The organism is Okeania sp. KiyG1 (assembly GCF_014132355.1).
Lineage (GTDB): Bacteria > Cyanobacteriota > Cyanobacteriia > Cyanobacteriales > Microcoleaceae > Okeania.
Window position 1 is genome coordinate 1 of record NZ_BLZO01000031.1, and the last position, 105758, is coordinate 105758.

General features: G+C 35.3%; 82 protein-coding genes and 6 pseudogenes. 43 read left to right on the top strand and 45 right to left on the bottom strand.

Going from position 1 to position 105758, the window contains the following annotated elements:
• The first annotated feature begins 583 nt into the window (after positions 1–583).
• Together SAGCYANO_RS04335 and SAGCYANO_RS04340 are read left to right on the top strand one after the other, a co-directional pair.
• Positions 584–2218, top strand: a complete 1635-nt coding sequence (locus SAGCYANO_RS04335; protein WP_202218953.1) for an HD domain-containing phosphohydrolase — start codon at positions 584–586, stop codon at positions 2216–2218.
• Positions 2219–3501: 1283 nt separating this feature from the next.
• Positions 3502–5394, top strand: a complete 1893-nt coding sequence (locus SAGCYANO_RS04340; RefSeq protein WP_202218954.1) for an iron uptake porin — start codon at positions 3502–3504, stop codon at positions 5392–5394.
• Between the two features lie 1378 nt (positions 5395–6772).
• On the opposite strand, the gene SAGCYANO_RS04345 is transcribed toward SAGCYANO_RS04340, so the two are convergent.
• Positions 6773–7222 carry a trans-aconitate 2-methyltransferase gene (locus tag SAGCYANO_RS04345; protein WP_202218955.1) on the bottom strand — a complete coding sequence of 150 codons (450 nt, stop codon included), beginning with the start codon at positions 7220–7222 and terminating at the stop codon, positions 6773–6775.
• Between the two features lie 718 nt (positions 7223–7940).
• Between SAGCYANO_RS04345 and cysK the strand changes: the two genes are divergently transcribed.
• Both cysK and SAGCYANO_RS04355 read left to right on the top strand, forming a co-directional pair.
• Complete coding sequence (gene cysK / locus SAGCYANO_RS04350) at positions 7941–8903, top strand: cysteine synthase A (protein ID WP_202218956.1); 963 nt, start codon at positions 7941–7943, stop codon at positions 8901–8903.
• 845 nt (positions 8904–9748) lie between these two features.
• Entirely contained in the window at positions 9749–10423 is a 675-nt protein-coding gene (locus tag SAGCYANO_RS04355; RefSeq protein WP_202218957.1) for a J domain-containing protein, read from the top strand.
• Between the two features lie 1213 nt (positions 10424–11636).
• Here the strand turns inward: SAGCYANO_RS04355 and SAGCYANO_RS04360 are convergent.
• Both SAGCYANO_RS04360 and SAGCYANO_RS04365 read right to left on the bottom strand, forming a co-directional pair.
• Positions 11637–12944 (bottom strand): cyclic nucleotide-binding domain-containing protein, encoded by a 1308-nt coding sequence (locus SAGCYANO_RS04360; RefSeq protein WP_237395775.1) that lies wholly within the window; start codon positions 12942–12944, stop codon positions 11637–11639.
• 1874 nt (positions 12945–14818) lie between these two features.
• On the bottom strand, positions 14819–16057 hold the full coding sequence (locus SAGCYANO_RS04365; RefSeq protein WP_202218958.1) for a VWA domain-containing protein: 1239 nt from the start codon (positions 16055–16057) through the stop codon (positions 14819–14821).
• Between the two features lie 241 nt (positions 16058–16298).
• Between SAGCYANO_RS04365 and SAGCYANO_RS04370 the strand changes: the two genes are divergently transcribed.
• The 4 genes from SAGCYANO_RS04370 to SAGCYANO_RS04385 all read left to right on the top strand — a co-directional run bounded on the left by SAGCYANO_RS04370 (position 16299) and on the right by SAGCYANO_RS04385 (position 20457).
• Complete coding sequence (locus SAGCYANO_RS04370; RefSeq protein ID WP_202218959.1) at positions 16299–16526, top strand: hypothetical protein; 228 nt, start codon at positions 16299–16301, stop codon at positions 16524–16526.
• A gap of 1675 nt (positions 16527–18201) precedes the next feature.
• Positions 18202–18891, top strand: a complete 690-nt coding sequence (locus SAGCYANO_RS04375; protein WP_202218960.1) for an ATP-dependent Clp protease proteolytic subunit — start codon at positions 18202–18204, stop codon at positions 18889–18891.
• Between the two features lie 41 nt (positions 18892–18932).
• A complete protein-coding gene (locus SAGCYANO_RS04380) occupies positions 18933–19529 on the top strand; it encodes an ATP-dependent Clp protease proteolytic subunit (RefSeq protein WP_202218961.1) in 597 nt (198 codons plus the stop codon).
• Positions 19530–19821: 292 nt separating this feature from the next.
• Entirely contained in the window at positions 19822–20457 is a 636-nt protein-coding gene (locus tag SAGCYANO_RS04385) for a J domain-containing protein (RefSeq protein WP_202218962.1), read from the top strand.
• A gap of 457 nt (positions 20458–20914) precedes the next feature.
• Here the strand turns inward: SAGCYANO_RS04385 and SAGCYANO_RS04390 are convergent.
• A pseudogene (locus SAGCYANO_RS04390) lies at positions 20915–22127 on the bottom strand (RNA-guided endonuclease InsQ/TnpB family protein).
• A 1483-nt stretch (positions 22128–23610) separates the two neighbouring features.
• Here SAGCYANO_RS04390 and SAGCYANO_RS04395 point away from each other — a divergent pair.
• Both SAGCYANO_RS04395 and SAGCYANO_RS04400 read left to right on the top strand, forming a co-directional pair.
• Positions 23611–24855: an FkbM family methyltransferase gene (locus tag SAGCYANO_RS04395; RefSeq protein ID WP_202218963.1), complete on the top strand. Its 1245-nt coding sequence runs from the start codon at positions 23611–23613 to the stop codon at positions 24853–24855.
• 603 nt (positions 24856–25458) lie between these two features.
• Positions 25459–26409 (top strand): calcium/sodium antiporter, encoded by a 951-nt coding sequence (locus SAGCYANO_RS04400; RefSeq protein WP_202218964.1) that lies wholly within the window; start codon positions 25459–25461, stop codon positions 26407–26409.
• A gap of 89 nt (positions 26410–26498) precedes the next feature.
• Here the strand turns inward: SAGCYANO_RS04400 and SAGCYANO_RS04405 are convergent, their stop codons facing one another.
• The 14 genes from SAGCYANO_RS04405 to SAGCYANO_RS04460 all read right to left on the bottom strand — a co-directional run bounded on the left by SAGCYANO_RS04405 (position 26499) and on the right by SAGCYANO_RS04460 (position 37055).
• Positions 26499–27206 (bottom strand): SDR family oxidoreductase, encoded by a 708-nt coding sequence (locus tag SAGCYANO_RS04405; protein WP_202218965.1) that lies wholly within the window; start codon positions 27204–27206, stop codon positions 26499–26501.
• Positions 27203–27358, bottom strand: coding sequence for a hypothetical protein (locus SAGCYANO_RS04410; RefSeq protein ID WP_202218966.1), 156 nt, complete (start codon positions 27356–27358; stop codon positions 27203–27205). Before SAGCYANO_RS04410 ends, SAGCYANO_RS04405 begins: the two co-directional genes overlap by 4 nt.
• 81 nt (positions 27359–27439) lie before the next feature.
• The gene (locus tag SAGCYANO_RS04415) at positions 27440–27703 is read right to left on the bottom strand and encodes a 6-carboxytetrahydropterin synthase (protein WP_202218967.1); all 264 of its coding nucleotides are present in this window, start codon (positions 27701–27703) and stop codon (positions 27440–27442) included.
• Between the two features lie 199 nt (positions 27704–27902).
• Positions 27903–28358 carry an IS200/IS605 family accessory protein TnpB-related protein gene (locus SAGCYANO_RS44035; protein ID WP_237395800.1) on the bottom strand — a complete coding sequence of 152 codons (456 nt, stop codon included), beginning with the start codon at positions 28356–28358 and terminating at the stop codon, positions 27903–27905.
• 146 nt (positions 28359–28504) lie between these two features.
• Complete coding sequence (locus tag SAGCYANO_RS44040; protein ID WP_237395777.1) at positions 28505–28738, bottom strand: transposase; 234 nt, start codon at positions 28736–28738, stop codon at positions 28505–28507.
• 243 nt (positions 28739–28981) lie between these two features.
• Positions 28982–29128, bottom strand: coding sequence for a hypothetical protein (locus SAGCYANO_RS44045; RefSeq protein WP_237395779.1), 147 nt, complete (start codon positions 29126–29128; stop codon positions 28982–28984).
• A 123-nt stretch (positions 29129–29251) separates the two neighbouring features.
• Positions 29252–29455 carry a hypothetical protein gene (locus SAGCYANO_RS04425; RefSeq protein WP_202218968.1) on the bottom strand — a complete coding sequence of 68 codons (204 nt, stop codon included), beginning with the start codon at positions 29453–29455 and terminating at the stop codon, positions 29252–29254.
• Complete coding sequence (locus tag SAGCYANO_RS04430) at positions 29449–29904, bottom strand: glycosyltransferase family 2 protein (RefSeq protein WP_202218969.1); 456 nt, start codon at positions 29902–29904, stop codon at positions 29449–29451. Before SAGCYANO_RS04430 ends, SAGCYANO_RS04425 begins: the two co-directional genes overlap by 7 nt.
• A 24-nt stretch (positions 29905–29928) precedes the next feature.
• Positions 29929–30531 (bottom strand): methyltransferase domain-containing protein, encoded by a 603-nt coding sequence (locus SAGCYANO_RS04435; RefSeq protein WP_202218970.1) that lies wholly within the window; start codon positions 30529–30531, stop codon positions 29929–29931.
• Between the two features lie 251 nt (positions 30532–30782).
• Positions 30783–31034: a hypothetical protein gene (locus tag SAGCYANO_RS04440; RefSeq protein ID WP_202218971.1), complete on the bottom strand. Its 252-nt coding sequence runs from the start codon at positions 31032–31034 to the stop codon at positions 30783–30785.
• A 274-nt stretch (positions 31035–31308) separates the two neighbouring features.
• The gene (locus tag SAGCYANO_RS04445) at positions 31309–32469 is read right to left on the bottom strand and encodes a mechanosensitive ion channel family protein (protein ID WP_202218972.1); all 1161 of its coding nucleotides are present in this window, start codon (positions 32467–32469) and stop codon (positions 31309–31311) included.
• On the bottom strand, positions 32444–33541 hold the full coding sequence (locus tag SAGCYANO_RS04450; protein ID WP_202218973.1) for a mechanosensitive ion channel family protein: 1098 nt from the start codon (positions 33539–33541) through the stop codon (positions 32444–32446). The genes SAGCYANO_RS04445 and SAGCYANO_RS04450 overlap by 26 nt, the downstream gene beginning before the upstream one ends.
• A 1224-nt stretch (positions 33542–34765) precedes the next feature.
• Complete coding sequence (locus SAGCYANO_RS04455; protein WP_202218974.1) at positions 34766–34969, bottom strand: hypothetical protein; 204 nt, start codon at positions 34967–34969, stop codon at positions 34766–34768.
• A 664-nt stretch (positions 34970–35633) separates the two neighbouring features.
• Positions 35634–37055, bottom strand: a complete 1422-nt coding sequence (locus SAGCYANO_RS04460) for an adenylate/guanylate cyclase domain-containing protein (RefSeq protein WP_202218975.1) — start codon at positions 37053–37055, stop codon at positions 35634–35636.
• Positions 37056–37815: 760 nt separating this feature from the next.
• Here SAGCYANO_RS04460 and SAGCYANO_RS04465 point away from each other — a divergent pair.
• Positions 37816–38106, top strand: coding sequence for a transposase (locus SAGCYANO_RS04465; RefSeq protein WP_202218976.1), 291 nt, complete (start codon positions 37816–37818; stop codon positions 38104–38106).
• 34 nt (positions 38107–38140) lie between these two features.
• The gene (locus tag SAGCYANO_RS04470; RefSeq protein WP_237395801.1) at positions 38141–38923 is read left to right on the top strand and encodes a transposase; all 783 of its coding nucleotides are present in this window, start codon (positions 38141–38143) and stop codon (positions 38921–38923) included.
• A 1099-nt stretch (positions 38924–40022) separates the two neighbouring features.
• Here SAGCYANO_RS04470 and SAGCYANO_RS04475 read toward each other — a convergent pair.
• Together SAGCYANO_RS04475 and ychF are read right to left on the bottom strand one after the other, a co-directional pair.
• The gene (locus SAGCYANO_RS04475) at positions 40023–40388 is read right to left on the bottom strand and encodes a phage holin family protein (RefSeq protein WP_202218978.1); all 366 of its coding nucleotides are present in this window, start codon (positions 40386–40388) and stop codon (positions 40023–40025) included.
• Positions 40389–40413: 25 nt separating this feature from the next.
• A pseudogene (gene ychF / locus SAGCYANO_RS04480) lies at positions 40414–41508 on the bottom strand (redox-regulated ATPase YchF).
• 268 nt (positions 41509–41776) lie between these two features.
• Between ychF and SAGCYANO_RS04485 the strand changes: the two are divergent.
• The 11 genes and pseudogenes from SAGCYANO_RS04485 to SAGCYANO_RS44055 all read left to right on the top strand — a co-directional run bounded on the left by SAGCYANO_RS04485 (position 41777) and on the right by SAGCYANO_RS44055 (position 53066).
• Complete coding sequence (locus tag SAGCYANO_RS04485; RefSeq protein ID WP_237395781.1) at positions 41777–42562, top strand: transposase; 786 nt, start codon at positions 41777–41779, stop codon at positions 42560–42562.
• Between the two features lie 406 nt (positions 42563–42968).
• Positions 42969–43100 carry a hypothetical protein gene (locus SAGCYANO_RS47315; protein WP_255502463.1) on the top strand — a complete coding sequence of 44 codons (132 nt, stop codon included), beginning with the start codon at positions 42969–42971 and terminating at the stop codon, positions 43098–43100.
• A gap of 311 nt (positions 43101–43411) precedes the next feature.
• A pseudogene (locus SAGCYANO_RS04490) lies at positions 43412–43738 on the top strand (RNA-guided endonuclease InsQ/TnpB family protein); the annotation flags it as partial.
• A gap of 188 nt (positions 43739–43926) precedes the next feature.
• Entirely contained in the window at positions 43927–44421 is a 495-nt protein-coding gene (locus SAGCYANO_RS04495) for a hypothetical protein (protein WP_202218980.1), read from the top strand.
• Positions 44422–44508: 87 nt separating this feature from the next.
• Positions 44509–45891, top strand: a complete 1383-nt coding sequence (locus SAGCYANO_RS04500; protein WP_237395782.1) for an AAA family ATPase — start codon at positions 44509–44511, stop codon at positions 45889–45891.
• Complete coding sequence (locus SAGCYANO_RS04505; RefSeq protein WP_202218981.1) at positions 45888–46670, top strand: Rho termination factor; 783 nt, start codon at positions 45888–45890, stop codon at positions 46668–46670. Before SAGCYANO_RS04500 ends, SAGCYANO_RS04505 begins: the two co-directional genes overlap by 4 nt.
• A 1217-nt stretch (positions 46671–47887) precedes the next feature.
• Positions 47888–49450, top strand: a complete 1563-nt coding sequence (locus SAGCYANO_RS04510; protein WP_202218982.1) for an aminotransferase class I/II-fold pyridoxal phosphate-dependent enzyme — start codon at positions 47888–47890, stop codon at positions 49448–49450.
• Positions 49451–49814: 364 nt separating this feature from the next.
• Entirely contained in the window at positions 49815–50417 is a 603-nt protein-coding gene (gene cbiT / locus SAGCYANO_RS04515) for a precorrin-6Y C5,15-methyltransferase subunit CbiT (protein WP_202218983.1), read from the top strand.
• A gap of 184 nt (positions 50418–50601) precedes the next feature.
• A complete protein-coding gene (locus SAGCYANO_RS04520; RefSeq protein ID WP_202218984.1) occupies positions 50602–51486 on the top strand; it encodes a phosphatidate cytidylyltransferase in 885 nt (294 codons plus the stop codon).
• Positions 51487–52111: 625 nt separating this feature from the next.
• A complete protein-coding gene (locus SAGCYANO_RS44050) occupies positions 52112–52486 on the top strand; it encodes a transposase (RefSeq protein WP_237395785.1) in 375 nt (124 codons plus the stop codon).
• Between the two features lie 58 nt (positions 52487–52544).
• Positions 52545–53066 carry an IS200/IS605 family accessory protein TnpB-related protein gene (locus SAGCYANO_RS44055; RefSeq protein WP_237395786.1) on the top strand — a complete coding sequence of 174 codons (522 nt, stop codon included), beginning with the start codon at positions 52545–52547 and terminating at the stop codon, positions 53064–53066.
• Between the two features lie 93 nt (positions 53067–53159).
• Here SAGCYANO_RS44055 and SAGCYANO_RS04530 read toward each other — a convergent pair whose 3' ends face one another.
• A complete protein-coding gene (locus SAGCYANO_RS04530; protein WP_202218985.1) occupies positions 53160–54008 on the bottom strand; it encodes a DUF2993 domain-containing protein in 849 nt (282 codons plus the stop codon).
• Positions 54009–54987: 979 nt separating this feature from the next.
• Between SAGCYANO_RS04530 and SAGCYANO_RS04535 the strand changes: the two genes are divergently transcribed.
• The 6 genes and pseudogenes from SAGCYANO_RS04535 to SAGCYANO_RS44065 all read left to right on the top strand — a co-directional run.
• Complete coding sequence (locus tag SAGCYANO_RS04535) at positions 54988–55755, top strand: pseudouridine synthase (RefSeq protein WP_202218986.1); 768 nt, start codon at positions 54988–54990, stop codon at positions 55753–55755.
• Between the two features lie 289 nt (positions 55756–56044).
• On the top strand, positions 56045–56575 hold the full coding sequence (locus SAGCYANO_RS04540) for a helix-turn-helix transcriptional regulator (protein WP_202218987.1): 531 nt from the start codon (positions 56045–56047) through the stop codon (positions 56573–56575).
• A gap of 112 nt (positions 56576–56687) precedes the next feature.
• A complete protein-coding gene (locus tag SAGCYANO_RS44060) occupies positions 56688–56942 on the top strand; it encodes a DUF4115 domain-containing protein (protein ID WP_255502465.1) in 255 nt (84 codons plus the stop codon).
• Between the two features lie 234 nt (positions 56943–57176).
• Positions 57177–57506: a hypothetical protein gene (locus tag SAGCYANO_RS04550; protein ID WP_202218988.1), complete on the top strand. Its 330-nt coding sequence runs from the start codon at positions 57177–57179 to the stop codon at positions 57504–57506.
• A gap of 550 nt (positions 57507–58056) precedes the next feature.
• On the top strand, positions 58057–58485 hold the full coding sequence (locus SAGCYANO_RS04555) for a transposase (RefSeq protein WP_202218989.1): 429 nt from the start codon (positions 58057–58059) through the stop codon (positions 58483–58485).
• A gap of 63 nt (positions 58486–58548) precedes the next feature.
• Positions 58549–58951, top strand: a pseudogene (locus tag SAGCYANO_RS44065) (RNA-guided endonuclease TnpB family protein); the annotation flags it as partial.
• A gap of 11 nt (positions 58952–58962) precedes the next feature.
• Here SAGCYANO_RS44065 and malQ read toward each other — a convergent pair.
• Complete coding sequence (gene malQ / locus SAGCYANO_RS04570) at positions 58963–60480, bottom strand: 4-alpha-glucanotransferase (RefSeq protein WP_202218992.1); 1518 nt, start codon at positions 60478–60480, stop codon at positions 58963–58965.
• 39 nt (positions 60481–60519) lie between these two features.
• On the opposite strand from malQ, the gene SAGCYANO_RS47320 reads away from it, so the two are divergent.
• Complete coding sequence (locus SAGCYANO_RS47320; RefSeq protein WP_255502464.1) at positions 60520–60642, top strand: hypothetical protein; 123 nt, start codon at positions 60520–60522, stop codon at positions 60640–60642.
• Positions 60643–61674: 1032 nt separating this feature from the next.
• Here the strand turns inward: SAGCYANO_RS47320 and SAGCYANO_RS04575 are convergent.
• Positions 61675–62577, bottom strand: a complete 903-nt coding sequence (locus SAGCYANO_RS04575) for a bestrophin family protein (RefSeq protein ID WP_202218993.1) — start codon at positions 62575–62577, stop codon at positions 61675–61677.
• Positions 62578–63467: 890 nt separating this feature from the next.
• On the opposite strand from SAGCYANO_RS04575, the gene SAGCYANO_RS04580 reads away from it, so the two are divergent.
• From SAGCYANO_RS04580 to SAGCYANO_RS44070, 4 genes are all read left to right on the top strand, one after another.
• Positions 63468–64106: a hypothetical protein gene (locus SAGCYANO_RS04580; protein ID WP_237395788.1), complete on the top strand. Its 639-nt coding sequence runs from the start codon at positions 63468–63470 to the stop codon at positions 64104–64106.
• Between the two features lie 14 nt (positions 64107–64120).
• Positions 64121–64606, top strand: a complete 486-nt coding sequence (locus SAGCYANO_RS04585) for a hypothetical protein (RefSeq protein WP_237395790.1) — start codon at positions 64121–64123, stop codon at positions 64604–64606.
• 588 nt (positions 64607–65194) lie between these two features.
• Positions 65195–66049: a mechanosensitive ion channel family protein gene (locus SAGCYANO_RS04590; RefSeq protein ID WP_202218996.1), complete on the top strand. Its 855-nt coding sequence runs from the start codon at positions 65195–65197 to the stop codon at positions 66047–66049.
• Between the two features lie 714 nt (positions 66050–66763).
• Positions 66764–68083, top strand: a complete 1320-nt coding sequence (locus SAGCYANO_RS44070; RefSeq protein WP_237395792.1) for a PPC domain-containing protein — start codon at positions 66764–66766, stop codon at positions 68081–68083.
• Here SAGCYANO_RS44070 and SAGCYANO_RS04600 read toward each other — a convergent pair.
• A pseudogene (locus SAGCYANO_RS04600) lies at positions 67985–69293 on the bottom strand (RNA-guided endonuclease InsQ/TnpB family protein); the annotation flags it as partial. The gene SAGCYANO_RS44070 and the pseudogene SAGCYANO_RS04600 overlap by 99 nt on opposite strands.
• 1263 nt (positions 69294–70556) lie before the next feature.
• Between SAGCYANO_RS04600 and adhE the strand changes: the two are divergent.
• Complete coding sequence (gene adhE / locus SAGCYANO_RS04605; RefSeq protein WP_375339863.1) at positions 70557–73226, top strand: bifunctional acetaldehyde-CoA/alcohol dehydrogenase; 2670 nt, start codon at positions 70557–70559, stop codon at positions 73224–73226.
• A gap of 241 nt (positions 73227–73467) precedes the next feature.
• Here adhE and SAGCYANO_RS04615 read toward each other — a convergent pair.
• The 5 genes and pseudogenes from SAGCYANO_RS04615 to glp all read right to left on the bottom strand — a co-directional run.
• A pseudogene (locus SAGCYANO_RS04615) lies at positions 73468–73811 on the bottom strand (IS1 family transposase); the annotation flags it as partial.
• Positions 73812–74132: 321 nt separating this feature from the next.
• Positions 74133–74297 (bottom strand): hypothetical protein, encoded by a 165-nt coding sequence (locus SAGCYANO_RS49925; RefSeq protein ID WP_202218998.1) that lies wholly within the window; start codon positions 74295–74297, stop codon positions 74133–74135.
• A gap of 1059 nt (positions 74298–75356) precedes the next feature.
• Entirely contained in the window at positions 75357–75989 is a 633-nt protein-coding gene (locus SAGCYANO_RS04625; protein ID WP_202219021.1) for a response regulator transcription factor, read from the bottom strand.
• 442 nt (positions 75990–76431) lie between these two features.
• Positions 76432–76584, bottom strand: coding sequence for a hypothetical protein (locus SAGCYANO_RS04630; RefSeq protein ID WP_202218999.1), 153 nt, complete (start codon positions 76582–76584; stop codon positions 76432–76434).
• Positions 76585–76911: 327 nt separating this feature from the next.
• Entirely contained in the window at positions 76912–78147 is a 1236-nt protein-coding gene (gene glp / locus SAGCYANO_RS04635; protein WP_202219000.1) for a gephyrin-like molybdotransferase Glp, read from the bottom strand.
• Between the two features lie 665 nt (positions 78148–78812).
• Between glp and SAGCYANO_RS04640 the strand changes: the two genes are divergently transcribed.
• The 5 genes from SAGCYANO_RS04640 to SAGCYANO_RS44095 all read left to right on the top strand — a co-directional run bounded on the left by SAGCYANO_RS04640 (position 78813) and on the right by SAGCYANO_RS44095 (position 81122).
• The gene (locus SAGCYANO_RS04640; protein ID WP_202219001.1) at positions 78813–79190 is read left to right on the top strand and encodes an element excision factor XisH family protein; all 378 of its coding nucleotides are present in this window, start codon (positions 78813–78815) and stop codon (positions 79188–79190) included.
• Between the two features lie 80 nt (positions 79191–79270).
• Positions 79271–79606, top strand: a complete 336-nt coding sequence (locus tag SAGCYANO_RS04645; protein WP_202219002.1) for a XisI protein — start codon at positions 79271–79273, stop codon at positions 79604–79606.
• A gap of 352 nt (positions 79607–79958) precedes the next feature.
• Positions 79959–80069 (top strand): DUF29 domain-containing protein, encoded by a 111-nt coding sequence (locus SAGCYANO_RS44085; RefSeq protein WP_237395794.1) that lies wholly within the window; start codon positions 79959–79961, stop codon positions 80067–80069.
• A gap of 418 nt (positions 80070–80487) precedes the next feature.
• On the top strand, positions 80488–80817 hold the full coding sequence (locus tag SAGCYANO_RS44090) for a hypothetical protein (protein ID WP_237395795.1): 330 nt from the start codon (positions 80488–80490) through the stop codon (positions 80815–80817).
• Between the two features lie 77 nt (positions 80818–80894).
• Positions 80895–81122 (top strand): hypothetical protein, encoded by a 228-nt coding sequence (locus SAGCYANO_RS44095; protein WP_237395796.1) that lies wholly within the window; start codon positions 80895–80897, stop codon positions 81120–81122.
• Between the two features lie 1037 nt (positions 81123–82159).
• On the opposite strand, the gene SAGCYANO_RS04660 is transcribed toward SAGCYANO_RS44095, so the two are convergent.
• From SAGCYANO_RS04660 to SAGCYANO_RS04670, 3 genes are all read right to left on the bottom strand, one after another.
• Positions 82160–85015 carry a tetratricopeptide repeat protein gene (locus tag SAGCYANO_RS04660; protein WP_237395797.1) on the bottom strand — a complete coding sequence of 952 codons (2856 nt, stop codon included), beginning with the start codon at positions 85013–85015 and terminating at the stop codon, positions 82160–82162.
• A 384-nt stretch (positions 85016–85399) separates the two neighbouring features.
• Positions 85400–85549 (bottom strand): hypothetical protein, encoded by a 150-nt coding sequence (locus SAGCYANO_RS04665; RefSeq protein ID WP_202219003.1) that lies wholly within the window; start codon positions 85547–85549, stop codon positions 85400–85402.
• 319 nt (positions 85550–85868) lie between these two features.
• Positions 85869–87161 carry an ATP-binding protein gene (locus SAGCYANO_RS04670; protein WP_202219004.1) on the bottom strand — a complete coding sequence of 431 codons (1293 nt, stop codon included), beginning with the start codon at positions 87159–87161 and terminating at the stop codon, positions 85869–85871.
• Positions 87162–87900: 739 nt separating this feature from the next.
• Here SAGCYANO_RS04670 and cobO point away from each other — a divergent pair.
• Positions 87901–88509 carry a cob(I)yrinic acid a,c-diamide adenosyltransferase gene (gene cobO / locus SAGCYANO_RS04675; RefSeq protein ID WP_202219005.1) on the top strand — a complete coding sequence of 203 codons (609 nt, stop codon included), beginning with the start codon at positions 87901–87903 and terminating at the stop codon, positions 88507–88509.
• A gap of 192 nt (positions 88510–88701) precedes the next feature.
• Here cobO and SAGCYANO_RS04680 read toward each other — a convergent pair whose 3' ends face one another.
• The 5 genes from SAGCYANO_RS04680 to SAGCYANO_RS04705 all read right to left on the bottom strand — a co-directional run bounded on the left by SAGCYANO_RS04680 (position 88702) and on the right by SAGCYANO_RS04705 (position 96929).
• Positions 88702–89160 carry a hypothetical protein gene (locus tag SAGCYANO_RS04680; protein WP_202219006.1) on the bottom strand — a complete coding sequence of 153 codons (459 nt, stop codon included), beginning with the start codon at positions 89158–89160 and terminating at the stop codon, positions 88702–88704.
• A 1686-nt stretch (positions 89161–90846) separates the two neighbouring features.
• Complete coding sequence (locus tag SAGCYANO_RS04685; protein WP_202219007.1) at positions 90847–91851, bottom strand: RNA polymerase sigma factor, RpoD/SigA family; 1005 nt, start codon at positions 91849–91851, stop codon at positions 90847–90849.
• Positions 91852–93029: 1178 nt separating this feature from the next.
• The gene (locus SAGCYANO_RS04695) at positions 93030–94436 is read right to left on the bottom strand and encodes a hypothetical protein (RefSeq protein WP_202219009.1); all 1407 of its coding nucleotides are present in this window, start codon (positions 94434–94436) and stop codon (positions 93030–93032) included.
• 378 nt (positions 94437–94814) lie between these two features.
• Entirely contained in the window at positions 94815–95954 is a 1140-nt protein-coding gene (locus SAGCYANO_RS04700; protein ID WP_202219010.1) for a TIGR03364 family FAD-dependent oxidoreductase, read from the bottom strand.
• Positions 95955–96209: 255 nt separating this feature from the next.
• Positions 96210–96929, bottom strand: coding sequence for an HAD hydrolase-like protein (locus SAGCYANO_RS04705; RefSeq protein ID WP_202219011.1), 720 nt, complete (start codon positions 96927–96929; stop codon positions 96210–96212).
• Positions 96930–97664: 735 nt separating this feature from the next.
• On the opposite strand from SAGCYANO_RS04705, the gene SAGCYANO_RS04710 reads away from it, so the two are divergent.
• Complete coding sequence (locus SAGCYANO_RS04710; RefSeq protein WP_202219012.1) at positions 97665–99503, top strand: serine/threonine-protein kinase; 1839 nt, start codon at positions 97665–97667, stop codon at positions 99501–99503.
• A 179-nt stretch (positions 99504–99682) separates the two neighbouring features.
• Here the strand turns inward: SAGCYANO_RS04710 and SAGCYANO_RS04715 are convergent, their stop codons facing one another.
• The 8 genes from SAGCYANO_RS04715 to SAGCYANO_RS49935 all read right to left on the bottom strand — a co-directional run bounded on the left by SAGCYANO_RS04715 (position 99683) and on the right by SAGCYANO_RS49935 (position 103226).
• On the bottom strand, positions 99683–99997 hold the full coding sequence (locus tag SAGCYANO_RS04715; RefSeq protein WP_202219013.1) for an alpha/beta fold hydrolase: 315 nt from the start codon (positions 99995–99997) through the stop codon (positions 99683–99685).
• A 144-nt stretch (positions 99998–100141) separates the two neighbouring features.
• Positions 100142–100459, bottom strand: a complete 318-nt coding sequence (locus tag SAGCYANO_RS04720; RefSeq protein WP_202219014.1) for an alpha/beta fold hydrolase — start codon at positions 100457–100459, stop codon at positions 100142–100144.
• Between the two features lie 154 nt (positions 100460–100613).
• Entirely contained in the window at positions 100614–100928 is a 315-nt protein-coding gene (locus tag SAGCYANO_RS04725) for an alpha/beta fold hydrolase (protein ID WP_202219015.1), read from the bottom strand.
• 165 nt (positions 100929–101093) lie between these two features.
• Positions 101094–101411 (bottom strand): alpha/beta fold hydrolase, encoded by a 318-nt coding sequence (locus SAGCYANO_RS04730; protein WP_202219014.1) that lies wholly within the window; start codon positions 101409–101411, stop codon positions 101094–101096.
• Positions 101412–101568: 157 nt separating this feature from the next.
• Entirely contained in the window at positions 101569–101877 is a 309-nt protein-coding gene (locus SAGCYANO_RS44100; RefSeq protein WP_237395798.1) for an alpha/beta fold hydrolase, read from the bottom strand.
• Between the two features lie 50 nt (positions 101878–101927).
• The gene (locus tag SAGCYANO_RS44105) at positions 101928–102173 is read right to left on the bottom strand and encodes an alpha/beta fold hydrolase (protein ID WP_237395799.1); all 246 of its coding nucleotides are present in this window, start codon (positions 102171–102173) and stop codon (positions 101928–101930) included.
• Between the two features lie 491 nt (positions 102174–102664).
• Positions 102665–102925: a DUF1802 family protein gene (locus SAGCYANO_RS49930; RefSeq protein WP_375339865.1), complete on the bottom strand. Its 261-nt coding sequence runs from the start codon at positions 102923–102925 to the stop codon at positions 102665–102667.
• On the bottom strand, positions 102897–103226 hold the full coding sequence (locus SAGCYANO_RS49935) for a DUF1802 family protein (protein ID WP_375339864.1): 330 nt from the start codon (positions 103224–103226) through the stop codon (positions 102897–102899). Before SAGCYANO_RS49935 ends, SAGCYANO_RS49930 begins: the two co-directional genes overlap by 29 nt.
• Positions 103227–103972: 746 nt before the next feature.
• Here SAGCYANO_RS49935 and SAGCYANO_RS04745 point away from each other — a divergent pair.
• A complete protein-coding gene (locus tag SAGCYANO_RS04745) occupies positions 103973–105100 on the top strand; it encodes a calcium-binding protein (protein ID WP_202219016.1) in 1128 nt (375 codons plus the stop codon).
• The last annotated feature ends 658 nt before the right edge of the window (positions 105101–105758 follow it).

Below are 105758 nucleotides of genomic sequence, written 5' to 3' on the forward strand. Positions count from 1 at the left end.
ATTAATTTAACAACTCATGATGCTGGCGGTTTAACAGAAAAGACTTTAGCATGGCTAAAGAAATATCTGCTATAAAATAAGTTAGTTTTCGTAGTTTAATATAAATTTAAGATAACCGCTTAATAATCTGGGGTAACTTGGAAAATGGCAAGCTTCAAATGATGTACAATTCTTTATAAACTGGTAGTTCGCCCCCACTGATTGAGCGGATACAATTTAAGTTAGTTTAGTATGGACTAGCTAACTGAGTATTCATATTGAAGAAGGCAGAAGGCATCTCCCCTACCCACCTTTGAAAGGGGGGAGCAGAAGGAAAAATTGCTTATGGATAGTCAGCGACCGACAACTCCGTGTCCGATAGCCCCAAACAATTTTAGCATCCTGTAGTACGGTAGGGTATTAAACCCGCAAAAGAAAAGATAAATTCTCTGATTAAAACTGCACTTAAACAAACAAAATCTAGAATTTTGATGCCTTTAAATTCAAAATAATTTTCTCTTGACTATACTACTACCCGAAAGTTAACTATATTAATTAGTAATTAAGTTTGTTCAGGATAAAGGCTAGTTAATAGCCCGAAATTATGTTCCAGCTAAATATTCTCAAGTGGATGCAAGAGTCCGCTACCGAGAACACAGAATTATTGATAGAGCAGCTACTAGATATTGGTGCTGCCCTTTCAGATACCTATGATTTGGGCGATCTTTTAAATTTAATTTTATCCAAAAGTCGGGAGATAACTTGTAGTGATGCAGGTAGCGTCTATCTAGTAGAAAAAAAAGGAAATCAACCATCTAGGCTATGGTTCAAGGTAGCGCAAAACGATTCGCTGCCAGATTTTTCTTTCCAAGAACTAGCGGTCAATATGACACCGAAAAGCTTGGCCGGATATGTTGCTCTTACAGGTGAAGGTTTAAACTTATCAGATGCCTATAATTTACCATTAAGTGTACCTTATAAATTTGACAAAAGCTTCGACAAAAATACTGGTTATCGCACCTGTTCTGTGTTAGTTTTACCTATGCAAAATAGGTCTCAAGAAATAATTGGAGTACTCCAATTAATTAATCGCAAGATTAACTCAAATACAGTATTAACAGCGAATAATTCCTTAGAATTAACTCAGCCATACTCTCAATGGGAAGAACGAATAGTAAGTTCTCTTGCTTCTCAAGCAGCCATATCAATAGAAAGAAATCATTTACAAGAGAATATTGAAAATCTATTTGAAGGTTTTGTCAAAGCATCAGTACAAGCAATAGAAGCTAGAGACCTATGTACATCAGGTCATTCAGAGCGAGTAGCAAAACTAACAGTAAGTTTGTGTCAAGAAGTTAATACTATTACCAGCGGGCCTTTATGGGGCATATCCTTTAACGATCGGCAAATTAAAGAAGTTCGGTACGCTGCTTTGCTGCATGATTTCGGTAAAATTGGAGTGCCAGAAGCAATATTAACAAAACGTAAAAAACTTTATGAAGAACAATTAAAGCTGATCGAGCAAAGGTTTTCTGTTGCTCAACGTACTCTGCAGATGGAGTATGCTCAAACTAAGTACAAAGAGTTACTCGGACATTTATCTGACATATCTCAACAACATACTCAAGAAAATTGTCCTCTATGTCAAAAAATTGAAAATCTGGATTTAGAACTAGAAACGGCGATCGCCAAACTTAATGAGTATTGGCAAATAGTATTAACCGCTAACGAGCCAACTATAACAGCAGAAGAACCACTGAAACAACTGAAGCAAGTATTGCTTTACACCTACAAAGACATAGATGGTCAAACTAAGTCACTAATTACACCAGAGGAAATGGCTCAACTGGCAGTCCCTCGAGGCAACTTGACTGTTGAAGAAAGAAAAGCTATAGAGTCTCATGTAAGTCATTCTTACGAATTTCTGAAGCGAATTCCCTGGACAAATGACTTAGAGCAAATTCCAGAAATTGCTTATGGACATCATGAAAAATTGGACGGTAGTGGTTATCCCAGAGGACTAAAGCAAAAAGATATTCCTATTCAAGCCCAGATTATGGTTATTGCAGATATATATGATGCTTTAACAGCAGGCGATCGCCCCTACAAACAAGGTTTGCCTGTAGAAGCTGCTCTTAGAATTATGCGTCATGAAGCAGCTCGGAATAAAATTAATAGTAATTTCTTAGAGCTATTTGAACAACGAGAGGTATTTTCCATATTAGGACACAGCAAATAAATTCAACAATTTAGAATTTAGAATTTAGAATTTAGAATTTAGAATTAGCTCTTCTTATAAATTAACGGGATTGGATCAAAGGATTTTTTTCTTTCTTGGTCTCATGGATATGGCGCAGGGAACCTCGCCATCCCACCCTACGGGAAGCTGCGCCACGACCGCTTTTTTCTCCATGAATGGAGAGGCTTTATACCTGAATTTTTCGGTAAACTCAAAAAAGTCAAAATTTGCACTTAATTATAAATACTAAACAGTGCAAAGTTCTTGGAGTAACTATTGCTAGCTAAGGCTTTGAGGGATTTCAATGTTAGAAAATCTCAATTCACTAATATAGGTTTTGTAAGCCTTTTCCAGTAATACTTTCAGTCTTGAAAGTAAATTGTTTTTCAGAAGAACTTTGTACTCTCCAGATAAATACAGAAATTTAAAATTATTTAGGCTATGGTTAACAGAATAAAAAAATTCTGTATAGAGGTTGTCGAGCAAAAAAAATTGTGATAACCTATTGCTTGCTAGACCTTATAGCAGTTTTCACAAAGGTAGACTACAAAACTTCTACCTTCTACCTTTAAGCCAAAATCTCTGTATTCTGTGTTAATGAAAACTGCTATAAAAACATAGACTATCCAAGACTTATATCTACAAAATGTCTATGTTTTTACGCCATTAGTTTGTGTTATTATCACATACGTCTGCTAAGACCAGAGGATTTTAGCAACGATTATGGAGTGTTTTGCATTCGACTTTTCATAAGGATGAAAACCCCAGAGGGAATCCTAAACTCAATTTGCTTGAGCGGAACATCAACCTTCTTTGCTAGTAGACTTATGGACGGGTGAGTTGGAAAATCGCTTTTAGTCACCGATGAAGAGCGTGTCTAGGATTGTCTAGATTTTTAGAAGGTGTCACTCAACTACCTAATATATTTATGTAGTTAAGCTGATGGTTTAATAATCCTCAGCTTAGTTGTTTGTAAAAATCTTAGAGTTAAATTAAATTTTTAGTAAGAATCCCAGAAAGCTGTATTTGTGCTATGAGTGAAGTCGAACAAACATGAAAATTTGTTCTCAAAGTTGGGAGTATTGATAAGATTGCCAATTTATCTAATTTAGTGAAGAGCTACCTAGACTCTGAGAAAAAATTGGACTAGGTTCAATGTAACTCCTTCTCAATAGTCAAGAAGTTGCAAAGCTCCAAAGCAAAAACTATACTCGCCAATCAAATTTAACTAATAAATATAGTCAAACAGTCTATCTGTAATCGGTGTGAGGATGAAAGGGAAAATGTCAAAAAAATTCTGGAATTGTTTACTATTTAGTCCAGCAGTCTTAGGAGCAACCCTTGTTGCATCCTCAGCCGCTGTAGCTACTGAAAATCAACATAATCTGGCTGTTCAGCCACAAGGTGTAAGTATAGAAACAGAGGAAACTGAACTATTAGCTCAAGTCCCTGGAACAAATTCAGCTAATTCTGTTGCTAATGCACCAGCAACGACCATACGACAAATAAACCGCTACGGAAGAGAGGGTCGTAACCTTCGTCAACCAAGTCTTCGTAATCTTAATAGAGGAAATAGAAGAAGAACAAAAGGTCAAGTTACTTCTGTATCTCAACTTTCTGATGTTCAACCTACAGACTGGGCATTTCAAGCACTACAATCTTTAGTTGAGCGTTATGGATGTATTGTTGGATATCCGGATGGTACTTATAGGGGCAACCGTGCTTTGACCCGTTTTGAATTTGCGGCTGGTGTTAATGCTTGCTTAGATAGAATTACAGAACTATTACAAGCTGCTATAGCAGATACAGTAAGTAGAGAAGACCTAGCAATTCTACAAAGGTTACAAGAAGAATTTTCTGCTGAATTAGCTATTTTGCGGGGTCGTGTTGATGCTCTAGAAGCTCGTGCTGCTGAATTAGAGGCCAATCAATTTTCGACAACTACCAAACTTAGAGGTGAGGTAATTTTTGCCTTTGTTGATAACTTTGAAGACCAAGGGCGATACGGAACGTTCAACGATAATACACAAGACGAAGACCAAACAGTATTTCAATACAGGGTACGTTTGGATTTCAACACTAGCTTTTCTGGTGAGGACTTATTATTTACAAGGTTACAAGCAGGTAATGCTGAAGCATTTAACCAGAAGATAGCTGAAGCTCAGGGACAGCAAACTTTTAATATTCTTAACCGCACAGATGAAACGGTTGAGCTAGATAAACTTTTCTATAAGTTCCCAGTCAGGGATAACATCAGGGTAACAGTTGCTGCTAATAAAGTAAGTTGGTACGACTTTGTTCCTACTCTCAACCCTTACATGGAAGATTATGATGGAGGAAGTGGTTCTTTAAGTGCTTTTGGTCAAAGGAGTCCAATCTATCGTTTAGGGGGTGGTAAAGGACTTGGTATTGAGTATGATTTTGGTTGCAAAGACCAATATGCTTGTGTTTATAGTCCATTCTCTCTATCTTTTGGTTACTTAGCAGCGGAAGGTGAAAATCCTCAGGAAGGAAGAGGTCTGTTTAATGGAGATTATGCTGCACTAGCACAACTAACCTTTACTCCGATCAAAAATTTCCAAATTGGACTTACTTATAATAAGGCTTATTTTGGACCAGGAAATTTTGGATATGATGATGGTGCAGCTACAGGTCTAGGTGATAATGGCAGTTTAAACAGTGGCTTTGTGGGAAGTGGTGTTGCTAACACTATCTTTGGTTTAAATGCTGAACTTAATGACCGCCGACCTGGTTCAGTGAATATTGCCAAGCCAGTTTCTACTAATGCTTATGGTGTACAAATGTCCTGGCGAGCAGCTGATTGGGTAACTATTAATGGCTTTGGTATGTATCTTGATGGGAAACTAATTGGCTTAGGTGATTTTGAACAATGGAGTTATGGAGCAAATATTGCTTTCCCCGACCTGTTTAAGGAAGGCAGTCTAGGTGGTATTGTTGTCGGTCGGGAACCCTATATGAATGAATTACAAGTTCCTAGTGGGTTGGCATCGGGATTACGACAAGATATGTCATGGCACATAGAAGCATTTTACAAGTATCAAGTTACAGATAATATCTCGATTACTCCTGGTGTGACTGTAATTACAAATGCTAACCAAGATGATGATAATGATGAATTAATTATCGGTACTATTAGAACTACATTCCAGTTTTAGTGGTTAGCTGAAGTTATTAGGGTGGAATTCCACCCTAACAATACTTGAATGATCAAATTATATTGATAGATAATAATTAACGACTTATTTTAAAACAGATTACTCTACATTTCTGTTGCCTGTTTCTTCTTTTGATAATTAATATTCAATCAATCAAATCTCGCAAATCTAATATTATGTCCGGATAATTAGCGATAGAACTTAGTTCCGCGCTCCGCGACCAAAAAATTTTATCCTTTTTCTCCTCTTTTTTCTTGCTTCTTCCTTCTTTCTTCCTTCCTGACTCGGTGACTCCTCCATCGTTTATTTATAATTATTCAACCGGACATGATATAACTCAACCAATAGACCAGCGATAGCTCCAAAAGTTACCAAAAAATTGTTGTTTAAAGCTTCCCCTTTTTATACCAATTTCATAAAATATTGCTACAGTGGTTTTCTCTGCTGGTCAGAATTTAGAGATTAATACTGTAACGACCTTTTTTGAATTTGGTATTAGGGGATAATAAATCAAAATTTTCCTTTGAGTCAATCCTCTTCTTTGAAAGGAGAGGTAATTGTTAATTAGGGTTTGCTGAAAAAGTCTTATGGGTTAGGGTAGGAGTCAGGAGAAATGGGGAATTTACAGGAGGTAGAAGTAACAATTGTCCCTCAATTTTTCTGTTCTTAAGTTTGCCTTTTATGCTAATTTTTTGAGGGTTTTAGACTAAAACAAGCGCACTTTTTAGGAATCCCAGAAGGCTCAAACCTTTCCTTTTCAATGGTTTTAGAATTAATCAGCAACCCCTAATAATTAATAATTAATTATTAATTATTAATTGTTGAAATACCTTCCGCATTTTTGACTTTTAGTTTGAGCAAAACGGGATTATGTGACATACTCCCACACTAACCTGACGGTATAGTGTAGGCTTCTCGTTTCACAGTCCCGGTATCCCGTCGGACTCCACGAGCTTTAAGAACGGGATGCCCCGCCGCCCTTTTTGCAAATAAAAAAGCTGCTCACCTAGCGCCGCAATAAGATTTTACATTCCCAACGGATTACTAGGATTTATGGGATATAACCCCATATCCTATTAAATTTTCATGGTTCATCACTGGCGGTTGTTAACTCAAACCAGCTTGGGTCTATCATAACATAAAATTTGTAAATTAATGGGACATCAAGTCCCATTAATTTACCGTCGATTCATCCAGCAAATTTTCAATTATGGTGTGAGGCTTCTCGACGCTCTAGCTAAATTTTCTGATACACATGATATCGCTTGCAGGGAGTTATATTTTGAAACTGAAAACCACATTCATCCAATAATAGTTTAGCCATAGTTTCTGGTAGAAGTTGATAAGTGCAAATTTGCTTTGCTAAGATAACTCTATCCTAAGAAAATATATAGTGTTTCTCAAATTTATCGTGGGGCATTGGGAAGATTTTTTGACTGTAAGTTATGCCATTAGATAGGGTTTGTTCATAATCTTTGTGAACACCTTGAACGCTAAAAATTAACTTTCCCGCATCGTTTAAATGATTTGCCACATTATGGAAACTTTTGATAATATTTTGTACTTTTACCAAATGGCTAAAAAAGGTATATTCTGTTTCGCCCTTGTCGAGAAAATTCCAAACTCCTCCGTTAGAAAAAGCTGCATCAAACTTCCTTTCCAAATCCATAGTTAATACATTTTCATGGTGCAAAGCCACATTTTTACCAAGGCGCTGCCGTGCTTTCAACAGCATACTTTCAGTGAAATCAATTCCTAAAAAGTCAATTTCAGGTAATTTTTTGATTAATTTTTCCGCAACTAATCCTGTGCCAACTCCTAATTCCAAGACAGAGTTACCGAATAATGAATAATTAATAATTAATAATTAATAATTAAGAGTTGATAGTTGATAATTATTCATTTAACAATTCACGCCTTAAAGCCTCCCTTTTAAGGAGATAAAATAAAAAAATCCTTTTAGTCAATGCTATGAGTTTTAAGAAGAGGTAATTATTAATTGTTAATTGTTAATTGCTGAATTTATTTAAGAATATCCGCCAGGACATCTGTTTGAGCATCGCAATCATAATAACCTGTGCTCATCAAAAGATCGTAATATTTTGTAATGCCAGTATATTGATTGATTTGATCTTTACAGTATTTTTTTCATTGGTCAAATCTTAGAGTTATTAATTTAAGAGGTTGCCATACCACTCACACCTACAGTACTTCCCAATAATTTTAATTAAATCATATGCTTAGAAGAACATAAAGAAAAAGAAAAATATATAAACTTCTAAGATTCAGTACATAAGATATGTATAAAATCAAGTAATCATAGCTATTGTTGGGTATACTTATCAAAAAATATAGAAAATAACTTAATTATAGATTCGTTTTAGACTTTTGGTAATAATGTGAAGTCCTGAAAAAGTAGAAAGTATTTTTACATAAATCAACAATAATTTACTTTAGTTGAAAATTCACTTAAAGCCTAGCATAAACAATTATTTTCTATCAAATCAGAAGTAGCCCTAACTATACCATTTAAGGATAAATATATCATGCGTATTGCTCATAATATTACTGAATTAGTAGGTCGTACACCTCTAGTACAATTGAATCGTATTCCTCAAGCAGAAGGTTGTGTAGCCAGAATAGTAGTAAAGCTAGAAGGAATGAACCCTGCTGCCTCTGTTAAAGACCGCATCGGTGTGAATATGATAAATGCAGCAGAGCGTGAGGGTTTGATTACACCAGGTCAAACAGTATTAGTTGAACCAACATCTGGAAATACTGGCATTGCTCTGGCAATGGTAGCTGCAGCTAGGGGTTACAAGTTAATTTTAACAATGCCAGAAACGATGAGTTTAGAGCGTCGCTCTATGTTGCGTGCCTACGGAGCGGAACTGGTTTTGACCCCAGGTAGTGAAGGTATGAAGGGTTGTATCACAAAAGCGCAGGAGATACTTGAATCAACGCCTAACGCATATATGTTACAACAGTTCGATAATCCAGCTAATCCACAAATTCATCGCCAGACTACGGCATTAGAAATATGGGAAGATACAAATGGCCAAGTAGATATTTTGGTCGCAGGTATTGGTACTGGTGGAACTATTACAGGTATTGCAGAGACTATTAAGCAACGAAAGTCTGATTTTCAAGCGATCGCTGTGGAGCCTTCAAATAGTCCAGTCTTATCTGGTGGACAACCTGGACCTCATAAAATTCAGGGAATAGGAGCAGGTTTTGTCCCATCTGTACTGAATGTCGATATTATAGATGAAGTGGTTCAGGTTGCTGATAGTGAAGCAATTAGTTATGGTCGTCGTATAGCTAAAGAGGAAGGTATTTTGTCAGGTATTTCTACAGGAGCAGCTCTTTGTGCAGCAATAAAAGTAGGTCAGCGACCAGAAAATCAAGGTAAATTAATAGTAATGATTCAGCCTAGTTTTGGGGAGCGTTATTTAAGTACTCCACTTTTTCAGGAGCCAGAACAAACTCTAGTTACAGCAGTCGGTTAGTGTCGCTACGCGGAAGTTAAAAGTCAGTAGGGGCGAATGGCCATTCGCCCGTACAAAAGCGAGTGCGTAATTCTGAGGAAACCTCAGAATGTAAGACGCACATCTGAACAGTCAAAAGTATTAATTTGTAATTGTTTTAGGATTTTGTAACTGGTCAGTTATTTCCGCCATCCTGCACTAGATATATTTAATAATGTGGGACTTACGCATTCACGCTACACTAAATTGGCAGATTTAGGTCATCAGGAAAAAGTAACAGGAATACTTAGTTTCTGTGTATTAGTTGATTTGAGTTTCAGTTTGAGAAATGGTCTCAATATATGCCCTCAAAACTATAGTGCTATACATTTGTGTAGTAGTGTTTGATCGGAATAAATGTGTAAGTACCTGACTAATTTGATATTATTTAAAGCTCTGCAAAGACTAAGTATTTTGATGAGAAAATATAATTAGTTTCCGCCTTACGGAAAGTCATTTCAGTTATCAGTTATCAGTTATCAGTGCCTCTGCCTGTTTGCGGAGCATGACCTAGGAAAGTATTGGGATTGAAATATTGAACTTTATTTTTTTTCATCCCCTTGAAAGGGGAGGCTTGAGACCTTACGTTTTGCTCAAATTTAAGCCCAGTTAAAAATTTAGCAAAAGTCATATTTATGGGAAGTTAAAATACCTGATATAATTTTCTACTCACTATTGCTATCTAGAATCTAAAATATTTATTCTACAATTATAATTTTACAAGGTTTGCTTATTTCATTGGCAAATTATTGGTAACAATGAATAGAATAAGTAATGGAGATGTAAAAATTTAGATTCCATTGTAAATATTGAGTAAAAATAGTTTTATGGTAACTGGTGACTATTACAAAACTTTGAATGTTAATCCCACAGCAACTCAGGGACAAATTAAACAAGCTTATCGTCGTTTAGTTAAGTTATTTCATCCAGATGTTAATACGGAAATAGCAGATCGTGAACGTATTATTAGCATTAATGAGGCTTATGAAGTATTGGGCGATCCCCAACGTAGAAAATCTTATGATCGACAATTTAATCAATACGACCGGAAATATACGAATACTAAGCAAAATTACCAGAAGCACAATAAAAGAAGTAAAAATGCAGATGAACATCTACAAAAATGGTTAAATCAGGTTTACAAACCAGTCAATAAAATTCTGATTCAAATCTTAAAACCTCTAAAAAAGGAAATTGATTATTTAGCAGCCGATCCGTTTGACGACCAATTAATGGAATCATTTCAAGATTATTTAGAGACTTGTCGGCGTTTGCTTAAAAAGGCTCATAATTTATTTATTTCTCAGCCAAACCCATCTAATTTTGCAGGAGTAGCAGCTCATTTATATTATTGTTTAAATCAAGTTAGTGATGGAATAGAAGATTTAGAATTGTTTACTCTAAATTATGATGATTATTATTTACATACAGGTCAAGAACTATTTAGAATTGCTTCTAGATTACGCCAGGAAGCACAAGCAGGAATAGATGGTATTTTATAATTTTATTTATTGTTTAGTATAGAGTGGAAGTGTCATCCCAATTTGATAAATATTTACCACACATCATCAAACATTTATTATAACTACTTTCTCTTGATAGAAGCTGCTATAAATCCTAGACTTCAATATAACTTTTCTTTAGTTAAGCGTTCCCTAACTATCAGATATTTTTGACACAACTGCGTTGAGGATTACTATATTCTTTTATCCAATAGTATTTAGATATTATAGTAGCTCATTACGAAAATTGATCTCTAATTTTTGCCATTTTTTTATAGACTAAAAGTTAGTTTCTGGAAATGTCTACTTTTTCCATTTAACATGAAATCCGTTTATACAATTGTCCTACTCTATACTTTATATTAATGTAGACATAAAATTCCAGAATATCCCTAGATAATTCTCACTCTCATCCTTCCTTTCTCTTTTCTCTTTTTTCTTTTCTCTTGACTACTAACCACTGAATTCTACGATAATATCATGTCTGGATAATTAGTGATAAAAAAACTTTCTCCTTCTCCTGTTATACCCATTATCAAAAGCAATGCTATACTTAGTAACACTTCAGTTATTAAGTAGTTAAACTATCCTAATAAATTTTTTGCTAATTTGAGTAGATTTAATATGGATTATTATTATTTTTACTTCCCCCCCTGGGAGGGTTAGGGGTGGGTCCCCTACTCAAGAAAATGTAGAAAAGTTTTTGAGAAATGGTATAATACCAATTCCCATGCATTAATGTTATACTTCAACAGTCAAATATTTACCAAGATTCAAAGTCTTTTTTTGACAATTATTAGTCGGTTAGTAATTATTTTTCCTACTTTTAACCCGGCATTGCATAATTGCGGGATGATTTTGTCACCAGAGCAGAAACCATAATCCCCGTGTCCGGTGTGTCCCCGTGGAGCGCTGAAATCATCCCAGTATTCAGCAACACCTTAACCCCTCCCCCCACCTCCCATGCTTCCCACACTTCCCCACCTAGGGTCTGTCATCAATTAGAACTATAAGCTTTGTGAGTCAAGGTTTTTAGCGTCTGGAGTCTTTCCAAGCCAAAAGTTCAAAACTCTTGCTACATAGCACTTTCAGATTTAATTGATGACACGCCCTAAATCATAACATAGCATTCTTGCGTGAGAAATACTATTATTTCTTCCCTCCTGACTCCTGACTTCTGAATTATGACTTATGACTTATGACTCCTCTTTATTTAAATACCAAAAAGAGTTTGAATCCGATTTCTAATCTTGGTAAAAGGAGTATTTTCTGAAGAACTAAGATCGAGTAATCCTAATTCTTGTAATGCCTGTTGGCGTTCAGAAAGCTTTTGAGAAATATCAGTAGCCAAACTAGGAGATTCTTCTAATAATCTTTGTAAATCATGTTGTTCTATGACAAACAAAATTGAATCTTCAACAGTTTTTACTGTAGCTGTACGAGGAGAACCCAATAATAAAGACATTTCACCAAAAAATTCTCCTTCGTGAAGAGTCGCAATATATTTACCAGTTTTTTCAGAAATAACCTCAATAGCACCAGAAAGAATAATGTAAAAAGAATCTCCAACATCATTTTCTCTAAATATAATTTGCCCTTCAGGAAATAACTGCCTATAACCATATTCTATTAATTTTCTGAGTTTTAAATCAGTAAGACTTTCAAAATAAGTAACTCTTCTGAGTAGGTCTCGCAAAGTCCAATTATTTGGTGATTTTAATGCTGATTTTTTAGTTTTAGGTTGAATACTACTCTGTTTCTGCTCAGAAGAAACACTCTTTTGGGAAAACACTTTACTTTCGCTAGTATTAGTAACAATACTATTGTTAAGTAAGGTACTCAAATCTTGTGGATTTTTTAACCACAAATCTCTCTGAGGAAAGGGAATAACTATATCCTGCTGAGTCAATTCATGCTCAATTAAAAAATTCAAAGAACTTTGAATTATATCGCTATCTTGAGGGTGTTCAATCCAAACTAATAACTCAAAATCTAAAGAACTATCACCAAAACCTTTAAACCATACTTTAGGAGAAGGACGGTTTAATACACTCGCTTCTGCCCGAGCAGCAGCTAATAATGCTTCCGTTACTAACAGTGGATCGCTACCATAAGCAACTCCAACTGGCATACGAAGACGACTTTTAGGATCTTTATAACTCCAGTTAATAATATTATTTTCTACAAATTTTATATTAGGTACAATTACAAATATGCCGTCAAGAGTACGGACAATTGTAGATCTAATAGAAATATTTTCTACTGTTCCTAATAAATTATCTACTTCAATAAAATCTCCTACCTTAATAGGCTGTTCAAATAAAAGTGTTAAACCACTAATAAAGTTACTAGCAAGATTTTGTAATCCAAAGCCGAGTCCAATACCTAAAACTCCTGCTAAAACTGTAATGGTTCTCAGATCTATACCAGCTCTTTGTAAAACAATTAAAATTCCTAAAGTGGCGAGTATATAGATAATAACTGAGGCGATCGCTTCTTGATTACCTCGGTCTAAACCCATACGAGTTAGTAGTAATCTCTTGATTCCTTCTCCAATAGTACGAGCAATAATTAAGACTGCTACAGCTAATAGAATTAGTCTGACAATAGCGCTTATAGAAAGATGATTATCTCCAATATAAAAAGTGGAGTTGTTAATGCTCTAGATAAGTTTTGAAACCATTGTTTCCCTTGTAAAAAAACCAATTCATACTTGTTGTAAAACTATTTTTACTTTTAGATTAAAAACTTACAGCAGTTGGCTGCTTTATTAAGTATATATATTTCGAGTTTTAGAGAGCAGGGAGCAGAGCAGTTGTTAGTATTTCATCTATATAAATTAATTCTAGAAAATTAAGTGAATTAAAATTTAAAATTATTATTATAATGGTTTAATTAGAATTTCGTAAATAATAGTTATATAGGAGTAAACACAAGAATAGAGTCTAGTATTTTTAGTGTAGATGAATTACAAAATTTAAGGTTGTATGTAACAGGAAATCTGGAAAAGTCCAATCCACTTCACACTTCTTGGAAAATCCTGTATAAATTTTTCTGTATGTATATTTTCTACTATGAAAAATTCTCTATCAAATAAATTTGAAAATAGCAATAAACTACCTCATATTCGCAAGCTATACCAAGTAGTAATATCATGTCCGCTTGAATACTTATACTTTGAAAGAGGGAAGGCAGAGGGCAGAAGGCAGAAGGCAGAAGGGAATATTGATTTAAAGATAAAAAGTTTTTGTTTGCTGGCGCACAACTACGTTAACGCCTCAACGGAACGGAGTTCTATCGTTAATTATCCGGACATGATATAATAATATTATTTTAATGATTTTCTATCCATTAATTTTTAATTTCACTTACAGCATATTCCACTAGGGGTGAGGTACACTCATCCCGGGCAAGATGACCGCACTTTCATTTATTTAATTGTTAATCTCTGTACTTCATATACGAGCGAATGTGCTGTATCTACCCTCGTTAAGGTAGAGCTTTTTTAATATAAAAGAAGAAAAACAATAACATTTTTTTAACTCCCCACTTAATATTAAACCATTGAAATAGCATCAATAGGTTATTCACAATTTAAATTGTTAATGTTGTCTGATGGGAATATGGATAGATAGCAAATATTAAAGGCTTTTACACTGAGCTTAAAATAGGAGCGAGAGTTTTAAATATTGATTAATTTTTTCCTTTTTCTATCCAGATTTTTCTTTGTCTTTAGTTCTTTTACAGCATATTATAGCAAAAAGTTGGCTACAAATTTCTAGCATTCAAGTTAGGAGGGCTATAGGATTGACGACATACATAAATAGGAGTTGGGAATGTATAGCTATTAACTATTTTTTTTTAATATTAGACATCTTCTCCAAAAGAGGGAGTAGGGAGTAGGGAGCAGGAATTAGGGAGAAAGAATTGATGATTTATGTGGGATGATTTATTTTATTTTTTATTATTGGAGATGTCTATTTATTATCTGTTTTTTGCCTGTACCAGAACTATTTTAATTTCTTAGTAATAATAATGAGGGTTAATTTTTAGTCTCATAAAAATCATTTGAAAAGTATTTTGACCACTTAAGAGTATTTGTGACTTTATTTAAATTGATATTAAGTTCTAGTTATCTATAAGCACTACACAAATACGCTCTTGAAATTCCTATTTTCTCTGCTCCCTCACAGAAATTCGCTACTAGATGGGTCTGTCGCACCTTATGAGGTCGCACCGCTCCCTGTTCCCTGAAAACTGACAACTGATAACTGAAATGGCAACCAAAATTTACTGTCAAACGCCAAAAGACCTAGTGCTAATAGATAAAATTTAAGTATTAGCCAGGAAAAAATTACCTGGCTAAACTAATAAAAAAGTATCCTTTAATTTAAATTACTTTAAAATTGTTTTGGAAACAATTCTAGTTTTTTTCCTATCTGCTTCAGAAAGTTCTTCTCCATCTTGTAAACGAGTAGCACTGGTTTGTAAAACAGTTGCTGCCCCTGTATCTCCCATTTGTAATGCTGTTTTAGCAGCCGTTTGTAACATCGTAGCAGCACCCGAACGATCGCCTTGCTGCAATTTTGTTTCAGCTATTTGAGTTTGCCTATATTTTGCTAAAGCTAAAATATGATTTTGTATTTCAGAATTAATTTGAGGCTGATATTTTTGCATAACATTAGCTTCAACTAATATAGGTTCAGAAAGTAAATCTTCCTTACTTTGAGCAGGGTCATCATAACGAACTTGTAATTGAACTATCGCTTGTTTTCCTTCAGGTAATTGCCCAATATAAAGATTAACTAGAACTACTCTTTCTACATCTTTCATTAAATCTCCCAGTCTAACCATAAAGCGGTCGTTCTCTTTTTGTACGGGCAATTCAATAGTATCTGGTGCTACTTGTGCAATAGGTTTAAGTTCTGCTAATCTAACTCTAGGCATCAAAGATAATCGCAAATAAGAATTAGTAAGTCCCACAGATTGAATCCGATTAAACAGTCTACCAAATTCCTCTATTGCCTGTTCTGGACGTTGAATATAAGCAAGAGTCCCCCCACCTGCATCAGCTATTTTTTCCAGAACATCTTGATTCCAATCATCACCAAATCCCAGGGAATTTAGAGTCATACTATAATCAGTAGCCAACTTTGCTAACTTAAGACAACGGTCATTATCCCCATGTTCATTTTCCCCATCAGTTAATATAAAAGCTTGGGAAATAGAATCTTTTTGGCCTTTATCTAACTCTTCTATTCCTAACTTCAAACCCTCATCAATAGCTGTACCACCAGAGGATCTTAATCTGTTAATCTCACGCTTAATACTAGCAGGGTCATTAATAATTTGATTAGAAACAATCACTTTAGCTCTATGGTCAAAAGCCACAACTGAAAGGCGATCGCCCTCCTTCAATTTATCTACAAGTTGTCCTGCTGCTTGTTTGACAGTTTCCAGCGGTCTTCCTTCCATAGAACCACTATGGTCTAAAATCAAACATAGGTTTAATGGTACATTTCTTTCTAACTCATCAGCCAGAGCCGAAATAGATATGGCCAGTTGACGTTGAGATGAAGATTGAGTGGCATCAATATTGGTATCGTTAAGAACTGAATGTAGATTAACTTTCATAGATATACTAGAAATTTTACCTAAATAACACGAGAGCATGAAAGCCATCGTCTTTTAACCGATGGATCAAAGGCGACTCGTCGGATTTTAATCCGATGTATTTTATTTTACCGAAAAGCAACGTTGAAGGTCCCCATGTTTGAACCGGGGGGATGAAAACAAGGGAGTCCTTTGGACTAGACAACTTTAGTTGTCCTCTGTTACCATGATCAACAATAAATTTTCGTTCCGCCCGTTTCAAATGTACTCTTGTCAGCAAGTTTTAGTTGCTCAAAATTCTGAATTAATTGCTATCTTAACATTCTTATGTGAACAGTCTCACAAGCTAACTAACATGGGAATATATTATGTCAGGCAACTATATTTTAAGTCTCAAAAAGTCATTAGTAAGTATGACGCAGGAATTGGTCTACAAAAAGAACTATTATTACAAAGTTTTACATCTCTCTTGCAGCACAACAAATATTGAGAACTGTAGCTAAATCATTTAGGTCTTCAGGATGGTCTTATTATTGCCTACAGTGAAGGAAAAATTTCAGGCAGACCAAGGATTCCTAACTACAGAAAAAAAGGGGGAATGGCTACAGTTTTCAAGCATTAAAACTTAAAGGCAATCAAATTGGAGTGCCACTAGGTAATACCTGTAAACGCTGGTTTGGTTTGGATTGCTTTTTAATTTAAATGCCTAGTATAAGAGCATTTTCTACTCTTAAATAACTGAGAATATTACCGAGAAATAGATGTTTTTATTGGGATTTATCTATGAAAAATAAATAGTAGTTAAACCTCAATTAAATCAAGAAAATGTATTAGGAATAGACCACGGTTTCAATAATTGGTTGACCAAAAAATAAGGTCAATAGCCTCCCCTTGAAAGGGGATGAAAAAGCGGTCAAAGAAATAATATTTCCTTATATTCAATTCCGTAACGGTTAAAACCCGAGGTAATTATCCATTATCCATTATCCATTAATAAATGGTTCCTTATTTATACAGTTTAAATGCTTCACCTAGATGTTGAAAAGCACATTTTAAAATGCGGGATGAATAATTATTTTTTCAGGCATATTCTCGTTGCTTTTTGACATAGTTAGTAAAGACTTTTTTAGCTTCTAAAATGCCTAATGTGTAACTCAAGCTAACTTTCTGACCACGCTTATTAACTTTGGTCATGGCAGAAGTTCCATTGTAAGCATTCAGCTATTAGCGGTCAGCTGTCAGCTTTTAAAGAATGAAGTAAAAATTCGTTTAACTTATACTATATTTTCGTAAGTATTTCCTGCGGAATGCTGCGCAAACAGCTATTAGTAGTCAGCTCGATCGCAATAATACCCTGCTTTTAAGGACATAGTTTAAATGAATATAGGCTTTAACAACTTTTGTAGTAAGATTAATTCTAGCTCAATTAATGCAGCTTTAAAGCTACACGAAAAGCAATAGCTGATAGCTGAAGTCCGCAGTTCCGACCATAGGAGGCTAGCTGACGGCTGAATGCTTACGTTCCATTAACCATACTGAGGCCATAGTTGTCAACAAAACGATCACGGGCCAGCACATTGAGCTATTTTTGAGCGCTCCTGATTACTGAGTTTTAATTCAAATTTTTTGGCGTACAATCAAATTGCCTGCAACCACATTTTCGGCGTTGGTAAATTAAGAGATAAAACTTTAAAAGTAATCTGTTTCTAATACCTCTAAATATTTGACCAAAGTAAGTGACGGGTATCACCCCTAGTAGAAAATCATCTTACCAATTACCAACGCCACATTTTCAAATATTTTTTGTGGCTAAGTCAAAAAAATCCCTTTTTTTTTCAGTTATTGCCGGAAATTGCCATAGATATTGATACTAGCAATCAGCTCCTTCAAAAGTTAATGACGAGGGGATCTACATCTAGATAAGAAAGCCAATCTCTGCTAGCTATATTAATCTACTAATACAATTAATGGTAAATACGCCATTTTTACCAAATAATTATGGTACAATCCACACCTAGACAAAAAAACTTGTTTTTGTTACTAATATTTCAGAGTATTATAACTGAATTAAAAAAAATGGCTAATATTAATCATACTCGCTACAATAACTCTACAACACGCTAACATAATTTAAAGATAGTACAATCATTGTTAGGAATTATCTAATGAACTCACAAATAAAAGCAGTTCAAGCAGGGAGTTACTACGGAGACACCTCTTTTCGGACACCACCCCCTGATTTAGAATCTTTAATGTTAAAAGAACGAATCGTTTATTTAGGGTTGCCACTATTTTCATCAGATGAAGTAAAAAGAAATGTAGGTATTGATGTTACCCAGTTAATTATTGCTCAACTACTTTATCTACAATTTGATAATCCAGAAAAACCAATTTATTTTTATATCAATTCTACTGGTACTTCTTGGTATACAGGAGACGCAATTGGTTTTGAAACAGAAGCATTTGCTATTTGTGACACCATGAGTTACGTTAAACCACCAATTCATACAATATGTATTGGTCAAGCTATGGGTACAGCAGCAATGATTTTATCGGCAGGAACAAAAGGATATAGGGCAAGTTTACCTCATGCTACCATAGTTCTTAATCAAGCTAAAACAGGAGCTAGAGGTCAAGCAACAGATATTTCAATTAGGGCAAAAGAAGTTTTAGCTAATAAGACAACTTTTTTAAATATTCTTTCTAAAAATACGGGTCAATCAATAGAAAAGATTGCAAAAGATACAGATAGAATGCTCTATATGACACCCGAAATAGCTAAAGAATATGGTCTAATAGACCAAGTTTTAGCAAGTAGAAAAGAACTACCAAAACCACTACCCGCTGCTGTTTAAGTTCTAAATAAAATTAAAAAAATCAAAGGTCAAAAAATATTATGCCTATAGGTGTTCCTAGCGTTCCTTATCGTCTTCCTGGCAGTCAGTATGAGAGATGGATAGATATCTATACCCGTCTAGGTCAGGAAAGAATTATCTTTCTGGGTCAAGAAGTTACAGATGGACTAGCTAATAGAATTGTAGCCTATATGTTGTATCTAGATTCTGATGACCCAAATAAGCCCATTTATCTTTATATCAACTCTCCTGGTGGTTCTGTAACTGCAGGTTTGGCCATATACGATACTATGCAATACATCAAAGCAGATGTAATTACTATCTGTTTGGGTTTAGCCGCTTCGATGGGTTCTTTTCTATTAGCTGCTGGTACGAAAGGTAAAAGACTAGCTTTGCCCAACTCTAGAATTATGATTCACCAACCAATGGGTGGTACTCGTGGCCAAGCAACAGATATTGAAATAGAAGCTAAGGAAATTTTGCGTGTTAGATCGCAGTTAAACAATATGCTCGTAGAATGTACGGGTCAATCTTTAGAAAAGATAGAAAAAGATACCGATCGAGACTATTTTATGTCTGCTGAAGAAGCCAAAGAATATGGTCTAATTGACCAAGTAATTGACGAGCGTCAAAGCTAAAAGTTAGTAGTAGGGTGAATTAATTAGGTAGGCAAAATAGATTGAACAAACTCTATAAATTCTATTCTCCCCTACTCCCCTACTCCCCGTACGGACGTTGCATGCAACGTCCCTACCCGCTCCCCTACTTCTTAAAAAATACTTTTTCAGCAAACCCTAATTAGGTAGGCAAAATAGATTGAACAAAAATTTGTCTAAATTCTTGAGAATGCCAAAAATTAATGTGTAATTGATTTGACATAACTACTTAATATTCTTAATATTCACCCTACTTTATTATCTCTAAAAAGATATGGATATAGCAGATTATTATCGACAATTAGAGTTAAATATAGGAGCTAGTTTAGGAGAAGTTAAGGCTTCTTATCGACGATTAGCACGGCTATATCATCCAGATGTTAACCCCGACCGACAGGCTAAAGATAAATTTATTGCAGTTACAGAAGCTTATAAAATTTTGCTGAAAATTGCACCTTCTCAAACAGAATCATCATATAATTCTCCTGTAAAATCAACAAAAAATAATTCAAAACCAGAAACTAAATCTCCACAAACTTCACCCTCAAAACCAACAAAAGTTAAAGTAACTCGTAAGCAGAATCAAAATAAAAATCAGCCCCACTTATCAGAAGCAGAAAAACAACTTAAGCAAAATTATTATTTACATTTACAGCAATTATTAAAATATAAAAGATATCCTCGAGCGATCGCTCTAGTAGAAGGTTTGGCTCAAAGAATGCCTCAAGATTGGGAAGTACGACAATGGCAAGCGATCGCCTATCAACGTTGGGCACGTCATCTCATTGGAGAAAGGGAACTGGACAAAGCTAGAAGCTATCTGAAGAAAGCACTCAAAACAGACCCTCATAACCGTGCTCTCTGGTCTGAAGTAGAGCGCGATTTTCGTCAATTAGAAAAAATTTATTAATTATTTGCATATTCTACCAATAGTTGTATAATGTACCAAGTTTTTTTATTGGATATATACACGAATATTCGTTTAGTTTGTGACGTTCTCCTACATCAAATCAAAGATTATGGTGTAGGTTCCCCACCTCACGGACGCGGGCTTTCTGTTTTGCTGGCGCAACGCTACGCGTTACATGTCGCGGAGCGAAACACAGGGAGTGCAACCACTTAACCGTCCACAGACAGAGACTCGGAGACCCACCGCCTTTTTGTACTAAACAATTCTGTACTCCAGAAAGTTCCCTCAAGAGTTTTACCTTTTCACGGGTTGAGGGCGAACTTCTGAATTGAACCCCATACTCTTTGTTGTTTTCTATGTGTTGTTATCAGGTGCGTATTACCGCTACTCCCAGTCTAATTATAGTAACACAAATAGGCTGAAAATGACAAGAGTTGACATCCTCCCGACGCTGCTCTCACGAGACAGCGCGGGATTCCCTAGCATCACGGGTAGGGGCTTTCTGCTTCATAGCACCCGCCTGACGAGATTTACTCTCTTCAGGTCTTACAGTCGCTCCACAGACTGACACTGCGAGTCCCGCAGCCAAAATGTTAATTGCAGCGTTTATGTCCCGGTCATGGTGGCAACCACATTCTGGACAATCCCACTCTCTAATATTGAGAGGCAATTTTTCTACTACATGACCACAATTAGAACAACGCTTAGAACTGGGGAAATATCGGTCAATTTTGATTAGTTCCCGTCCATACCAATCAGCTTTGTATTCTAATTGCCTCACCAATTCTCCCCAGTTAGCATCACTTATTGCTCTGGCTAATTTGTGGTTCTTGACCATATTTTTAACTGCCAAATTCTCAACTACTATCGTTTGGTTTTCTCTAATCAGTTGAGTAGGCGCGCTTATGGGTATAGTCAAGCCTTGAGTCTTTAATCTTGGCGTGTATTTTAGCTACTTTTAACCGGGCTTTATGATAGTTATTAGACTTTTTGTCGGGTTTTCTATCTAGGGACTTCTGAGCTAACCTTAGTTTTTTATGTAACTTTTGCAGATTTTTTGGGTTGGCAACTTTTTCTCCATCGCTGGTAGTTAGTAAACTGGTGATTCCTAAATCAACACCAACTTGCTTCTTAATCGGCTTAAGTTTTAAATCTCTGGTATCATTAACTCTTCATTGATACAGACCATCTACCACTAGGTTCAAGTCTAACAGTAATTGTGCTAGGCACACAACCTGCTGGTAATTGTCTGCTCCACCTGATAGGTAGTGGTTCTGCACCCGATCGCTAAATATGCTTGACCATCTTTCCACTTAAATGCTGATGAGGTAAACTCAGCACTACCACCCCATACGCTTTTTCTTGAAGTTAGGATATTTCGCCCGTCCACTAAAAAAGTTAGTGAAAGCAGTCTGTAGATGTCTCAAGCCTTGTTGCAATGGGACACTGCTGACCTCTGTGAGAAAATCTAACTCTTCCTGCTTTTTCCAGGAAGTTAGCATGGCTGAAGTTTGCTTGTAGCCCACTCGTTCTTTCTTCTCATGCCAGGCTTGAGTCCTAGCTGCTAAAGCTTTGTTGTAGATTAGGCGTACACATCCCAAAGTTCTCCGCAACAGACTTTCCTGCTCTGGAGTTGGGTAAAATCTAAATTTGTACGCTTTTTCCACCATCTACTCACTCAGTTTCAACACTTACATTCTAACAAATTATTTGCCAAACCGCAACATTGATTGGTTTTCATCCCGACGCTAAAGGTGCGGGAGAGCGCGGGTCTTCAACCAACGTTTTGATAAACGGATAGTAATTCGAGTAAATCAAGTAAATTATGAAAAATTAATCGATACGCTAAAAGCAAAGATTTATCTGTGGCCTAAATCCTTCGAGACTACATCAAGAGTTTACCAAAAAACCCCGATCTAGCGGACGCTACGCGGTTTATTTGTTGGTCGGCAATTCCCCTCCCGTTAACATTCGTATAACGGGAGACCCCTTGCTGACATCAAAGTTGGATTGTATAGCAGTTCATTAATGGATAATTGATAATGGATAATTGATAATTACCTCTGGTTAAAACTGCTACGGAATTGAATATAAGGAAATATTATTTCTTCTCTTGGTCGATTGAATATGGTTAAGAAACCCATCCATCCCTCGACCGCTTTTTCCCCTTAAAAGGGGAGGCTTCAAGGCGCAAATTATTTAATTATTAATTATTAATTATTAATTATTCGGTAACAGAGAGAAACACATTTTTTTGTGTAAGGCCGATTGTCAGCGAACCTATCCCACTATTTTTAACAGGGTTATTTGTTTAAGTAAAATTTGTTTGAACAGCTTGATTTTTCGTTTTTAACTCTCAAAATATTTAGGGTTTTTAGCAAAAATCTTATTACTGGGATAGTAATAATTCAGCTATTAGCCGTTAGCTATCAGGATAATTTATCTATTTGACTAACATAATAGATTTGATTTCTCCTGACTATTGGTTGCTTTACCAAAAAATATGGCCTAAAGCCTCCTCTTTTAAGCTATCTCTGATAAGGAACTCCTGAAAACCTTGTGGGGAGAAGGGGAGTAGGGAGCAGGTGAGAAGGGAGAAAGAGTATAGATAGGTAAGCAAAACTACTTAAGTTCTCAAAAAAATGTATTTTTCAATGCACTTTTTCTCCGGAAAAAGCCTCTCAAATGCTATAAAATAACTTGTCTATATTTATCAATTTTTTTGTTAAGAAAGATGTTTATCAGGCATAGCCTTTTAAGGGGATGAAAAAAATATTTGATTCAGTATTTTCCAGCCTCTGGCTTTCCTAGGTCATGCTGCGCAAACAGAGGTCGGTACTGATAACTGATAACTGAAATGATGTCCCCAATCTGAAGGCTCCTCTAAATGATACGAAATCTCAAAAAGTTTGCGATATATCTTGCAATGGGGAGATAGGGAGATGGAGAGGTAGGAAGTAGTGAGATAGTAATTAAACATAGCATTACTATTCAGAAATGGTATGACAACTAAAAACACCTTAAGTATTTGTAGCAAACATTCAGAAAAATGGTATAACAGCTAATAGATTAAAATATATACTAATATTTTGATTTGCTTTAACAACAGTAATTTCTGTTTAAAATCCAAAAAAATCATCCAACAAACTAACAATGACAGACATAAATCAAGATTTCCAAAAAGCTATAAATCTGCAAAAAGAAGGAAAATTAAAAGAAGCAGAGTCAACATATATTGACATACTAAAGTCTGATAGTAATCATGTACCTTCCCTCATTAACTTAGGTTTGATAGAGCAAAATCAGGGCAAACTAGATGAAGCAAGTCAGTTCTATAAATATGCTTTTTCCATAGAGCCAAATAATATATCTCTACTTTATCTCTTAGGCAAAATTACACAAGAGTTAAACCAATTAGACGAAACTATTAACTACTGGCAAAAATTAGTTGAACTCAAACCAGATTCTGCCCTAGAATTTTATGGCAATATTGGTAATAGTCTAGTTCAACAAGGAAAATTTGATGAAGCACTAAATTACTTTCATCGTGCATTAGAAAGATCGCCCAAAAGTTTTCAAGCTCATCAAGCGATCGGTAATTTACTAATTAGACAAAATAAACTTTTAGAAGCTAAATCAGAATTTAACAAAGCCCTAGGAATTAACCCTAATTATCAAGCAGCAAAAATTTGGTTAACTTTAGTTGATAAGTTACTCAAAGGAGACAATCTAATTTCATTCAATTATCAAAACACCCCCATAAAATTTGAAATAACAGGAAAAAATCTAGCCGTAGAAATTGCTAATGTAGGTGGAAGTTTTTATGAATTAGCCGAGCTAGAATTTATTAGACAAAACCTCAAATCAACAGCTCCAGTTATTGTTGACGTTGGAGCAAATACAGGCAATCATTTAGTATACTTTGCCAAATTTATCCAGGCAGCAAAAGTTATTCCCATAGAGTTTCATCCAGAAATTATTGCAGCTTTAAAGAGACATATTTCAATTAATCAAGTCAGCAATATTGACTTTTCTAAATTAGGCTATGCTCTTGGCAAAAATAGTGGTAAATCTTTCATCAAAGAACATCCAGCTAAAGATTTATGTTTGACAGAAATTGACGATACCATTATCAATGGTCAAGAATTAGTAGTTGTTCCTTTAGATGAAATAATTACTGAAAAAGTAGATTTTATTAAAATGGATGTACAGGGGAAAGAAATAGATGTCTTGGAAGGAGCAAAAAATTTGATATCTAGCTATCGACCTGATATGTTAGTTGAAATTGCCAAAAATCATATCAAGGATTTTAGGAAATTTTTAGCAGCAGTCAACTATCAAACTGTTAAAGCTTTCGATCATGGAAGATATGTCAACTTTTATATTAAACATACTTAATTAATTGATAATTGATAATGGATAATTGATAATTATCTCTGGTTAAAACCGTTACGGAATTGAATATAAAGAAATATTATTTATTTTTTCCCCTTAATAAGGGGAGGCCTTAAACCAGAATTATTTAATTATTAATTATTCAGTAAGCATTTAGCTATTAGCGGTCAGCTATTCCTAGGTCATGCTGCGCAAACAGCTTTTGAATGAATGAAATAAAAATTCGTTTAACTTGTACTACATATTTACCTATAAATTTAAGCACAAGAAAGACTTGTTTTGAATTTTCAACTCATACAATTTAGGGGAATGAAGCTGATAACTCAGTTCCTCCGAGAGGAGGCTAGCTGAATGCTTACGGAAGTGTTTAAATGAATATAGACTTTAAGGTCAAAGGAACCTGCTTTTGTCAGATTTAATTATTACTGAATTCTCGCTTAATAAGAACCCTTAATATAGGGTTTAAATCAAGTTCAAAAACAATACCTGATAGCTGATAGCTGACGGCTGTTTGCGCAGCATTCCGCAGGAAATGGTTACAAACATACTCACTAAAACTTCAATTTGAATTGGCGACAAATATATGTAAATGGAAAGAATAAACTAATGCAAGACTTAATTTTCTGGAGCGTAATATTTATAGTCAGCTTATTCACTCTGATTAAAGCTTCTGACTTCTTTACAGATGCAGCAGAAAAAATAGGCATATCTTTAGGAATTTCTCCTTTTTTAGTTGGGGTAACTATAGTATCAGTAGGAACTTCTCTACCAGAATTAGTATCATCTATTATCGCTGTATATCAAAACTCCTCTGAAATTGTTTTTGGTAATGTCGTTGGTTCCAATATTGCTAATATTTTCTTGATTATTGGTACTGCATCATTGATCAGTAGTCCTTTAAGGATACAATATGAACTAATTAATGTAGATTTACCACTATTTGTTGGTTCAGCTTTTTTATTAGGTTTAACAGTTTTAGATAATAATTTTTCTACAAATGAAGCTATTATTTGTATTTTGGGATATGTTATCTATGTTTTCTACACTATTAGTAGCGGTAAGGAAGAACAAGGGTCAGAAAGAGATGGAGATGGAAACTCAAAGAAAACTTTACCACTTAAACAAATAGTCATTGTGATTGCTAGTTCATTATTTGTCTTTTTGGGGGCAACCTATACAATTGAATCAGTTACTAAAATTTCTGAAATACTCAATATTGCTAAGGAATTAATTGCTTTAAGTGCAGTCGCCCTTGGTACCTCATTGCCAGAGTTAATAGTTACAATTTCTGCTGCTAAAAAAGGGAACCCAGAAATTGCCGTAGGAAATGTCTTAGGTTCTAATATTTTTAACTCATTAGTAGTAATGGGAGTACCAAGATTAACAGGCAATTTAGTAATTCCTGAAGATGTTATTGGTGGTGGGTTATTGGTTTTATTGGCAGGAACAATAATGTTCTTTTTTGTCACTCAAGATAAACAAGTAACTCGTTGGGAAGGATTAATATTTTTCCTATTCTATGGGTGGTTTATTTGCAATATATTTGGGTTAGTTTGACATCCTAAAATCTAGTAAAGTCGCCCTACAAGGGCGAGGCTTTAAACCCAATTTTTCGGTAAAGGGTTAGCTTGAGTAGTTGCCATTTCTTATCTTTCTTTTTGCCCCATATTTGCATGGAGTATTGCACCATTAATAACAGGGTTAGTAGCTGCAAAATAAATGGTTTGTGCAATCTCTGAAGGTTCGATTAAACGATTTTGAGCATTCATAGTTTTTATCTGCTCAATAATTGTCTCATCATGATGAAGATGATTTCGTAACATTGGGGTATCGGTAAAACCAGGACAAACACAAGCTGTATGAATGCCTCGATCCATTAAATCCTGACAAGTGGCTCGCATTAACCCCACTGCTGCGTGTTTAGAAGTGACATAACTAAAGGCACCAGGCACCGCCTTTTCTGAGAGAGTGGAACCCACGTAAATAATGGCAGACCCCTTTGACATTTTTGGCATGACTATCTGATTCAATATAGTTGGAGCAACCATATTAATTTCCAAGATATCTCGTAAATTATTGGCTTGAATATTTTCTACATTATCCTTATCTAACCTGGCAGCATTGTGAACTAAAATCACCCTTTCAGAATTTTCTAATTGAGGTAGTAACTCTTGTTTCAAATTTTCCTCAAAACTTTTTGCAGTTAAATCTACCTTAATATTAACTACATCTGGCAACGGACATAAATTTCTAGAAAGGTTAATAACCTGAAATTCCTGTTCCAGAAATAGTTTAGCTATTGCCAATCCTATGCCACGACTTCCACCAGTTATAATTAAGTATTTTTTGCTCATTTTTTACTCCAAAAACTGTTACCTGACTGACCAGGACCAGAGAATATTTTAACTTCTATTGCCTGAATCAAATGCTCTTGATTTTCTTCTACATGAACAAGTAATTGTTGCAAAAACCAATGAGAAAGCTCCTCTACAGTAATATTTCGCACCGGAAGCAACTTTACATCCCGTTTAAGAAATGGTATTTTCTCTTTGTCGCTATTGAAGAAAGCATAGACATATTCATCTGATTATTCTATTCTCAGATAAGGACTTTTTAATGGTAGTAGAACAACTTCATCAACCAATTGACAAGTATCAAAGATAATTTTTTTGTAAATACCATAATTGAAGGCTGTACCATTTTCCATAACTTCAGCCTCGAACATGACATATACAGAAAAACTATGACCGTGCAGATTTTCTCTTTCACTATCTGAAAATATAGTGAAGTGACCTGCTGAAAAGTTCATCGCTTGCTTAAATAATTCAATTTTAGTCAGTCGTTTTTTCATGGAAAATTTCCATTGATATACATAGCAGGGAATAGGGTTTTCATCCCCCGGTTAAAACACGGGGGCCTTCAACGTTGCTGTTCGGTAAGTTTAGTAGAACGGAGTTGTGAATGCTCATTTGCCATCCCCACAGGTGTCACGCACTGTTATTTATACCGCTCAACTAAACTTACTCAAACTTACTCAAAAGCCTGAAATCTTAGTCAAACGCAAGTGGATCAAGCACTACAGGGTTAAACGGCAAACCCTTTATTCCCTGGTCAAAGACATCAGGAATTACTTTTTTAATAATGTTCAACGACCCATTGACATCTGCATTTAATAATTTATTTTCCCTGGTTTTATACAATCCTCTTGTTATTCTTTTTCCACTAAATTTCGGTTTTTGTTCTCCATATTTCGGTAAATCATCCCCATCTAAACAGCTTGATTGAGATGTATAGGATTCTTCTGTTATTATTACTTTTATTCCTCTTAGTTGGGCTTTATATCTTAACATCTCTATTAACTTATAGTGAGGGATATTCACAAATTGTTGATTGTTCTTTTTCCCTAATTTTATCTCTTGTTTCCAATTTTGATTCTGCCCAATAATTAAGGTTCCTATTTCATGGTTTACACACCAATCTATTACTCTTTTACTTGCTGTATGCAGATAGTTTTCTACTCGACTATTTCTTTTGTGAGTTAATTTTTTTTAACCGATGAGAATTATTTTTATTGTGGTTAGTTTTTAGTTGAGATTGTAAATAAGAGCGTTGTTTATTATAAAAGGTGTTAATTGCTTTTAATGGTCTGCCTTTAATCATGCTTAGGTGATATTCCTGTTTGATTTGTCGTTACAGCCATTAAGTTATTTACTCCTAAATCCACTCCTGCTACTTCTTGATTTTCTGTTGTTTCCTCCGCTTTTTCATAGACTATTTCTATTATGTAACAGCTACTTTTGGGGATAATTCTGGTCTCTATTATTTCTGTCTGTGAAGTGGGAATTTTCATTTCACTCATGGATAAGTGACAAATTCCTTTTTTCAAGGCTTTTTTAGAAATTGATTCATGAGGATAGGGCAGAAGATTTCGGCATGCATGTCTTATGTTTATATTTGGGAATTTTTGGTTTCCCTAAAAATTTATTTGACTGTTTTTGCCACTCTCTTAAAGCCACAAAATAACTACTCCAAGCTGAGTCTAATCTTCTGATTATTTGCTTACTTACTTTGGTAGGTAAAGCTTGATAATCGTCACTTTTAGATACCTGGTGATACAGTTGATTAAAGCTTAGTTTATTTTTGTTTTCAAAGAAATGTTGGCCGGATAATAATAGTTAGCTAAATTGAATAAATTTTTCGACAAAAAAGCCTTGTGGTCTATTTCTGACCACAAATAATGTGATTTGGTAATAACATGACGTTCAACTAGCTTCATGCCTTAATTGTAGGTGATAACGACTCAATGAATAGACAACTAAGCAAACTTACTCATTTTAGTTTAATAGCTATAGTTATGAGTAAATTTGATGAACTTTAGATAAGCTTTTGCTTTCTGTATTTACCCCTTTTCTTCTAACACAGTTTTCGTAATAGTGGTTTCAGCTCTTGTATAATAATAGGTTTCTGGTGCTGTTAGTTTTGCCGTTTTAAAGGTTTTTTCTGCACGCTCCCAAAGATCTGTGTCTTCTCCATAGACAATATTTTTAAAACCTTGTAACTCAAAAAAGACTTTTCGCTTACCAAAAAAAGTTGGTCCTAACACACAGTTCCGTAAATTAATAGTTTTTCTGGTTGAAAATAATCCACTACAAAAATTTCTTCATCACTAAAAAATTCCCCTTGAATTAAGTCAATATCTGGATGGGTTTGCATATATTCTAATCGAGATTCTAAATGATTAATTTTATAGGTATCATCACTATCAATGAAAGTAATATAATTACTTAAAGAAGCCTGTATTCCTGCATTTTTTGACAAGGCTGCTTTTCGATTTCGATGCTTCAAATAACGAATATTATGATATTTTTCCAAGTAAAAATTAACAACAGAAAATGTAAGGTCGCAACTACCATCATCCACGATTAACAATTCCCAATTTTTGAAGGTTTGATCAAGCACACTATCAATACATTTTGTTAAATATTTTTCTCGGTTATATGTACATAAAACAATACTAATTTCTGGATGGATATCAAAAATAATAGAAGTCATAAGACACTAAGTAATTATAGTTGATTATTTTTGAGCGACAATACAAGTTGCTACTGGATAATCTGGATGAAAAGCATCTAATTCTTCAGTAGTTAATTCTTCAGTAGATATGCCATGATAACTAGCTATTACGGTAATCACATTACCATAAACATATAATTTGTGCCAAGAAAAATTTCTAAACATCCAAGCAAAAGCATCTGGTAAAGGTCGCCAATAGTCCATTGGTGTAGCATGAAGTCTAATTGCACTGGGAACCATTGCAAAACATTTTCCTCCCGGTTTTAACCAAGTATAAATATTTTGTACGACCTGCCAAGGTGCATAACAATGCTCTAGGACATTAAAAGTGATAATAGAATCAAAAGACTCTTGTTTAATTACTGAAGAATCGTGAGCATCACCTATTATATCTATACCTGACCCTGGTTCGATATTCATCACTTGATAGGATGAACCAGGGTTAACTTCATAAAAGTCTTTATCTTTAGGAGTACCACCAATTTCTAGTATTTTGCCAGTTATTTGAGGTTGAACTTCTTGAAGAAATTGACTTAAATAGTATCGGTCAACTGGTGTTCCTCTGGTTAACCCAAATGCTTGACAAATAGGAACTGTCTTTTTCAAGTCTCCCCAATTAAGATTATGGGTAGAGGGTGATAAAAAACCGATTTTCTCTAAATAGATAACTAATTGAAAAAAACTATCAGGTGTCTTTATCTGTTCTAAATCATTTTTAAGATTAGCTTCAGAAAAAAATTGGTTTAGTATCTGATAGTTATTTTGACTAAGGGATGCTAGTTCATATTCTTCTTCTTTTTCGATAAAGCTACGAAATCCTTTCCCAAAAAGGAGTAAACTTTTATCTGATAAGAAAATTATGGCATGATTTTTAGATGTTGATATTGTTGAAGTTTTGCGGTGATTTCTTTTTGATTATTCGCTGATTGGACTCGTTGAAATATTTTATAAGCAGATTCAATATCGTGTTCATGCACAAATATTTCTAAAATAGTTAACCAAGATTGATAATGAATAATTTCTGGTGGACGCTGACTCCAAGCAAAGATAGCATTGACTTGAGAATCTTCAAGTTTTAAGAAAGCATTAGGTATATATTGTTTAGCCATATTCTGATTTATGATTGTTATTTCTTTTTCTTTCTTTAGCTATATGAACTTAAAAAAATAGGAACTAAGAAATACACTGTCTTAAATAGAGCTTGCTGATTAGCTCTCTAAGTATTTATAGATAAAGGTTTTAGATAACTGCAAAAAGTTAGTATTTTTCGCAGACAAGGGTAGAAAAATCAAGCGAAAATTCTTCCGATTACTTCCTTTATAATTCTTTGTTCTTCCTGACTCCTGACTCCTAAGTTCCCTCATAATACTTTTTCACCAAACCCTAAATAGTCATTGGGGAGTCAACATAAATATTTGGTTCTTGTAGATAAAATTCAATGCCAAATTTTTTCAGCTCCTTAGAAATCGTTTGATTAGCAACTTCCAAAAGTCGCTTTCTTAATTGGATAGAATTTTCACTAGAACCGAGAATAAAGAAAGTTATTCTCGCCCGACATTTATCTGTATGTTCATGGTCAAATACTGCTATTTTTGTACTTCCTGGGTCAATACCAAAAACTGAATCTGTACTATTTTTAACCACTTGCTGAACTAGAGCTTTTTCTCGTTCTATCAGTTTTTTAGTAAAGTCTAAATATAATAAGACCATCACTTTTTTACCACGGGTAATATTCTCAATTCCTGCATTGGCTAATTGATTATTAGGAACAATATATAGTGTACCTGTGGCAGCTTTCCTGATTTTTGTAGAGCGCAAACCAATAGATTCTACTCTGCCATACATCTCACCTTCTCCTAATGAAAAACGAATATAATCTCCAGGAATAAAAGGACGGTCTAAATACAATACAACAGTACCAAACAATTGCTCCAAAGTTTTGGAAGCAGCAAAACTAATAGCCACACCACCAATGGATACTCCAGCCAATAAGCCTGTCAATGGAAATCTTTGACTTTGAGCATAACCTATTGTGGCAATAAATCCGATTACTACATTTACTATAGTCTCAAATACTAAGAGTAATTCATCAGCTTCTAAGCCAGATTTACGAATAATTTCAATGCCATATATCCTGAGTACTTGCTGAAATAAACGGGAAGCTAACCAGGCAATACTAATCACTACAGCAAGAACTATTAAAGGATTAAAGAAATTGTATAATGCTTTGTATTCTTCCAGCCAAACTGAGGATAGAGAAATTAATATAAATGTTCCTGCAACTTGGAAAGGTTTTGTCAGTGGACTAATAAAGTTGTTAGTAATTTCTTTGCTTGAACTAGGCAAAAACTTATTAATAATTAATTGCACTATTCCTGGCGTATATTTTCCTATCAATACAGCTCCCAGGGCAAATATAAAAAAAATTAGATACTGAGGAATGGTAGAACCTTCCAAAAGAACATATAGCTGATTGACTTCGTTAATTATACTTGAAAAAACATAAGAAACTAAACTATTAAACCGTAATTGGTGAATCCACATATATACTTGGTTGCTCTATATCAAAAGCAATACCATATTCCTTAAGTTTCAAAGTAATTCTTTGACTAGCATTATCCAACATTTGACGACGTAAATCCATAGATACTTTACCAGAGCCTAAAATAAAAAATGTAATCTGTGCTTGAGTTATATCTTGAGAAGTAGAACTTTGTGAATCTTTAAAAGTAATATTAGTATTGCGCGGCTCGATGCCAAATATATCACTGGTACTTGTTAAGATAACTTGGCGGATTAATGCTTGTTCTTCAATATCTACATAACGATAAAAAGTTAAGTATAAAATAGACATAACTTTCTTCGCTGCAGTAAAGTTTTCAATATTTACTTGTGTCAGAGAATTATTAGGGATAATAATTAAAGTACCTTTTCCAGAAGAACGAATTTTAGTCGAGCGTAAACCAATAGATTCAACTCTGCCAAAAGTACCATCTGGCAAACCAATATAATCATCTACAACAAAAGGTCTATCTATATAAAGTACGATACCGCCGAGTAATTGACTTAAAGTATTTTGAGCAGCAAAAGCAACTGCTATACCTCCGACTCCTAAACTAGCAATAATACCAAATACATTAACTTGATGAGTCTGAGCAAAAATAATAATAGCTAATACAATAATGATAAAGTTAGCAATAAATTTACCTACTACAAATAAGTCACTATTAGCTTTTTGATCGCTTCTAAATGCTGCTTCTATTAGATAAACATCAAAAAACTTTTTAGCAAATTGAAAACCTAACCATGTAGTTGTAATAGTTAAAATTAAACTAAGAGTAATTTCCAGAATATATAGCTCGGAATATGGTGTAACAGCTAGAAGAGTTATCTCAGATATTGCTAAAGCAATAACTACTCCAATTAATAATTTATTCGGAGATATGATAATTTTATATGCTTCGGAAATTTCTGTAGATACTATCTTGCTGATTAATTCAGGCAGTTTACGAATTCCGACAATTGCGACTACTCCTATTATTCCTATAGCAAATATTCGCAGAAGTTGATTAATATCTATTACTATTTCTTCTGGCAATTGAATAGTTTCAAGCATAAATAGCTTTTCCTTTAAAATTATACTTAATCCGATTTTCAGAACCCCTTTTTAAATATCAATTAATACCATAACTCACGCATTATTGCTACATCTCCTTGAGAATAGATTGTAGGGACGTTGTATGCAACGTCTGTACATAGTATATCGTAGGGTTTAAAGACATTAAAATATCTTGACTTAATGCCGATAATCCTTACAAACATTACTGAATCATTATTATTACTTAATAACTGAAATCTTAGTGAAGTATAGCATTATTTTTGGAATAGGTATAAGTTTATTTATATCAAGCAGTTAGGGTATAGAAATAAGAGATGTATGAGAACCGGATTTAATATTAAGTAAGCATTCAGCACTTCAGCACTTCAGCACTTCAGCACTTCCCTGCGGGATGGGCTCGCATTCAGCTATTGCCTTTAGTTTGAGATAAAAGCTTTACTAATTGAGGTATAATTTATACTTACTACCAAAGTTTGCTTTAAAGTCTATATTTATATAAATTTTATCATGAGAGCTGATAGCTGACAGCTAATAGCTGTTTGCGCAGCAGTCCGCAGGAAATGCTTACAATATTACTCTGTAAATTTGATTTGATTTTTATTTATTAAACGCCTGAAAAAATAATGCTAGAAAAAAAAAGGCTGAAAATTATGCCTAAAAATACCTTCTCTAATCCTATAGCAAAGAACGAGTTGGTGTTTCACTTATGCGGATGATAAACCGTAAGACAGGGAAATGTTTTTCCTACTTTTCCCTGTTCCCTGCTATATAAGCTAGCTATTTCGATTTTTTCTACTTTTTTTCTGATTTGTTTATTACTTCTGACTTCTTTCCTCTTATACCATGTATGAAAAAAGAATGTTACGAATAATAAGCGCCATTAAAAGACTTTATATGAAATATCTGTTTGGCGAAAAGGATAATTTACGACATCAAAAATGGTATTCAACCTATTCATCCTGACTCCTGACTTCTAAGAAATACCCTAGATATTTGTAGCAAACATTTATCAATTTGGTATTACTTCTTCCTCGCTGATACCATTTGTCACAAACACTTATCAAGTTGGCATTAAATTCTATTCTAAAATCCTCAAAAATGTTGAGTTATCAGAGAAGCGATCGCCTAAATTATATTATTGATTAATGCATTAAATTAATTAAAAAGTTAGCGATAGTGCCGAAAATGCTGAAAACTACCGCTTTTTATTTCAGATTATTTTTACTTAGGAAATTCAGGAATTACCCATTTAGGAGGAGCCATTCTTTTCTTCATAACTGCTTCTTCAGCTATTTCCAACATTTTATCCAAGGGAGTATTATCAATAAATTTTGATGTTTCTTTGGCATAATTCTGATTCGGACATTTATCACCCAAAAGACATCCATTAAGACAATCTTCTGGACAATTTACAGTATTTTCCATCCTATTTTCCTCTGGTAGTTTAGTAATTTTATAGCAGATAACTTTTTCTAATTATCCGCTTCAGTAGTCATCATTTAACTTTCAATATTATCATAAGCTCTATTCTACTCTCAATAGCTTTTTGCAGTCTGCTCTGATAGTTTAATTCATAGTAAGCATTCAGCCGTCAGCTATTAGCTATCAGCTATTAATTTTAGGGAAGGTAAAAGCAACCTTTGAAATTGAAAAAGAATAAAAAGTTACTACCAAAGTTCCTGGAAAAAACCTCAGAAGTAATTATTCATTACTAATTGCTGATAGCTGACTGCTGATAGTTGAATGCTTACAATTCATATTAACAAAAGGTACTTTTTTGCACTTCCCTTCCAACCCTTCAACTCCCACTACCTTACCGAAAAATCGTGGTCTAAAGCCTTCCCTTTTAAAGGGATAAAAAGCGGTCAAGGGATGGCGTACTTTGAAGCGGATCTGTCAAGAGCGGGTCTCCTCCCCATATCCAATTGACCAAGAGAAAAGAGAATTCCGTATTTTCTTTCCTCCTTATTGCAGAGGTACTGATAACGCAGTTCCGACCATAGGAGGCTAACTGATAACTGAAATGACCTTCATAATCAATAAATTGAGCGATACGGCTGACCCAGCTCCTCGAACGCCAGATATAGCGTTAAATTGATGAGTGATTATTTCTATCAATTAAAAAATATGTATTCATCCTTCCTTTACCCTTAATCATAATAGTTCCTCTGGGATTTAATATATATTTTTCTTTTAAATAATTAGAAGTTTTTTCTGTTACTTGAATAGCATTAGATACACCATGAGATTCCATTCGACTTGCAGTATTAACAGCATCACCCCAAAGGTCATAAATAAATTTTTTTCTACCAATAACACCTGCAATAACAGGACCAGTATTAATGCCAATTCTAATACTAAGCTGCATATTATTTTTTTGATTAAAATCAACAATTGCCTGCTGCATATCCAGAGCCATTTCAGCAATTGCTTCAGCATGATCCTGTCTTGGATTTGGTAAACCTCCAACTACCATATAAGCATCTCCAATAGTTTTAATTTTTTCCAAACAATATTTATCAGTTAACTCATCAAAACAAGAAAATATTTCATTAAGTAAATTAACTAACTCTGTAGGAGGAATATTTTCTGATAACTGAGTAAAACCTACTAAATCAGCAAACAAAATAGTTACTTCTGCAAAACTTTCAGCAATATTTTCCTGTTCTTCCTTTAATTTTTCTGCAATAGGTTTAGGCAAAATATTTAACAACAATCGTTCCGATTTTTTTTGTTCAGCAGACAATACCTTTTCTGCTTGCTTACGTTTCTCAATTTCTCTAGAAACTCGATTAAACATTTGATTAAAAGCCACCATTACCTCTCCTAATTCATCTTGCCGTTGAACAGAAAGAGAATAAAATTTAACCCCGTCACCATTTTTACTCAAAGCTTCTCCAGCAGCAATTAAATCATCTCTTAACCTCAAAACTGGAGAAATTAAACACACTCCTAGAACTAGCATTGTCACCAAAGTAACGAAAAGAGATATGACAATTACAAGCACAGCAATTCTACCAATAAAAGCATATAACTTTGGCTGAATATTAGAAGTATCATGACGGGCAATTAATGTGTAATTAATTCCCAAATAATCTGCTGACAATGCCACATCATACCGTTTACCATCTCGACTTCTAACACGCAAAATATCTTTGTTTTTGAGGTCATCAAAGTCTATATCAGGAGCTTCACCAATTGTTTCTATTAACTTTCCCTGAAAATCATAAATTGTGACTCCCAAAACCACAGAGTCTTGGGTTAATGTTTTGACTTTTGCCTGAAACATACCATTAGACTTCATACTGGTTTGAGTTAGACGCACAATAGAATTAAAAATCGCTCCAGAAACATCTTCTAGTTGGCGAAGAAGTTCATCTTCCCGACGCTTATAAGATGGAATTAAAATTACAGCCTCAATTACTAAAATACTGGCAAATATCCACAATACTATTTTTCTAGATAAACGTGCTCTAAAAAAACAAAATAGCCCGGAAATTTTAATAAACATATACAATTTATTTTTTGATAAATTTACTAATAGTTTGTACGACTAACCCTCAAATAAAACAATTAAAATTTCATCAATATCTCTGTTATAGCACTACAAAGATAGCTCCGAATATTGCAGAAATTACCTTTTTCATCAACTATAGCAATTCCAAATGATTTGTAAAAACTCTGAAACTTTTACCGAAAAATCGTGGTCTAAAGCATCCCCTTTTCAGGCAGGGTCAATTTATTGTCAGCAGATAAAAAAGGAGGGGGTGGGGAGTGTGGGGAGTGTGGGAAGCACAGAATCTCAAAAAAATATAGGGTTGTAAATATTCTCTGACGACAAAGAATTAGCCCTGCTCTTTTAAGGGGATAAAAAGCGGTCGATCTTTGGAGCTTCCTGTAGGATTGAATGGTGAGGAGACCTCGCTATATCCAATCGACAAAGAGAAAAGAGAATTCCGTATTTTCTTGCCTCCTTATTGCGGAGGTACTGATAACTGAAATAACCCCTGTTGCATTTTAGGAGTTTTAATCTAGGTGGAGTATAATAAAAGTTATACGTAAATACAGTCATATATAGTCAAATCATGTCAAACATCTTCGTTGATTTGTGCAAAAGAGCGCCTTTATATTTGACAAAATTTAATAACTCAAAGGCAATATGTTTAATAGTATAATGAAATTGGCACGCTTAGTTCCAGACTAAATAATCAGAAAAATTCCGAAATCCTCGAATCCTAATATAATTTTAACCCCTTGATTTATGAGATTAGTTGAGAGACATATCCCATACAAAAAATCATCGGTTTTATGATGAAATTGACAGACTATGTTTCTTGTCAAAAAATCTTTATAACTATGGCAATTATTTAGTTCGTCAATCTTTCATCTTTGAAAATAATTATCGTCACTATTACGACCTGCAAAAAACACTCTCTACTCAATCAGATTATCAAGCAATACCAGCTAAAGTCTCTCAACAAATATTGATGATACTAGATAGAAACACCGAAAAGCTTTTTAGCAGCAAACGAAGTTTATCTAAAGAACCCATCAAAGTTTAAATCTCGTCCTCGTCTTCCTGGATATAAAAATAAAATAACGGGAAGAAATATTGTGGTTTATACCACACAAGCCATCAGCAAGAGACAATTAAAACAAGGAATTATTAATCCCAGTAAAACAGGGATTTATATAAAAACATTAGTACCTACTTCACAAATTAAACAAGTTCGTCTCATCCCTAGACTTAACCATTATGTAATTGAGGTGATTTATGAGAAATGTGAAAAACAATACGAGCTAGAGAAAAATCGTTGTGCCAGTATTGATATAGGATTAAACAATCTAGCTACATTAACTTTTAATCAAGCCGGAATAAAACCACTCTTGATAAATGGCAGACCGTTAAAATCTATCAATCAATACTATAACAAAGTGAAAAGCTTCCTACAATCTCAACTCCAGGAAAATCAATCAAGCCTCAGACTAAAAAAGCTTATGTTAAAGAGAGAATTCAAAATCAATGACTATCTTCATAAATCATCTCGTTTAATTATTAATACCCTGATTAATCATAAAATAGGAACTCTGATAATTGGGCACAATGAAGAATGGAAGCAGAAGATAAGTTTAGGGAAAAGAAACATTTCATATTTTGTCTGTGTTCCCTATAACAAGTTAATAGAAATGTTATCTTATAAAGCCAAGATGGTAGGAATAGATGTAATTATTACAGAAGAATCTTATACGTCAAAAGCAAGCTTTATAGATAATGATTTGATTCCAGTGTACAAGGAAGGTGAGAAAAATAAAGTCACTTTCTCAGGAAAAAGAATAAAAAGAGGAATGCAATCGTACCGCCAGCAAAAAATTAATTAATGAGTTACGTCAACGGTTCTTTGAACATTATGAGAAAAGCAGTCCCAAATGTTTTTGACTATGGGATAGAGGAGCCAGTGCGTTGGGCGGGTCCCCCGACAGTCACGCAACTGGCGTGGTGTTGTAGTTCACCCAGTCAGGGTAACTCCTGCAAAATAAAGATGTGTCATATTTGACTATATTTTTATGAACTATATAGACTCTAATACTACTTCTCTATTAAGCTACCCTGAATAAAAGATGATAATTGTCAGTGTAATAATAAGTACCTGTGAAAAATTTGTTTAATATTTGTAAGTAGGGAGTAGAGATTAAATCAATTAAAAATTAACAGTTAACAGTTAGTCTTCTAGATTGGAATTGTTTTAACAAGTATAACAGAAGGAAGAAATAAGAAGGAAAAATTTTAAGCTTTTAATCTGTTCTAATCTAATACCAATTTTATAAATGTTTGTTACAAATGGTAGAATAAAGAAAGAAGGAAGAGAAAAGAAGGAAGAAAGGATAAATATTGAAAAAAAGGGGGAAACGATATAAATAACTATCTCAAATGAACTGAATTAGCTATTTTTCAGCATATCCAATCAAGGTCTACTTTTTTGTAGCATTCTTTTTTTAAATTGGTATAAAACCCGAGAATTTTATACTTTATCTACTTTGAAAATTTTGAAAATGTTGTAAATTTAGGTTTTTGTTATACTAAATCTTTCTTGCTTGTATAGATTATTTTTATTTATGAAGTGAAGAAGTAGAAAACAGAGAAAAATTATAACTCTACTTTGAGAAGCTAGGCTTAATATAATTAGGTTTTTACTATAAAATCAAAAATCAAACTCGTTCAAATACTCAGAAATCAAACTAATACTCAGAATCATGGAATTGATAATACTTGTAGGGGAATTTAAACTCTGTTTAATGGATGCACCGCAGGTAACGCTTAGATATGAAACTAATGGTAGAGAAGGTAGATATAATTAGTAGTTACCTACTCCCTACTTCTCTACTCCCTACTTCTCTACACAAAAAGTGGATAATTTACTAGATATCAATTTTAAAGAAACCTAAAATCACCCATAAATGTTGATAATTTAACTGCTGCCTAACTTACTAATACTTGGTTAAGTAACTTATAAAGAATAGAATTAATAAAACCTAATGCTAAAGCACCAATCAAAGCACTCCAAAATCCCCAGCGTAACCGAAACCCAGTGACAAACCAAGCAGCTAAACCAAAGATAGCAATATTCATCAGTAGAATAAAAAGATCTTCTGAAAGCACAAACTTAATAGGCAAAGCTAAAGTAACCAAAAGTGGGCGAGCTAAAGCATTCAATAGCCCAAAAACTCCTGAAGAAATTAAAGCAATATTAAAGTCATCAATTTCTACACCCGTTGGCAACTTAGAAATAATAAACAAACTAAGAGCAGTAACAAACCAAAGAATCAAAAGTTCTACAATACTCATTTTTTCTCCTTAAATTAATAGAAATCTAAACATTAAATCGGAAGAGCAAAACATCTCCTTCCTTCACAACATAATCTTTACCTTCACTCCTCATCAGACCCTTTTCTTTAGCAGCAGTCATTGAACCAGTCGCTACTAGATCCTCATAAGCAATTGTTTCTGCTCGAATAAAACCCCGTTCAAAATCAGTATGAATTACACCAGCAGCTTGAGGAGCTAACATTCCAGCTTGAATTGTCCAAGCCTTAGTTTCTTTCTCTCCAGTAGTAAAATAAGTGCGCAATCCCAATAATTCATAAGTTGCTTTAATTAGAGATTTCAACCCACCTTCTTCTACTCCTAAAGATTCTAAATAATCAGCTCTTTCTTCCTCCGGTAACTCAATTAATTCTGATTCTACCTGAGCTGAAATTATCACAACTTGAGCATTTTCTACCGCAGCAATATTGCGGACTTTTTCAACCCCCAATCATTTCCACTAGCTAAGTCATCCTCTGACACATTAGCAGCATAAATTATCGGCTTAGAAGTTAACAGATTTAAAGGCTTAATTAAAAAAAGATTCATCTTCATTTAAGTCAGCCATTCTCACTGACTTACCTTCATTTAAAATCCCCTCTAATTTTGTCAAAACTTCCAATTCTGCCTGAGCATCTTTACTGGTACGAGCTTGTTTTTTAGTCCGTTCAATTCGACGTTCAACTTGAGCTAAATCGGACAAAGCCAACTCTAAATTGATTACCTCAATATCTCGCACTGGATCGACCGAACCAGAAACATGAATAATATCCTCACTATCAAAACAACGGACTACCTGAACAATAGCATCCACCTCTCGAATATTAGACAAAAATTGATTCCCTAATCCCTCTCCTTTACTAGCACCTTTAACCAAACCAGCAATATCAACAAACTCAATTCTAGTAGGAACAGTTTGAGCAGAATTAGAAATTTTAGTCAGCACATTTAACCGCTCATCTGGCACCGAAACCACACCAACATTGGGTTCAATTGTGCAAAATGGAAAGTTAGCAGCTTCCGCTTTAGCATTAGCAACCAAAGCATTAAATAAAGTAGATTTTCCGACGTTGGGTAGTCCGACAATTCCAGCTCTGAGCATAAATTTAAGTCAAAAATTAAAAGTAAAAAGTTAAAAATTAAAGAAATTACAGGTAGGGTTACTATACAACTGCCTATCTACTAAGGATAGCAGAAGGAAAGAAGAATCTTGATTTCTCACCTCAAGTTTCACTTATAAATCAAGAATCAAAAAATAAAAAATCTTGTTTACCTTATTTTGTTAAATGAGGAGGAGAATTGACTTAATCAACGAATAAGGGTATAATTCGTTAAAAAGCATACCATTAGATAGACTGCGCTCAATGTCCATGAAATCTATCAGAACCAAACTCAAATTAAATAATAAACAAAAAACTTTGATGGCTCAACACGCGGGCTATTCAAGATGGGTTTATAACTGGGGTTTGAGTTTGTGGAATGCTGCTTACAGAGACGGTTATCAGCCTAATGCTCGTAAGTTGAGAGAAGTTTTCACTAATCACACTAAACCACTTTATCCCTGGATGAAGAGCTTGTCATCTAAAGTTTATCAATATGCTTTGATCAACTTGGGTGAAGCGTTTAAGAGATTTTTTCAAGGGTTAGGTAAATATCCAAGGTTTAAGAAGAAAGGTAAACACGATTCTTTTACAATTGATAATTTTGGAAAGCCAATAGAATTAAATGGTTGGAGTCACAAATTACCTTTTATTGGCATGGTGAAAACCTATGAACCAATTGAAGCAACTACTCAGAAAATAACTATTAGTAGACAAGCTGATGATTGGTACCTAAGTTTAGCTTTTGAATTTACCCCGACTTCAACAGAAAAAATTACTGATGTAGTAGGTGTTGACTTAGGTGTAAAAACTTTAGCAACCTTAAGCACTGGCGAAGTTTTCAACAGTGTTAAACCTTACCGTAAAGCTCAAAACAAGCTAGCAAAATTGCAACGCCAAGTTAGTAGAAAAGTTAAACATTCTCGTAATTGGTATAAGGCTGTAATCAAGTTAGCTAAACAGCATAGACGAGTAGCTAATATCCGTAAAGATGCACTTCATAAATTAACAACATACTTAGCCAAAGTGCGACTCGTTCCTGTTAGGAGCCTCTAGAAACTAGAGGGGTATGAACAGGGTTCAAAGAGCAATTAAGCTCAATGAATAACTGAGTCACGGATGTGGGTGAAAGTCCCACCTGCCAAGGGAAGGCAGACTCCCGACCTGGCCACACCGAGCTAGACCTTTCCACTAGCAGAGTGAAGCTGGCAACAGGCCCCAACCAGAGCGTATAGTGGTAGGCACACTGGGGGTAATGGGGAGACGGCATGGGTACCGGGGCGGAATGTCCTGAAAAAGCGCCTCAAAGTACGGCAAGAACCACCTCTTATCTCTTGACCGCACACGAGGAAATCCCGCGTAATATTTTGGCATTAGACGCATCCCTGGGAATCGTGTAGGCGAATTGGACAGCCCTAAACCGTCAAAATAATCTGTAACTCGGAACGAGGAAAAACGGCAAGTGAGTCTGACTAAAATAGGTTATTTAGTTAGTAGGAGGGAAGCTCGGAATTCTCACTTGACGGGTAGGATGGGGGAACAGAATTGCCCCCGGCAGTCGAGAAACGGTAGTTGGATAGGTGATGATGCTTAGACACCTAGAGTGAAGCTCGCTGAAACTATGCGTACAGGGCAGAAGCTTTTAACCTGTAATTGCCTTGCTCGTTAGTCGAATGCAAAGCGACCCGGAAGCAGAAGCTCCAAGGCGGTAGGATTAGACACTCCTTGAAAACAATAGTGGAAGATTAGGAATCACTGGACTCTGACCAAGTTTAGTCTTAATCAAAGGATTTTGTATCTCACATGATACGTTGCCATAGACTGCTAGGAGCCTTGTGCGGTGAAAGTCGCACGCAGGGTTTTGAAGTAGAGGTGCGGGCGGTAATACGCCACATCGACTATAACAACCACGGCAGTGTAGTAATTGAAGATTTGAACGTCAGTGGAATGTTAGCTAACCATAAGCTAGCTAAATCAGTTAGCAGATAGTGTTTTTATGAGTTTAGGAGACAGCTTGAATATAAGTGCCAGTGGTACGGTTCTGAGTTAGTAGTAGTTGACAAGTTTTTCCCATCATCAAAAACTTGCTCTAACTGTGGTCATGTCCAAGATATGCCATTAAGCCTGAGAACTTATGATTGTCCTGACTGTGGCTTGTCAATAGATCGAGATTTAAACGCCAGTATTAATTTGAGAAATGCGGTCGGCTCGACCGTGAATGCCTGTGGATGAGTAACCGCCGACGGCCTCAGTGGAAGCAGGAAGTAAACAGCCTCCTACGGAGGAGCTTCGCTATCAGATTGTCACCTTATGTGACGCTTTGTATCAGTTTTATAGAGCAGTTAGTGATTTTTAGCTAGAAAATAAGTTAAAGTATTTTTTGATTATTAGTTATCATTTTGTCAAAAAACTATTGTACAATGGTTAAAGAAAAAATTATTGGAACTAGAGAAGCAGCATATTTACTAGGTATTTCCGGTCAACGTTTGCGGGTATTATTGGCTCAAGGTAGGGTCAAAGGTGCTTACAAGGAAAATGGCTTCTGGAAAATTCCCATTTCTGGGCCAGAAGATCATGAGATGCCTGTAATTTCTCCTGGTACCAGAGGACCGAAAGGTGTTTGGTGTAAGCGGAGGCGTACTAAACCGACAATGATTCATGTTAATCAGCATATCATTCAGCGCAATGCAAATAACCCACTAAAAGATATCAAACCAGTAGTTTCTGTGAAGCAGACTAATCACAATAAATATGGTTATCAACTAGAAATCAAAGGTCCTTGTCGAATTGTTTATCGACCTCACAACCCGGCTGGATGTGGCGCTCATTTGTGGATTGATACTTTTAGCCCCGTGCAATTTGTAGATACGAATTTTAATCCGGTTACTGCTAATCGAGCTTATAAGTACATATAGGTAAGTTAAGTAAGTAGATAAAATTGAGATTTTTTGCAATACTTGTCGTGATAAGCTGATAGTTAAAGTCAAAAAAATTAACGACAGATGGATAGTGCTGTGAAAAATCAAGCTCTTGTAGATGCTTTGGCGAAAAATCTGCCGGAGGATGCAAATGAAGCGCAAGTTAGTGATATTTTTGCATCTGAATTATTTAATTTTCTGGGTTTTGAAGTAAATGAACGAGTGCCTTCTTTTTATACAAGAAGCGGTACCGATCCAGTCGATCATGCTCTACGTCATAATATGGAGAATGACATATTTAATCAAACCAAAACTAATCCAGATATTCTCGTAGAATTGAAAAAACGGAATCTTAATTTAGCTCCTGGTTCAAAAGGATATAAAGATACTTTTAAACAAATTAAACGGTATTTATTAGCAGAAAATTGTCAAGCAGTGAAGTGGGGAATAATTACCAATGCTAATCACATCCAATTATTTAGAAAGCATGGAAAAGTTATTCATCCAGCGACAGTTTGTCTGGAAATTAATCCAGAAAATATCATCAAAATCGCCACATCAATTAAAGAAAAAATTGATAAACCAAAAAAAGCATTAACAGTAGCAGTTTATAACAATAAGGGTGGCGTAGGAAAAACAACAACTACAGTTAATACAGCAGCAACCTTATCTCTGTATAATAAGAAAGTTTTGATTGTGGATTTTGACCCTAATCAAAGAGACCTGACAAATTCTCTAGCAATAAAACCAGGTACACCTACTTTTTATGATTGTTTAGTAGATAAAAATATTAATGTCACAGATGTCATTTATCCCTACAAACTTAATAGTAAAAAATCAAAAAAATCATTTGGTTTTGATGTAATTCCAGTACATGGAAAACTTGGCGATTGGGACGATGTTGCGCAAAAAATTACCTTTGACAGATTAAGCAAATTATTAGACACACTAAAAAATAGCTATGATTATATCTTCATTGATGCTCCTCCCAACTGGCGAATATTCAGTGTTAGTGCTGTTTATGCCGCAGATGTAGTGTTAATTCCAGCAAAACATAACAACTTATATTCCCTAGAAAATGCAGCTATAGCTATTAAAGAATATATTCCAGCAGTTCAAAAAGCAAGAATAAAAGATGCAGCAAGAAGAAAAAATGAAGATTTCGGACCAGTAGCTCTACCGATTTTTTTTAATGGTGAGAAAATGACGGACGCTCAAAAGAAAAGTGCTAAACTGCATATCAATAAACTGATTAGAGAAGCTCAAGAAAATTCAAATAATCAATTTTCTCTCAGACCATATTTTTATCCCCGCTATACAGCAGCAAACAAAAATACAGATATATTTGAACTTCCTAATTATGCTTCTATTGCAAATTCTGCTTTTTCTCATATACCTGCTGTTTACAAAGATAAGATAGCTAAGGGATATTATATTAATTTGGTTAAGGAGTATTTTCTACAATGAGTAATTTGAGTAATATTGGTAAGTTAATACATCTATATATTGATGAAATTGAACCGGGGGATGGAATAGATGCGCCAGAATTTCTAATTTCAGCAACGGCAAAATTTCTCAGTGAAAGTGGGGGGCGAAACTGGGTACCTGTAATTGTGAAAGAAGTTGAAGATGATAAATATGAAGTAATTGGTAATTCTTTTATTTTTGCTGTAGCTGAAGCTGCTGGTTTGGAAAAAGTTTGGTGTGTTATTGCTGATGAAAGTGAAGAAACTGAAAAAATTAGCAAAATTTTGTCTGGAGAAAAAATACCACAAATAAATCTTTCCACCGCCACGAGAGACGAAATTAAAACAGCACTTCAATACTTAATTGAAAAACCAAACAGTCAACTTAAAGGAGTGAAGTTAGCAGTAGCCACAAATCGTATTGATGAAGCACCCCGTCAATATTGGAAAGATTTTAAACCTATCACAAAATTAGGGTGTGGAATTACGACGGCTAAAGTCAAAGCTTTGAAAGAAGTGTTTTATCTGACTCCCCAACCAATACCTGAACCTGAGAAAGTAAATCTTTCCACTGCTACAAAAGACGAAATTCAAGCAGCACTTCAATATTTAATCGAAAAGCCAAATAGTCAACTTAAACAAGTTGAATTAACAAAAGCGGCAGAACGTATTGCTGAAGCTCCACGTCAAAATTGGAAAAGCTTAGAACCAATTACAAAATTAAAGTGTGGAATTGGAAAAGCCAAAATTAATGCTTTAAAAGAAATATTTTATCTATAGGATAATGATGAAGCGAATAAGGGGAAATGTTTTTCCCATTGCTCCCTGTTCCCTGATATAGAATTTGAGTAATTAATTATCGTATGATTTGAGAAGTTAGGAATCATCATAAATTACCTAAATATCATTTGTCTGTATTTTTTATAAAACCTTGTCCTTAAAGATCGGGTTTAAGCAAATATACATCTTAACTAAAATTATTTAATTTCCCTGATTATTCATAACATTCTTTTTTTATCCTTGGTACTAGAGGTCATTTCAGTTATCAGTTATCAGTACCTCTGCAATAAGGAGGCTTGACATAAGGAATATTCTATTTTTTTTATCCCTTTAAAAGGGGAGACTTTAGAGCAGAATTTTTAGGTGAAAATGTCAAGACTAGAACTACTGAAAAATTAATTCACAAGAGGGGGAATTGACTTAAGACAATTTGATGAAAGTAGGTTTTATTTCCCAGCAAATATTTTCTACAGATAGTAGAAATAATAGGTGCATATAAATTTTGAATAAAGCAAAAAAATATCGCTTTTAGGCAACAGGAAACAGGGAATAAAGAATAGGGAATATATAGTAAAAAGGTAAGCATTCAGCTATTAGCAGTCAGCTATCAGCAAAAAGACTCTCCCCTTAGAGGACAGTGTTTAAATTAATATAGACTTTCAGGGCAAGGGAAGTAAATTTTTTAGTAAGACAGTTAAATATTGCTTTTATCCCAAACTAAAAGTAATAGCTGATAGCTGATGGCTGACGGCTGAATGCTTACGTAAAAAGTATTTTTTCAAATATGATATTCACCCGAAAGAATAACCATAAAAAGTTACTACGGCAAGAATTAAAGCCTTCAGAAAGATGAATTTTAAAACTTAATTAGAGGATTGGATATATACAGGATTAATTGATACTGAAATTTTTATTCAGTTATTAGATAAATTTAATCTAGATTTATCTATATCTACGGTAATGATTATAGATATATTTCCAATTAATCTCACGGATAAAATGACTGAAAAACGGTAGTGGTGCGTTAGTCTTGCATAGTAATGGTAGATGGGGATGAACAACGGCGCTTCATGGGAGCAAGATACGAACAAGGGAGCAAGATGCTCCCACTGTTTTTGTACTTGACCAAAATAATTACAATAGACCACCAATGAAAATGCACCACCACCAAATTTTCTACCTAATCAATGTCAGTATCAACTAGAAAATTGCTGTAAATGCTCGACCAAACCAAAACACCAATAATTCAAACTCTCAAAAATCTTACCCAAAAACCCCATGCTCCCTTCTACGCACCAGGACACAAACAAGGAAAAGGCATTCCACAACCACTTAATGACTTATTAGGTAAAAAAGTATTTCTAGCAGACTTACCAGAATTACCAGAATTGGATAACTTATTTGCTCCAGAAAGTGTAATTAAAGAAGCTCAAGAATTAGCAGCAGAAACTTTTGGTGCATTACAAACCAAATTTCTAGTCAACGGTTCAACTACAGGAATTATCGCTGGAATACTAGCTACTTGTGGCAATGGGGATAAAATTATTTTGCCTCGGAATATTCATCAGTCAGTAATTTCAGGGCTAATTATCTCTGGAGCAATTCCCATTTTTATCAATCCTAAATATGACTCAGATTGGGATATTGCTCTGAGTGTCACCCCTGAATCTATTGCCCAAACCTTAGCAAAACATCCAGACGCCAAAGCAGTGATGGTAATTTATCCTACCTATCATGGTGTCTGTGGAAATATTGCAGCGATCGCCCAAGAAGTCCACAAATATAATATTCCCTTATTAGTAGATGAAGCTCACGGTCCACATTTTGCTTTTCATCCAGAATTACCAACTCCAGCATTAGTTGCTGGAGCAGATTTAACAGTACAATCCATTCATAAAGTATTGGGGGCAATGACCCAAGCATCAATGTTGCATCTTGGGAGTAAGCGCATAGACTCCTACCGACTCAGCCAAGCCTTACAAATGCTACAGTCTAGTAGTCCAAATTATTTACTTTTGGCATCTCTCGATGCTGCCCGCCAACAAATGGCTTTGTTTGGTCAAGAACTAATGAGTCAGACTTTAGAATTAGCTAGGGATGCTAGAAATAGAATTAGTCAACTGCCAAATTTTTCTGTATTTGACAAAGGAAGCTTGACTAGCTCACCAGGAAATTCAGACTTATCAACTAATGAGGGCAAAACATTACCTTTCTTTATAAAAGGCAGAAAAGTTGATGAAAGTTATATAAATTCAGGATTTGTTGCTCTTGACCAAACCAGATTAACAATAAAAGTCTCTAATATTGGTTTAAGTGGGTATGAAGCTGATGAAATTTTGCATCAGAAATTAGGTGTTACCTGTGAGTTACCAAGTTTCAAAAGTCTGACATTCATTATTTCTCTGGGAAATACAAAGGCAGATATTGACCAGTTAATAGATGCTCTAGTAAATTTAGCAGAGCAAAATTTTAGAGATAAATTTAACCAGCTCACTGACTTTAAGACAGAAATTGACGATTATTTAATTGATTCCTCAATTCCTTTTTCTCCCAGAGATGCCTTCTTTGCCCAAAAAGATTATTTACCCATAGAAAAATCTTTAGGTTGTATCAGTGCTGAACTTATTTGTCCCTATCCACCCGGTATTCCAGTATTAATGCCTGGTGAAATTATTGCGCAACAGCATTTGAAAATACTTGAACAAGTCCGAGCATTGGGTGGGATAATAACTGGATGTAGTGACCTTACTCTCAAAACCATTAAAGTGTGTGGATTTTAGCCTTATATCGTGCCTCTTTGAATACCCACAATAAAAAATTTAGGGAACAGGGAACAGGGAACAGGGAAAAATTTATCAGAGACATTTTTATTATGGCTAATTAGTGAGACTTGATATTAGACTATAAGACATAGTAATAGAGGACACAAAAAGTCTACTACTACCTCTGTATCTGGTTAGGGACTCAGCGCTTTACGCTAACGTCAGCATCGGATAGTTCATGATAGATAAAGACTAGACCTCTGGCCAAAGTGTTAATTAAATCAACAATTCCCTATTCCCTATTCCCTATTCCCTGACTTCTGCAAGAAGTCTACCGAAATATCAATTGCTTTTCTGAATTCCTGCTAAAAAAAATTTTCCTATGTCTTCTTCACTTTGGCCTTATGTTACTCCAGGTATCTCCGATGACCTATTTGAACGTTTGCCTGGCATTCCGATGAGTAAGCGAGAAGTCCGCTTACTGTTAATATCTTATTTACGATTACAATCAGACTCTATTGTTTGGGATATTGGGGCAGGAACAGGCACCATACCAGTAGAAATCGGATTGATATGTCCCCAAGGTCGCATTATTGCCATAGAAAGGGATCGAGATGTAGCAAATTTAATTCGGAGAAACTGCGATCGCTTTGGAGTTGAGAATGTGAAAGTAATTGAAGGTAATGCTCCTGAATGTCTTGATGGTTTAGCCGAGGCGCCTAGTCGTGTCTGTATAGAGGGAGGCCGTCATATCAAAGCCATACTCCAGGAAGTTTGGAAAAGGTTATTACCACAAGGAAGGGTTATAGCTACTGCTGCTAATCTAGAAAGTCTTTATGCTGTTTCTGAAAGTTTTGCTGATTTACAGGTTCGCAACGTAGAAGTAGTTCAACCTGCACTAAATCGTTTAGAGACAAGAGGTATACATCAGACCTTTGCAGCAATTAATCCCATTTTTATCCTTAGTGGTGAGAAAATAGACTGAATTTTGCTCCAATCTTAAATTATACAATACATAGAAATATATAAATTTATAAATTAAGTAATAGTTATCAATGAATTAAATGTCTATAATAATTAGATATTAAATTACTAGAACATTTAACGCTGCATTATTGGAGCAAAAACTTAACCTATAATTTATTATTTCATCTAAATTTGTATATATTATGTCTTGGTCTCGTATTATTAGTGGATTAGTAGCGATCGCTGTTGCTTTGGGAATGATTATTTTCGGGGGATGGTGGTTTACAGTAGGCATGGGAGCGATCGTTTACCTGGGCCAACAAGAATATTTTCAACTAGCACGCACCAAAGGTATTGCACCAGCAGCTAAGACGACCCTCGCATTAAGTCAAGTTATGTTGGTCGTAGCTGCTCTAGCCCCTGATTTAGTAGATGCTATATTTACATTAGCAGGAACTCTAATTTGTTTTTATCTACTATTTCAGCCAAAATTAGCTACAATCGCTGACATAGCATCATCAATTTTAGGTCTATTTTATGGTGGATATCTACCGAGTTATTGGATTCGGCTCAGAGTTGGACTAGAAGCTCAGTTACAGACACCTCACACAGTTATAGATAAAATTCCACTAGGAAATTACTGGGATATTTCATGGATAGACCCTTTGAGTTGGCCTCCGAGTTTAACATTTACTCTACTTGGTTTTTGCTGTATATGGGCTGCTGATATTGGTGCTTATTTTGTGGGAAAATTCTTTGGCCGAATTAGACTTTCAGAAATAAGCCCCAAAAAAACTGTTGAGGGTGCAGTATTTGGAGTTTTGGGTAGTGTAGGAGTAGCGACAGTAGGTTCTTGGTACTTAGGTTGGCCTGGTTTGCCTTGGACAGGTGCTGCTTTGGGTTTAGTAGTAGGTATTGCCAGTCTACTTGGAGATTTGACTGAATCGATGATGAAACGAGATGCAGGTGTGAAAGATTCTGGACAACTAATTCCTGGACACGGAGGGATTCTTGACCGCACGGATAGTTATGTTTTTACTGCACCCCTCATATATTATTTTTTTACTTTACTTTTACAAAAGAACTAGCGGAACGTTAAAAGTCCGTACTCTTAAGAGCTTATTTGTAAACTTAGCTGAAAGTCCTATACTACATAGCTTTTCGTAATTTAGGGGTTAGTGGACGATAACTTGCTAAACCTAAGTATAGTCAGGAGTTCAGCTTCTTAATATTTACTTTATAAATCAGCTCTAAGAGAGGGGATGAAAACGGACACGACGGGATTTATCCCCCACTCTCCACGCAATCTTAACATTACAAATACACAATCAGGAGATAATTCATCATCTATATTAAGGATAAGGAGGTGATTTATTTGTATGGTTGTCAGCAAAATCTAATCAAGCCTAATCAAGACTTAAAATCAATTCTTGAGTTTATTTGTTCCGGGTCTCACAAGCTCACCAATTGTGGTATTTATTATGCTCGTCAATTATTTTTCAAATCCCAGAAAATAATTGGCAAGTATGACCTAGAAAAAGAGTACAAATCAAATAAACATGTGTCAGCTTTGTATTCACAGGCAGCGCAGCAAATATTAAGGTCTGTCGCTGAATCTTTTAAGTCATTTAAAGAGTTAAACAAAAATACAAAAAAGGTAATCTGTATTTTCAACCAAGAATTCCTAAATATCGAAAAAAAGATGGTTTAGCAATGGTGACATATCCCAAGCAAGGTTTAAGACTTGTTGGGAATAATATCAGAATTCCTCTAGGAACAACTGTAAAACGATGGTTTAAATTAGACAGTTTTTTGATCCTGATGCCATCTAATCTACAGTTTTCAGAGATTAAAGAACTGCGGATACGACCACGTAATCGATGTTTTTATGTAGAGTTTGTTTATCAAAAAGAGATTGTAACTCAAAACAAGTTAAACTCTAAAAACGTCTTGGGTATAGACCCTGGAATTAATAATTGGTTAAGTTGTGTTTCTAACGTTGGTACTAGCTTGATTATTGATGGACGCAAGGTGAAAAGCCTAAATCAGTGGTATAACAAACGAGTTTCCATAACTATTAGAAGGTAAGCCCCAGGGTTATTGGGATGAGCAATTAGCCCACATCACAGAAAAGCGTAATCGCCAGATGAGAGACGCAGTTAATAAAGCTGCAAAAATAGTTATCAATCATTGTCTAAAGCATCAAATTGGTACGGTTGTGTTTGGATGGAATCAAGGACAACGACAAGAGTTAAATTTAGGTAAACAGACCCAATCATTCGTACAAATTCCCACAGCTAAACTCAAACAACGAGTCAAACAATTGTGTGAAGAGTATGGGATTAAGTTTGTTGAAACAGAAGAGTCATATACCAGTAGGGGCGAATGGCCATTCGCTCCTACATTTCTAGATGGGGATTTTCTACCTACTTCCTTTGAAAAACCCGTAGGGTGGAAACAATCAGGGAAAAGAGTTAAACGTGGGATGTACCAAACTGGTAAAGGTTTATTGGTTAATGCTGACTTAAATGGTGCAGCGAATATACTCCGTAAAGTAGAGATACAATTAGGTCTAAGCCTAGTCAAGGTCTGTAGGCAAGTGTTGACCCTTGCTACCAGATTTTATATCTGGGAAACCAAAACTAAAAAAGCTACCAGATGTGGCTAATGGCCATATTGTAGCAACAGTTGAGAATCCCCGCGCTTTTAAGCTGGGGAGAGGTCAACACTTCTCAATACTTAGAATTTAGTATTGTTGAAGTTATGGGTTGACTGTTAAGCGACCTTGACAACTAAGTTGACCAGAATTTAATGTTAATTCTTTTAGTTCAACATCAGAGCCTAAGTCTATTTTGATTTGATTTGAAAAGTCATAACTAGGCTTTTGCAAAATCTGAATCTCTAGGTTGTCTAACAATAATTCAGAGCTACTAGCAAGCTTTAAATCAGTATGCAGAGTTAAGGAAATCTTTTCATCTGATGTAGACAAAAAATTAGTACAGAAATGTAGTCTACCTGGAAAAAATTCAGCTTTTTGGTCATACAAATTAATTGGTTGTTCTAGTTGTTCTAAAAAATCTGATGGTAATAATGGAGTTAAAAATTCAACGATCGCCTGAGCTAAGAGGGGAGATTGTAAACTAGCATTAAAGTCAGATTGTAGTAGTTTAAGGTTACCAAATAAAGGAAAAGATTCTAATATTTTTAATGGTTTACCCTTGATAATTTGACCTATATTAATCCTAATTCCAGTCGCAGATAAATCTATTTCAGTTAAATTTAATCCTCGAAAAACCACATTAGAAGCAGCAACAGAAACCTGCGGAATTTTACCTGTAAGAATTTGGCGATCGCCACCTTCAATCAGAACTTTTAATTGTTCTACTTGTTGTAGTTGAGATTTTAACCAAAATTTCAATGCAGGGGATAAAAATCTACTAACAATCCTACTCTTTCTTGGAGTTGATATTTCATCTTGACTTTCAACAGTAATATCAGAATCGGAAATTTGATTTACTTCTGGTAAATTTTTATTCATCAAAGGCACAATTAGGTTAGTATAGTCAATTTTAGAATTACTTCCAGAGACGGAGAATATATAAAGTAGCATATTTTATAGCAGAAGTAAGAAAGAAGGACCGGAAGAGAGAAAAATCTGTCTGAAGTTTCCAGCTTTTTATACAAAATATTACACCAAGCATATTGAATGGAAGTAGAAAGTGCGATTACTCTATAACCGGATTTTATATTAAACAAGTATACAAAGTTAATTACACATTTTTAAGACTAAGTTCCTGACATTGTAAGCATTATATAGAATTAGAGTAAGTAAATATTTTTTTGAAGTGCTTATTTAGACTCTGAAAGTTTGTAGGTTTTGAAATCTAATTACCATACATCAGAGTTTTTGCTCAGTCCCATTTTCATGATTTTCAAAATCATATTTAACTTTTGCAATTCTTTTTATAGTTTATTTGCTCACATTAATTATTCACTGTTTATGCATTTTAATGAATACTTTTTTGAGATTTTTTTGTTCTTTTTTATCTATAGAAAACTCCTGATAACTCAACATTATACATTTAGCTATATTTCTAAGTTGAGGGAATTGGCTTAAGCAACTGTAATTTTTTCTATTGTCAGAAAATATCAACTCTGTCAAACTTTAACTGGTCTATTTGCTATTCAGTCGCTCCTTCAAATATCTGATTTTATGTTTATATCTCAAATTAAAGTTCTAAAAATTATATATTGCTTTTATTCTAAATTCAGAGCAGCAATATAACACTCCCTGTCGGGGTTGTAAAAAATTTCGATGTATTTATTTTTTCTTCTACCTTCGACCCAATATCTACAACCTACCTACACCAAAAATTTACCGAAAAATTGTGGTTTAAAGCCTCCCCTTTTAAGGGGATAATAAAGAAAAATTTTCATGATTAGTCAATCCTATCCGCTTTCAAGGAGAGGTAATTGTTAATTATTCATTATTCATTATTCATTATTCATTATTCATTGTTGAAGACTCAAATAGGATTGCTATATATTGACTAATAATCTGAATCGACAAAAGTAATGAACTGAAAAGTATGGCTGAAAGAGTACAAAAAATATTATCTCAGTGGGGAATAGCCTCTCGACGTCAAGCCGAACAAATGATTATAGCTGGACGAGTAAGAGTGAATGGTACAGTTATCCCGTTAGGTGAAAAAGCTAATCCGGAATTGGACAGTATTGAAGTTGATGGTTTGCCCCTCCGACCAGAAAACCGTCCTAAATCTATATATTTATTGCTCAATAAACCGATGGGGGTCATTTCCACTTGTTCGGAACCTAGTAGACGTAGTAAAGTTCTAGATATTTTAAGTTCAGAACTGAGAAATGGGAAAGGAATTCATCCAGTAGGACGCTTAGATGCAGATTCTACAGGAGCATTACTCCTCACAAATGATGGTCGAGTCACATATTGTTTGACCCATCCCAAACATTGTCTTCTCAAAACTTATCAAGTATGGGTAGAAGGTCATCCCCAAGAATTGACATTAAAATTGTGGCGTCAGGGTATTATCTTATCTGGTAAAAAAACTTTACCTGCTCGGGTTAAAGTTCTAGAGGAAAGTAATAATTCTCAAACTCTTTTAGAAGTGGTTATCTCTGAAGGTAGAAATAGGCAAATTCGTAGAGTTGCAGAAAAATTAGGACATCCTGTTGTGAAACTACACCGTACTGCAATTGGCCAAATACAGTTGCAGATACCTGGAGAGTCTGTTTTGCCTAGTGGCCATTACCGACCTCTAAAAGATTTTGAAATTAACTTTTTGCACGACCAAATCAATAAAAGTTATCAATTAAGCTAAAACTTAGAGAGTTTTTAGGCTTTGAGTTAAGTGGGTATAATAAGCAAAACATCCACAGAAAATTTTATAATTTTTTCTAGATAAATCTTGCTGATTCGACCGCAATATATCTAGTATAAAGCTTTGGAAAGAATGGTATTAGTAATAGATTTAGGAGTTATCAAATGAAAATCAGTTATTAAGTTAATTACATAAAATCAAGAATATTATTGATATCAATAAATTAATTATCATCCTATCAGTATCACTCTCATGACGACAAAAGTAATAGTTTATATAAATTAAATAAATGGTAAATTTGACAGGAATAAAAAATATTAAAAACAGCTTCTTTTTATTATCATTAAAAAAACGTTTTCATCAAGAAAAAGAACTTTCTTTTGAAGAGCAACAAAACCAAACATTAATAGATATAGGATATAAATTAAAAAGATTTCGAGAGAAAAATTCTATTTGTTTAGAAAGAGTGGCAATAGTAACAATGATTAGAATTAATTTGCTAGAGGCTATAGAAGAAGGTAATTTAGAAAAACTACCTGAGCCTGTTTATATCCAAGGTTTAATCAAGCGATATGCAGATGCTATGGGATTAAATGGAGAGCAATTAGCAAACTCGTTTCCGACTGAAAAAACTCAAGAAACCAGCAAAAAATCTCTCCTCAATCTATCAATGCCTCAGCTACGACCACATCATCTCTACTTCTTATATGTATCAATTGTTTTATTGTCAGTTAGTTTGTTGCCCCGTGTAATGAGTAGCTATTATATGCTAGGGAAAAAACTGAAATTAATAATTATAGAACAGAAAAAATCAAAGTGATTTAGCTCAGGCATCTTCAGGTAATATTAAAACTGAGGAAAAATCTACAGATAAAATTACAGCAGCAAAGTTAGAAAAACAAAATAAAAAACAATCTTTAGTAGTAAGTGTAATTGTCAAAGAAGACTCCTGGGTATCAATAGAAATAGATGGAAAAATAGCATTTGAAGGGACTTTAGTGCAGGGAACTCAGAAGACTTGGGAAGCCCAAGAACAACTGGTTTTCTTCGCAGGAAATGCTGGAGGAATACTAATACCTATTAATAACGGACAAATGATGCAACTGGGAAAAACAGGTGAAGTAAAAGAAGTTGTTTTTACTCCTACTGATACTAAAATTTCCCAGTCTAGCAATACTAAAAATTAAATACGAGAAAAAGACGGGAGCTTGGTAAGCCCGTTGTTTCAACAGGGGGTGTCCAAGTGACGCGAGCGGATTTCTCCGCCGTCTTAATGCCTATGATAATTTGGGTCATTTCAGTTATCAGTTATCAGTTATCAGTACCAAAGAATCTTTTCTCATATCTTTTGGTCGATGTCTTTACAGTTGTAAACCAATAAGCCAACATAAATTTTATCCCATTGAGCGGAGTAAATCAAATTGTTTGGATGTCAGCAAGTTTTAATTAAAGCAGACAAAAATACAAGTGCAATTATCGAATATCTCTGTCACGAATCAAACAGTTTATACAACTTTTGTGTTTATTATGCCCGTCAAATATGGTTTAAGACTCGTAAGATTGTAACTGGATTTGATTTAACAAAAGAAATGAAATCTAATCCTCACTTTCAAGCTGGATACGCCTCGTCAATGCAGCAAACTTGTTTAAATGTTGGTGAATCTTTTAAATCGTTTAAGCAACTGTTAAAAAATATATTAAAGGAAAGCTCAATCAAAAGCCTAATGCACCTAAGTATCTTCAACAATTAATAATTAATAATTAATAATTAATAATTAGGGCTTGCTGAAAAAGTCTTTTAGTAGGGGTAGGAGACAGGAGACAGGAGACAGGAGAAATGGGAATTATAGAGGAGGTAGTAGGAAAAATTGTAAGAGTGATTTTTCTGCCATAATCATCCCAAAATACTATCTTTTTGAGCTCTTTGCGCTGAAAACAGGCGCACTTTTTGGTCGAAAAAAGTGCTAAAACCTTTATCTGTCAATGCTTTGATATTTAATCAGCAAGCCCTAATTACCTCTCCTTGAAAAGGAAATTGATTGACTAATAATGAATTTTTTTTCTTGTTTCTCCTTTAAAGGAGAGGCTTTAAACCTTAATTATTCGGTAAACCAGGAGGATTATTCACAGTTACTTATCCTAAAAAATGGTTAAAGTTAATAGATGGTAAAATAAGGTTTCCACTGGGAAATTGAGTTAAAGTATGGTTTGGATTAACTGAGTTTTTCCTTTCTTTTCCTGTTAATTTAAAATGGGAGTTAATTAAAGAAATCAGAATAGTACCTAGAAACGGCTATTTTTATGCTGAGGCGTGTTTATCAACAAATGCTTGAATGCCCAGAAAATCTGGTTCTTGACTTAACCAAGGTATTAGGGATAGATCACGGATTAAATAATTGGTTAACTTGTGTTTCTAATTCTGAAACAAGCTTTATTATTGATGGAAAACATCTGAAATTGGTCAACCAGTGGTATAACAAACAAGTGGCTAGAATGAAAGAAGGAAAACCTCAAGGATTTTGGTCAAGAACTTTAGCTCATGTTACCGAAAAACGTAATAGACAGGTAAGAGACGCGGTTAATAAAGCAGCAAGAATAGTAATTAATCATAGTCTTGTGAACGGTATTGGCACTATTGTTTTTGGCTGGAATCAAGGTCAGAAGAACGAGTCATTTCAGTTATCAGTTATCAGTTATCAATTATCAGTACCTCTGCCTGAAGTAAAGTGAATTGAAGTATTGAATTTTATTTTTTTTATCCCCTTGAAAGGGGAGGCTATTGACCTTATTTTTTGGTCAAATATGGGGGCTAAGAACAATCAAAAGTTTGTGCAAATTCCTACAGCTAAACTCAAAGAGAGAATTGCTCAATTATGCTCTCGCTACGGCATTAAATTCATAGAAACAGAAGAATTCTATACAAGTCAATCAAGCTTTTTAGATGATGATGAGCTACCTAAATATGGTGAAAAACCCGACGGGTGGCAGCATAAGCGGAAAAAGGATTAAGCGTGGTTTGTATCGTAGTGCCGATAATTGGTTAGTTAATGCCGATTGTAACGGTAGTGCAAATATTCTCAGAATAGTATTGGCAATGCTTAAATTAGATTTGAGCAGAGTTAATAGAGGCATCTTGACGATGCCCATCAGAGTTAGGCTTTGGACTAACTCTGTGCAAGAATCTCCGTCGCTTTAGCGCGGAGAGCGTCAATATGAATCCTCATTTTGTGGCTCACGACCATAAATTTGTGTGACTTCTCTAAGGCGATCGCTTACCTCTGGAGTTAATATTTCTGGTTGGTAGCGCCAGCTCCAATTTCCTTCCGCAACTCCAGGTTGATTCATCATAGTTTCTTCTCCGAATCCGAAAATATCTTGTAGGGGAAAAATTGCCATAGAAGCCACCGAAGACATGGCCAAACGAATTAAATCCCAATGAATTCCATTACCACAAGTACAGCCAAGAAAACGAGTAACTCGTTCCTGTTCTTCAGGAGAACGATTATTAAACCAGCCCACAGTAGTGTTATTATCGTGAGTGCCAGTATAAACAACCCAATTAGGAGAAACATAGTTGTAGGGTAAATAGGGATTTTCATGGCCTGAGTCAAAAGCAAAATGCAGAATCTTCATACCAGGAAGTTCAAACTTATCGCGCAATTCTTCGACATCAGGAGTAATTAACCCTAAATCCTCAGCAATAATTGGCAGAGAGCCTAACTTTTCATTAATAGTTTCAAAAAAAGCCTCACCTGGTGCCTCGACCCATTCACCATTTATGGCCGTAGTTTCACCTTGTGGCACTGCCCAATAAGCTTGCAAACCACGAAAGTGGTCAATTCTAATCAAATCCACTTTATTAAGCATTGATTGAATACGTTGCACCCACCACAGAAAATCTTCCTGTTCTAATCTATCCCATTGATAAACTGGATTGCCCCATAGTTGACCAGTCTCACTAAAATAATCTGGGGGGACACCTGCCATCAAAGATGCTTCACCTGTTTCTGCATCTAGACAGAATATTTCTGGATGTGCCCAAACATCAGCACTATCATGGGCAACATATATAGGAATGTCGCCAAAGATTTTTATTCCTTGCTCATTGGCATAATTTTTCAGCTCATCCCATTGTTGGAAAAACTCAAATTGAACGAATTTATGGTACTGAATTTCATCGGCCAAACGTTGCTGCCATTCTTTTAATGCTGCTGGTTGACGACGGGCAATTTCTTGATCCCAGGTATGCCAACTAGCTCCTTGGTGGGCTTCTTTTAGGGCCATATAAAAAGCATAATCATCTAACCAAAAAGCTTTACTGGCACACAAATCATAGAATGCTTGTTTTTCCTCAGATTCTTTTGTTTTAAAATTATCGTAGGCTTTTTGTAGTAAAGAGCGCTTGAATTCTGTGACTAAATCAAAATCTACTCGGTCATTTGGAAATTCTGGCAAATTAGATAAGTCTTCCTCACTGAGTAATTCCTGGTCTAGTAATTTCTCTGGGCTAATTAACAGAGGGTTTCCTGCCATTGCTGAATAAGCTAGATAGGGAGAATTACCAAAACCTGTGGGTCCTAATGGTAGAATTTGCCAAATTTGCTGTCCACTGTCTCTTAAAAAGTTGACAAAATTGTATGCTTCGTTACCTAAGTCACCAATTCCAAAGGGACTTGGGAGGGAAGTAGGGTGCAGTAGAATACCGCTAGCTCTTGAAAGTGGCATCGCTAAACCTAGAACATATTAATCAAAAAAATTGCTGGCATGAAATACCAGCTTACAGTTTATTCTACGTTGAAGGGAGGATTTTTTGACAGTCATAGCAGAAGAAAAAAGGAAGAAGGAAGAAGGAAGAAGGAAAAAGGAAAAATCTTACAGAATAATTAAGGTTTAAAGCCTCTATTTTAAAGGATAAGCAAGAAAAAAATTTTCCCTACCGCGTCAATCCTTTTCTTTTCAAGGATAGGTAATTGTTAATTATTAATTGTTGAATTTGTCTGAGTTTTAAGCTTTTGATTTGTCCTAATCTTTCTTTCGACTGCTATAAAGTTTTGTTGAGTATTATATCCATCTCAAAATCTAATTAAAATCTTAACTTTTTATGGGAGAGCCATAAATTTTAGTACTAAGTACAGTTTTTATACTTGATGTCAGAAAAATTATTTCCACATCTTAATAGCTAACTGTTTTTAGTTACTTTCCTAAAATTTTGATGTTTATTGGGATTCAATTTCTATTACCAAGATAATCATTTTCTACAAACTTTATCTGTGACTTTTACCGAATAATTAAGGTTTAAAGCCTCTCACTCGCCGTGGAGAAACAAGCGGTTGTAGCGCAGTTTCCCGTAGGGTGGGATGGCTCCGAAACCTGCGCCATATCCAATCGACCAAGAGAGAAAATATTTTCCTTTTATTCAATCCTCTTCCTTTTAGGGAGAGGTAATTATCAATTATCAATTATCAATTATCCATTATTGAAAGGACTTACGCAGTACTGCTACATATAGTGTATAATTTTGTCATTATTGCTGACGTAACTACTATGATTAGTGCCTTTGCGTAAGTTATGTTTTAGTGATTTGATAATTTTAAGAAAGTATAGGGTTGCCATATTAGTTTTAAAAGTTTCCATGTCATTTTTGAGGCTAAAAATTCTCTTAATTAATAAGATAATCATTTTCTACAAACTTCATCTGTGACTTTTAATGATTGATTTTTAATGATTTGATGATTTGAGGAAATTATAGGGTTGCCATATTAGTTTTAAAAGCTTCCATGTAATTTTTTAGACTAAAAATTCTCTTAATTATCTGACACTACCAGTTACAACTTTCCTCATTTTATCAAACATCTAATTTTCTGTTCACCAAAAAATACTGAAATGACGGCTTTCAATACGAGAAAGTCTTCTCTATATTTATTCAACTAAATATTCTTTTCGAGAATCAGAACTAATTAACTCCTCAATATCCCACAAAAGTCGATTACACATATTATCTAAAGGTAAATCATTAGGATCGTAACCAAAAGGATTTTCTATCTCTAGTCCTATTGCCTCAATTCCTAATAGAGCAAAGCTAATTACTCCTGTAGCAGGAATAGTTATCCAAGATAACTCAGCTACTAATTGAAAAGGTAGAGCAAAACAATACAAGAATAATAAATGTTTTAAGTGAATTGAATAAGCTAAAGGAATAGGTGTATTCACAATTCTTTCGCAGCTAGTTTCATCTTTTACCATTAAATCTAAAATTTGATTATAAGTAGATAATTGAATACTGTCTATATAATTAAGGTCGTAAATTTTTCGGAAATAATCTCCAATCCATTTAGCTATTCTCAGAGGTCTATGATGAATCTCTTTCAATTCTAAATATTGATTTTTGCTAATAATTGACTGAAGTTGCTCATCGATACTTTCATTTCTTAAATGTAATTTTGTTGCCATCAGAAAACCAGCTAAAAGTAAAACTGCTGCCTTCTTATCCTCTGTATCTTCTGGAGTTTTTTCAGGAATATTTACCCACATTTGTCTTGATAAAGACCGACCTGAAATTATTATTCCCCCAATCAGTTTTCGCCCTTCCCAGAATTTATCATAAGATGTATTTGTTCTAAAAACTAATAACAAACCCAAAACAACACCGGGGATTAAACTAGCTAAAATTGGTTGATGAATCCACAGAAGTCCACTCTGATAAATAATGGTAACTATTACAGAAAAAGCCATTGCAACTACTACTCGTTGCCAAACTCCAGGTATTACAGAGCCTTTTAATGTCAACAGTAATTCTATCCATTTTTTCTTATGAAAAGGCATATTTACTTAACAAGTCATTCGTAGTGTATAAATTAAAATTATAGCGCTACTTGAATCGGGAATAGGGAATCGGGAATAGGAAATAGTAAACTGTTAAAGGGTTTTCGGTGCTCAAATGCTCCGCTAACAGGGTTTAGAAATGTCAAACACCTTAATGCGTAGCGCCATACCATAAAAAAATTTACTAGGTTCAATAGTTGGGTAAAAAAGTAGAAGTTTGTCAGCTTTTTGTCAAAACAACTACAGATTAATTCGGTTGGGATGAAAGCTGAAACTCTGGTATTTCTTACTCAGTTTGAGTTGCTTCTACTTCTTCTTATACCAATTTTATGTGAGGCTGCACAGAATTAGGCGGCGCGGTCGTAGGTGTTGGGTATTATACCAATTTTATGTGAAGTGGCACAGAATTACGAAATTTATTAACTTGTCTATCTCTATCTACAGTCAACCCAGGTCCAAATATCATACCATTTCTCAAAAACTTTTCTACATTTTGTTGAGCAGGGGACCCACCCTAACCCCTCCCAGGAGGGGAGTAGGGGAGTAGGGGAGTAGGGGAGAAGTAAAAAGTAAGAATAATTGACATTAACTGGGCTATTTTTAGCAAAAAGGTGATTCTACCTGTTTTGATTAATCAGAACTTACGCAGAACCGCCATATCTAGTAGGGGCGATTTCCTGCGGAATGGTCCGCAAACGCGAATCGCCCCTACATATGGTGTATGAGCTAATATTTTCGTAAGTCCTGTTAATTAATAGCTGATAGCTGACCGCTGAATGCTTACGACAGATAGGGCGTTGACATAGACTGATAATTATCTTTAGACAGGGAAATTTTTTTCTACTGTTCCCTGTTCAGGGTTCTCTGTTCCCTGCTATAAAAACTCCGATGTGAATACTAATAAAATCATGCAAATCTTTGATCGATTAAAATCTCTGTTTATAAAAGTTCCATTCCAGGAAACTGATAATGAATTTGATGAACTTCCAAAAAATGTTATTTCTAGTTTAAATCAACAAATTCAGGCTTTACCTTGTCATCCTAAATATGTCAAAATTTTGCAATCTACTTTAGAAGAAGCATTATGCCAATGGCAAGATAATCCAGAAGATAATGAACTGGTAATTTTGAGTAGTTCTATAGAACCTTTATCTCAAATTATTCAGACAGCTTTAGTTAATTGGAGTGATGAAAATATCAGAAATATAAAATTATTATCCTGGTCAAATAGACCTAAAGATTTTCTGAAGATTGTCTCCAAATTACAAAATGATTTAGGTTTGTCTGCAAAGTTAGATGTCGATTGTCATTCTGGCAAATTTCAGGAATTAGTAGTTATTCCTTGCTTGGAATTTTGCTTTCTACGGCACATACATGGTTTGGATGGAATTGAGTTTTTAAGAAATAGAATTTTTCAAGATCATTCTCGATTTTGGTTAATTGGTTGTAATTCTTCAACATGGCAGTATCTTGACTATATTTATAATATTGATTCTTACTTTAAAAAACTCTATTATTGCCGACTATGACAGGAGAAGAAGTTATGGAATGGCTAACTCCTGTAGTTACTAAAATGGAGTTCAAAAAAAATGACTTAGATGAAGAAAAACAGTTTGCTAAAATGCAAGAACATTTTGAGTATTTATCTTATATGGCTCAAGGTTTAAGTTCATCAGCTTCTCAATTATGGCTAAAATCTTTGAGTATGGCAAATATGGAAAATCTTGATTCTCAAGAAACAGAAAAAGAAAATATTTTAGTAGAGTACAATCAAGTTAAATCATTAGATTTACCAGAGTTAAGTGGAAACGATCGCTATCTTTTATTTTCTCTGCTTTTGCACAAAGAAATTAATTTATCTCACCTTGCCTTGAGTTTGGGAGAATCTGAAAGTAGAATTCAATTCCAAATTCAAAAATTATTACGCATGGGAGTAATTCAACTTTTGAATAATCTTTTGAGTATTCATCCTACATCTTATCCAAAGCTGCGTAAGCATTTAAAAAATATAATTTTATTACTGATTTAATAGAATAGACTTCTTGCATAAGTCAGGCAATAATTAATAATTAATAATTAATAATTAATAATTACCTCTGGTTAAAACCGTTATTGATTGAATGTAAGGAAATATTATTTCTTTTTTTTCCCCTGAAAGGGGAGGTCGAGTAAGCTGAATTATTTAATTAATAGTTTTAATTATTAATTATTCGGTAAGCATTTAGCTATTAGCTGTCAGCTAGAGCGCAACAAGACTCTCTCATATAGGGCAGTGTTTAAATTAATACTATTTATCCATGAAGTTGCGCTTAATAAAAGATAACAGCTATTAGTAAAATTCAGATTTTGGTAATGATTATTAAGCGCATTGTTACAAATAAATAAATGGTATAACAACTGACTTTAAGAGCAAGGAAGGCAACTTTTGTAGTAAGACAATTAATAAAGTTTTTATCCTAAACTAAAAGCAATAGCTGTTTGCGTAGCATCCCTTAGGGAAGTGCTGATGGCTGTTTGTGCAGCATTCCAGAGGAAATGCTTACATAAGGAATGGGGAAATTAAATTGCTGATTTCATATTTTGAATTGACTTAATTAAATTTTTTGCAAGAGGTATAATGATTTTCAACTATCTAGGGTTAACATTCTTTTTTCATTTTCATCTACTTACAGTAGCGCCAGGATTAAATGGAATAGGTATCAAAGATATAAATCTTCAAACTATTCTACAAACAGTAATTGCTTTAGCTCTTGCTTATGGATTTCTTATTAGCGTTAAATTTTTGAGTAAGTGGTTATCAGAAAGAGTTCCTTTAAGATTTCGAGCAGCAGCTAAACAATCAGAGCCTTTTTTACAAGCCTTAATTTTATTGACTTCCACAATATATATATTGAGTCTTTTCTTGCAACTTTCGACTGAAAATTTATTAGCTATAACCGGAACAATTGCTGTAGCTTTAGGTTTTGCTTTTAAAGATTATGTTAGTTCTCTAATTGCTGGGGTAGTAGCTCTATTTGAAACTCCTTATCGAGTAGGAGATAGAGTTCAAATTGGAGAAAATTATGGCGAAATTATTACTTATGATTTGCGGGGAATACGTTTACTAACTGTTGAAGATAATCTGATATTTATTCCCCATAACAAAATTTGGAATGAGCCAATATCTAATGCTAATAATGGCGCTTTAGAAGCTCAAGTTACAACTGATTTTTATTTGGCTCATGGAGTTGATTCTGAACTGGTGATTAAAATTTTACATCTGGCTGCTTATACCAGTAAGTACACTCAATTAAAACTTCCAGTTAGTGTATTAGTTGAAGAAAAACCTTGGGGAACTCAATATCAGTTAAAGTCTTATCCTATAGATGCTAGAGATGAATATTTTTATAAAACTGATTTAGTGAGGCGAGTTAAACAAGCTTTTGCTAAAGATAATTTTAATTATCCTAAAAGTAATTTCAGTCAAGAGTAGGGAAGTAGGGAGTTCAACAATTAATAATTAATAATTAATAATTAACAATTACCTCTCCTTGAAAAGAAGAAGGTTGACGCGGTAGGGAAAATTTTTTCTTTTATTAATTAGGACTTGCTGATTAAATTTAAAAGTATTTACAGATAAAGGTTTTAGCATTTTTTAGTTTAAAAAAGTCCAACCTTTTAGGTCACTTAGGTTCAAAAAATTAGCATTTTAGGCAAGAGTTGCACAGAAAAATCAAGGGACTATTCTTCCTCCTAAATCCTCTATAATTCCCCTAACTCCTGACTCCTGACTCGTGACTCCTACCCTCATCCATAAGACTTTTTCAGCAAACCCTGATTACTTTTGACATATAGCAATCAGAAATCAAATGTGAGAATTGAGGCGTTCCTTTAAAGTATAGAATATAACAGTTATCTTATTCTTATGTATTCGTTTTTTTTCTTCTTCCCTGTTCCCTTTTCCCTGTTCCCTAAAAATCTCTAATATCTCACAACTAAAATTATATTGCTATATTTTACAATTTTGATAAATAACGCACAAGATTTAGGACAGTCTACATTCTACTTATAACCTCTCATTAATTATGAGAAGATTATATAAATGTAAAATATATAGGTTAAATTTCGTCACTTTCTATAGAATTAAATATATTTCCTTAGCATCCATTAACACGAAAATATTTTTCAATTTCAGGAGGCATATATAATGGAAATTAACTCATTATTGAGCACCGTAGAACTTGATGCCATACACACAAATAATGATTTATTCTCAACCCCTGGAGATAAGATTCATTATTCGGATAGTACTGAACCTGTACTACTAGAGAACTATTTAACTTTAAAAGATGATATAAACTCTGCCGATGATCTGTTTTTATCTCAAGATTCATTGGTCACTGAATTAGATGATATATCCAGAAATTCTGCCAGTGTTAACAATAATCAAGGAACTGATTCAATTACAGGTGAAAGTATAGAAGCAAGAAGTATTAACAAGTCAGATAATAGTATTAAAAATGCAACAAACCTGGGTGAAATATCTAGTGAAAAATTGAGAACAAAGGAAAAAATTGGATTCAAAGAAGGTGGCAAACGGGACAAATATGATTATTATAGCTTTACCTTACCTGAAGATACTGAAGTCAGTATTACCCTCGATAAACTTAGGAAAAATGCCAATCTGCACTTATTTGATGAAGATAGCAAAACTGTATTAGAAAAGTCTACTAGAAAAGGCAAAAAAACTGAAAATATTACCGAATATTTAGATGCAGGAACTTATTATTTGCGAGTTTCTAATGTTGGTCAAGCTCAAACTCCTTATCGCCTAAATCTAGAATCAATTCCTGATGATAATACTATTGATGGAGCTAATAATTTAGGAAAATTATCGGACAAAAAACTGACAGCAAAGGAAAAAATAGGTTTCAAAGAAGGTAGCAAACGGGACAAATATGATTATTATAGCTTTACCTTACCTGAAGATACTGAAGTCAGTATTACCCTCGATCAACTTCAGAAAAATGCCAATCTGCACTTATTTGATGAAGATAGCAAAACTGTATTAGAAAAGTCTACTAGAAAAGGCAAAAAAGCTGAAAATATTACTGAATATTTAGATGCAGGAACTTATTATTTGCGAGTTTCTAATGTTGGTCAAGCCCAAACTCCTTATCGCCTAAATCTAGAATCAATTCCTGATGATAATACTATTGATGGAGCTAATGATTTAGGAAAGTTATCTAACAAAAAACTGACAGCAAGAGATAAAATCGGTTTCAAAGAAGGTGCTGGAAGAGACAAAGTAGACCTCTATACTTTCGATCTGAATCAACAACGTGAGGTTAATATTACTCTGATTGACATCCTCCCGACGCTGCTCTCACGAGACAGCGCGGGATTCCCTAGCATCACTGTTAGGGACTTTCTGTTTCTTAGCACCCGCCTTCCGAGATTTACTCCCATCGGGTCTTACAGTCGCTCCACAGACAAGCCAGCGCGGTCTTGGGGGTTTCCCCCATGAGCGACTGGCGCTGACACTGCGAGTCCCGCAGCCTTCTTGGTGGGCGTTCCCTTGCGTCTGACGCCGACGCGGGTTCCCATCCGCAAAATATTTATTGCAGCGTTAATATCACGGTCATGGTGAGCTGCACACTCTGGACAATCCCACTCTCTAATATTTAGAGGTAATTTTTCTAATATGTGCCCACAACTAGAGCAACGTTTAGAACTAGGAAAATATCTATCAATCTTGATTAATTCTCGGCCATACCAATCAGCCTTATACTCTAATTGCCTGACTAATTCTCCCCAGTTGGCATCACTACCCACCCCTCTTGCTCCCCTCCCGGGAGGGGATGGGGGTGGGTTGTGATTCTTGACCATGTTTTTTACCGCTAAATCTTCAACTACAATAGTTTGATTTTCTCTAATCAGTTGAGTGGGCGCGCTTATGGGTATAGTCAAACCTTGAATCTTTAATTTTTGCGTGTATCCTCGCTACTTTTATCCTGGCTTTGTGATAGTTATTAGAGCCTTTGGTTTTACGAGAAAGTGATTTTTGGGCTAACCTTAATTTTTTGTGTAATTTGTTTATATTCTTAGGGTTAGCAATTTTTTCTCCATCACTGGTAGTAACTAAACTGGCAATTCCGCGCGTCAATACCTATTTGTTTTTTGACTGGTTTAAGTTTTAAATCTCTGGTATCATTGACTCTCAAAGACACAGACCATCTACCACAGGAATCCAGTTTCACTGTTATTGTTGTTGGCAAACAATCTGGCGGCAGTTGTCTACTCCATCTAATGGGTAATGGTTCAGCACATTTAGCTAAATATACTTGACCTTCTTTCCACTTAAATGCGGACTTTGTGAACTCAGCACTACCACCATTGCGCTTTTTCTTAAAGTTAGGATACTTAGTACGTCCACTAAAAAAGTTAGTGTTTGCGCAGCATTCCGCAGGAAAAGCTGTTTGTAGATGTCTCAAGCCTTGTTGTAATGGGACGCTACTGACTTCTGTGAGGAAATCTAAGTCATCTTGTTTTTTCCAGTGAGTCAGCATAGCAGAAGTTTGCTTATATCCTACTCGCTCTTTGTTTTTATACCAAGCTTGAGTTCTTGCTGCCAAAGCTTTGTTGTAGATCAGTCGAACACACCCCAATGTTCTCAGCAACAGATTCTCCTGTTCTGGAGTTGGGTAGAACCTAAATTTGTACGCTTTTTCGACCATCTACTGTTTATTTGTTAATATTTACATTTTAGCATATTATGTGTGAAACCACAACATTGATTGGTTTTCATCCCGAAGGGGAGCGTCGGGAGAGCGCGGGTCTTCAACCAACGTTGAGATAAACTGAGGGGAAATGCCAATGTCAAGTTAATTGATGAAGACGGCGAGACACTTTTGGATAAATCTACTAATAAAGGTTTAGCTTTATATTATGAAGATGGCAGTGTAAGTGTGGAACCAATTTTTGGTCCCGATACTAGATAACGAAGTTCTTTATAGCGATACTGTTTATTCAGTTCATAATATTAATTAGTAGTAAAACTTAAGTTGTTTAAATAGGCGGATAAATATTTCTCTCCCACCTGTTGAAAAAAATAGTGAAAAGTTTTTAGTGCTACGCAATTCAAACAGATTTACCAAAAATTCCTGAAGAGCTAACACCTGCGAAGTAAGGATATGTCATATTTGACTATATTTTTATGAACTATAGCTTAACGATCGCGCTTACTTGCAGGTAGTTTTAATACCACAAAATCTCTATTACGTCAAATAGACCGATTATCGGTTTGAAAAAATAGTTATATATTAAGGCGATGGCACAGCACTCAATTACTACTTTTTAGCTGTCTCAGGAACGAAAATACTTAGGTTTCAGCCTATTCTTTCTTAAGTATTTTTAAAAGTAGTTATAACATTGGCAGCATATCATTGTTTTTTAGTATACCAAATCCCTGAAAAAACGCAAGTTCGTCGAAATACAAAGCAAAATTTATACCGAATTTGATGACTTATATTTAAAATTTAAAACATAAATTGTATTTTGTACAAATTTTATTTATACACATTTTCTCAGACTCTCTTAACTGAAAATCTTTCAAGAATTCAGAATTTAGAATTTAGAATTTAGAATTACCTCTCCTTGAAAAGAAGAGGATTGATTCAAAGGACAATTTTTATTTATTATCCACTGAAAAGGGGAGGCTTTAAACCACAATTTTTCGGTAATATTTTTATAAAATTTTGTTGGTTTTATGGATCTAGATATTTTTTCAAGTACATAAAACTATCATAGTTGCCTGAAATTTAAGACTAATTTAAACTTAACTAAATCTTAAACAGAAAAATGTGTCACCAATTATAAAAAAGTACAAAAAGTATAGAGAAAATAACTCAAGTCAACCCCACAAAAAAAGAACAGAACTATAATATAAACAGATATCAAACTAGCCCCAGAAAAATCCAAAATTAGGGTAAGTCCTGAATATGAAAGTAACAAACGAACAAGAACTTGAAGAGCTGATAAAAAAAGTAAAACAAGCTCAAGAAAAATACGCCACTTATACTCAAGAACAAGTAGACTACATATTCAAAAAAGCTGCCCTAGCAGCCAACGCAGCTAGAATTCCCCTAGCAAAAATGGCAGCCACAGAAACAGGCATGGGAGTAGTAGAAGACAAAGTAATCAAAAATCACTTTGCTTCAGAAATTATCTATAACAAATACAAAAACGAAAAAACCTGCGGAGTTATCGAAGAAGACAAATCTTTTGGCTTTCAAAAAATCGCCGAACCAGTAGGAATTCTTGCAGGAATAGTTCCCACAACTAATCCTACCTCAACAGCAATCTTTAAATCCCTAATTAGCCTCAAAACTCGTAACGCAATTATATTTTCTCCTCACCCCAGAGCCAAAAAATGCACCTGTGAAGCAGCTAGAGTAGTCCTCGAAGCAGCAGTTGCAGCAGGGGCACCAGAACAGATAATTGGATGGATAGACGAACCAACAGTTCCCCTATCCCAACAACTGATGCAGCATCCAGATATTAAGCTGATTCTAGCTACTGGTGGACCAGGAATGGTCAAAGCGGCTTACTCCTCCGGTCATCCATCCTTGGGAGTTGGTGCAGGTAATACCCCAGCTTTGATTGATGAAACTGCTCATATCAAAATGGCAGTCTCTTCAATTATTCTTAGTAAAACCTTTGATAATGGCATGATTTGTGCCAGCGAACAATCAGTAGTAGTTGTAGATAGTATTTACGATAAAGTCAGAGAAGAATTTATTGCTAGAGGCGCTCACTTCTTAACACCAGAAGAAAAAGATAAACTGAGGAGCAAAATTATTGTCAATGGACGGTTAAACGCAGAAATTGTCGGTCAGCCAGTACAAAAAATTGCTGAGATGTCCGGTTTCTCCATTCCAGAAAATACCAGAGTAATTATTGGTGAAGTAGAAGATATTAATCAAGAAGAACCATTTGCTCACGAAAAACTTTCCCCTATCTTGGCAATGTATCGGGCAAGTACCTTTGAAGAAGCTGTAGACAAATCCGAAAGTTTAGTAGAATTTGGTGGACGTGGACATACAGCAGCTCTATATACTTCTCCTGCCAATGCCGACCATATTAAACGATTTGAAGATACAGTCGAAACAGCCAGGGTTCTAATTAATACTCCTTCTTCCCAAGGAGCGATCGGCGATATCTATAATTTCCGTCTTGACCCTTCCCTGACTCTTGGTTGTGGAACATGGGGTGGTAACTCGGTTAGCGAAAATGTTGAACCTCATCATCTGCTGAATATTAAAACAGTGGCAGAACGTCGAGAAAATATGTTGTGGTTTCGCGTTCCACCAAAAATTTACTTTAAATATGGCGCTTTACCTACTGCTATGCGAGAGTTGGCAGGTAAACAACGGGCATTTATTGTCACTGACAAACCCATATATGAACTCGGCATGACTCGCGGTTTAGAAAATGTGCTGGATGAAGTTGAAGTTAAATATGACATCTTTTATGATGTAGAACCTGACCCTTCCCTGGATACTGTTAACCGGGGTTTGGAAATGATGCGGAAATTTAATCCTGATGTGATTATTGCCATTGGTGGTGGTTCGCCGATGGATGCTGCCAAAATTATGTGGTTGATGTATGAGCATCCAGAAATAGAGTTTGAAGGTTTGGCAATGCGGTTTATGGATATCCGTAAACGGGTTTACGATTTGCCTCCTCTTGGTGAGAAAGCTATTTTGGTGGCAGTTCCTACTACTTCGGGTACGGGTTCGGAAGTTACGCCTTTTGCTGTGGTGACTGACCGCCGAAATAATATTAAGTATCCTCTGGCAGATTATGCTTTGACTCCGACTATGGCTATTGTCGATCCAGAGTTGGTGTTAAATATGCCGAAAAGTTTGACTGCTTTTGGTGGGGTTGATGCTTTGACTCATGCGGTGGAAGCTTACGTTTCTGTTTTAGCTTCTGAATATACTAATGGTTTGTCATTGGAAGCTATCCGATTAATTTTTAAGTATCTGCCTTCTGCTTATAACAATGGTGCTAATGACCCCAAAGCAAGGGAAAAGATGCACTATGCTGCAACCATGGCAGGTATGGCTTTTGCTAATGGTTTCTTGGGCGTTTGTCATTCTATTGCTCACCAGTTGGGAGCTATTTTCCACATCCCCCACGGTTTGGCAAATGCTTTAATGATTTCTCACATTATTCGTTACAACGCTACTGATGCACCATTTAAGCAAGCAACTTTCTCTCAATATAAATATCCTAATGCTAAGTGGCGTTATTCTCGAATTGCTGATTATCTGTCATTAGGTGGGGAAACTGAGGATGAAAAAGTAGATTTGTTAATTGCTGCTATTGAAGAGCTGAAGAGTCAGGTGGGTATTCCCAAGGCTATTAAGGATGTGGTCTCTGTGAGTGAAGCTGAATTTTTTGCTAGGTTGGACGATCTGGCAGACCAAGCTTTTGACGATCAATGTACGGGTTCAAATCCTCGTTATCCTTTGATTAGTGATATTAAGCAGTTGTTGACTAATGCTTATCATGGTGACTTGGTTACTTCTGGAGAGTTGAATGGTAATGGTAATGGAAGTCAGGAGTCAGGAGTCAGGAGTGATGAGAAAATAGCAGTAAAATAAGAAGTAAGTAGGGTGCTGAAGCGCGATAGCGTAACGCACCCATCGATCAGGAGTTATATCAAATCCGGTTAAACAGCCATAGAATGGTTAAGTTAGGAGAAGTCAACCCACCCCTCGCCCCTCCTCCTGGGAGGGGAGGGGAAGTCAGGAGTCAGGAGTCAGGAGGAGAAAGAATTACAAAGATGAGCATAGTTATGACGATTGAAGAATTTTTGGTAGTCCTGTATATGTAGTGATAAAATTATGGTGAAGCGATCGCTTGATTATAATGATGAATGAAATACGCGCGTAGCTCCCAAATGATTTTCTAATTTTTTAGAGAAAGATAAAGTTTTCCTGACTAAACGAGAAATTCTTTGACGTAAAGTATTATTTAATCTTTCTATATGAGCAGTTAAACCAGTTTCCTAACAATACTGATTTATGCCTACAATCAGGAAAAATCATATCATAAGTTGACCAAAAATCTGTATAACAAACTGCACATTGCCGATAGATACCAGGCAATGAATTCCACAATCGGTTAGCACTTTTTTCTCCTCTTTCTCCTAAAAAGAAACCCACAATTTCTTTAGTTCCTATATCAATTGTTATACCAAGCGTGATAAGTGTTTGTTACAAATAGTAGGGACGTTCCATGCAACGTCCGTACGAAATAAGGAAGAAGGAAGAAGGAAGAAGAAGGAAATATTTTTAAAAAGGTAAAAACGATATAAATAACTATCTAAAATCCACGATAGTCACTATCTTTAAGAATATCTGATAGAGTGGCACTTTTCATATCATTCTTTTTTCAAATTGGTATTAGCTATAACCACTGTTTGTTGTTTTTATTCCCAACAAATGACCACATTTCATCACACTCAATGGTCAGTATTCCTGGTTTTTTTTAGTACATTGAACAGACTATGAAACGCCAGCATACTTACGATTGACGTAATTTTGTATCCATTTTTCAGATACACCTGTTATACGAATAATGCCAGGCAAACTGATTTTTTCTAGTAATAATTTATCAATCAATTCAATGGCAGTGATTGTTGATGTATACTTTGGAGTTATTGGGGACAAATTGCCTTTTATATCATGTCCGGTTGAACAGTGATAAATAAATAACTACGGAGTCCTCAGGAGTCAACCCACCCCTCCCAGGAGGGGAAGGACCGAGTCAGGAGTCAACCCACCCCTAACCCCTCCGGTGGAGGGGAAGAAAGAAGAAGAACTGGAGTTGAAGGAGAAAGTTTTTTTATAACTAATTATCCGGACATTATATTACAGGTTTGACATTGATATTTCTGTTTTTTATTATGAATTGTTCCGTTTTTAACAATATAGCTACTACCACAAATTGGACAAATTAAATCATTATTTGGCATGGGATTAGATGTTAATGAAAAATTGTTGAAGTGTGTATTAGCATGATTTTTGGTATGATATTTAGGGTGGATTTATTCATAACTTAGTGGTTGGTTATATTAAGCGATCGCCTACCAAATAAATTTTTGATTTTAAACTAGGCCGAAGTTCAATATTTCAGAGATTAATGTCAGAAATTGATGGCTTATATTAACATATCACTACATATACAGGACTACCTTCGGTCTTACGGTCGCTCCACAGACTGACACTAGATTGTAATAGGGCTTTAGCCTGATTATATATTGCCTGAAGCTCTACTACAAACAATTAATACCAAATCCGGTTATCAAATTGTACATTTTTAAAATTAAATTCTCTATAACTATCTCCCCATCTCCATAAAAGGGTAAACTACTATTTTTATCTACTATTTCTTGTTACAACTTGATAATTTATGACCATATTTTTCTTCTTTCTAACTTGTCTGCGCAAAATTCCAATTTGTCTACTAAAAATGCAAAGAGTAGCTCCCACCCAACAAATTTCTAAAAAGATATAAATGCGTGATATTTCATTTTTTCCTCTACACTCTAATTAAATAAAATTCATAGATAAAAATTAATTTCTAAAATAAATTAATTGCCGAAAAATTTAGGTATAAAGCCTCTCCATTCATGGAGAAAAAGAAAAAAATCCTTTGATCCAATCCTCTTTTTATAAGAATAAATTCTAAATTCTAAATTCTAAATTCTAAATTTTTGAAAGTCAAATTCAAACCAAACCAGTTCTCAAAGCAACAACCGCTGCCTTAACTCGATCATCAACTGCTAGTTTATTCATAATACCTTTAACATGAGTTTTAATAGTATTGGGACTCAAAAAAAGGTCTTTAGCAATTTCAGTATTAGTCTTACCCTCTACCAACAATTTTAAAACATCTAATTCTCTAGATGACAAATTAGCCGAATTTTCTGGCACTGCTGGCGATGTTGTTTGCAAATTTTGAATCACCATTCGCCCCACTTGTGGATCGAGATAAGTAGCACCATCTATAGCAGCAGTAATAGCAGATATTAACCTTTCTACACTCGCTCCTTTTACACAATAAGCATCTGCGCCACTAGATAATGCACCCATAACTTCTTGCTGACTATCATGAGATGTAAGTACAACCACCCGTGTATCTGGGAGTTTTTCCTTAATTTGCTGAGTAGCTGCAATACCATCAAGTTCTGGCATAGCAATATCCATAACTACTAAATCTGGTTTTTTTTCGATCGCTTCTGCCACACCCAACTTACCATTTTCTGCTAAACCTACTACTTCAATATTGTTACGATCGCCTAAAACTTGCTCTAACCCAAGTTGCATCATTGGGTCATCATCGACAATTAAAATTCGTATTTGCTCTTGTTGACTGGTTATTAACTGTTCCATAATTACTTTTTAATTTTTCCTGATTTCGTATTTGTTCTTGTTGACCAAAAAATAAGGTCAATAGCTTCCCCTTTTCAGGGGATAAAAAGTGGTCGTTTGCTTTTGCTTCGCAAAGCTGGCGCAACGCAACGCTGACGCGAAACGCGTATCTCGGAACGGAGTTCTATCTTCGGAGCTTCCCGTAGGGTGGGATGGCGAGGTCTCGGAGCCATATCCATGAGACCAAGAGAAAAGAGAATTCCATATTTTCTTGCCTTCCTATTAAAGCTATGCTTTATAAATATCTTTACTTAACATAAAACTTGACAAAATAGAAAAGTTATGTACAAGTCTTTAAAAGGTTTTTGTCAGAGAAAAAGTGTATTAAAAAGTACATTTTTTTGATAACTTGAGTAGTTTTTCCTATCTACTATGATTCTTTCTCCCTTCTCCCCTGCTCCCCTTCTCCCCACAAGGTTTTCAGGAGTTTCTTATCAGGGATAGCTATTAAAGGAGGTACTGTTAACTGATAACTGATAACTGATAACTGATAACTGAAGTGACTGGTTATTAACTGTTCCATAATTACTTTTTAATTTTTCCTGATTTCGTATTTGTTCTTGTTGAGCAAAAAATAAGGTCAATAGCCTCCCCTTTTCAGGGGATAAAAAGTGGTCGTTTTGCTAGGGCAAAATGTTTGCGCAGCATGACAAACGGAAAAAGCGGAGCTTTCCGTAGGGTTGGGTGGCCAGGTCTCGGAGCCATATCCATGGGACCAAGAGAAAAGAGAATTCCGTATTTTCTTGCCTTCCGATTACAGGAGGTACTGTTAACTGATAACTGATAACTGAAGTGACTGGTTATTAACTGTTCCATAATTACCTTTTTATTTTCCTGATGTTGACGATCGTCAACTTATTTTTAACACTTGTACTGACTCGCCTACGGTGATCGAAGTTTGATTCAATGGTATAACTGCTAAACCTGTACTACCCGCTAAATTAATTAAATTTCCAGAGCTGTGACTGCCTACCGCAAGTTGAAATTCATGGCCATTTCTTCCTAATTTTAGCTGACCCCATAGATAAGTTTCTCTTTTACCGTTGGAGTGTAAATCTTGAAGCGATCGCGCCGTTACAAATTCTGGTCCCCATGCTGCTCTTTCTACTCCTGCCAATTTTTTGAGTGCTGGTTGGACAAACCGCCAGAAACTAACTAAAGCTGAAACGGGGTTTCCTGGTAAACCGAAATAGACACATTGAGTATCAGCAAATTTAGCAACAGTTAATGGTTTTCCTGGTTTAACTGCTACAGAATGAATCTGAATTTCTGCTCCTAACTCTGTGAGAATATCTTCTACATAATCATGGTCTCCTACTGATACTCCTCCGGTGGAAAGTAAAAAATCTGTACTTGTTATTGCTTCAGCTATGGTTTTTTTCAAAATTTCTGGTTCATCTGGCACTATTCCGAGTCGTATTACTTCTGCTCCTGTCTGTGCTACAGCTACTGATAAGGCATATTGATTTGAGTCTACTAACTGACCTGGTTGTAGGGGTTGGTCTGGTGTGACTAATTCGTTGCCTGTGGATAATATTCCGACTTTAGGTGGGCGATACACTGTTATTTCCGGACATTGAAGTGCTGCTAATACTGCTATTTCTGAAGCACCTAAGATAATTCCTGGGTGGAGTAAGGGAGTACCAGCGGTATAAAATGAACCTCGATATCGTACAAATTCTTGGGGTCTTGGAGTTTCTTGGATGAGTACTTTGTTGCCTTGTCGTTGAGTTACTTCTTGCATGACTACTGTATCTGCTCCTCTAGGCATACAAGCACCTGTAAATATACGAGCTGTTTGTCCTGATCGAATTTGCTGTTGAGGTTGATACCCGGCTGGAATTTCTTCTATTATTTCCAAGGTTATTGGATTTTCGGGACTGGAGTTTTTGATGTCTGTAAATTTTACTGCATAGCCGTCCATTGCTGAATTATCCCAGTGGGGAAAATCAAGCTTACTGGTGACTGGGGTGGCTAATATGCGCCCCGATGAGGTTAGGAGGTCTACTTTTTCTACATCCCTTTGGGTATTTAAGGGTTGTACTAGGTTTAAAATGATTGACTCTGCTTGGTCAACTGGTAGCATTTTCAATCTATAAGATTTGGGTTATTTTGATTATAGATTGTATTTGACTTCCTTTTTCTCTTGTTTTTGTTCTTGGTAGAGGGTCTCAAGTTTTTCTTGATTCTTTGTTGAATAAAAAATCATGTATAGGGGCGAACACCTCCCAATAATTACATACTATCATAGGTTTTTTCCTCATGCAATCCCCTCAACCTGGGAAAATTTTTGAGCTTTAGAAAATGATTTTGTAGGCGTTCACGATGAGTTAGCGATCGCTTTCTAGTTGTTTTGTGCTTCCTCAAGAGTCTGATCGCTTCTTGGTTGTGTTTCTTTGTTGAATAAAAAGTCATGTATAGGGGCGAGCGCCTCCCAATAATTACATACTATCATAGGTTTTTTCCTCATGCAATCCCCTCAACCTGGGATTTTTTTTGAGCTTTAGAAAATGATTTTTTTTCATTTTACTGTTGGGTTGACCTGAAGGAAAACCAACCTACAACTCACTTTGGAGTGCTTTTCAGATTATTGAAAATTGCTGAGGTACTGATAACTGATAACTGAAATGACCATCCGTGGCTAAATTTCTGTCTAGCTTTATCGTTGTTGGGTCATAGCGATGACTTTTTCCACTGTCAAATCTGAGATATTGTCAAGAGTGGGGAGTATCTCAGTTCCAGCAAAGACCAATGGTAGTTCTTGGTTTTCCCAAACCCAGATTCGCTGTCGCTGAATATCAATTAGCCAAGCAAAAGGATAAATTTCATGCTGTGGTTAGAATTGCTTTGGAAAAGGAGGAATGGCAGATAACCGATGATCTCCTACTACTGGAAGTAGGCGGAACTAAGTTTGAAATTGATCTAGGTGCAGAGCAACTATTAGCAGCAGAGCGCGGTGAAGAAAAGATTGCAGTTGAGATTAAAACTTTTTTGAGTGATTCGCCATTAACAGATTACCATAATGCTTTAGGACAATTCTTGAATTATCGGTTAGCTTTAGAAATTTGTTACCCAAAACGAATTTTATATTTAGCAATACCTGTGGTTGCTTATGACACTTTTTTTTAGCGATAATTTGCCCCAATATCTTTAGAAAGGTATGAAATAAAACTAATTATTTATGACTCAAAACAGGAGGTAATTGTAAGATGGATACCTTAGAATCTTATCGCAATATTATTCAGTCTTTATTAACAGTTTATGCTGGCATCCCTATAGCAAATGCTCAGATAGATAATTACACGGTTTTTGATACAAAACAAGACCATTATATGGTTATGAATGTAGGATGGGATGGTTATCGGCGAGCTTATGGTTGTGTTTTACATTTGGATATTAAGGGAGAAAAGATTTGGATAGAGCAAAATATGAAGGAAATGAGAATTGCTGAAAAACTTGTGGAGCGAGGAGTGCCAAAAGAAGATATTATTCTGGGATTTCAAGCTCCTGAAATGCGGGAATATAATGATTATGGAGTTGTTTAATTGTTAAGCATTCAGCGGTCAGCGGTCAGCTATCAGCTTTTATGAGGGGATTTTAATATACAGACTTTAAAGCCAGCTTTTAGGCGTAAAATTTACAGCGGATTCCACCAAGAGTGAGGCACACTAATCGCGGGCAAGATGCCCACACTATAAATATTTAATTGTTAATATCTGTACTTCAGATACGAGCTAATATGCTGTAATTGTCACTCAATTAATAAAGCTTTTATCCTAAACTAAAAGCAATAGCTGATAGCTGATAGCTGATGGCTGAATGCTTAGATATAGTCCTTAAAATTTTCATGGATGGGAAGTTACAATTAGAGAACAAAGGCGAAAAATTCAATAATTATTGACAGATTATCCAAGCCTCAAACCTTATTTAGAAGAAGTATTGGCTAAGGTTTATACTAACGCATTAGATGATGTAAAATTTGAGTATCAAGAAACTGAATTTCCCTGATTTTTGGCGTTTAATACTAATATTAATTCCTTGTTATTTGAAACATACTGGAAATAGCGATCGCGCTAGACACAGATTCGCACACGGATAAACGGATTAATTATTTGACATCATCGGTGCATCAGCTAGACACAGATTCGGGCTTTGCTAACTCCTAACTATTGCTTATTGCCTATTTCCTGTATTATGATATCTAAAATACAAACTCGCTTTCTAATTTAGGAATTTAGGCATTGCTGATTCTGGGTATGATTTGATAATATTGTATTTTTGATTTTATCTTTTGGATGGTTTGAACTACTTGTTAATATTAACTGTTCCCAGTTAAGTGTTCCCTGTTCCCTATTCCCTATTCCCTATAAACCTACTTTCATACCTTAATTCAGCAATGCCGGAATTTATTATGAGGAGCTGAAATATGGCTTTTAGTGATTTTAAGACAATCTCCGATGTACAAAAAAAGTATAGAATTAAATACTCCGAAGAGAACTTTATAGTTAGTCAGGAATTATTGCCATCAGACAGTTTTATCAAAGATTTTGAATTTAATAAAGAACACATAGATTTGTTTGCTTCAGAAGCATCTCGCAGCGAAACTATAATCTCTCCATTATTGCGGGAAGTATATAAAAATATTATCAGAAATATTCATTTTGGATTCGCAAAAGTATTTCTTATGATGAAATTCTATCAGGAACACCAGACTATCTTTTTTCACGACGTTCTGAACTTGGTAAAACAGTATTAGAAAAACCAATTGTTATCGTTGTTGAAGCTAAGAAAAATGATTTTGAACAAGGTTGGGGGCAATGTCTGGCGGAGTTATTGGCGTCACAAAAAATAAATGATAACTTCCCAAGGGTAGTCTATGGAATAGTTACAGACGGTAATTTATGGCAATTCGGCAAACTTGTAGCAGACACTTTTATCAAAGATTCTGGGAATTTCACCATAGATAATCTTCTCAGGGTTTACGGTGCTTTAGAAAACTTGGTTCAATTAGTAGAAGAGGAAGATGAAAAACAGGAGAATGAATCACGACTTACACAATAGCGATAATCTCGGAAAAAGCTGAAACCAGGGCAGTTTATTTTCAAGGATAAAAATGCTGAAACTTTTATCTGTTAATACTTTAATGATTAATCAGCAAACCCTAACTATTGTCCAATAAATCAATAAAATCTCAATCTCGGAAAAAGCTGAAACCAGGGCAGTTTATTTTCAAGGATAAAAATGCTGAAACTTTTATCTGTTAATACTTTAATGATTAATCAGCAAACCCTAACTATTGTCCAATAAATCAATAAAATCTCAATCTCGGAAAAAGCTGAAACCAGGGCAGTTTATTTTCAAGGATAAAAATGCTGAAACTTTTATCTGTTAATACTTTAATGATTAATCAGCAAACCCTAACTATTGTCCAATAAATCAATAAAATCTCAATCTCGGAAAAAGCTGAAACCAGGGCAGTTTATTTTCAAGGATAAAAATGCTGAAACTTTTATCTGTTAATACTTTAATGATTAATCAGCAAACCCTAACTATTGTCCAATAGATCAATAAAATCTCAATCTCGGAAAAAGCTGAAACCAGGGCAGTTTATTTTCAAGGATAAAAATGCTAAAACCTTTATCTGTTAATACTTTAATGATTAGTCAGCAAACCCTAACTATTGTCCAATAGATCAATAAAATCTCAATCTCGGAAAAAGCTGAAACCAGGGCAGTTTATTTTCAAGGATAAAAATGCTAAAACCTTTATCTGTTAATACTTTAATGATTAATCAGCAAACCCTAACTATTGTCCAATAGATCAATAAAATCTCAATCTCGGAAAAAGCTGAAACCAGGGCAGTTTATTTTCAAGGATAAAAATGCTGAAACCTTTATCTGTTAATACTTTAATGATTAGTCAGCAAACCCTAACTATTGTCCAATAAATCAATAAAATCTCAATCTCGGAAAAATCAGCGATCGCTCTTCCTCAGTTATCAGTTATCAGTAGCTAGACACAGATTCGGGTACGGATAAAGGGATTAATCATTCGGCATCATCCGTGCATCCGTGGCAAAATCCGCGTCTAGCTCCTGTCTAGCTCTGTTGTTGTTGCCGAAAAAGTTCGAGATTTTTTCGCACAATTTTAGTATGAGGATGTTCCTGACCTAATGTTTGTTCTAACATATCTATTGCTTGTAGATATAAAGGTTCAGCTTCGGAATATCTTCCTTGAGATTTATATAAATTTGCCAAATTGTTGAAGTCGGTGGCAAGAGATGGATGATTTTCTGGTAGAGCAATTTTGTCTATTTCTATTGCTTGTAGATATAAAGGTTCAGCTTCGGAATATCTTCCTTGAGATTCATATAAATTTGCCAAGTTGTTGAGGTGGGTGGCAAGAGATGGATGATTTTCTGGTAGAGCAATTTTGTCTATTTCTATTGCTTGTAGATATAAAGGTTCAGCTTCGGAATATCTTCCTTGAGATTCATATAAATTTGCCAAGTTGTTGAGGTGGGTGGCAAGAGATGGATGATTTTCTGGTAGAGCAATTTTGTCTATTTCTATTGCTTGTAGATATAAAGGTTCAGCTTCGGAATATCTTCCTTGAGATTCATATAAATTTGCCAAGTTGTTGAGGTGGGTGGCAAGAGATGGATGATTTTCTGGTAGAGCAATTTTGTCTATTTCTATTGCTTGTAGGTACAAAGGTTCTGCTTCGGAATATCTCCCTTGAGAACGATATAATTCTGCCAAGTTGTTGAGATGGGTGGCAAGCTTTGGATGATTTGATGGTAGGGCAATTTTGTCTATTTCTATAGCTTGTAGGTACAAAGGTTCTGCTTCGGAATATCTTCCTTGAGAACGATATAATTCTGCCAAGTTGTTGAGATGGGTGGCAAGCTTTGGGTGATTTGATGGTAGGGCAATTTTGTCTATTTCTATAGCTTGTAGGTACAAAGGTTCTGCTTCGGAATATCTTCCTTGAGATTTGTAGAGAAGTGCCAAGTTATTGAGGTTGGTGGCAAGGGATGGATGATTTTCTGGTAGGGAAATTTTGACTATTTCTATGGCTTGTTGGTATAAAGGTTCAGCTTCGGAATATCTCCCTTGAGATTTATATAAATTTGCCAAATTGTTGAGGTGGGTGGCAAGGGATGGATGATTTTCTGGTAGGGAAATTTTGACTATTTCTATGGCTTGTTGGTATAAAGGTTCAGCTTCGGAATATCTCCCTTGAGATTCATATAAATTTGCCAAATTGTTGAGGTGGGTGGCAAGGGATGGATGATTTTCTGGTAGGGAAATTTTGATTATTTCTATAGCTTGTTGGTATAAAGGTTCAGCTTCGGAATATCTCCCTTGAGAACGATATAATTCTGCCAAGTTGTTGAGATGGGTGGCAAGCTTTGGGTGATTTGATGGTAGGGCAATTTTGTCTATTTCTATAGCTTGTAGGTACAAAGGTTCTGCTTCGGAATATCTTCCTTGAGATTTGTAGAGAAGTGCCAAGTTATTGAGGTTGGTGGCAAGGGATGGATGATTTTCTGGTAGGGAAATTTTGACTATTTCTATGGCTTGTTGGTATAAAGGTTCAGCTTCGGAATATCTCCCTTGAGATTTATATAAATTTGCCAAATTGTTGAGGTGGGTGGCAAGGGATGGATGATTTTCTGGTAAAGCAATTTTGACTATTTCTATGGCTTGTTGGTATAAAGGTTCAGCTTCGGAATATCTCCCTTGAGATTCATATAAATTTGCCAAGTTGTTGAGACTAAAGGCAAGATAAGGATGATTTTCTGGTAAGGCAATTTTGTCTATTTCTATAGCTTGTAGATACAAAGGTTCAGCTTCAGAATATCTGCCTTGAGATTCATATAAAAGTGCCAAGTTGTTGAAGTCGGTGGCAAGGGATGGATGATTTTCTGGTAGAGCAATTTTGTCTATTTCTATTGCTTGTTGGTACAAAGGTTCAGCTTCAGAATATCTCCCTTGAGATTTATATAAAAGAGCCAAATTGTTGAAGTCGGTGGCAAGGGATGGATGATTTTCTGGTAGAGCAATTTTGTCTATTTCTATTGCTTGTTGGTACAAAGGTTCAGCTTCAGAATATCTCCCTTGAGATTTATATAAAAGAGCCAAATGGTTGAGGTTGTTAGCAAGTTCCTCCTCAACCCCTAACTCTTGTTGCAAAGCTATTGCCTTCTGATAATATCCGATCGCCTTATCCCTCTCCTCCTGATAATTTTCACATTCCCCACGCTTGACCCGACGGCCAAAAATCTTTCCCAAATTTCCATACAAAGTCACCAAACTAACATCTTTATCTCCCTTTTTCCGTTCAATATCTGCAATTAATTCTTGCAAGTCTGCCACTGGCAAAAAATGGGAGTCATCCTCATCTACTTCACTCCATCTTTCTGGAAAAAACTTATGTAAAAAATCCACATCTTGACTAGGAATAGCTTTTTTCTGATGAGAAATAAACCGAAAAACTCCCTTGCGCCACGCCCAAAAGTCAGGAGCTTTTTTACTCAGATTTGCTGCCATTTGAAACGTCACCCATAGCACAATAGAAAAGGGAAATTGTCGAAAAGCTTCCCTAGTCCACTGTAAGTAACCAAAAAACTTTTCCTGTTCCGTTTTTTCCCCATCAAAAGCTAAAAAACGCAAACTTTCTGTACCAGTAACAGTAATCACAGCTTGCTTTTTTGCCTGTAAATATTCATCAGTTTCTACCAACTGAGAAATAGCCGCCCTGAGACTAGGTTCTCCCTTTGCCAACTGAACTCGATAACAAGGAATATTAGGAGATAATTCTATTTCATATTTTTGAATTATTTCCTCTCGATATTGACTATAGTCACATACGGCAATCAGAATATTTAAGGATTGATAATTTGCCTGAATAGAAACAATTAAATCGTCATAATTATTTTGATTTTGCATCTTTCTAGGGAGTAGGGAATAGGGAATAGGGAATAGGGAGAAATTTATCGGGTACATCTCAATTTTGGGTGCATCTCAATGCATGAATAAAGCCAAAAAATTATCGCTTTTAGGCAACAGCTCCGAAAGGCAACAGGCAACAGGGAATATATAGGAAAAAAAGTATTTTTGCAAATATGAGATGCACCCTCAATGCATGAATAAAGCCAAAAAATTATCGCTTTTAGGCAACAGACAACAGAGGGAAAAGAATTTCTCTGTCTAAGACTGGAGATGTCTATTTTCATTAATTGATAATTACCTCTGGTTAAAACCGTTATTGATTGAATATAAGAAAATATCATATCAAATCCGTTTAATTCGGTATAAAAAAATGTTTCATCTTCAACGATTACCAAATATTTCTCCATCCCCCATCCTCCCATCTCCCCATCTCCCCATCTCCCCATCTCCCCATCTAATTACACCGATGCTACCGGATTTGATATCATTTCTTCTCTTGGTCGATTGGATATGGTGAGGATACCTCGCCATCCCACCCTACAGGAAGCTGCGCTAGGACCGCTTTTTTTTTCTTAAAAGGAGAGGCTTTAAACCATAATTATTTAATTATTAATCTAGACAGTGCAAACTTCGTAAGCATTCCGCAGGAAATGCTTACCAAACTTCTAGCAATATTTATTCCTAGCTAAGGCTTTCAGCTATCTAAAGGTTAGAAACTTTCTATTCATACTTGTAGGTGCTATAAGTTTTTTCCAGTAATGCTTTTAGTCTTGAAAGCTAATCATTATTTAGAAGAAATTTGTACTTTTCAGTTATTAATCATTAATGAATAATTATTAATTATTAATTATTAATTATTCATTAATTCACCTTTTCTCTGCAAAAGTTCGGTAACAATTGGATGGATGTCATACCATAGTTGAGCATTGCGATATTCTAAAACATATAACCCGTGCAATAAATCTAAAAAACGTTCTTCTTGAGGGTCTGCTGGCATAAAATCTTGATAAGTTTGCTGCAAAATTGCATAATCTTTCGTACCTATTGGAGTATCAAAGTCAATACTAATATTAATTAGTGCTTCCTCTAATACTTCACCATTAATTTTTATTTCTAAATCCCCCGGTCTGCGCCGAATCAACCTGAGACAAATCCGACAACATTCGTTAGTTATTCTGACTAACTCCCGCAATACTCCACCGCTATAAACAATAATTTTTTTAATAGTTTCTGGCTCTATTAATTCAGGAGAAATTCGTTTGTAAATTATATTAGTTAACATAGCTGTAGGTTCTGGTATTGGTACAGCATTAGGTAGGCGACGTTCTCCCTGTTTAAAAAGTTTTGAAACAGGCATTGTCACAATTTGATTATTAGTTTCTGTACGCAAAGTTGAGATAGTACGGACTTCCCGCAAAGCCGAAATTGGCACAGTAAATATAATTCTAAAATTAGGTTGAAATAATGCTTTGATATGTTCTTCATAAACCTGTCGCACCACGGCAAGGTCAATTTTATCTAAATCATCAATAACTACTAAAATTTCTTTTTCAGAAGCCGACTCTACCACAGCAGCAATTTCATTTATTCTCGCAATTAAATCAGAAATTTTTCGGAGAAATTCTTGTTTAATTTCCTCTCTAATAGTGGCATCAGCTTTTAATTTTCCAGTAATAATTTTAAATAAGTCAAAACCAGCAGTTCCTTCAACTTTAAATTCATCAGTTTCAGTTCGAGTTCGTTTAGCAAACCATTTATAAAATTGGTCTTTAGTAGAAGATTTAATTTTTACCTCTTGCTCTTGTGCTTTCTCCATTAAACGAACAGCGATCGCGAACAAAATATTAATATGATTAACATCAGACATTTCGATAGAGTCAGAAATAGAGAAAAATACCACAAAATATTTATCCTCTATCTGCCGACAAAATTGTGCTAAAAGAGTAGACTTTCCACATCCACGATGCCCGGCAAAAATTATTTTACTATCCCCAGAAGGACTATCTTCTACCAACTGTAGTAACTCTTCAATAGTTTCAGTACCATATTCGACCCGAAATTTTGCTAATGCTTTTGGTGTCAGCAGTGGTAGAAGTTCCAGGTTTCTATAAGCTTCACGAAATGACTCTAATAAATTATCCATTGGACTTTAATTTTTTCTTCTTTAAATTTATACTATTTAGGGTTTGCTGAAAAAGTCTTTTAGAGGATATCTAATATCATGTCCGGTTGAATACTTATTATTAAAATAGTAGGGGAGCGGGGGACCCACCCTAACCCCTCCCCCTCCCTGGAGGGGAAAAGGGAGTAGGGAACCCACCCCTCGCCCCTCCCCCTCCCTGGAGGGGAAAATAGAAAGATTTACTGTTTAAGCACTCGTGATAAGTTTTTTCATCACGCTATTATCCGGACATGATATAAAAAGTTGTTTAATACTGAATTTTGCCCCCCTAGCCCCCCAATTCTGGGGGGAACAAGAATCCATTCGCTGGTAAAATTCCCCCAATGCGTGGGGGATGCGCGGGGGCGCGTGATTTAGCAAATGAGACTTCTCAGAATTAGCCTGAGAAACGCTATAAGTTTTTTTTCTTGCTGTTATATCATGTCCGGATAATTAGTGATAAAAAACTTTCTCCTTCTTTTCTTCTTTCTTCCCTCCTGAATTGTAGAATTGCAGAATTGCTGAATTCTGAGTAGTTTATTTATAAATGTTCAACCGGACATGATATTAAGCCTTCTTCCTTCTTCCTTCTTCCTTCTTCCTTCTTTCTTCTTCCTTCTTCCTTCTTCCTTCTTCCTTCTTCAGTTGACAAATTAAGATTAATTATGATAAAAAGCTATTTTGTAAACTGATAACTAATAACTGTTAACTGATAACTGAAATGACATCCCTAACTGCCGAACAATATAAACAGAAAATGCAGCGCCGCAAAGAAGTACAAGAACAACGAGTATCTCAAGCTGCTCGTGAAAAAGGCTTAATTATTGTCAATACTGGCAACGGTAAAGGCAAAACTACCGCAGCATTGGGTATGGTAATGCGCTCCTTGGGTCATGGTCATCGAGTGGCAATTGTTCAATTTATTAAAGGTGGTTGGGAACCCGCAGAAAAATCTGTGTTTACTAAATGGGGCGAACAAATATCTTTTCATGCTTTGGGGGAAGGGTTTACTTGGGAAACTCAAGACCGCGATCGCGATATTCAAAAAGTTTATGAAGCTTGGAATTTGGCTTTATCTTATATCCGTAACCCAGATTTTAAATTAGTATTACTTGATGAGGTTAATGTTAGTTTGAAATTGGGTTATTTAAAGTTAGAAGATTTGTTGGCTGGCTTAGATGAGAAACCAGAAGATTCTCATGTTATTCTGACAGGTAGGGGTGCCCCTCCAGAATTAATTGAAAGGGCAGATTTAGTTACAGAAATGAAGATGATTAAGCATCCTTTTAGGGAACAAGGTGTGAGGGCGCAACCCGGTATTGAATATTAATATTTGCAAGGAGCAAATTTAGGGTTTGACTTAGTTAGATTTAGGTAATATTAAACGAAAAATTGTTGTTTAAAGCCTTCCCTTTTAAAGAGATAAAAAGAAAAAATTTCCTTAAGCGTCAATCCTATCCGTTTTAAAGGAGAGGTAATAATTAATAATTAATAATTAATAATTAATAATTAATAATTTAAATTACCAAGCCAAATTTTGATAGTTAGTTTGGCAAGTACTTAATATTCTGGCATCATTTTCACTAACACGGTCGATCCAATGATATTTTTGTAAATCTACTATGTAATCAGAAGCACTATTATCATAACTATCTACAACTTTTACATCTAAGCTATTTTGCTTATAAATTCCATAAAAGCAATAAAAAGCTGAATGGGGTAAATAAACAGCGCCTATGACTTTACCATTTTGTAGCTTGAATACAAAATACTCATTCTGAATTTGCTCTGGCCGTGGAGACTGACCAAAAAGGTAAATTCCATCACTCAGCAATGTACGATCGTCATCTGTTTTTGAAGAAAACTTGGGCCTTTCTTCTTTAAATTTAAGAGAAATAGTTTTATACTGTACTATTGGCCTATCTACTGAACTATAGGTCAATATTAAGTAGGTGGCGATCGCCACTAACCTAAAAATCACGAATATTACTTAATTGTTATCTACACCATTATCATATCTTTATAAAAGGGTAAAAATCTATTGTTTTAACAATTTGTGTTAGTTTCTCAACTATTAACAAAGTTTTTTTTCAAATATAGCGCTATGCAAATAGGGCGAGGACATTTCTATATTGCTCTACTCCCTACCCCCTACTCCCTACCCCTTTTCACTCAAATTTATTATTATATATAATCCGGTAGAAAAGTTCTTTTTTTTCAACAGTTACTAATATCATGTCTCTTTCAAATACCCACAATAAAAATTTTAGAGAACAGGGAACAGGGAATAGGAAATAGGGAGAAATGGATCGGGGAAAACATTTTTATTATCACTAATTAATGAGACTTGATATTAAGCCTTATATCATGTCCGGTTGAATAGTTATAAATAAACGACTCAGGACTCAGGAGTCAGGAGTCAACCCACCCTAACCCCTCCCAACCCACCCCTAACCCCTCCGGTGGAGGGGAAGGGGAGTCAGGAGGAAAGAAAGAAGAAGAAAGAGAAAGTTTTTTCCAGATCGCTCTTATCCGGACATGATATTACTTCTTCCTTACCTTCGCGTTTACCGAATAATTAAGGTTTAAAGCCTCTCCTTTAAAAAAAGAAACAAGCGGTCGATCTTCGGAGTTTCCCGTAGGGTGGGATGGGGAGGAGACCTTGCCATATCTATGAGACCAAGAGAAGAAAAAATTTTCATTATTAGTAAATCCTCTTTTTCAAACAGAGGTAATTGTTATATGATTTTCGCTTGAATATTTACACTTTGGAGGAAGGAAGGCAGAAGGGAAGAAAAAGTTAAAAGGGATAAAGTTTTTTTATCACTAATTATCCGTTAGTGTAGCTCCCCGGAGGGGGAACATTATATTAATTATTAATAATTAATTGTTGAAAATACCGATACCACCGGACATGATATGACTCCTTTGCTATGGGGTAGGAGACAGGAGACAGGAGACAGGAGACAGGAGACAACCCACCCCTAATATCATGTCCGGTTGAATACTTATAATTAAGATAGTAGGGGAGCGGGTAGGGACGTTGCATAAGGGCGTCCGTACGGGGAGTAGGGGAGTAGGGAACCCACCCCTCGCCCCTCCCCCGACCGTGGAGGGGAAAATAGAAAGATTTACTGTTGAAGCACTCATGATAAGTTTTTTCCAGATCGCTCTTATCCGGACATGATATAACCCCTCCCCTCCACCGGAGGGGAAGACAGGAGTTAGGGGAATTTAGAAGAGATAGGAGTAAGAATTGTCCCAAGATTGTTCTGCCCAACTATGCGCCTAAAATACTAACTTTTTGAGCGTTTTAGACGTGATACAAGGCACTTTTTAAAGGCACTAAAAAGGCACTTGTCTTCATAAGTCAATGGTTTTAGATTTAATCGGTAAGCCCTAATTATTAATTGTTAAAAAATAGTTTCTAAAGATAGAAAATAAATCAAAAAAAATCCTTGTAGAGATAATCATTAAAAAGAACTATCTCTATAAGGAAGGCTCGAAAACTGCTATAAAAATAGAGAGATCGATTTTATGCTAATTTTAATACCTAGTACAGGAAGGCGGAAATAACTGACCAGTTACAAAACCCTAAAAGCCTTACAAATCAATCCTTCTGATTTCTGACTTCTGACTTCTGACTTCTAACTTCCGCGTAGCGGCACTAGCTAGCGACATATTCCCGTACCTTAGCTTGACGACGACGCAAATGGGCCAGAGCTTGATGTTCTAGTTGACGGACTCGCTCGCGACTTAGTTGTAGTCTCTCTCCTACTTTAGCCAAGGACATTTCTTTACCATCCTCAAGACCAAAACGTAATCTTAATACATTACGTTGTTGATCTGTCAATTCTCCTAGTAAAGTATTTAAGTCTTGGCGCAACAACTCACGAGTAATATAGTCATCTGGAGAAGATGCTTCGTCCTCTAAAAGTTCTTGCAGTTCGGTGTCCTGATTATCTCCTACTCGTAAATCCAACGATATAGGATGGCGGGCCATCAAGAGATATTCTCTAATTTGAGAAGGCTCTAATTCTAAAGCTTCAGCAATCTCAGAAGGAGTTGGGTTACGACCCAAGCTCTGAATTAGTTCTCTCTGAACTCTTTTGATTTTGTTGAGTTTTTCAGTAATATGAATGGGTAAGCGAATAGTACGAGCTTGTTGTGCGATCGCTCTGGTAATTGCTTGACGTATCCACCAATAAGCATAGGTAGAGAATTTGTAGCCTCGCATGGGGTCAAATTTTTCTACTCCTCGCTCTAAACCTAAAGTACCTTCTTGAATCAGATCCAAGAATTCCATATTTCGTTTTTGGTACTTTTTAGCGATCGCTACTACTAAGCGAAGGTTAGCTTCAATCATTTTTTGCTTGGCACGGCGACCATGCTTAATTATTTCGTTTAGTGCTTCTTCATTTAGCTGTACATATTCTGCCCATTCTTGCTGAGTTGCTGCTCTGTCTAGGTTTTCTTCTAATTTTTCCTTTGACTCCAAAAGTTCCATCATGTACTTAACTTTTTTGCCATACACAATTTCTTCCTCACGAGTCAGAAGTGGTACACGGCCAATCTCATGTAGATAAGTACGAACTGTATCCATTGAGGAGTAGGAGCTAGCAGTTAATTTGTTTGTCTTTTTAGTTTTCTTTTCTTGATTTAGTGTTGACATTTTTTCATAAACTCCTTATTTCAAATATCGCAGTAGTTATTGTGTGTTCCTACAGTGGGAATAATTTAAGATACAGCTACATGAGAATCAGCTTTCCCATTCCTACACAAATGCCATCAAGTGGTGAAAATTTTATAGTTGGAACTTTTTTTCTTGGCTAAATGGACGTATAAGATAAGTTTGATTTTTACATTTTTTACATTGATAATGATTATATTTTATTTCTAAAGTAAACTCAGTATGAGTCCGCCTTCCTTATTTGTAATACAAATCTAGACTAAATTTAAAGGCGGAATGTTCATCCTGTAGGTAGAAATTTTAATTTGTCCTTAAAACTGCTAGCAGATTAGATTAACTACAATCTATCTGTCACTATTTCCGCAAAACTTTGGTAAAATTATTGTTCGAGTTATTTCTTATACATTGATAATGGCTCAAGCAGCTCCTAAGAGGCAACTCTCGGAACAGAGAGATAACCGAACTATTCTCAGCATTTGACAAAAGTCAATCATATATACAAGTCAAAAGTCAAAAGTTAAAAGTCAAAAGTTAAAAGTAATCCCTGACTAAGTTTGAGCATTTATAAACGTCCTAAGCTATTTGCGTAGTGCTATACCACCTAAAAACTATAGATTTTTTTAGTGTTCTCTAATAATGTATTACAGTGTAGCATAAAAAGCTGATTTTTGCATCAATCACAAGAAATAAATTATTGAGTTAACTTTTTTGTGGGCATTGCATAATTGCGGGATGATTTTGTCACCAGAGCAGAAACCATAATCCCCGTGTCCGGTGTGTCCGGTGTGTCCCCGTGGAGCGCCGAAATCATCCCAGTATTCAGCAACACCCCCCTTGGGAACCCGCCCAACGCACTACACTCACCGTCCCACGGCGCAAGCGGTCAGACCCCGCGACGACGCCAGCTCGCTTGCGGAACGCCGACCAAGAGAGGGAATGCTGACCAAGAGAGGGAACGCGCACCAAGCAGGTTGAAAAATACTCCCCATCTCCCCATCTCTTTGTTCTTCCTTCTTTCTTTTTCCTTCTGTTATAAGTAGCAGGACTTACGCACAGACAGTAAATGGAGTGAGGGCGCAATTCGGAGCTTTGCGGAGCGCAAATGCCATTCGCCCCTACAGATGGCGTTTTCAACGTTAATTTGCGTAAGTCTTGAGTAGTTAGAAAAAACTTCCTCCATCAGAAAACTGATTGATTGACGGATCTCCTGCCACAATTGGATCGGCTACAGTAACTCCTAATCTGACTGGAGCAAGACTAATAAAACCATCAGGGACACTTGCATTTAAGGAAAAACCTCCAATCGGAATAATAGGTAGCTCTGTATAAGTCAGGCGCAATAGATATTGAAACTCTGGTGCTAAAGTTAACTCCGCAGGAACACTTATGGGAGTATTGGTTCCTGGTGAAAGAATTGTTACATCTGATGGCGCTCCCGGCCCAATTCTAGCATTAACACCACCACCACTATTATCGCTAGCTGCAACTAGAATGGCAGGTGGGTTAGCCTCAAGCACAGGAGAATTTGAGGGAAGTTGATAAACTTCTAATAAAGGGTCAAAACCACTATTTATACCGGTCAGATCGATTGTTAATGGAACACCTGGTGTAGCATTTAACAGAAAATCTTCTTTAAAAATGAAACTTGTGTCTTCACGATTTCTCACAACTTCATCACTTCCATCTATCTGTCCATCAAAACTGATGATTTGTGGTTGTGGGTTAGGGTTTGGTGGTATTGGTTGAGGATTAGGTGGAACTGGTTGAGGATTAGGGGGTGGCGCAGGATTAATGTTTGCACTTGCTGGAAACAAGCTTAAATCATAGTTACTGGTAATGCCAGGGGTAGTCTGAAAAACATTGATAAAATATTCGCCGGGGGTAAAGAAAGGTGCCTGAAATGCCTCATTTGATGACCCCAGGTTATTACCACTGGCAATTAAGTTACCATTGCTATCTAATATATCTACATCAAGATTGCCAGTAATATTTTGCAAGGCAACTCCTGAAGCTATGGGTTGGTCAACTGTAACGCGATAGTAATCTACTGTGTCAAAATCATTAATTGTAGCCGAGCGAGTTATGGGTATTTCGGGAACTATACGACCTAAAGGAGTTGCTGTATTTATACTGTCATTACTATTATCGGTAAAACCAGGAGGGTTGACTGGCGGGTTGACTGGTGGGTTGACTGGTGGGTTATTGGAGGGAATAGAGACTAAATCAAGTTGATAATTTGTACCTCCTAGAGGAAAGTCATTAAGTGGTTGAAATACTAATACTTGATAGTTACCAGGATTGAGAGGAATTGTAAAATTCTCTGGGGTAGAAAGTGGCTGACTTCCTGGTCCAGCAGGAATAGGATTTCCATTACTATCATTTATTGAGATATCAGCACTGGTGATAATATCGAATAAGTTAACTTCTAATAATTGAGGTTCATTGATAGTAATGTCATAAGAGTCAAAACCTTCTGTTGCTCCTACAGTGCCTAATAATGAAACGGTAGATCCTGGTACAAGATTAATTTGATTGGAATCAATTTGAAGTGCTAAAATTTCTGTCATTGTTGATGTTTTTTTAGATTATGTTGATGAATTCTCAAGTTTTTAGGCATTTGCAAAGTCTTTTCAACTTAAGAAACTACTATTATTATAAGACTTATTTATGGTTAAAAAGGTTTCAATGAGGAGATGGGGAGATGGGGAGATGGGGAGATGGGGTGATGGGGTGATGGGGTGATGGGGAGATGGGGAGATGGGGAGATGGGGTGATGGGGAGATGGGGAGATGGTAATCAAACATAGCATTACTATTCATAAATGGTATTAAAAATCAGACAACGTAGGATTTTTCTTCTTCTTTCTTCCTTTTGCTATAAACCCAAAAAAGATAAAAAAACCAGTATTTCTGGCTTTTTCTCTCAAGAAATTAAGGTAGAAAAAATTACAGCATTTTTTCCACTACTTCTGTTGCTAAACCAAAGGATAAAGTCATACCTGCTCCACTCAAGGCATTAATAATTGTGACTCCTGTTTCTGGTTGAGCGATAAATTCAGTTTTGCCTGGAAGTTTGGCATAAACTCCATGCCAAGTTTCGGCAATTTCTAGTGTGGGAACCTGAGCAAATTTTTTCAAGTAATCTAATATATATTGATTGATTTGTATTCGGTCGAAAGGTTCTGGGTTTAAACCGTATTCATGGGAATCACCAATAATTAATTCACCTGCTGCATTTTGTGACATCATCACATGAATTCCCCACTCAGGAAAATGGGGAGTTTCTGTTTCAATTCTGGTTTTGAGTGCTGCCAAAGATGGGCAATGGGCAAAAGAAGTGTAATGAGTCAAGGTTAACCCGCCACATAATGCTACACCAGCACGCCAGTTTTCAGGTTGAGGTACTGTTCGCATCATTTGTAATTTGACTTTCGTTATTCCACTGTTGGCAAAAGTATCAGGATATAAGGTTTCAAAGTCAGTTCCGCTACAGACAAAAATACGATCTGCTTGCCATTTTTCTCCACCTGCTGTGAGATAAGGATGAGAAATTTCTGTAACAACTGTGCCGAATTTGAACTCTACATTGTATTCTGCTGATAAAAAACCAGGTATTTTTTTTATTGCTTCTCTGGGGTCAACTATTATTTCTGTTGCGCTCCACAATGCTCCTAATAAACCGTCAGTAATTACGGCAGGAGTTTTTTCTGCTACTTGCTCGGGTGTGAGCAAAGCTAATGTTTCTTGCTCTTGTTGAGTTGTAGTTTCTATGAATTCCTTGATTACTTGTAGTTCATCTTCTCGGTAGGCAAGATGTAGGGAACCGCATCGGTCTAAATGAAAACCTGCTTTTGCTCCGACTTCTAACCAAATTTCTCTTGATTTGAGAGCGCGATCGCGTAATTTGACCTTTGGCTGTCCAATTGGCCAAATCATACCAAAGTTACGAATAGATGCTCCTACTGCATAAGGGTTTCTTTCAAAGACTACTACTTTGAGACCGCGTTTGGCAACTGCTAAAGCGTGAGCTAAACCAACGATACCTGCACCGACAACGATAACATCTGCTTGATGAATTTGAGTCATATTTTACTAATGGATAATTGATAATGGATAATTGATAATTAATCGCGCTCTTGATTTAAAGCCTCTCCTTTTAATTTTAAGGAGAAAAAAGCGGTCGTTAGCGCAGCTTCCCGAAGGGTGGGATGGATGGATTTGCTAACCATATCCATGAGACCAAGAGAAAGAGAATATTCCTTATGTCAAGCCTCCTTATTGCAGAGGTACTGTTAACGCAGTTCCTCCGGAGGAGGCTAACTGATAACTGAAATGACCTCATCAACTCCAAAATTGCTTTAACTCTAAGAGTGAATTGAGTAATCCATCATTGCGGTATTGTGCTAATTGTTCTTTTGTATGAGTACCATTTGTTACACCAAAAGTATATAAACAGTTAGCATTAATTCCTGCTTCTAAGTCAGAAGGAGTATCCCCAATTTTTATCACAGTTTGTGAGTCTTTTATCCCTAGTTTGTACATGGCTTTTTGAATCATGTAAGGTGTCGGGCGACCTTCGTTATTATAAATTTCTGTGGGAGTAATAGAGGCTTGAATAATTGATTTGTTGTCTCCAATATAATCGCTATTCAAATTTTTATCCCATCCTAAACGGTGTAAGATAATGTTAGTTACTTCTCGATAAAATCCAGTTGTTAAAGCAATTTTTATATTTTGCGATCGCAACCAAGTAAAAATTTCTAAACACCCTTTTGTTGGTTCGACCAACTGAGTTTTATAGTGATTTTCCAGGATTTCTTTGAATTTAGTAAAAGAAGTTTCAACTTTAGTGGAATAATCAGGATGTTCTTGACCTATTTGTGTTTGCCAAAGTGTTTGAAACACTAATTTTTTCGACCATCCCATCATTGAATTTACACGTTCTGGTTTTGCATCAAGTCCTGTACTTGCAGCAGCTTCTAAAAAACAATTTTGGACTTCATTTTGGTCTTTGACAGTCGTACCTGCCATATCAAAGACAACTAATTGAACTTTTGACATAAGTAAATTGTTTAGAATTAATATAAAAACTATAATAGATATTTCCATAAATTACCGAATTATTAATTATTAATTATTAATTATTAAATAATTCTGGTTTAAAGCCTCCCCTTTTAAGGGGAAAAAAGCGGTCGTTGCGTAGCTTCCCGAAGGGTGGGATGGATTGGTTTCCTAACCATATCCAATCGACCAAGAGAAGAAATAATATTTCCTTATATTCAATTCCGTTTCTGTTAAAACCAGAGGTAATTATCAATTATCCATTATCAATTATCAATTAATGAAATAAGCCTTTTTTTGCTCGTTGTTTTATAGAGATGTCCTCAGAAAAGTCTCTTGATTAATTTTTCATTTAAATTTATAGGAGATGATAACTGAAAATAAGATATTGGGAAGACTGATGAGTAATATTAAAAAAGTTAGGACAGTTCGAGAACTTAAAACTCAGGCAAAGCAAGATTTTTCCTTCTTCCTTCTTTCTTCTACTATAACTATTAATTCAAAGCTATAGCATTCACCGAATCAGATGTGAGAATTGAGATGTTCCTTTAAAGTATAGAATACAGTTATCTGACTCATATATATTTGTTTTTTTCTTCTTCTCTGTTGCCTGTTGCTTTCCGGAGCTGTTGCCTAAAAATCTCCAATATCTCACAATTAAAATCATATTGCTATACAATATTTAAAGTTCAATTTTCTGTCCAAAGTATCAAAGGTCTAAAAAAATTACTAATTATGACGAATCTGCCAGAGTTTTTTAACCAACGTTATCAAGTTCAACAGGAACTAGGTTGTAATCAAAATGGGGGTCGTATTACTTATTTGTCAACTGATACTAGGACAAAAACACCTGTTGTAACTAAACAATATAAATTTGCCAATTGGGCAGAATATGATAGTTATCATCGAGAAATTGAACTACTGCAACAAATCAATCATCCTAGTATTCCACGTTATCTAGATTCATTTGAAACAGAAAATGGCTTTTGTTTAGTACAAGAGTATAAAAATGCCCCCTCTCTTGACCCAAGACAGCATTGGACAGTAGCGGAAGTTAAACAAATTGCTCAAGCAGTATTAGAAGTTTTAGTTTATCTACAAAAGCAAGTACCACCTATTATTCATCGGGATATTAAACCAGAAAATATCTTAGTTGAACGCAACGTTACTCAACTAAAAGTTTACCTAGTTGATTTTGGATTTGCTCGCAGTGGGGATGGTAATGTAGCAATTAGTAGTGCAGTTAAAGGCACTTTAGGATTTATGCCACCAGAACAATTGTTCAACAGGGAACTCACAAAAGCATCTGATTTGTACAGTTTAGGTGCAACTTTAATCTGTTTATTAACTAATACAAAATCTAGTGATATCGGCAAATTAATTGATGATAACTATCGAATTAATTTTAAAAAGTTGTTGCCAAAACTAGAACCAGCATTTGTTAATTGGTTAGAAAAAATGCTGGAACCAAATTTAAAATATCGCTTCCAAAATGCTGAGATTGCTCTCAAAATGCTGAAAGGCATTGAAAATGCAGGAGATATGAAAACTGAAGCAATGCAATTTGGTAGGAAAAAAACTAGGAAAATATTTGCTGGGGTAGCAACAATTAGTTTGTGCCTAATAGTTTCTAGTACCATAGCAGCACTAACAACCTGGGGTGAAAATAAATGGTTAAATTCTCGGATAGAGCTAGAAATATCTCGTTCTAATGCGAGAAAGCAGCATTTACAGCAAGTTTTATTGCAAACGGGTCAGTGTCCTCGGTGTGAGTTGAATAATTTTAACTTAGCTTATGCAAACTTGAAAAATGTCAACCTTAAAGATGCTAGTCTAGAAGGTGCTGACCTCAATAATGCTAACCTCGAAGATGCCGATCTATGGAAAGCAAGTTTGGGAGGTATTAATCTTTCAGATGCTAATTTATCAAATGCTGACTTGAGAGGTGCTAAACTCAGATACGCAAATTTACAGTCTGCAAACCTCTGGAGTGCTAATCTAGGGTATGCTAATCTGTGGAATGTGAACCTGACTCAAGCAAATCTTCGAGATACTAATTTGTGGGGAGCTAACCTTGGTTATGCGAAGTTAGAAAACGCTAACCTGAAAAATGCTAAACTCAGATACGCAAATTTATTTAGTGCTGAGTTAGAGAATGCCGATCTCGAAAATGCGAATTTGAAGAATGCCAAGTTAGATGGTGTTAATCTCAAGGGTGCTAAGTTAAAACAGGCTAATCTTAAAGATGCTGTACTCGAAGGATACAAAGGTCATGGTTATCGTAGTGTGAATTTAGAAAATGCCGATCTCGAAAGTGCTAATCTCGAAGGTAGTAATCTCAAAAATGCTAATTTACTGGGTGCCTACTTGAAGAATGCTAATCTCAGGGAAGCTTCTCTCGAAGGTGCCGATTTACGGGGTGCGAATCTTACGAATGCTAATCTCAGCAAAGCTTATTTACGAGGTGCAAATCTTCGTGGGGTCAATCTTCGGGGTGCTAAACTGGACAGTGCAAATATTCGAGATACTGACCTCAAAGGTGCGATCATGCCTGACGGTAGTATTCATCCTTAATGAGAAGTCATGCATTCAAAATTCAAAAGTCAAAAGTTAAAAGTTAAAAGTTAGGAGGTCATTTCAGTTATCAGTTAATTACTATAGTAGGGGTATTTAATCATAGAAATTAATTCAGGTTTAAGCATTTAAATTTTTCTTTCAATTATCCCCTACATATTAATTATTAATATAAATTACTAACTTCTACAGCTTTCAATAAATTTCATGAAATGTTCGTTAAATTCTTCTGTTTCTTTCATGTAACAAGCATGACCAGCATTAGTTAAAATAACTTTTTGAGAATTTGGCATTAGTTTTACTAACAAATCTGCTTGTGCTAAAGGTACTATGCGATCGTTACTACCCCAAATAGCTAATGTGGGTAATTTAATTCCTTCTAATTGATTCTGAAAACGTTGAATTCCCACGGTTGCAATTGCTACAAAACCAGCTAATTTATCTCCATGATTAATCACAAAAGGTAAGCTATAACTTCCACAATGAGAAGTCATGCATTTAAAAGTTAAAAGTTAAAAGTTAGGAGGTCATTTCAGTTATCAGTTAATTACTATAGTAGGGGTATTTAATCATAGAAATTAATTCAGGTTTAAGCATTTAAAATTTTCTTTCAATTATCCCCTACATATTAATATAAATTACTCACTTCTACAGCTTTCAATAAATTTCATAAAATGTTCGTGAAATTCTTCTGTTTCTTTCATATAACAAGCATGACCAGCATTAGTTAAAATAACTTTTTGAGAATTTGGCATTAGTTTTACTAACAAATCTGCTTGTGCTAAAGGTACTATGCGATCGTTACTTCCCCAAATAGCTAATGTTGGTAATTTAATTCCTTCTAATTGATTCTGAAAACGTTGAATTCCCACGGTTGCAATTGCTACAAAACCAGCTAATTTATCTCCATGATTAATCACAAAAGGTAAGCTATAACTTCCACAATGAGAAGTCATGCATTTAAAAGTTAAAAGTCAAAAGTTAGGAGGTAATTTCAGTTATCAGTTAATTACTATAGTAGGGGTATTTAATCATAGAAATTAATTCAGGTTTAAGCATTTAAAATTTTCTTTCAATTATCCCCTACATATTAATTATTAATATAAATTACTAACTTCTACAGCTTTCAATAAATTTCATAAAATGTTCGTGAAATTCTTCGGTTTCTTTCATATAACAAGCATGACCAGCATTAGTTAAAATAACTTTTTGAGAATTTGGCATTAGTTTTACTAACAAATCTGCTTGTGCTAAAGGTACTATGTGATCGTTACTTCCCCAAATAGCTAATGTGGGTAATTCAATTCCTTCTAATTGAGTCTGAAAACGTTGAATTCTCACGGTTGCAATTGCTACAAAACCTGCTAATTTATCTCCATGATTAATCACAAAAGGTAAGCTATAACTTCCACAATGAGAAGTCATGCATTTAAAAGTTAAAAGTCAAAAGTTAAAAGTTAAAAGTTAGGAGGTAATTTCAGTTATCAGTTAATTACTATAGTAGGGGTATTTAATCATAGAAATTAATTCAGGTTTAAGCATTTAAAATTTTCTTTCAATTATCCCCTACATATTAATTATTAATATAAATTACTCACTTCTACAGCTTTCAATAAATTTCATGAAATGTTCGTGAAATTCTTCTGTTTCTTTCATATAACAAGCATGACCAGCATTAGTTAAAATAACTTTTTGAGAATTTGGCATTAGTTTTACTAACAAATCTGCTTGTGCTAAAGGTACTATGCGATCGTTACTACCCCAAATAGCTAATGTGGGTAATTTAATTCCTTCTAATTGATTCTGAAAACGTTGAATTCCCACGGTTGCAATTGCTACAAAACCAGCTAATTTATCTCCATGATTAATCACAAAAGGTAAGCTATAACTTCCACAATGAGAAGTCAAAAGTTAAAAGTCAAAAGTTAAAAGTTAAAAGTTAAAAGTTAGGAGGTCATTTCAGTTATCAGTTAATTACTATAGTAGGGGTATTTAATCATAGAAATTAATTCAGGTTTAAGCATTTAAAATTTTCTTTCAATTATCCCCTACATATTAATATAAATTACTCACTTCTACAGCTTTCAATAAATTTCATGAAATGTTCGTGAAATTCTTCTGTTTCTTTCATATAACAAGCATGACCAGCATTAGTTAAAATAACTTTTTGAGAATTTGGCATTAGTTTTACTAACAAATCTGCTTGTGCTAAAGGTACTATGCGATCGTTACTTCCCCAAATAGCTAATGTTGGTAATTTAATTCCTTCTAATTGAGTCTGAAAACGTTGAATTCCCACGGTTGCAATTGCTACAAAACCAGCTAATTTATCTCCATGATTAATCACAAAAGGTAAGCTATAACTTCCACTCATAGAAGGAGATACTAAAACTGGAAGATTTAATTTTAAAATATTTAATAATTCTAGTAAAAACTTAAGCTAGAAACTGATGTTCTTTTAGAACGACCATACCCAGGAATATCTACAGCAACTGCTCGATAACCTGTCATGGCTAAAAGTTCAAGAGTCCCAATTTCTTGCCATGTCTGAGCGCTAAAACTTGCCCCATGTAACAAAAGTACACTAACCGAATTTGTTGGACCTGTTTCAAGATAATGAATCCGGGCGTTTTCCAGATTTATATATTGAGAATTAATATTGGTATTCATAGTTTGATTGATGATAATTTCATTATCTTACAGTAGTTTGTAACTTGATTAGGTACAAAGTTGTATCTGGAGTTTGAGGGAACGAAGATTAAGATTAAGATTTACTATATTAATTGGCATAATTAGGGATTGCTGATTAAATCTAAAAGCATTGACATATAAAAACTTTAGCATTTTTGGGGCCTTGAAAAAGTGCATGGTATCACGTCTAAAACGCTCAAAAAGTTAGTATTTTAGGCGCATAGTTGGGCAGAAAAATCATTCTTACAAAACTTAGCTCCTACCTCCTCTAAATTCCCATTTATTCTGTCTCCTGTCTTCCCCTCCACGGTCGGGGTTAGGGGTGGGTTGTCTCCTGTCTCCTACCCCAGCAAAAAGACTTTCCATACGCAAACCCTAATTAATAATTACCTCTCCTGAAAAGAAGAGGATTGGCGAAAATAATTTTTTCTTTCTTTATTCTTTGAAAAATAAACTTTAAATCTTAATTATTAGGTCAAAATATGACAAATTTCTGCGGATAATCTCTGATAATTATCATCAGTAAAAACAGGAACTGAATTAGTAATATTAATTGGTTGAGTTAACTCTATCCAGGAACGACAACCTCCATATTCGCGACGATAAAAAATCTCACAGTTTTGGGAAAGTTTATAAGTTCTTAAAAGTAAAAGATAAAGTGGTTGTTGGGGTTTCCATTTTAGGCGATCGCTGACAAATTTTTCATTCCAAATATGATAAAAACAACTTATTTAAGATAGATTCATCACTCACTGGCAAAATATGAGTAATCTCAGCAAAACTACTAATTTTAATCTTCTCAGGATGCCAACCTGAATCTACAGTTTGCACCTGAGTTGCATATTCTGGCTTAAGTAAATCTGGCTGTTGATGTTCAAAAGTTGGATAGAGTAATACCTGTTTATACGCAACAGTAAAACGACCTCCTTGTTCCCGAATACCACCCTTTCTTAACAACATAATTGTTTGACCTTTTTCTAAAGCATTAATAGCAATATTCCACTCCTTAAGAGCAGCAGTAATAGTTTCCATAGTTATCTATTTACAGTAATTGATAGTGATATGTAATCTAGTTATTTATTATAAAACTAACCTTCCTATTCTTAAGCTGGGTAGTAGGGGAGTAGGGGAGTAGGGGAGTAGGGAGTGGGGGAGTAGGGGAGTAGGGGAGTAGGGGAGTAGGGAAAATAGAAAGATTTACTTTGGTATAACTTGAATAAATTATCCGGAAATTGCGAGAAATATTAGAAGAATGATCGGAGGAGATTTATCAAGTATCTAGAAATATACTCTTTTTCCTCATTTTAAAGTGGGATGAGGAGAAAAAAATTAAAGAATAGGAATGTATCTACAAGTTTTATACACCACTTTTTTATGTTAAGTAAGTAAACTTAAAACTCTAGGTATATTTTGTGATTTTTATAAATATCGGAACAAAATAAGATGATGAAATATCTATTTATATGTCACCTTAAAAATGATAAATAAATAGTATTTATTTGAAATTAATTTTCAATTTATAGATACTAAAATAAAACTAGGCAATCAAACATCTACTCTACAAAAATCATAATTTAGGCTTAATTAATAACTAAAAATATATGTCAATACATTTGTCTTATTTTATTTAAGGCACGGTTTTTTGATGTATAAATCCTTGAAAAATATACTGGAATAAATGTAAAAATATATATTTTTTCCGAAGTTATAGCTGAATAAATGTTACTGTTTCAATCCAAAAATCAATCTTAGTTAATTAAAATAAATCAAAAATTACTATGTCAGAAATTACTCCTAATCCAATAATTCCAGATTTCGGCGACGAAGAACCTATGATTAATCAACCACCAAGCGATCCTGCTGAAATTGGTGATGATGCAACAGCTATAGTTGACTCTCCTGACAATAGCAACGAATCGCTGTCTGGTACAAATGGCATGGATTGGATTTTAGGTCTTGATAGAGATGATTTGATTGAAAGTGGAGGTGGGGAAGACACTATATTTGCAGGAAGAGATAATGATACTGTCTATGCAGGAAGAGATAATGATTGGGTTAGCGGAAATAGAGGAGATGATCAACTTCACGGTAACCGTGGGTCTGATACTATATTTGGCGGAAAAGGTAATGATACCATCTATGGAGGAAAAGATGATGATTGGGTTAGTGGAGATAAAGGAGATGATGAACTTCATGGTAACCAAGGGTCTGATACGGTTAGAGGTGGTGACGGGAATGATACTATATTTGGAGGTGAAGATAATGACTTGGTCAGAGGTGAGGAAGGAGACGACCTAGTTTTTGGCGATCGGGGATTTGATAATGTCAGAGGCGGTAGTGGAAATGATAGTGTCTACGGTGGTAGAGATGATGATTTAGTTGCTGGAGAAGAAGGAGACGATCTAGTTTCGGGAAACCGTGGTAATGATACGGTTAGAGGTGGAGGGGGCGATGATCTGGTTTTCGGAGGTAAAGGGGACGATCTAATTGAGGGTGGTGGAGGTAACGACCTGCTAAGAGGGGGTCAAGGAGCAGATATTTTCCGTTTTGAGTTTTTCGAGTCGGAGACATTTATTGCAGATGGAACTGAGATATTTGGTTTCGATACTCTCAACAATTTTGTTCCTGGAGACTCTGGAGTAGATACTCTCACTGACTTTACTCCAGGAGAAGACAAGATACAGCTTGATGCTGATAGCTTCCGCGAGTTAATTGGGCCTGGTGGTACTTTCAACCCTGATGAATTTACTACTCTTGCTGAATTTGCTGAAAATCAAGATGCTAATCTAGTCTACGACTCAGAGCAAGGTTTGATGTACTATATTGACGCGGACAATAATGCTATACAATTCCTGCAATTAGAGGGTAATCCAGATATTACTGGTGATGACTTTGAAACTATCTAAATTTTATTACGTCTGGTTGAGGAGTAGGGAGTGGGGGAGTAGGGAAGCATTTTTCTACCTTTCTCCCCTATTCTATATTCGTTTTTCGGCGTTGCTGAATTGATATCATGTCCGGTAGCATCGGTATTGTATAGGAAAGGTAGGGAATAGGGAATAGGGAATAGGGAATAGACAGAAAAACTTAAGAAAGAGCAAGAAAAAAAACTTAAATTCCCTGTAGATATTTACGCTAACTTTTACACAAACGATTGCGTTCGGACATGATATGAAGTATGAATGTGCGATTGTTTGGTTCTCGCCTTCGCCCCCGCGCATCCCCCATTCAACAAAAAGCGCAGCAACATCTGGCTTCCCCTTTCCAAGGGGGACGGGAGGGGGATCACGGGGACTTTAGAGTTTTATTCCCCCAAAATTGGCTTGCTCGGGGGGCAAAATCATACCCAAAATCAGCAACGCCCGTTTTTCAATACTAGAGCAGTCACTACTATAGTTAGGACATCGGTTCATTAATTGATAATTGATAATGGATAATTGATAATTACCTCGGGTTTTAACCGTTACGGAATTGAATATAAGGAAATAGTATTAATGGATAATGGATAGTGGATAATGGATAATGAAAGAATTCTCTAACTCTTTAATTATCAATTATCAATTA

Bases quoted from the DNA above. Each gene is read 5' to 3' on its own strand.
- SAGCYANO_RS04335 (WP_202218953.1), top strand. From the start codon at position 584: ATGTTCCAGCTAAATATTCTCAAGTGGATGCAAGAGTCCGCTACCGAG.
- SAGCYANO_RS04340 (WP_202218954.1), top strand. From the start codon at position 3,502: ATGTCAAAAAAATTCTGGAATTGTTTACTATTTAGTCCAGCAGTCTTA.
- cysK (WP_202218956.1), top strand. From the start codon at position 7,941: ATGCGTATTGCTCATAATATTACTGAATTAGTAGGTCGTACACCTCTA.
- SAGCYANO_RS04355 (WP_202218957.1), top strand. From the start codon at position 9,749: ATGGTAACTGGTGACTATTACAAAACTTTGAATGTTAATCCCACAGCA.
- SAGCYANO_RS04360 (WP_237395775.1), bottom strand. From the start codon at position 12,944: ATGGGTTTAGACCGAGGTAATCAAGAAGCGATCGCCTCAGTTATTATC.
- SAGCYANO_RS04365 (WP_202218958.1), bottom strand. From the start codon at position 16,057: ATGAAAGTTAATCTACATTCAGTTCTTAACGATACCAATATTGATGCC.
- SAGCYANO_RS04370 (WP_202218959.1), top strand. From the start codon at position 16,299: ATGTACTCTTGTCAGCAAGTTTTAGTTGCTCAAAATTCTGAATTAATT.
- SAGCYANO_RS04375 (WP_202218960.1), top strand. From the start codon at position 18,202: ATGAACTCACAAATAAAAGCAGTTCAAGCAGGGAGTTACTACGGAGAC.
- SAGCYANO_RS04380 (WP_202218961.1), top strand. From the start codon at position 18,933: ATGCCTATAGGTGTTCCTAGCGTTCCTTATCGTCTTCCTGGCAGTCAG.
- SAGCYANO_RS04385 (WP_202218962.1), top strand. From the start codon at position 19,822: ATGGATATAGCAGATTATTATCGACAATTAGAGTTAAATATAGGAGCT.
- SAGCYANO_RS04395 (WP_202218963.1), top strand. From the start codon at position 23,611: ATGACAGACATAAATCAAGATTTCCAAAAAGCTATAAATCTGCAAAAA.
- SAGCYANO_RS04400 (WP_202218964.1), top strand. From the start codon at position 25,459: ATGCAAGACTTAATTTTCTGGAGCGTAATATTTATAGTCAGCTTATTC.
- SAGCYANO_RS04405 (WP_202218965.1), bottom strand. From the start codon at position 27,206: ATGAGCAAAAAATACTTAATTATAACTGGTGGAAGTCGTGGCATAGGA.
- SAGCYANO_RS04415 (WP_202218967.1), bottom strand. From the start codon at position 27,703: ATGAAAAAACGACTGACTAAAATTGAATTATTTAAGCAAGCGATGAAC.
- SAGCYANO_RS44045 (WP_237395779.1), bottom strand. From the start codon at position 29,128: ATGAAGCTAGTTGAACGTCATGTTATTACCAAATCACATTATTTGTGG.
- SAGCYANO_RS04430 (WP_202218969.1), bottom strand. From the start codon at position 29,904: ATGACTTCTATTATTTTTGATATCCATCCAGAAATTAGTATTGTTTTA.
- SAGCYANO_RS04440 (WP_202218971.1), bottom strand. From the start codon at position 31,034: ATGGCTAAACAATATATACCTAATGCTTTCTTAAAACTTGAAGATTCT.
- SAGCYANO_RS04445 (WP_202218972.1), bottom strand. From the start codon at position 32,469: ATGTGGATTCACCAATTACGGTTTAATAGTTTAGTTTCTTATGTTTTT.
- SAGCYANO_RS04450 (WP_202218973.1), bottom strand. From the start codon at position 33,541: ATGCTTGAAACTATTCAATTGCCAGAAGAAATAGTAATAGATATTAAT.
- SAGCYANO_RS04455 (WP_202218974.1), bottom strand. From the start codon at position 34,969: ATGGAAAATACTGTAAATTGTCCAGAAGATTGTCTTAATGGATGTCTT.
- SAGCYANO_RS04460 (WP_202218975.1), bottom strand. From the start codon at position 37,055: ATGTTTATTAAAATTTCCGGGCTATTTTGTTTTTTTAGAGCACGTTTA.
- SAGCYANO_RS04475 (WP_202218978.1), bottom strand. From the start codon at position 40,388: ATGAGTATTGTAGAACTTTTGATTCTTTGGTTTGTTACTGCTCTTAGT.
- SAGCYANO_RS04485 (WP_237395781.1), top strand. From the start codon at position 41,777: ATGAAATCTATCAGAACCAAACTCAAATTAAATAATAAACAAAAAACT.
- SAGCYANO_RS04495 (WP_202218980.1), top strand. From the start codon at position 43,927: ATGGTTAAAGAAAAAATTATTGGAACTAGAGAAGCAGCATATTTACTA.
- SAGCYANO_RS04500 (WP_237395782.1), top strand. From the start codon at position 44,509: ATGGATAGTGCTGTGAAAAATCAAGCTCTTGTAGATGCTTTGGCGAAA.
- SAGCYANO_RS04505 (WP_202218981.1), top strand. From the start codon at position 45,888: ATGAGTAATTTGAGTAATATTGGTAAGTTAATACATCTATATATTGAT.
- SAGCYANO_RS04510 (WP_202218982.1), top strand. From the start codon at position 47,888: ATGCTCGACCAAACCAAAACACCAATAATTCAAACTCTCAAAAATCTT.
- cbiT (WP_202218983.1), top strand. From the start codon at position 49,815: ATGTCTTCTTCACTTTGGCCTTATGTTACTCCAGGTATCTCCGATGAC.
- SAGCYANO_RS04520 (WP_202218984.1), top strand. From the start codon at position 50,602: ATGTCTTGGTCTCGTATTATTAGTGGATTAGTAGCGATCGCTGTTGCT.
- SAGCYANO_RS44050 (WP_237395785.1), top strand. From the start codon at position 52,112: ATGGTGACATATCCCAAGCAAGGTTTAAGACTTGTTGGGAATAATATC.
- SAGCYANO_RS44055 (WP_237395786.1), top strand. From the start codon at position 52,545: ATGAGAGACGCAGTTAATAAAGCTGCAAAAATAGTTATCAATCATTGT.
- SAGCYANO_RS04530 (WP_202218985.1), bottom strand. From the start codon at position 54,008: ATGCTACTTTATATATTCTCCGTCTCTGGAAGTAATTCTAAAATTGAC.
- SAGCYANO_RS04535 (WP_202218986.1), top strand. From the start codon at position 54,988: ATGGCTGAAAGAGTACAAAAAATATTATCTCAGTGGGGAATAGCCTCT.
- SAGCYANO_RS04540 (WP_202218987.1), top strand. From the start codon at position 56,045: ATGGTAAATTTGACAGGAATAAAAAATATTAAAAACAGCTTCTTTTTA.
- SAGCYANO_RS04555 (WP_202218989.1), top strand. From the start codon at position 58,057: ATGCTGAGGCGTGTTTATCAACAAATGCTTGAATGCCCAGAAAATCTG.
- malQ (WP_202218992.1), bottom strand. From the start codon at position 60,480: ATGCCACTTTCAAGAGCTAGCGGTATTCTACTGCACCCTACTTCCCTC.
- SAGCYANO_RS47320 (WP_255502464.1), top strand. From the start codon at position 60,520: ATGAAATACCAGCTTACAGTTTATTCTACGTTGAAGGGAGGATTTTTT.
- SAGCYANO_RS04575 (WP_202218993.1), bottom strand. From the start codon at position 62,577: ATGCCTTTTCATAAGAAAAAATGGATAGAATTACTGTTGACATTAAAA.
- SAGCYANO_RS04585 (WP_237395790.1), top strand. From the start codon at position 64,121: ATGGAATGGCTAACTCCTGTAGTTACTAAAATGGAGTTCAAAAAAAAT.
- SAGCYANO_RS04590 (WP_202218996.1), top strand. From the start codon at position 65,195: ATGATTTTCAACTATCTAGGGTTAACATTCTTTTTTCATTTTCATCTA.
- SAGCYANO_RS44070 (WP_237395792.1), top strand. From the start codon at position 66,764: ATGGAAATTAACTCATTATTGAGCACCGTAGAACTTGATGCCATACAC.
- adhE (WP_375339863.1), top strand. From the start codon at position 70,557: ATGAAAGTAACAAACGAACAAGAACTTGAAGAGCTGATAAAAAAAGTA.
- SAGCYANO_RS04630 (WP_202218999.1), bottom strand. From the start codon at position 76,584: ATGGAACAGTTAATAACCAGTCACTTCAGTTATCAGTTATCAGTTATC.
- glp (WP_202219000.1), bottom strand. From the start codon at position 78,147: ATGCTACCAGTTGACCAAGCAGAGTCAATCATTTTAAACCTAGTACAA.
- SAGCYANO_RS04640 (WP_202219001.1), top strand. From the start codon at position 78,813: ATGGTAGTTCTTGGTTTTCCCAAACCCAGATTCGCTGTCGCTGAATAT.
- SAGCYANO_RS04645 (WP_202219002.1), top strand. From the start codon at position 79,271: ATGGATACCTTAGAATCTTATCGCAATATTATTCAGTCTTTATTAACA.
- SAGCYANO_RS44090 (WP_237395795.1), top strand. From the start codon at position 80,488: ATGGCTTTTAGTGATTTTAAGACAATCTCCGATGTACAAAAAAAGTAT.
- SAGCYANO_RS04660 (WP_237395797.1), bottom strand. From the start codon at position 85,015: ATGCAAAATCAAAATAATTATGACGATTTAATTGTTTCTATTCAGGCA.
- SAGCYANO_RS04665 (WP_202219003.1), bottom strand. From the start codon at position 85,549: ATGGCGAGGTATCCTCACCATATCCAATCGACCAAGAGAAGAAATGAT.
- SAGCYANO_RS04670 (WP_202219004.1), bottom strand. From the start codon at position 87,161: ATGGATAATTTATTAGAGTCATTTCGTGAAGCTTATAGAAACCTGGAA.
- cobO (WP_202219005.1), top strand. From the start codon at position 87,901: ATGACATCCCTAACTGCCGAACAATATAAACAGAAAATGCAGCGCCGC.
- SAGCYANO_RS04685 (WP_202219007.1), bottom strand. From the start codon at position 91,851: ATGTCAACACTAAATCAAGAAAAGAAAACTAAAAAGACAAACAAATTA.
- SAGCYANO_RS04695 (WP_202219009.1), bottom strand. From the start codon at position 94,436: ATGACAGAAATTTTAGCACTTCAAATTGATTCCAATCAAATTAATCTT.
- SAGCYANO_RS04700 (WP_202219010.1), bottom strand. From the start codon at position 95,954: ATGACTCAAATTCATCAAGCAGATGTTATCGTTGTCGGTGCAGGTATC.
- SAGCYANO_RS04705 (WP_202219011.1), bottom strand. From the start codon at position 96,929: ATGTCAAAAGTTCAATTAGTTGTCTTTGATATGGCAGGTACGACTGTC.
- SAGCYANO_RS04710 (WP_202219012.1), top strand. From the start codon at position 97,665: ATGACGAATCTGCCAGAGTTTTTTAACCAACGTTATCAAGTTCAACAG.
- SAGCYANO_RS04715 (WP_202219013.1), bottom strand. From the start codon at position 99,997: ATGACTTCTCATTGTGGAAGTTATAGCTTACCTTTTGTGATTAATCAT.
- SAGCYANO_RS04720 (WP_202219014.1), bottom strand. From the start codon at position 100,459: ATGACTTCTCATTGTGGAAGTTATAGCTTACCTTTTGTGATTAATCAT.
- SAGCYANO_RS04725 (WP_202219015.1), bottom strand. From the start codon at position 100,928: ATGACTTCTCATTGTGGAAGTTATAGCTTACCTTTTGTGATTAATCAT.
- SAGCYANO_RS44100 (WP_237395798.1), bottom strand. From the start codon at position 101,877: ATGAGTGGAAGTTATAGCTTACCTTTTGTGATTAATCATGGAGATAAA.
- SAGCYANO_RS44105 (WP_237395799.1), bottom strand. From the start codon at position 102,173: ATGAATACCAATATTAATTCTCAATATATAAATCTGGAAAACGCCCGG.
- SAGCYANO_RS49935 (WP_375339864.1), bottom strand. From the start codon at position 103,226: ATGGAAACTATTACTGCTGCTCTTAAGGAGTGGAATATTGCTATTAAT.
- SAGCYANO_RS04745 (WP_202219016.1), top strand. From the start codon at position 103,973: ATGTCAGAAATTACTCCTAATCCAATAATTCCAGATTTCGGCGACGAA.